This window comes from uncultured Roseobacter sp., assembly GCF_947495275.1.
Classification (GTDB): Bacteria; Pseudomonadota; Alphaproteobacteria; order Rhodobacterales; family Rhodobacteraceae; genus Roseobacter.
Genome location: NZ_CANLYL010000007.1, coordinates 54091 through 165957 on the forward strand (window position 1 = coordinate 54091; position 111867 = coordinate 165957).

A 111867-nucleotide genomic window follows, 5' to 3' on the forward strand; every position below is an offset into this window, starting at 1 on the left:
GCAGACCTGTGGACATCTTCTCTTGGTCAGCCTTGGTTTTTGGCTCAACCGCAATCTCGATCACCGGATCAGGGAAGGTCATGGTTTCCAGAACGACCGGATCATTGACAGCGCAGAGCGTGTCCCCGGTTGTAGTGTCCTTCAGACCTGCCAGCGCGATAATGTCGCCCGCGAAGGCTTCCGTGATCTCTTCGCGATCGTTGGAGTGCATCATCATCATCCGACCCACGCGCTCTTTACGCTCTTTGGTCGAGTTCAGCAGCGTGTCACCCTTGTTCAGCACACCGGAATAGACGCGTGTGAAGGTCAGCGTGCCGACGAAGGGGTCATTCATGATCTTGAACGCCAGCGCAGAGAACGCCATGTTGTCGTCCGCGCGGCGAGCGATGTCACGGGTTTCTGTCTCGTCACCGGGTTTGAAGCCCATGTAGTCAACCACATCCATCGGCGACGGCAGGTAATCGATCACAGCGTTGAGCAGCGGCTGAACGCCTTTGTTCTTGAACGCGGACCCGCAAAGCACGGGAATGAATTTGATGGCCAGCGTTCCGGCGCGGATCAGACTGCGCAGCGTCGGTACATCAGGCTCTTCGCCTTCGAGATACATCATCATCGCATCGTCGTCCATTTCGACGGCGGTTTCGATCATCTTGCCACGCCATTCTTCGGCTTGCGCCTTCAGGCTGTCGCGGATTGGCTTTTTCACCCAGGAAGCACCCAGATCTTCGCCTTCCCAGACCCACTCTTCCATGGTGACCAGATCGATCATGCCTTCGAGCTCGTTCTCGGCCCCAATCGGGATCTGGATCGGGCACGGCGTCGCACCGGTACGGTCCTGGATCATGTGAACGCAGTTAAAGAAGTCTGCGCCGATCTTGTCCATCTTGTTGACGAACACGATGCGCGGAACTTTGTAGCGATCCGCCTGGCGCCAGACCGTTTCTGTCTGTGGCTCGACACCGGCGTTGGCATCCAGAACGGCAACTGCGCCGTCGAGAACCGCCAGCGAACGCTCAACCTCAATGGTGAAGTCAACGTGGCCAGGCGTGTCAATGATGTTCATACGGTGCTTGGGCGTGTCCGCGGTCGCACCGTCCTCGGTGCGCTCCCAGAAGGTTGTTGTCGCCGCAGATGTGATGGTGATGCCGCGTTCCTGCTCCTGCTCCATCCAGTCCATGGTGGCCGCACCATCGTGCACCTCACCGATGTTGTGGGACTTGCCTGTGTAATACAGGATGCGTTCCGAACAGGTTGTTTTACCGGCATCAATATGCGCCATGATGCCAAAGTTGCGGTAGCGGTCGAGCGGATAGTCGCGTGCCATGGGGCTGCTTCCTTGAGGTATCTAAAACGGATCATCGCGCCCCAATAGGGCGCGACTGTAATTACCAGCGGTAGTGGCTGAACGCTTTGTTGGCGTCGGCCATCTTGTGGGTGTCTTCGCGCTTCTTCACGGCAGTGCCGCGGGATTGAACAGCGTCCAGAAGCTCACCGGCAAGGCGCTCTTCCATCGTGTTCTCGTTGCGCGAACGGGCGGCTTTGATCAACCAGCGGATCGCCAGCGCCTGACGACGCTCGGGGCGCACTTCGACAGGCACCTGATAGGTGGCACCACCAACACGGCGCGAACGCACTTCGACGGAGGGTTGAATGTTTTCCAACGCTTCGTGGAAAACCTCGATGGGTGCGCGTTTGATCTTGTCTTCAACGCGAGTCATCGCGCTGTAAACGATACGTTCTGCGACCGACTTCTTGCCGTCGATCATCAGGTTGTTCATGAATTTTGTCAGAACCAGATCACCATATTTGGCGTCGGGCAGGACTTCGCGTTTTTCGGCTGCGTGGCGACGGGACATGCTTTATTCCTCTTACTTCGGACGCTTCGCGCCGTATTTCGAACGACGTTGCTTACGGTCTTTGACGCCTTGGGTATCCAGAACACCACGCAGGATGTGGTAACGGACACCGGGAAGGTCTTTGACACGGCCGCCACGGATCAGAACCACGGAGTGTTCCTGAAGGTTGTGGGACTCACCCGGGATGTAGCTGATGACTTCAAAGCCATTGGTCAGGCGAACCTTGGCCACTTTCCGCATTGCCGAGTTCGGCTTCTTCGGAGTGGTCGTGTAGACACGCGTACAAACGCCACGCTTCTGCGGGCATTCCTGCAGGTGCATGGACTTTGAACGTTTAATTTTAGGCTGCCGCGGCTTGCGGATCAGCTGTTGGATCGTTGGCATTCCGGTTCTTTCCCCGTGTTGCTCACATATGTGTGCACGAGGACGACCCCCATGCGGTTAATACTGTCTCGCGGGCGCGTCCGCCTGCGATGTTCATGCGCCTATGGCGCAAACCGAAAAGACCGCCACGTTTCCGTACCGAGGAAACGACGCGGTGGGTTTACAGAGGATCGGGCCGATAGGAGGCCGGATCGTGACCACTTCAATTCAGATTTCGGCGTACAGGAGATTTTCCTGCCGTCGAGATAGCGGGCGTATAAAAGGAGTCGCACCCGGTGTCAACAGCCCCGCCTGTCTTGTCATACACTCATCACACTGCAATGCTGCAAGGGGATTTACCGCGCTAGAACCAAGGGGCACCATGTTATGCAAGTGATTGGCATTTGCCGATTTTCTTATCCCGCGATTGGTGGTTTTCAGGTTCGCAGTGCCTCGCTGGCCGAAAGACGGGCCTATCTCTATGACCCTGACAGAATGGCCACGAGGTTCGCCCTGTTTGAAGCCTTCACTCTACCCTCAATCCGGGCGCAAACTGACGCTGACTTTGTCTTTCTGATCGTGGTTGGCGACAGCCTGCCACGCCGGTATTCAGAACGTCTGCGCGATCTGGTCAAAGATATCCCCCAAATCGTTGTTCAACGCCACGCGCCCGGCCCGCACCGCGAGGTGATGAACGACGCCCTCAATGCTTTGCGAAGCAACAAGAAGGCGCCCTGCATCCAGTTTCGACTTGATGACGATGACGCGGTCGCACGGGGATTTGTGGCAGAACTGCGCAGACGTGCAGTACCTGCCCTCCAAATTCTCGAAGACAGTCAATCGGTCGCGATTGATTTCAACCAAGGCTACATCGCCCGCCCAAATGCGGAAGGCATTGAGGCGGCCGCCGTAAAAGAGAGCTATTGGGCCGCCGGAATGGCCATTGTGACGCGTCCCAAGTCCCAGCAAACGATCATGAGTTTCAGCCACAACAAGATCTGGCAACATATGCCGACACTCACCTTTACGGGTACCGATATGATGTTGCGCGGCATACACCCCTACAACGATTCACGTCAGAAGACCGAACCCAGGCCAGTCCAACTCCAACCGCTGGACGCCGCAGGTGAGGTCCATTTCAAAATGACCTACAATATAGATGCTGATAACGTGCGTCGCCTTTTCTCAGCTCCGCATTAGGTTGCGCTCGCGGTAGAGGGTGAACAGCCCCATTGCGACAATGATGAAGGCCCCCAACAAGGTTACGAAGGCGGGCCACTCGCCGAAAACCAACCATCCCAGGATCAGCGCCCAAATGAGCCCGGTGTAGCGAAAGGGAGCTATGAAGGAAATGTCCCCCGCGCGCATCACCTGTACACTGAAGAAGTAGCCTCCGACGATAAAGAGCGAAGAGGAGGCAATCAAAAGCCCCATGTCATTTGAAACAGGCGACCATGTGATCGTCAGTGACGCGCCGCCAGCTGCGATGAGAACAGCCAGTGAAGCGGAAAATGTCACGAGCAGCGACGGCACGCCCTTTGACAGCCGGCGCGTGGACAGATCACGTGCGGTGACGCACAACACCGCGATCAGTGCGTATAAAGACCATAGAGTAAATCCATCCGGACCCGGCCTGACAATCAGAAGCATGCCGCAAAATCCTATCAGGATGGCCGTCATTCGACGCCAACCGACAGCTTCGCGAAAGAAGAGCGCCGATCCCAGCGTTACCGTCAGCGGTAAAATCTGCAGGATTGCCGTGATGTTTGCCAGGGGCATGTTGAGCAGTGCGGTGACAAAGAAATAGGCGGCGCCCACCTCGGAAAGGGATCGCAATGCGATCAGCGCCCAGTCGCTTGGCGTGATATCGAACCTGAAAGCCCCGCGAGACCATGCCAAGGCAGCGATGAGCACTGTGGCCAGACACCCCCGCAAAAACAACAACTGAAACAGCGGCACAGCACCGCCCGTTGCCTTGAGCAGCGCGTCATTGAATGTGAAACAGGCCATCGAGGCCATCATCAACAACGCACCTGCCAGATTTGGCGATAACACACCCGAATGGCGTTGTTCTATGGTCACTTAGCTTTGGTTTCCTTGTCTGGCAGCGCGTGGGTAGACAATTCAATGGCCGGTGAAGACCAGAGTTTGCAGTGGCAGCAGCAGCGACCGAATGCGCAGCCCCGCCGCATGAACGACACCCACCGTATCTACGACGTGCAAAAACACCCGGCGACCAAAGCCCAAGGAGGGATCCTCAAGCAATTCATGGTTGTAGGTATACGCATTGGCAAGGCATCTGCTGCCAGGTGGAATGTCATCTGTCTGACCGGGAAATATGGGTTCCATGAACGCCAGAATTGTCCCGGGCGCGCCCTGCAATTGCACATCAAGCAGACGGTCCGAAGGGCGTAGCTGTCCCGAGGCAATCACATCCTGTACTTCAGTGATCACCATCGGGATCACCGTAAAGGGCTTGGAGGCACACATGATCTCGGCGACGCCGCCTTTCTTGATGACCTGAGCAGAGATTTGTGAGAACCCTGCCTGAAATCTGTTGCGGCCAGCATCCGCCGGAACCAGAATCCCGGCAGGTCTCAGGATCGGATTGACGATATCACCTTTGCGCAGGGTCAGTTGTTCGATCGTCCCATCCACACCGGCATAGACGGTGAGTTTTTCAATCTCGGTCTCGGCTTGTTCCAACGCCGCCTTTGCACTAGCCCGTTGCGCAGGCAACTGCACATCCAGTTGAACCTGCAAGGCGTCCAGCCCGGCTTTTGCTGCATCCACTTCGCCTTGTCGGACGGCAAGCTCGTTCTGCAATACCGTCACATCCCGTTCGCTTACGGCGGTCGAACCACGGTCACGTAAGGCCGTTTGCCGTTGAAAATCCTCCAGCGTTTGCTGATAGCCTGCCTGTGCCTGAGCCAGCACGGCATTTGCGGTTCCCCGCTGCGCTTCGGCAACTGCCAGAGCGGCATCAACCTCTTCGATCTTACGGCGCGCGGTTTCAGCGGAAGCCTCCTGGCTGCTGCCGTCAAGTTTGAAAATCGGATCGCCCGCTTTCACATCCTGATTGATCTCAACAAATACCTCTTCGACGCGCCCACCGCCCTCTGACAGGATGGTCAGCGTCCTAAAGAAAGACGCCACATTTGACGTCGACGGATGATAGTAGAAGACGATGGTGATCAGCATCGTGGTGAGCATCGCACACATGGTGATGCCCCAGCGCAATTCGTACCAGACGGTAAAAAAGTCGATCTCCACGCCCCATCGCTTGCCCTGAAAGCGGCGGCGCAAGAGGTAATCGGGAAGAACCGTCAACAAAGAACAGAAAATAAGCTCGAACATATCTTACTTTTCCTTGCTGACCATGGCTTGAAGGGACTGCGCGATGGACGACAAGGGGGTGACGATATCGGGTGGCCTGAATGCGGCAAGGACCAACGCGGCGACCCAGAATATGTTGTTGTGGGTGAAGAGCGCCAACATCGCCAGAATGCTTATCAATTGCAATTGGGTTGCATTGCCCTTGTGTGCCATCTGTTCGGGCAAGGCATGCAGCGTGAAGTAAGCCACCCCGACCAGCAAGATCACACCCAGCAAAAAGAAAACCATCACTGTGAAGAGGTAATCGCTGCCATCCGCCGTGGCAAAATAGTGCGGCAAATGGTGGGGGGCCAAGGGGTGCATTGTGTCAGACATGAAATGACTTCCAGGGTTTTACGAATGAAATCTGCAATTGTGTGGTGTCTCTGAGACGCTAGCCCTGAACGCGAATTTTGACCACATCTTTTTATCGGCAAAATCCGCCTCTCATTAATGGCCCCCAATTCGGGCTAATTTTGGGGACGGCAAAGAAAAACCCCCGCTGCTCAGGGCAACGGGGGTTTCAAAAAGCATCTGATGTGATCAGTCGCGGCTGTCTGGATCAGGCGTTATCACCTGATCGAAAACATCGCCGCCCACCATATCGTCATCCATGATCGGAGCGGCAAGCGCTGCGGCCGCTTCAGCTTCTTCACGGCGCGCTTCGATCACAACATTGTCGCGGTCCTGGGCCACGCGGCGCACCTTCATGGTAGCACCCCCTGTACCAGCCGGGATCAGACGACCCACGATCACGTTCTCCTTCAGACCAACCAGCTTGTCTTTCTTACCCTGCACGGAGGCTTCGGTAAGAACGCGCGTGGTCTCCTGGAAGGAGGCCGCAGAGATGAAGCTGCGTGTTTGCAGCGACGCCTTGGTGATCCCCAGAAGGATCGGTTCACCCTGTGCCGGACGACCACCCTTGGACACCGCCTTCTCATTGGCCGTATCGAACTCCTGCTTGTCTACATGTTCGCCTTTCAGCAGCGTGGTGTCGCCAGAATCCTGGATCTCCCACTTCTGCAACATCTGACGCACGATGACTTCGATGTGCTTGTCGTTGATCTTCACACCTTGCAGGCGATAGACGTCCTGAACCTCGTCGATCATGTAGTCCGCCAGCGCTTCGACACCCATGATGGCAAGGATATCGTGCGGAGCCGGGTTACCGTCCATGATGTAATCACCCTTCTGAACAAAATCACCTTCCGCAACCGGGATGTGCTTGCCCTTGGGCACCATGTACTCGACTTTGTGATCCGGATCCTCGGCAGACTCGATGGCGATACGGCGCTTGTTTTTGTAGTCCTTGCCGTAGCGCACATAGCCGTCGATTTCCGCGATGATGGCGTGATCCTTCGGGCGACGTGCCTCGAAGAGTTCGGCCACACGCGGCAGACCCCCGGTGATGTCCTTGGTCTTGGCACCTTCGCGTGGAATACGTGCCACCACATCACCGGCCTTGATCTCGGAGCCGTCCTCGATGGACAGAACCGCATCCACGGACATCGGATAGGTCACCGGGTTGCCCGCGTCATTGCGGACCGGTTCGCCATCGGCACCCACCAGGATGATTTCAGGCTTGAGCTCATTGCCCTTGGCCGCCGAACGCCAGTCGATCACGATCTTCTGGGTCATGCCGGTGGCATCGTCGGTTTCGTCCTTGACGGCGATCCCCGACACCAGGTCTACAAACTTCGCCGTCCCGGATTTCTCCGCGATGATCGGCAGGGTGTAGGGGTCCCATTCGAACAGTTTGTCGCCGCGAACCACATTCTGACCATCGGTGACAAAGAGTTTGGTACCGTATCCGACTTTGTGGCTGGCCCGTTCCTCGCCGTTCTCATCCTGAATAAGCAGCTTCATGTTCCGGCCCATCACCATGGTCTCGCCAGAGGCATTCTCAAGGGTCTGAGCGTTCTCGAAGACGACCTTGCCGGTGTGGCTGGCCTCCAGGAAGGATTGCTGACCACCCTGAGCAACGCCGCCAATGTGGAAGGTCCGCATTGTCAGCTGAGTACCAGGCTCCCCGATGGACTGAGCGGCGATGATGCCGACCGCTTCACCGGTGTTGACCATCGTGCCGCGTGCAAGGTCACGACCATAGCAGGTCGCACAAACACCCTCTTCGGCTTCACAGGTCAGGGGGCTGCGAATCCGCGCCGAAGCTACACCGGCCTCATCAACCGCATCTGCCATCCGTTCATCGACCAAGGTGCCATGCGCGATCATCACCTCATCGGTGCCGGGGCGCATGATGTCCTCCGCCACAACGCGACCCAGAATGCGCTCGGCCAGAGAAGATACAACCTCGCCATCGTTCACCGCCGCTACTGCCGTGATGGATGTCTCCGTGCCGCAATCGAGCATACGCACGATGCAGTCTTGCGCCACATCCACCAGACGGCGTGTCAGGTACCCGGAGTTCGCCGTTTTCAAAGCGGTGTCCGACAGACCTTTGCGCGCGCCGTGCGTGGAGTTGAAGTACTCAAGAACGGTCAGACCTTCCTTGAAGTTCGAGATGATCGGCGTTTCGATGATGTCGCCATTCGGCTTCGCCATCAGGCCGCGCATTCCGCCCAGCTGCTTCATCTGCGTGACCGAACCACGGGCACCGGAGTGCGCCATCATGTAGACCGAGTTCGGTTCTTTCTCGGCACCTGCGTCATCGCGTTGACTGGCCGAAATCGAGCCCATCATCGCGTCGGTCACCTTGTCGTTACACTTCGACCAGGCATCGACCACTTTGTTGTACTTTTCACCCTGAGTGATCAGACCGTCCATATACTGCTGTTCGAAATCCTTCACCAGCTCACGTGTTTCCTGCACGATGGGCCATTTGGTGTCGGGGATCAGCATGTCGTCCTTGCCGAAGGAAATCCCGGCCTTGAACGCTTCGCGGAAGCCCATGGTCATGATCTGGTCACAGAAGATGACGGACTCCTTCTGACCGCAGTAGCGATAGACGGTGTCGATGACCTGCTGCACTTCTTTCTTGCGCAGCAGACGGTTGACCAGTTCAAACGGCGCTTTGGCGTTCAGCGGCAGCAGCGCGCCCAGACGGACCCGGCCCGGCGTGGTCTCGAACCGCTGCATGACTTCCATGCCATTCTCATCAATCTGCGCAATCCGCGCTGTGATCTTGGAATGCAGGTGCACCATGCCAGCGTCCAGCGCGTGCTGGACCTCTTCCACTGAGCCGAAAACCATGCCTTCACCCGGCATGCCCTCACGCTCCAGCGTGGTATAGTAGAGACCCAGGATCATGTCCTGCGACGGCACGATGATCGGCGCGCCGTTTGCTGGCGACAGAACGTTGTTCGTCGACATCATCAGAACCCGGGCTTCCAGCTGGGCTTCAAGGCTCAGAGGCACGTGCACAGCCATCTGGTCACCGTCGAAGTCCGCGTTAAAGGCGGAACAAACCAGCGGATGCAGCTGAATGGCCTTGCCTTCGATCAGCACAGGTTCAAACGCCTGAATGCCCAAACGGTGCAGCGTCGGTGCACGGTTCAGCATCACAGGGTGTTCGCGGATCACCTCATCGAGGATATCCCAAACCTCAGGGCGCTCTTTTTCGACCAGTTTCTTCGCCTGTTTCACGGTGGAGGAGAGACCTTTGGCCTCAAGCCGCGAGTAGATGAACGGCTTGAAAAGTTCGAGCGCCATCTTCTTCGGCAGACCGCACTGGTGCAGCTTCAGTTCCGGCCCGGTCACAATCACCGAACGGCCCGAGAAGTCGACGCGTTTGCCCAAAAGGTTCTGGCGGAAACGACCCTGCTTGCCTTTCAGCATGTCGCTGAGCGATTTCAGCGGGCGCTTGTTGGCACCGGTGATCACACGACCGCGACGTCCATTGTCAAACAGCGCATCAACGGATTCCTGCAGCATCCGCTTTTCGTTACGGACGATGATATCGGGTGCGCGCAGCTCGATGAGACGCTTCAGACGGTTGTTCCGGTTGATCACACGACGGTAAAGGTCGTTGAGGTCGGACGTCGCAAAACGGCCACCATCGAGCGGCACCAGCGGGCGCAGTTCCGGCGGGATCACGGGGATCACGGTCAGGACCATCCATTCCGGACGGTTGCCGGATTCGAGGAAGCTTTCTACAACTTTCAGACGCTTGATGATCTTCTTGGGCTTCAGCTCGCCCGTCGCCTCTTTCAGATCAGCGCGCAGCTGCTCCGCTTCGGCTTCCAGATCGATCGCCGCCAGCATTTCGCGGATCGCTTCGGCGCCGATGTTGGCGGTGAATGCGTCCATGCCGTAGGCGTCCTGCGCGTCCATATACTCTTCTTCGGTCATCATTTGACCGTATTGAAGGTCTGTGAGGCCCGGTTCGATCACCACGTAGTTCTCAAAGTAGAGCACCCGCTCCAGATCGCGCAGCGTCATGTCCAGCATCAGACCGATGCGCGACGGCAGCGATTTCAGGAACCAGATATGCGCGACCGGCGACGCCAGCTCAATGTGGCCCATGCGCTCGCGGCGGACCTTTTGCAGCGTGACTTCTACACCGCATTTCTCGCAGACAACGCCGCGATATTTCATGCGCTTGTATTTACCGCAGAGACATTCGTAGTCCTTAATCGGGCCAAAAATACGCGCGCAGAAAAGGCCATCACGCTCAGGCTTGAACGTCCGGTAGTTGATGGTTTCGGGTTTCTTGATTTCGCCGAAAGACCAGCTCAGAATGCGTTCTGGCGAGGCCAGAGACACTTTGATCTCATCAAACACCTTTTGCGGTGCAAGCGGGTTAAACGGGTTGTTTGTCAGTTCCTGGTTCATTGGGAAACCTCTGCCAATTCGGGGCAAACATAAAAATTTGCGCGATTGTATTTTTGTTCGGACATCGGGCCTTGGATCGCGATTCCTTGCAGCACTTCAATAGGGGGAGCTGCAATAGGTGAACGATCTGCGCCGCAATCCGTAAAGAAGTCGGTGCCTTGAGAATTCCACACAACTAAAACCTTGGACTGGTCTCGCGTGTCCAGATAGTCGGCTCCGCCGACTATCTGGCAAGCTGCGAGCGGCGTCGCTGCCAATCCAAGGATTGCCATGTTTCTCACTCATCTTCCTCCGCATCGAGAAGTTCCATATTGAGGCCGAGGCCGCGGACTTCTTTCACCAGAACGTTGAAGCTTTCGGGCACGCCCGCTTCAAAGTTGTCCTCGCCCTTGACGATGGACTCATAGACTTTCGTCCGTCCGGCCACGTCATCCGACTTCACGGTCAGCATTTCTTGCAGGGTGTAGGCGGCACCATAAGCTTCCAGAGCCCAGACCTCCATTTCCCCAAACCGCTGGCCACCGAACTGCGCCTTACCGCCCAACGGCTGCTGGGTGACGAGGCTGTAAGGCCCGGTCGAACGCGCGTGGATTTTGTCATCCACAAGGTGGTGCAGTTTCAGCAGATATTTGACGCCGACGGTCACGGGGCGGGCAAATTGCTCACCGGTACGCCCATCGAACAGAACCGACTGGCCCGAGCTGTCAAAGCCCGCACGCATCAGCGCGTCGTTCACGTCAGCCTCCTTGGCACCGTCGAAGACTGGTGTCGCAATCGGCACACCGCGGGTGACGTTGCCAGCGGCCTCGATCAACGTGTCCTCATCCATGCCCGCGATGCCTTCGTCATAGACGTTCTCACCGTAGGCATGGCTCAGCGCGTCACGCACAGGGGTCAGATCGCCGGAGCGACGGTATTCCTGCAACGCCTCGTCCACATTGAGGCCCAGACCACGCGCGGCCCAGCCCATATGTGTCTCAAGGATTTGCCCGACGTTCATACGCGACGGCACGCCCAGTGGGTTCAGACAGAAATCGACAGGTGTGCCATCGGCAAGAAACGGCATGTCCTCCATGGGAACCACTTTGGAGATAACCCCTTTGTTCCCGTGACGACCGGCCATCTTGTCGCCCGGCTGCAGCTTGCGCTTCACCGCGACGAAAACCTTGACCATCTTCATCACGCCCGGGGGCAGGTCGTCACCTCGGCGGACCTTCTCGACCTTATCCTCAAAGCGCGCGTCGAGCGCCCGTTTCTGGATCTCGTACTGCTCGTTCAGCGCCTCAACTACCTGGGCGTCGGCTTCATCCTTGAGAGCAAGCTGCCACCACTGACCACGGGTCAGCATCTGCAACAAATCCTCGGTGATTTCAGCGTTGGCAGGCACGCCTTTTGGGCCCTTTACGGCGGTTTTGCCAAGGATCATGTCCTTGAGACGCGCATAGATGTTGCGATCCAGGATCGCCATCTCGTCGTCCCGGTCGCGGGCCAGACGTTCGACTTCCTCGCGCTCGATCTGCAATGCACGTTCGTCTTTTTCCACACCGTGGCGGTTAAAGACGCGCACCTCGACGACCGTACCAAAGTCACCCGGCTTGACGCGCAGCGAGGTGTCGCGCACGTCAGAGGCTTTCTCACCAAAGATGGCGCGCAGAAGTTTTTCCTCCGGCGTCATCGGGCTTTCGCCTTTCGGTGTGATCTTGCCTACCAGGATATCGCCCGGTTCCACGTCCGCCCCGATGTAGACGATGCCCGCCTCATCAAGGTTGCGCAGGGCTTCCTCGCCGACGTTGGGGATGTCCCGGGTGATCTCTTCCGGCCCAAGCTTGGTGTCACGCGCGGCAACCTCGAATTCCTCGATGTGGATCGAGGTGAAGACGTCGTCACGGGCAATCCGCTCGGAGATCAGGATGGAATCCTCGTAGTTGTAGCCATTCCAGGGCATGAAGGCGACGACGACGTTCTTGCCGAGCGCCAGTTCCCCCATGTCGGTCGACGGACCATCGGCCACAACCTGCCCCTTGCGCACCGTGTCACCCACCTTCACCAGCGGACGCTGGTTGATGCAGGTGTTCTGGTTGGAGCGCTGGAACTTGCGCATGCGGTAGATGTCTACGCCTGCGTCCCCAAGTTCGAGATCCTCGGTGGCGCGGATCACAATCCGCTGCGCATCAACCTGATCGATGATGCCGGCGCGTTTGGCCATGATCGCAGCCCCGGAATCCCGTGCCACGACCTCTTCGATACCGGTCCCGACAAGCGGCGCCTCGGCCTGCAAAAGCGGGACCGCCTGACGTTGCATGTTAGATCCCATCAGAGCGCGGTTGGCGTCGTCATTTTCTAGGAAGGGAATGAGCGAGGCCGCAACGGAGACCAACTGTTTGGGCGAGACGTCAATCAGATCAACGCTTTCCGATGGCGACAGCGTGTAATCACCGGATTTACGCGTGGACACCAGATCATTCACGAACTTCATATTGTCATCGAGGTTGGCGTTGGCCTGCGCCACGGTGTGACGCATTTCCTCGGTGGCGGACATATAATGCACTTCATCCGTCACCTTGCCGCCTTCAACCTTGCGGTATGGCGTTTCGATGAAACCGTATTTGTTCACGCGGGCAAAGGTCGCCAGCGAGTTGATCAGACCGATGTTCGGCCCTTCCGGCGTTTCAATCGGGCACATCCGACCATAGTGGGTCGGGTGCACGTCGCGGACCTCGAAGCCGGCACGCTCACGGGTCAGACCGCCCGGTCCAAGCGCCGACAGACGACGCTTGTGCGTCACTTCCGACAATGGGTTCGTCTGGTCCATGAACTGCGACAGCTGCGAGGAGCCAAAGAATTCACGTACCGCAGCAGCAGCCGGTTTTGCGTTGATCAGATCTTGCGGCATCACCGTGTCGATCTCGACCGACGACATACGCTCCTTGATCGCACGTTCCATGCGCAGCAGGCCCACACGGTACTGGTTTTCCATCAACTCGCCGACAGACCGCACGCGGCGGTTACCAAGGTGGTCGATATCGTCAATGTCACCACGTCCGTCACGCAGATCGACCAGCGCCTTGATACAGGCCACGATGTCCTCACGGCGGAGTGTACGCTGAGTGTCTTCGGCGTCCAGTGCCAGACGCATGTTCATCTTCACCCGACCAACGGCTGAGAGATCATAGCGTTCGGAATCGAAGAACAACGTGTCGAAAAGAGCCGAAGCGGCCTCAACGGTGGGCGGTTCACCCGGACGCATCACGCGGTAGATATCCATGAGCGCAGTATCGCGGTTCATGTTCTTGTCCTGCGCCATTGTGTTGCGCATGTAGGGACCAACGTTGACGTTATCGATGTCCAGAAGAGGAATCTCGGTGATCCCGGCATCAATGAGCTCTTTGGCCGTTCCGCCAATGAGTGTGCCATCCTTGTCGTATTCCAGCGTCATTTCATCACCAGCTTCGACGTAGATCGCGCCGTTTTCTTCGTTGATGATGTCTTTAGCCGCAAACTTGCCCGCGATGTGTTCATAAGGCAGCAGCAATTCTGTCACCTTGCCTTCGTCGATCAATTGCTTGACCGCGCGCGGGGTGACTTTCTTGCCTTGCTCAAACAGCACTTCGCCGGTCTTAGCATCCACCAGATCATAGGTGGGACGGGTGCCGCGCACGCGATCCGGGAAGAACGGGGCGACCCAGCCCTTGTTCTTCTTCAGCTTGTAGGTAACGGTGTTGTAATAGGCGTCCATGATCGCTTCCTGGTCGAGACCAAGGGCGTAAAGGAGCGTTGTGACAGGCAGTTTCCGACGACGGTCGATACGCGCAAAAACGATGTCTTTAGCGTCGAATTCAAAATCCAACCAAGAGCCGCGGTAGGGGATGATACGGCAGGCAAACAGCAGTTTGCCGGAAGAGTGGGTTTTGCCTTTGTCGTGATCAAAGAAAACACCAGGCGAGCGGTGCATCTGGGAGACGATCACACGCTCGGTGCCGTTGACCACAAAGGTACCATTCGGCGTCATCAGAGGCATATCGCCCATGAAGACATCCTGTTCCTTGATGTCCTTGACGGATTTCGCGCCGGTGTCCTCGTCCACATCGAACACGATCAGACGCAGCGTCACCTTAAGCGGCGCAGAGTAGGTCATGTCACGTTGCTGACATTCCTCCACATCGTACTTGGGTTTTTCCAACTCGTACTTCACGTACTCCAGCACGGAAGTTTCGTTGAAGTCCTTGATCGGGAAGACCGACTGGAAAACACCCGCGATACCTTCGCCGTCCAGGGGGACGTCGGCGTCGCCGGAATTCAGGAAGAGATCATACGAGGATTTCTGAACCTCAATGAGGTTTGGCATATCCAGAACTTCGCGGATTTTGCCATAATATTTACGTAGACGTTTCTGGCCAAGGAACGATTGAGCCATATCAGGTGTCACCTTTCAGAGTTCTCACCGGACAAGGACACCGTCGGGCCACGGCACCTCGCCCATACGAGACGATACGTTTCGGTCTATTCACAAGCGCCGTCCCACCGGCGCCTTCCCGACCATTGAACCGCATCTTGGAAAAGGCCTTTGGTCAAAAGACCCTTGCCAAGACAGGTTAAGCCGGACCCGAAAACCATCGGGTCCAGCTCAATTTTCATTCGGAAGCCAATTGGTACGACTTCCGGAGTTGGCGACTTATGCCAGCTCGACCTCTGCGCCTGCTGCTTCCAGCTTGGCTTTGACGTCTTCGGCTTCCGCTTTGTCGACGCCTTCTTTGATCTTGCCGCCCGCTTCCACGAGGTCCTTGGCTTCTTTCAGACCAAGACCTGTGAGACCGCGAACTTCTTTGATCACGTTGATTTTCGAGGCACCTGCGTTTTTCAGGACAACATCGAATTCTGTTTTTTCCTCTTCAGCAGCACCGCCGCCGTCAGCAGGACCAGCCATCATCACTGCGCCGCCTGCTGCGGGCTCGATGCCGTACTCGTCTTTGAGGATGGTTTTCAGTTCTTGTGCTTCAAGCAGGGTCAGACCAACGATCTCTTCTGCCAGTTTTTTCAGATCAGCCATGTTTTAGCTCTTTCCGTTTACGATATGTGTGTTCCAACGTCGCGATTTCAACCCGACGCCAGTTTGACGATGCCTTATGCTGCCGCCTTGTCCTCGATTGTGGACAAGATGGAGGCGATATTGCTTGCAGGTGCGCCAATGGCCCCGGCGATGTTCGATGCTGGTGCGCCCAACATGCCCGCGATTGTGGAGATAAGCTCCTCGCGCGATGGCATTTTGGACACGGCTTCGACACCGGCGACGTCCAACGCGTTCTCACCCATGGCGCCGCCGAGGATCTCAAATTTCGAGTTCTCTTTGGCATAATCCTGAGCAACCTTGGCCGCAGCCACGGGATCCTCAGAAAAGGTCAGAACGGTCATACCCGACAGAAGGTCAGCGATGCTTGCGCATGGCTTGCCCTCAAGGGCGATCTTGGCGAGCCTGTTTTTGGCAACACGCACAGACCCACCCGCTTCGCGTGCACGCGCGCGCAGGTCCTGCATTTCAGCAACTGTCAGACCGGCGTAATGGCTAACCACAACGACGCCAGAGCTTTCAAAGATCTGGCCGAGTTCCTCGACCAGCTGTTCTTTCTGGGCTCTATCCACAGTTTCACTCCAATAACGGGGGTCCAAAAGGACACCCCAGCTCAGTTTAGGAACGCGATCTTCTGCGTCCCGTTTCGGGTCCAATTCAGGGTCCCGAGCCAAAACCACCCGAAGGCAGGAATTCTCTCGTTTCCCATCTCAGGAAGGAATTATGTGAGTTGCCCCACACCCTCCGTCTCGGACAGAAGCAAGGCCAATTTCTCAGCCTCGCCCATCTGACGGGTTACCCCGCCAAATCTCTTATTCAGTGACCGCGTTATCCACGGCAACTGATACGCCAGGGCCCATTGTCGAGCTCAGCGCGATTTTCTTCATATACGTCCCTTTGGAACCTGTTGGTTTCGCTTTGGACACGGCCCCAACAAAGGCGCGGATGTTTTCCACCAGCTTGGCTTCGTCGAATGACAGTTTGCCAACACCGGCGTGCACAACACCGCCTTTTTCCGCCTTGAACTGAACTTCGCCGCCTTTTGCCGCTTTCACGGCGGCTTCGACGTCCATGGTCACGGTACCCACTTTCGGGTTCGGCATGAGGTTACGCGGGCCCAGCACTTTACCCAGACGACCGACAATCGGCATCATGTCTGGCGTTGCGATGCAGCGATCAAACTCGATCTTGCCGCTTTGAACGGTTTCCATCAGGTCTTCTGCGCCTACGATATCGGCACCTGCCGCCGTGGCTTCATCTGCCTTTGGACCACGTGCAAAAACCGCAACGCGTACCGTTTTACCTGTGCCGTTCGGCAGGCCCACAACACCGCGGACCATCTGATCAGCGTGACGCGGGTCAACACCAAGGTTCATGGCAATCTCAACGGTCTCGTCGAACTTCACCTTCGAGTTGGCTTTGATCAGAGAAACCGCTTCTTCAACGGTCACATCGTCCTTGCCAGCAAATGCTTCGCGCGCGGCGCGGGTTCTTTTTCCAAGCTTTGCCATCTTACTTCACCTCGATGCCCATGGAGCGGGCGGAGCCCAGGATGATCTGCATTGCCGCTTCAACGGAATTGGCATTGAGATCCTTCATCTTCGCTTCGGCAATCTCGCGCACCTGCTTGGAGGTCACGTGACCCACGACTTCGCGCGACGGCGTCTTCGCACCGGACTTCAACTTGGCAGCTTTCTTCAGATAGTAGGACGCAGGCGGCGTCTTGATATCCATGGTGAAAGACTTGTCCTGATAGTATGTGATCACGGTCGGGCAAGGTGCACCTGGCTCCATCTCTGCGGTCTTGGCGTTGAACGCCTTGCAGAATTCCATGATATTGATGCCGCGCTGACCCAGCGCCGGACCAACCGGCGGGGACGGGTTTGCTTGACCGGCGGGAACCTGAAGCTTCATGGTCCCGGCAAGTTTCTTGGCCATTAGCCTTCTCCTTTTCCAACCCCACCCCGGCGCGCCGGTTCGGGTTCATGTTGTCGTGGTCCGGTTTGGATGCCGCGGCACCTTCGCCTCCCACGCTTTGAGCGTCACGCACCGAAAGCTGCGCGACGGATACCTCAGGTCTGCTTGCTGACCTGCGTATATTCCAGTTCGACCGGCGTTTCCCGGCCAAAAATCGAGACCGTCACCTTCAGGCGCTGGTTCTCGTCATCCACTTCTTCGACCATGCCGTCGAAGTCCTCGAACGGGCCATCGGCCACTTTAACTTTCTCGCCGACTTCGAAGTGAATAAGCGTACGTGGTGCTTCTTCACCTTCCTGAACCCGATTCAGAATCGCATTCACTTCGGCATCGCGCATCGGCATCGGGCGACCCTGCGGACCCAGAAAGCCGGTGACACGGTTGATCGAGTTGATCAGATGATACCCGCCATCGGACATTTCCATGTGCACCAATACGTAGCCCGGCATGAAACGGCGCTCGGTAGTTACCTTCTTGCCGCGCCGCACTTCGATCACTTCTTCGGTCGGAACCAGGACCTCATCGATCTGGTCTTCCAGGCCTTGTTCGGCCACAGACGTACGGATCTGTTCAGCGATCTTCTTTTCGAAGTTCGACAGGACACTGACCGAATACCACCGTTTTGCCATCTGATCTTTGGTTCCTGTCTTACCAAGCGCCACTGCAAGCGCTAAAATTCCACTGCATTTCAGACGTTTAGCCTGTCGACCTTAAACAAAAAGCGGCGCGCAACACGAATCGCCGCACGCCCTGTTTCTAGTCAGGTGTGCGGGATACTCCGCACGGCCAAATGTTTCAAGGGCTTTAAGGCTTTTTTTAAGCGGGCAGCGGTCGCTTCAACCGAACATGTTCAGAACAGCCTGAAGGCCACCCCGAATAATGATGTCTACCGTCGCGAAGAACACAGCAGTAAGCGCCGCAAGGATAAACACCATGACAGTCGTTAGCATCACTTCGCGCCGCGTTGGCCAGACAACCTTGGCCACTTCGGCGCGGACTTGCTGAATAAACTGAAGCGGATTGGTGGTGGCCATGGAATGTCTTCCCGAGATTGAGTTGGTCGCGACATAACGAGCCGGGGATCAGAATTCAAGAGCGCTCCTGCTCGCAACTTGGAAAGCTCTCAGAATGCGCGCTCTTCCCGCAAACGGCGGAGACGGTCCTCCAAGACAATTGCGTGCCGTTGATCCGCTTTAGCAATTGCACGTAAATCTGGGAAACTCAAACTGTCCGACCACTTCGATGGAAGGTGAGACAGGAACTTGTGCCATCGGCGAACGCTTTGCAAACCCAGAACGCGGATATACCGGGCAGATGCCGGGAACCAGCGTTTGTAGGCGCGGAAAATCATGATTGCACGTAGCCAAAACGCATCCGGACCGGCAATCACGAGCGCTCCCAAGAAGATAACCGCAAAGAACAACAGCATTCCAAGAAGGAGAGCCGGTTTCAACAACAGCAACAGCGCGGCACAGGACCAGAGAACTACGCGGACATTAGGTCGCCAAGACGCAAGACGTCCGCCAGGTGCTTGCCTGAAGCCAAGCTTTGACTGATGACATGGCGCTCCGCCGTCTTTGGCCGCTTCGTCAACGTATTGGTGAGCCCGATTTTCGCATGTCTCGACGGCTTTCCCGCCATTTTCCACCACCAAGGCCCGTATTGCGGCAACGTCCGTATCCAAAATCTGTGAGCCATCCATGTTATCAATCCCCCGATTGCCATTCCACAACAAGGCATTTCTAAGGGATGAATTGGGCTGCTAAGAGGCAGAATGATGGCGGAGATGTGGCGATAAAGCTGGCAGGGGCTGAGGGACTCGAACCCACGACCCTCGGTTTTGGAGACCGATGCTCTACCAACTGAGCTAAACCCCTATGCCGGGCTTCGGCGTAGTCGGAAATGCAACCGGGTTCAAGAGCATATTGCGCTCGGCCTCAGTAATTGCGGATCATTTGATGAAAAACTTGGTTGCAGAACTGGAGGAGGTAAATGGAATTACCGCTTCGATTCAGATCGTCAGTCTCAATATCAGACCAGCATTCCACTGCTCGCCAGTTCAGGACCTTGTTGACGGCCTCAGTTTTGGACCGCCACATGATTTCGCAGACCCCTGCAGTGGCTGGTGATCAAAATTTCAAAAAAGTTCGGCGAATGTAATCTGGATCACGGACGGGCGTCTTTACCTATGAGAAAGTACAGGTGTTCCAAGGCGATATATGCCAAGGAGCAACATTTTAAGAAGCACTGCAAGAATTTACCGATGTTATGTTTGACCAGTTTCCCAACGTGCCCTCAGTTAGAGATAGACCCATGAACACCAAAAACATTTTATCGATTTTCGCCGCCTCCGTAATTTTAATGGGCTGCGCTGAGACCGGGCAATATCCGGTGACAGGTCACGCCGTAGGCGAAACGGATCAGGTGAAGTTCATGAGTGTGACGCACGTACCAGCTTTTTAGACCAGAATTTGTTCCACCTTTGGGCCTGCACCCAGGGACATTAGTAGAGTAACGAGTACCTCATATTATAAAAAAGGCCGCTGATCGACGATCGGCGGCCTTTCTGCATGGCGGTAAAATATCGCGACGCGATTTATTCCGTAATTTTGCTGACGACGCCGGCGCCGACGGTGCGGCCGCCTTCGCGGATGGCGAAGCGCAGGCCGTTTTCCATGGCAATGGGTGCGATCAGTTCAACGCCGAAAGACACGTTGTCGCCCGGCATCACCATCTCGGTGCCTTCGTTCAGCTGAACCGTGCCGGTCACATCCGTGGTGCGGAAGTAGAACTGCGGACGATAGTTCGCGAAGAACGGCGTGTGACGGCCACCCTCATCCTTGGTCAGGATGTAGGCTTCGGCTTCGAACTTGGTGTGCGGCGTCACAGAACCCGGCTTGCAGAGCACCTGGCCGCGTTCCACGCCTTCACGGTCGATACCGCGCAGCAGGGCGCCGATGTTGTCACCCGCTTCACCGCGATCCAGCAGTTTGCGGAACATTTCAACACCTGTGCAGGTGGTTTTCTTGGTGTCGCGGATGCCCACGATTTCGATCTCGTCGCCCACGTTGATCACGCCACGCTCAACACGCCCCGTCACAACGGTACCGCGACCGGAGATCGAGAACACGTCTTCCACAGGCATCAGGAACGGCTGGTCAACCGCGCGCGCCGGTGTCGGGATGTATTCGTCAACCGCTGCCATCAATTCGCGAATCTTCGCTTCGCCAATCTCCGGATTGTTGCCTTCCATCGCCGCCAGGGCCGAGCCCGCGATGATCGGAATATCGTCGCCGGGGTACTCGTAAGAGCTCAGCAGCTCGCGGATTTCCATTTCCACCAGTTCCAGCAGCTCTTCGTCGTCCACCTGGTCAACTTTGTTCATGAAGACAACCATGTAAGGAATGCCCACCTGGCGGCCGAGCAGGATGTGCTCGCGGGTCTGGGGCATCGGGCCGTCAGCCGCGTTCACAACCAGGATCGCGCCGTCCATCTGCGCCGCACCGGTGATCATGTTTTTCACATAGTCCGCGTGGCCAGGGCAGTCGACGTGGGCATAGTGACGCGCGTCGGTTTCATATTCCACGTGCGCGGTCGAAATGGTGATCCCGCGGGCTTTCTCTTCCGGCGCGCCATCAATCTGGTCATAGGCCTGAAAATCGCCAAAATACTTCGTGATCGCAGCCGTCAGCGTCGTCTTGCCGTGGTCAACGTGACCAATCGTGCCGATGTTTACGTGCGGTTTCGTACGTTCAAACTTTGCCTTTGCCATGGTGGAGGCGCCCTTTTGCTTGCATTGGGGTCAACGGTGACCCGGTCCTTCTCTGGCGCGCGATGTATTGCGATCAGCAAAGAAAATCAAGCGCGACGTTCAGCAGCGTGTCATTGAGTGGCCGATGCAGCATCCGGCTCATCGGGCAGGTCAACCGCTTCGGCAGAAAGCGTGGGATCGCCGTCGAACCAGCCCAGCTCTGCATTCTGCTTTACCAGGTAGTCTTCGATGGCCTGGGCGGCATTGCGCGACAGGTTTTCCAGCTGGGTTTCCTTGGTCTGGGTCCAGCCAGTTCCAACGATGCTGGCACCGTCCAGTTTCTCCAGAACGGTCAGTTGGACCGGCTCCTCATTCAATTTCTTACCCTGCGAATCGTCCCAGACCGTCAGCCGAATGATCATTCCGGATTTCGGAGCCAGAACCACCGGAACACCCGCCTTGGCCAGAACATAACCTTCGACGCTGACACCGAAATGATAGCTTTTCGCGCCCTCGTAACGATCAAACCGTTCGGCGATGGCGTTGGTGAGCGCTTCGGTGAGCTGTTCCTTGGAAACCTCGCGGCCGATGGTCGCCGTGGTTTCTGCCTTTGTGGCGACAACCACATTGTGTCCAAGACTGAAATTGCCCAGTGGCACAGGGGGCGTATCCAAATCTTTCGCCCCGGTACATGCCGTTACCGCCATGGCACCGATCAACAGCGCTGCTTGCCTCTTCATTTCCCACCTATCGGCTTTTTTATATTGGTTGCCTGCCTATCCGATGTACCGCTTGCACACAATCCATGGTGAATTGCGGCGCTTATCTGTCGCTCTTTCTGCCTGTCACGTAAATTTATTGTCCCGCGGGAAACCCCTTGGCGCCATACGCCCGGCGCTTGCGCGTTTGCCTGTCCACTCCGCCAATTCCGTTTCAGTACGCGTACGTCCCGCCGGGTCAAGCCAACTTAACCCCTCGCGCCCGCTGAAAGTTGTCGCATCAGAAAGACCACCGTCTTTGTATTTCTGAAGACGAACACCCTTGCCACGCCCCATCTCGGGCAGCTCATCAAGACTGAACACCAGAACTTTGCGGTTTTCACCAACCACGGCCACACTGTCGCCTTGCGTTGGTTTGCAGACGAGCGCACGGGTCTCGCCACGGACGTTCAACACCTGTTTGCCGCTGCGGGTTTGCGCCACAACGTCATCTTCCGGCACGATAAATCCGTCGCCCGCACTGGAGGCCACCAAGAGTTTGCGCCCCGCTTCATGGGTCAGGATCGTGACGATTTCCGCTTCATTGGGCAGGTCAACCATAAGTCTGAGGGGTTCACCCATGCCGCGCCCACCGGGCAGGTTGGTGGCAGAAACGGTGTAGAAACGCCCGTTCGAGCCGAACACCAAAAGCCTGTCGGTCGTCTCAGCGTGGAAGATGAAACGCGGGCCGTCGCCATCCTTGAATTTCAACTCGCGGTTCAGATCAATATGTCCGGTCATCGCCCGCACCCATCCCATTTGCGAGCACACAACGGTGATGGGTTCACGGTCGATCATAGCCTCGATCGGCACATCCTCTATGACCGCCCCTTCGGCAAAACTGGTTCGACGCGCGCCACCTTCATAGTCTTTGCCGAACTGCTTTTTCGTCTCGCGCAACTGGGTCGTGATGCTGTCCCACTGCAACTGCGGGTTTTCGAGCAAATCCTCAAGTTGGGCGCGCTCTTCCATCAAGTGAGATTGTTCGCGCAGAAGTTCCATCTCTTCGAGGCGGCGCAAAGACCGCAGGCGCATGTTGAGAATGGCTTCGGCCTGAACTTCACTCAACTCACCTTCGCCCGGGGCCGGGGAGACATAGTCTTTCTCATCCGATGCGCGCGCATGCGGCTTTCCCCAATCTTCGCGCATCAAGGCAGCTTTGGGGTCATCATCATAGCGGATGATGTCGATCACGCGATCAAGGTTGAGAAACGCTACGATGAAGCCTTCCAACACTTCCAGCCGATGGTCGATTTTCTCCATTCGGTGCGTGGACCGACGGATCAAGACTTCCTGCCGGTGATCTAGAAAGGCGCGCAGCACTTCCTTCATCGAACAGACTTTTGGTGTCAGCCCATCAATCAACACATTCATGTTGAGCGAAAAACGCACTTCCAGATCACAATTCCGGAACAACATCCCCATCAGCACCTCCGGATCGACGGTTCGGGATCGTGGTTCGATGATCATCCGCACGTCTTCGGCAGATTCGTCACGCACATCCCCCAGGATCGGAATTTTTTTGGTCTGAATCAGCTCAGCGATCTTTTCGATCAGCTTGGATTTCTGAACCTGATAGGGAATCTCGGTGACAACAATCTGCCATTGCCCCCGGCCAAGGTCCTCAACCTCCCAGCGGCAACGCAAACGGAAGGATCCACGCCCCGTCCGATAGGCCGTTGCAATATTTTCGGGGGGCTCGACGATCACGCCGCCTGTCGGAAAATCCGGCCCCGGCACGTAGTTCAGAAGCGTGTCATCCCGCGCGTCAGGCGTCTTGATCAGATGAATACAGGCATCACAAAGCTCAGCGATATTGTGCGGCGGGATATTGGTCGCCATGCCCACAGCGATCCCGCTGGACCCATTGGCCAAAAGGTTCGGGAACTGCGCGGGCAGAACCACCGGCTCGGTCAAGGTCCCGTCGTAGTTTTCGCGAAAATCGACAGCGTTTTCGTTAAGCCCCTCGAGCAGCGCCTCGGCCACGGCGGTCATGCGCGCCTCGGTGTAGCGGCTGGCGGCGGGATTATCACCGTCGATATTGCCGAAATTGCCCTGGCCATCGACCAGCGGGTAACGGACGTTGAAATCTTGCGCCAGCCGCGCCATAGCATCGTAAATGGCGGCATCACCGTGCGGGTGATAATTGCCCATCACATCGCCGGAAATCTTTGCGGATTTGCGAAACCCCCCGGTGGAATTGAGCCGCAACTCCCGCATGGCGTAAAGAATGCGCCGGTGGACGGGCTTCAATCCGTCACGTGCATCAGGCAGGGCGCGGTGCATGATCGTGCTGAGCGCATAGGTCAGGTAACGCTCCCCCAGCGCACGGCGCAGAGGTTCGGAAACGTCAGACGAGGGCATGTCGGGGGTATCGATATCGTCAACCATTGATGCTGTTTAACCGCGTGTTTCGCCTCGAACAAGCACGATAACGTCCAGCGGAGAGCCAGCGCTTGTGGCCGAGCCACATCATTGGGGGAATTGGAGCTTCGTTCGAAATTTTCCCCTCCCGGAAACCAAGAGAGGGAGTTATGCGTTCATCGCATATCAAACTGTGCTATGGTTTGTGCATGTAACGAGGGTTTTTTACGATGAAGCGATTCATTTTGTTATCTTTTGGCTTTCTGGGACTCGCATTTTACGAGCTGAGCGGAGGGTCGGACTTCGATGCGGGTGCCGCGAGGGATGCGGCAATACTGGCAAGATCTGGAACGATCGAAACTGCTGAATTACCTCGCATCACAACAGCCCAGGCAACCGTTCCATCTGACGAAGCAGGTGAACCTTCTGTAACGCGCGTGGCGTTGAATCTGACGTCACTGGAAGAGGTGCTCACCGACGAACCGGCGGGAGCTACCGAAGCTGAACCAGAGCCTACGCCGCAACCATTTGCACCCTCTGTGGAGCAATTCGACATCACCCCTGTGGGCTTTGGTGAGGACGCAGAAGTGGCCACCGTTTTGCCCAGTATTATTTTCTCCGGCTCTTCTTCCCAGGCCTCATCATCGGCGGTGATCACACCGCAAGATATCCGTCTGGTAAATGCGACCGCCGTGAATATGCGCGGCGGGCCCGGCACCAACTACGGGGTCGTTACCCGCCTGGATCGGGATACCCAGGTCGAGGTACTGCGGGACGACGGCACCGGATGGGTGAAACTGCGCCCTGTGGCAGGGGGTCCCGAAGGCTGGGTTGCCGACTTTCTGCTGAGCAAAGGATAAGGTTGCGCTTCGCCAAGTGTGACGCCAATGATCTGGCAACACTTGCGGAGAGGCAGATGCACAAAAAATCAATCCTCATTACTGGTTGCTCTTCGGGGATCGGTTATGCTGCGGCAATTGGCCTGAGAGCCAATGGCTGGCAGGTCTTTGCAGCCTGCAAAAAGCAACACGATTGCGATCGCCTGACCGGCGAGGGCTTTGACAGTCCACTCTTGGACTACACGGATCGGGCGAGCATTGAGGCCGCGCTCGACCAGGTTTTGAGTCAAACGGGTGGGACACTCGACGCGCTCTTCAATAATGGGGCGCATGGCACCCCGGGCGCAGTCGAGGATTTGCCAACTGAGGCGCTTCGCGAGATATTTGAGGCAAATTTCTTTGGATGGCACCATCTGACGCGCGCCGTGATCCCCATCATGCGCAAACAGGGACACGGCCGCATTGTCCAATGCTCATCCGTGCTCGGTTTTATCACATTGCCCTGGCGCGGCGCTTACAACGCGACCAAATACGCGCTGGAAGGCCTCACGGATACGCTACGGATCGAAATGCGTGATACGGGCATTCACATCATATTGATCGAGCCCGGCCCCGTGACCTCCAAGATTAGGAAAAACGCCATTCCCCATTTCGAACGCTGGATTGACTGGAAAAATTCCACGCGACGCTCGGACTATGAAACCGGACTCAACAAGCGCCTTTACGAGAACAGGGGGCCGGACAGGTTCGAACTGCCGCCAGAGGCCGTAGTGAAAAAGCTCATCCACGCACTTGAGGCAACCAAGCCCCGTCCGCGATATTTTGTCACGACCCCCACATATATCATGGCGGCTTTGCGTCGGATTTTACCAACCCGTGCGTTGGATTGGGTGCTCGCCAAAAGCTGATCTGCCTGTTGAGGGCAGAAAAGCGGTTCGCTTTTTGCCGCTGCCCCTCTACATGTGCGACGGAGAAACAAAAGGATGAATACCGTGGGTGATCCCCTATTTGTACTGATCGTGCTGGCCTGTATTGCGGTCGTCATCGTCTTGATGCTGGGTCTTGGCGGCTTTGCCGGTGGTGGTGCCTTCAACAAGAAGAACTCCAACAAATTGATGCGGTATCGCATTGCGGCCCAGTTTGTGGCCGTGTGCCTGATCGTACTTTACGTTTTTCTCCGTCAAAAAGGAGGCTGATGCTCAATGGTAGTCCTGAACAAGATTTACACAAAAACCGGCGACGCAGGCGAGACGGCCCTGGGAAATGGCACCCGCGTAGCAAAACACGCCTTGCGCGTCACAGCCTACGGCACATCGGACGAGCTGAATTCGTTTGTCGGCGTCGCCCGGCTCGAAACATCCGGTGAAATTGACGCCGCATTGAGCCGCATCCAGAATGATCTCTTCGATCTCGGCGCGGACCTGTGCCGACCGGACATGGAGCAGGATGCAGAAGCTGAGTATCCGCCACTGCGGATGATCGAAGCACAGGTTCTGCGCCTCGAAACCGAGATCGATGCGATGAACGCAGAACTTGATCCGCTGCGCAGCTTTATCCTGCCGGGTGGTTCCGCTCTTTCTGCACATCTGCACGTCTGTCGGACCGTTTCGCGAAGGGCTGAACGGTTGTGCGTTGAGTTGGCGACGATGGAGGCAATCAATGCGCAAGCGGTCAAATATCTGAACAGGCTCAGTGACTGGTTTTTCGTTGCCGCCCGCATGGCAAACAATGGTGGAAAGGATGACGTGCTCTGGGTGCCTGGTGCCAACAGATGAATGCAAGCCCGATGATCACGCGGTCCCGAAGGCCAATCTAATTCATGCATCCTATCGGAAATTTTCGCCTCAAACTGTGGAAATAGTTAAAAACGCGGCGTTCCTGCGACCGGGCGTGACGATTTTACACTGTTTCATGCCCACGAGCTTGGTTAAACCACACCTCAGAAAACAAGAGGCTTGCACGTGGTGTGAGTCGCCAATCCAAGGAGAGAGACGCAAATGAAGGTTCTGGTACCTGTCAAACGCGTGATCGACTACAACGTGAAAGTGCGTGTTAAAGCGGACGGATCGGGTGTTGATCTTGCCAATGTGAAAATGTCGATGAACCCGTTCGATGAGATTTCCGTCGAGCAGGCCATCCGCCTCAAAGAGGCAGGTCAGGCAGATGAAGTTGTGGTTGTATCCATTGGCGTCAAGCAAAGCCAGGAAACATTGCGCACAGCTCTCGCGATGGGTGCCGACCGCGCCATTCTGGTTGTCGCGGCAGACGACGTCCATCAAGACATCGAGCCGCTGAGCGTCGCGAAAATCCTCAAGGCTATCGTCGACGAAGAACAGCCCGGCCTCGTTCTCTGCGGCAAGCAGGCGATCGACAACGACATGAACGCGACCGGCCAGATGCTCAGCGCGCTTATGGGCTGGAGCCAGGCAACCTTTGCCTCCGAAGTGGCCATTGAAGGCGATCATGCGGTGGTCAGCCGCGAAGTAGATGGCGGCATGCAGACCATCAAAGTAACCATGCCAACGGTTGTTACAGTGGACCTGCGTCTGAACGAGCCCCGCTATGCATCCCTGCCCAACATCATGAAAGCCAAGAAAAAGCCGCTGGACGAGAAAACAGCCGCAGACTACGGCGTCGATGTAAGCCCGCGTCTGGAGATCGTAAATACCGTCGAACCCGAAGCCCGCGCGGCCGGCATCAAGGTCGGCTCCGTTGACGAGCTGGTATCGAAACTCAAAGAAGCGGGGGCTGTATAATGGCTGTTTTACTCCTTGCAGAAGTAACCGATGGCGAATTGGCGATGGATGCCACGGCGAAAGCTGTGACTGCCGCGAAGATGCTGGGCGATGTGACCGTTTTGGCCGCTGGCGGATCCGCCGCTGCCGCAGGTGATGCCGCTGCCAAGATCGACGGGGTCAGCAAAGTACTGGTCGCTGAGGATGCATCCCTTGGTCACCGTCTCGCGGAATCAACCGCGGCGCTGATCGTATCTTTGTCAGGCGACTACGAACATATCGTTGCGCCGGCCACGACAGATGCGAAGAACGTCATGCCTCGCGTGGCCGCCCTGCTCGATGTGATGGTAATCTCCGATGCCTCCGGCGTGGTTGATGGCGATACCTTCGAGCGTCCGATCTACGCAGGAAACGCTGTCCAAACCGTCAAATCAACTGACGCAAAAAAGGTTGTGACCTTCCGGACGTCCACGTTCGACGCGGCAGGTGAAGGCGGCTTGGCTGCGGTTGAGAGCATTTCCGCTGCCGATAACCCCGGCCTGAGCGAGTGGGTCGAAGACAAGGTTGCCGCCTCGGATCGCCCTGAACTGACATCGGCCGGTGTCGTTGTTTCAGGTGGTCGTGGTGTTGGGTCCGAAGATGACTTCGCATTGATCGAGAAGCTGGCCGACAAGCTCGGAGCCGCTGTCGGCGCGTCACGCGCGGCGGTCGATTCCGGCTATGCACCGAATGACTGGCAAGTGGGGCAAACCGGCAAAGTGGTCGCCCCTGACCTCTATGTCGCAGTGGGTATCTCAGGTGCGATCCAGCACCTTGCAGGCATGAAGGATTCCAAGATCATCGTTGCGATCAACAAAGACGAAGAAGCACCAATTTTCCAGGTCGCCGACTATGGTTTGGTTGCTGATCTCTTCTCTGCTGTGCCTGAGTTGATCGAAAAGCTCGACTGATACTATCTTGAAAACCAAAAGAAGCCGCGCCCCTGCAGCGCGGCTTTTTTTATACCAATTGATGCAATGATTTACTTAGCTTCATCGCAACCTCACCATGGGCCTTGGGGCCAAGCATCTCGGCGGCGGCCATTGCCTCCATCTGGCTGAAAACCATGCCGTCTGTGCCTGCGGCCATAGCTTCAGGCGTGGCAACAACTTCGATGACATCCGATGCCGTCAAGGCAAGCTCGTCCATCATCTGCCGCGTAACAAAAAGCGGTGACCGAGCTTTCGCCGGATTCAATCCAATAGGCTCACTATTCAGCGGCGCGTGATCTGCAAACCAGACAAGAACCACCTTACCTTGAATGCGTTTGATCAACAGTTTCATGCGTGCGATCCAGGCATTTTGAAGCTCGTCACGCACGGTGGCAAAGCGTTCCGTTGAAACCTCATAAAGACAGCTCAACATGTGTTTGTTGAAATGAAATTCCGCGAAATCAACTTCCGGATAAATCGATTTCAACAACCTCGATGCGGTGACAAATCGGTCATTGCGCCGAGGATGCACCGTATAAAAACGGTTTGACAGGTTTTGCGCGCCGACGATCTGCACGACCGTCGCTGCGGCCCCATTGCAAGTGTCGGTAATGAAACCGTCGTTCAACAAGACATCGACCCCGGCATTGCAAATTCCAAAGTTGACGCAATTTACGCCAAGATCGCTTTCCACAAGCGCCGGGTATGGCGTCTTGATGAACTTTCCATATGTCGATGTTCCTCCGAGGAAAGCAACATACGGCGCGTCCAAGCGCCGCTCCGGCCCACGGAACAATAATTTTGAATTGCCATATCTGCATGGCGCGTAATCGAGAGCCCCCGCTCCCAGTACGTCATAGGTCATAAAACCCACCTTTCCTGAATCACCCGCCAAACACCATGCACACCGCTTCCTTACATTCCCTTAAACGCCGAATTTGAACCATATTTTAACGGGCACTTGGCCTTGCGGCGCCCCCTTGTGACACCGTAGAGTGCAGCGAATTCGCAAAGGGGCAGCGCATGGAAATCAAGAAAATCGGGATTGTAGGCGCCGGGCAGATGGGCAATGGGATTGCCCATGTGATGTCTCTTGCGGGATACGATGTCCTGTTGAATGACATAAGCCAGGACGCGCTCAATACGGCAATGGACCAGATGAAAAGCAACATGGCGCGTCAGGTCAGCCGGGGCAAAATTACCGACGACGATCTGACCAATGCGCTCGAACGCGTGACGACAACGCAGGTTTTGACAGAATTGGGGCAAACGGATCTGATCATTGAAGCGGCGACCGAACGGGAGACCGTAAAACAGGCCATCTTCGAGGATCTCGTTCCCCATCTGCAACCACATACGATCCTGACATCCAACACCTCTTCGATCTCAATCACCCGCCTTGCCAGCCGTACCGATCGCCCCGAAAAATTCATGGGCTTCCACTTTATGAACCCCGTGCCGGTCATGCAGCTGGTTGAACTGATCCGTGGCATCGCTACGGACGAGGAAACCTATTCGGCCTGCAAGGTCGTTGTGGATCGCCTCGGCAAAACCGCCGCGTCCGCTGAAGATTTTCCCGCCTTTATCGTGAACCGCATCCTGATGCCCATGATCAATGAGGCCGTCTATACGCTCTACGAGGGCGTCGGCAGCGTGCAATCGATCGACAGCTCCATGAAGCTCGGTGCCAATCACCCGATGGGGCCGCTGGAACTCGCGGATTTCATTGGATTGGATACGTGTCTGGCCATCATGAACGTGCTGCACGACGGCCTAGCCGATACCAAGTACCGCCCCTGCCCTCTTTTGACAAAATACGTCGAAGCGGGATGGTTGGGGCGCAAAACACAACGGGGATTCTACGACTATCGCGGAGAGGTCCCCGTCCCAACCCGCTGATCGCGGCGCTAGTCCTTTAGCGACAGTGTATGATCCCGCAGCCAGGCCATGAAGCCACGCGGATCATCATCCCATTTGCGCAACTCCTCTTGGGTCAACGGATGCCCCACGATAGGTGCCTGCGGCTTGTTCAGTGAGTGAACGATCTCGTGGAGCAGCAATCCTTGTCGCAGCATCGGCGACAATTTGTTGGCAATCTGGTAGGCTCTGGAATTCTGGCCGGGGAACTTGATTGGCAGCACGGTGGCCCCGGATCGTCGGATCAGCTTTGCGGTAAAGACATTCCACTCGCCTTCAACCGCGGGCCCGAAGTATGTTTCAGACGCCGCAACGCCGCCCGATGGAAACAAGGCAACGACACCGCCGTTCTTGAGATGCTCCATGGCCTTGGCCCGCATCTCGACGCCTTTGCGCTGCGCATCTGGATCATGCGGGAACGGCACTGCAATCATGTATGATCCTGCAACCTCATCGATCACGGTCAACAGGGAGCGGGTCAATATTCGGTAATCAGGGCGCACCCGCCCGATAAGATCCGCAAAAATCATTCCGTCGACCATGCCATGAGGATGGTTCGACACGACGATCAACGGCCCTTCCTTTGGAATGCGGTCCAGCTGGTTCTGCGGGGTTTGCAGATCAATCCCCATGACATCCAAAGCAGCCCGCCAAAACGCCTGTCCCTGAGGGGCGCCGCGTTTTTCAAATTTGCGCACAAGGCGCAGGATGGTCAGCTTGCCGGTAAAGGCTTCAATGACGCGGATGATCGCCGCTTTTTTGGGATCGCCAAAGGTCGAAGCATAGGACAGGCTGCGCCGGTCGTATTTCTCGAAATCGACCGTCTCCATGACCGGTGTGGCCGCCTTGATGTCTTGCGTACTATCTGCCAAGACCTGCAATCCTGTTGGGCGCTTTTGAAAACGCGCGGTTGTTACTGACCTTCGCCAAACATATCCGCCACAAGAGTCGTCAGGGCTTCTGCCAATGCGTCGGCATCATTGCCGGAGGTCCGTATGTCAATATAACTTCCCTTGGACGCTGCCAACATTAAAAGTCCCATAATGCTGTCGCCAGATGCGGACTGGCCATCTTTGGACACCTCCGCCGTTGCATCAAATGCTTCGACAACCTCAACCAGCTTCGCCGAGGCGCGGGCGTGAAGCCCTTTTTCATTTACGATCTTGAGTGTGCATTCCGTCATGGTCTGGCTTGGCTTTCCTGCTCTCGACTCACATTCTGGCTGTCGATGTATTTTTTTCCCGCCTCAAGCGCCAGTCGTACAGCTTCTGGTACGGGTTTGTGCCGACATTTCGCCAGCTTAATAAGCATCGGCAAGTTTGCACCATATAGAATTCGTCTATTCCCGGGTTGGCATGCTAAAAGGCTGAGGTTGGATGGGGAACCACCATATAAATCGGTGACAAGCACGACGCCTTTGCCGTTGTCCACGTCATTCGCCGCTGTACAGATTTCCTGCTCCTTGGCAGCCCTATTGTGGTCGGCATCGATTGAAATAGCCCGGATACCGGTTTGCTTGCCGACGACATGCTCAACGGCGGCCAAATACTCCTTGGCCAACCCGCCATGTGCGACAATAACGATACCGATCACCGCTTAAGCCTCTTCTCTTTTGCGTAGGTCCAACTCGCGATGCCTAATTGACACCTGCCATCCGCTCTCCGCAAGGCGCAAAGCATGCCTTTGAGCCATTACCACCGACCGATGTTGACCACCCGTACACCCAAAGGCGATCGACAGGTGTGATTTTCCCTCATCGCGATAAGCAGGCAGCAGCAAAAGGCTCAAATCCAATACCTTTTCTTCGAACTGACTGAATTTGGGATCTGCCAGCACATGAGATTCGACTGCCTTGTTGGTTCCGTTCAATCCACGCAGTTCCGGAACCCAATAGGGGTTCGTTAGAAAGCGACAGTCAAATACCATATCCACGCTTCGAGGCAGACCACGTTTGTAAGAAAAAGACTGAACTGATACCGTCAAACGCCGGTAACCGCCCGGTGCAAACCATTGCTCCAATTCTGACCTAAGTTGATGAACATTCAGTTCACTTGTATCAATCAGCACGTCCGCGCGTGCACGCAGCGGGCCAAGCATCTCCAACTCACGCACAATCCCATCCGAGGGACGATCATCCGGCGCCAGGGGATGTCTACGGCGCGTCTCAGAGTACCGTCGCAACAATACTTCGGTGCTGCAGTCCAAAAACAAAAGCTCGGGGGCCAGACCCGATATGCCCGACACCTGACCTAACAGATCCAACACGCGCGTTGTCGCAAAATGACGGTTCCGTGGATCAATACCCAGCGCAAGCGGTCGGTCCTGTGCCTCGTCCTCAAGCAGGGCAGGCAAGAGACGCAACGGCAAGTTATCAACAGTTTCGAACCCCGCATCTTCAAGAACATTGAGCGCGCTGGAGCGTCCCGCTCCCGAGGGGCCGGTAACAAACACAATACGGCGTGCTGCAGGTTCGTGATCAATCATTGCGGGCCTCTTCTGCCTACCCTTAGGTATTGCAAAATTGCCGCCGGAAAATAGCGCGTATCAACTTTGTGAAAAACAGGTACTCTGACACCCGCAATTGTTTTCTCGTTTGGGTGCGGTAAACGCCTTTGTTCTTCGGCATCCATATCAACAGCCAAGACGACTTCGGCTGAACCGCAGCTTTTTGCAGTCAGGATACCGACGCCACGCGCCTCTATCAGCCCCTTTATCGATGCTGGCGCAGTGGCCCAAAGCGCACCGTCAAGCTCCAACAGTACCGTCTGATCATCTGAAACCAATTCTGCGCCATAGGCCATCAGCTCAAGTGCAAGACCGGATTTACCTGAACCAGATTCACCTTGGATCAGAACCGCGCGGCCCCGAAGAGCCACACAACTGGCGTGCAACAAAGTCTGTTCCAGGGGATCAAAGGGAGGCGTTGGGCCCTGGGTCACGGATCAAATTGGCAAGCCAACGACAAATCGTGCACCCAGAGGATCCGATGTTATGTCTGCCTCCGTAGGGCGGATATTCTCTGCCCAGATAACGCCACCATGTGCCTCTACGATTTGCTTGGAGATCGCCAATCCAAGCCCCGAGTTGTTGCCAAAATGCTCGTCAGGGCGTTGCGAATAGAAGCGCTTGAATATTTTGGCCAACGCCTGATCCGGGATACCTGGGCCCGTGTCCTCAACTACGATCAGCACCCTGTTCGCCTTGGTGCGTGCCCATATGCGGATAGCATCGCCATCCTCGCAAAAGGAGATCGCATTCGTGATCAAATTGACAAATACCTGAGCAAGCCGCGCTTCAAGCCCATGAACGACAATCGCAGATTCTGGTAAATCTGTAATGAACTCAATACCCTTAGATCTAGCGTCTTCGCCAAGATACTGACCGAGGTTCGATAGTGTCGTCAGCACATCAAATGGCTCTTCTTCTTCCTTGACCAATTCGCTGTCCAACCTGGATGCATTGGATATATCGCTCACGAGACGGTCCAGACGGCGCACATCGTGATCAATGACATCCAGAAGCTTTTCGCGCTGATCATCCCGTTTAACCATCCTCAACGTTCCAACGGCTGATCGAAGAGATGCCAAGGGATTTTTAATCTCATGAGCCACGTCTGCGGCAAACTGTTCATTTCCATCGATGCGGTTGTAGAGCGCCGAGATCATTCCGCGAAGCGCCCCGCTCAATCGCCCGATTTCGTCCGGCCGTGCTGTCAGATCGGGGATACGGATGCGCCCTGGATTCATTTTCCGTGCGTTTTTGTCGCGCCCGAGTTCCGCAGCCGCCGAAAGATCCGCCAAGGGGTTGGCGATCGTGGAAGCCAGAACCAGACTCAAACCAACGGACACCAAGGCACCAATGACAAAGATTTGCAGAACCCGTTCTCGTTGGGCTCGTACAAAGTTGTCGATTTCGCCAGCAGCAGTCGCCACAGCGACCGCACCAATCGCCTGACCGTTCTGCAAGATCGGCGTCACCACGGTCAAAAGCGCAGCACCGGCATCATCCAACTCAGAACGGATTTGCGTGCCTTCTGTCAGACTACTATTGACCAACGGTTTGATCTTCTCGCTCAGCGGTGTCTTGTCATTAGGTTTGGGATCGGCAAAAGGTGCCGAAATTGTTGCCCAGAGCCAGCTCAAGCCATCTGTCAGATAGGTTTTTCCGGCAAGCCCGCCGACCGTTTCATTCAGTGCCAACTGCCCTTCGACGTTGGCAACCAAAACTTCTGACCGATCGTAGACGAATACTTCAACGCCGTTTCGCAAATCCAAGCCGTCCAGAGCCGCATTGACATCAAGGCCGTCCCCTGTCGCCATATTGACCGGCGCTCCGGCAGGCAATTGCACCTCGATGACATCGGCAATGAGTTCCGCTTCTGCGAACAGCGACGCAGCGCGCTGAAGAGCTAAACTGTCGCGCGACGAATTCAATTGCAAGATGCCCGCGACGAGAACGCAAATCGCAATCAAGTTGAACGTGATGATCTTGCGCGTCAGCGGAGAGCGACGCAGCGCCATCAATCCGCGCCTCTCCCGGGAGGCGCGCATTTCGCTACCGGCGGTGCTTTCTGGCGCCACCCAGTCTTCGCCCAGGACAACATCGCCGTCCTGGGATGGAGGAGGGGTCATGTCCCGCACAAAGTTCCTCTCGGCCAAAGCCATCTCTTCGGTTATTCTTCGTTATATCTGTAACCGATACCGTAGAGGGTCTCAATCGCGGAGAACTCATCATCCGCAGTGCGCATCTTCTTGCGAAGGCGTTTTATGTGGCTGTCAATTGTCCGGTCATCCACATAAACCTGATCATCGTAGGCGACATCCATCAGCTGGTCTCTAGACTTCACAAAACCGGGTCGTTGGGCCAGTGCCTGCAGCAAAAGAAACTCGGTAACGGTTAGCGAGACATCTTTGCCCTTCCAACTCACTGCATGGCGCAATGGGTCCATACGCAGATCACCGCGTTCCATCACCTTGGTCTCTTCGCTATCGGCAACCACATCACCGGCGACGGCGTCCTGTCTGCGCAGCAATGCCCGGATACGCTCGACCAGCAGCCGCTGCGAAAACGGTTTCTTGACATAGTCGTCGGCCCCCATGCGAAGACCCAGAACTTCGTCAATCTCATCATCTTTGGAGGTTAGAAATATTACCGGCATCGCGGTTTTCTGGCGCAGACGCTGAAGTAAATCCATCCCATCCATGCGAGGCATCTTGATATCAAGAACTGCCATGTCAGGGAGCTTCTTGTTGAACGCGTCAAGCGCTGCCTGCCCGTCGTTGTAAGTTTCGACCTCAAAGCCCTCAGCCTCAAGCGTCATGGATACGGACGTCAGGATATTCCTGTCGTCGTCCACCAGTGCTATCTTAGACATTACCCGTTTCCTTGTACTGCTCGTTTCTTTGATTTTTTGGGCAATTGACCATTTTTTGACCCTCCGAATCAATCCTTAAGTGCGAATCAGCACGGCACTCCGCTACATTTGGGTCATAATTTGATTACCAATGGCTAAATTGCCGCACATTGATGCCGAAGCGAGAACAAGCCTGCTCAGGACTTCGGCACCTTCAAAGGCCTCTGGAAATAAAGTTTGCTATGGTGGCGCTAACTGCGGGGCTCCCTCCTGTTCAACAATAAAAACGTCATGTTAAGAGGCCCATGCGTCTGTTTCGGATGCGCACAACAGGAGACATGCGGATGACACATGGACGGGTGAACCCACATTTCAAACTCGAAGATCAGGGGATCAGGGGTTTGGGCACTGTCCATTATAATCTTATTGAGCCCGACCTCATTCAAATGGCCCTGAACCGAGGAGAAGGCAACTTGGGCAAGGGTGGCGCTTTCCTGGTCACAACCGGAAAATTTACCGGGCGTTCCCCAAAGGACAAGCATGTGGTCAAAACCGCCACTGTCGCAGACACTATCTGGTGGGAAAACAATGCCTCTATGAGTGCCAAGGGGTTCGATGCCCTTCATGCTGACATGTTGGAACACATGAAGGAACGCGACTACTTCGTGCAGGATTTGATCGGCGGTGCCGATGCCAAACATGCAATTAATGTGCGCATGGTCACAGAAATGGCATGGCATGGCCTATTCATCAGGCACATGCTACGCCGTCCGGATCGCGAAGATCTCGACGAATTCGTTGCCGACTTCACAGTCATCAACTGCCCCAGCTTCAAGGCTGATCCAAAGAAGCACGATTGCCGTTCCGATACGGTGATCGCGATGAATTTCGACAAGAAACTCATTCTGATTGGCGGTACAGAATATGCAGGCGAGAACAAGAAATCCGTATTCACGCTTCTGAACTATCTTTTGCCGGAAAAAGGCGTGATGCCAATGCACTGTTCGGCAAACCACGCGACTGGAAACCCCGTCGACACAGCGGTATTTTTCGGATTATCAGGCACCGGGAAAACCACGCTGTCTGCTGATCCCGCGCGCACATTGATTGGTGATGACGAACACGGCTGGTCAGACACCGGCACCTTCAACTTCGAAGGCGGGTGCTATGCAAAGACGATCAACCTGAGCGCCGATGCGGAGCCAGAAATCTATGCGACAACGGAGAAATTCGGCACTGTCATCGAAAATATGGTCTATGATGAAGAGACCAAGGCGCTTGATTTCAAAGACGACAGTCTGACCGCGAACATGCGCTGCGCCTACCCGTTGCACTACATTTCCAACGCATCCAACACGGCGATTGGCGGGCATCCCAAGAACATCATCATGCTGACATGTGATGCCTTTGGGGTTTTACCGCCGATCTCCCGGTTGACGCCCGCGCAGGCCATGTATCACTTCTTGTCAGGTTTCACGTCAAAGGTTGCGGGAACGGAACGGGGTGTGACCGAGCCTGAACCCACCTTTTCGACCTGTTTCGGCGCTCCCTTCATGCCGCGACGGCCGGAAGTGTATGGGAACCTATTGCGCGAAAAGATTGCAACCCACGGCGCGACCTGCTGGCTGGTGAATACCGGCTGGACCGGCGGCGCTTATGGAACCGGCAGTCGCATGCCCATCATGGCAACGCGCGGACTACTTACGGCCGCACTCGACGGTTCGCTGGCGGATGCTACTTTTCGCAAAGACCCCAATTTCGGATTTGATGTGCCTGTCGATGTGAAAGGTGTGCCCAGTATTCTTCTTGACCCGCGCCGGACCTGGGACAAACCAGATAGCTATGACCGTCAAGCTGCAAAGTTGGTCAAAATGTTCTCCGACAACTTTGAACAGTATCTGCCTTTCATCGATGAAGACGTACGCGCGGCGGCAATTAGCTAATCGCCGCCGTCAAGTGTTGGCAATCGACGTTTCAGGCAGCCTTCTGATGGGGTCGCGGTACATCTACGACGTCAACGACCGGCATTTCGAGAAGATAACGGGTATCTTCGTTGCTCAAATAGCTGACAAAGCCCTCTAAAGGCGTGTCCTGACCCTTTCGGTACCACCGCAAAGCGCCGGGCTCGTTGTGCATATATCCCATTCGCTCGGCGAAGCCCTTGTAAGCCACTGTGCGCGCCATGAAGCCAAAAATGTAATCGGGGTCCCATCTGCGCATCGCTTCATGAAGCCCATAACGCGCGAGCACCGTCGACAAACCACTGCCGCGGTATTGACCTGGCGATCCCCCCATCCAGACTTCTCCATGATAAACCACATGGCCGGTGATCCGATTTGCGCCAGGGCTGGCGCGGTATCTCGAACGTTTCAGATCAAGGTCAGGGATCGCCGGTGGGAACTCCCTGAATTTTTTGAGCATGTAGCCGCTGAGGGTTTTCTGCTTGAGGTCAATCAGCCGGGACGCTTGCGTGTGCATGAGCAGGCCATCGACATCGTGGGCGACCAACCAGAACGCATTTCCTGCGTTCATATCGTGTACTTCAGGATCGAATGGCGCTCCTAAAACCTGCTGTGGGCGCTCTTCTTCCAGGAGGTCTCGGTACTCAAAAAAGTTTGTTCCAATTGTGACCGTAATTTGATTTTGAAGCAGAATATCACGACTGGTGGCAACGAATTGTGCCCCCTCATTCATGCTTTGAAATGTCATGCCAAAACTCCTTTGCCGAGCATCCTCAGACAAAGGCTAGCCTAAATAAGTGCTTAACGCTCGAATTTTGCGTTAGCAGGATCGAAATTTAACATAATATCGGCAGAAGGTTGCACAATTTTGCCCTGATCCAGCCCGAATATCTCAATATCTTCGGATGGCTCAACCAGGGAATAAAGCGCCAGACTGCCGTCCGGGAATCGTCCTCCTAGCATCAAACGGTGGTAGTTCACGGGCTTCAGAGACCCGTCAGATTCGCTCGGAACAAGTGTAAATACATGATCCAAGCGCATACTTTGCGTTGTCTGGACTTCATGAAACGGCTGATCCAGCATGCGTTTGAAGTCATCACCACCCGGCATCCCACCGAGTGATCGCCCCACGCTGCTACGGGCTTTCGCCCAACCAAACCATTTTACGAAAAAAGACTGCTCGCCGAACTCCACGCATATCCATCCAGCGATCGTGTGACGATAAACAATCAGATACGGGCGTACATGTTCCATGTGAGGTGATTCGATATCACCGCCCGCCATGGCCCAACTTCGAAGCGTTTCACGCATCAGGCACGAGGGCGCATTCCAGATGCGGCTGAGGGAGTGCTGCTGCTGCCAAAAACACCAGCCGTTTGGCAGGGTTGTGCTGAAAAGCTGGAGCCCATGCACATGGCTGACATTCCTGTTCAGCCAGGCATTCCCCCTTGCGAGAATATCCAAAGCTTCGGGGAGAGCACGCTCCCCATCTTCCGTCAACCGGTACTGGCGGTCCTCTACCGAGAACAGCGCAACACCCTTCGCTTCTTCCAACTGGCTTATGTGGCGGCGCACGGTTTGGCGTGTGCTTCCGAGCTCCTTCACCGCGTGACTGAGGTTGAGGGTTCGGGCCAGCGTCGTGAACGAGCGTATCATCTCATGAAGCAAGCCATGAGAGTCGACGGGTTTCCCCACCGCTTCAGATGTAACTGACGGGTCCACGATCCGGTTCATAGAATCTGATGGTAAATAAATCACCCACTAATGCAACATTTTTCACCCATCATCTGAACATTTTTAATCAAAAAAAAGAAAAAGGTACTCAGTTGAACGATTCGGCGATTCCCGTGAAGAGTGAAGACAGTCACAACCAGAGGTGTTAAATAGTTATGTCCCATCCTGTCGATGTTCACGTTGGTCGCAAATTAAAACAGATCCGCACGATGCGTCGTTTGTCTCAGACAGACGTTGCCCGTGAATTGGATTTGTCGTTTCAACAGATTCAAAAATATGAAATTGGATCCAATCGAATTGCCGCCAGCCGTCTTTACGAGTTATCGCGAATCCTTGACGTTCCGACGTCTTATTTCTTCGAAGGCCTTGATACTTCAGCGGAAAAATCCGTCAGACGTGATCCGGGTCTCGAAATTGTCACGGCCTTGGCTGCCATCCGTGACGATACAATCAAGACACGCATTGTGACGTTCATTGAGGACGTCTCAGGCGTAACTGTCGCCCGTCAAGGCTGAGTCCCTGGCTGACTGCGCGTTGGGTGGCAGCTCCATTCGTCACCCAACGCAAACCAAATCTAGTATAAATTGTATGAGTAACTGTGACTGATCAGACGCCGCGAAAGCGGCGTTTTTTCGTTTCGTAAAGGTAAATTTCTAATCTATCCACCGTTGCCAACCTGCCATGAAACTTGAGAAGTCTGTATAGCAGAAGCTGGTCGCGAAATTTATTTCCAAATTGACGCACTCTTACGTATTTTTGTTGCGCTGCACCTGCGAAGTAACTACATCAGCTTCGACCGTAAAAGGAGGCGACTCATGGCCCACGATGGACAATCACCGATGCGCGCAGCTGTGATACTGGAGAACCTTGTCGAATTGACATCAGCGGCACTGCCTTCGGTGGACGCGATACTTGAGACGGCAAAAGATCGGGTAAGGACATTGGTTTCGCAAGAGGGACGTGTCTCCGGTGCGCTGGTTGAGCAACATCAAACTGCAGCTCACGGTCTGGCATGGCTTGCCACCTACGCCCAGGCGCTCAGGCAAATGCAGAAATGGGCTGTTTCGCTGCAAGAGCAGGGCCGATTTGGTGAGACGGAACAATTACTGCATCAAATTGCCTTCGGTGAGTACCTTTGGCAGATCTATGGTGGCATCCAGATGAACCAGGGTGAAATCCTGAGATTGCAAGATCTGGGCCTGGATCAATCGGATATGCGCGCTTTGATGGAACCCGCTATCATGACGCTGACGCAAGGGGCCAACACGCAGGCCGCGCGCACCCGTCTTGTCGAGCTCATGCAAGAGCACTCCGCTGACGTGACTGTTGGCGCCTCAGGTCTAGACGAAGAGCTGGAAATGATCCGCGCTCAGTTTCGCCGCTATGCGGTGGAAAAGGTTGAGCCCTTCGCACATGACTGGCACCTCAATGATGAGTTGATCCCAATGGAAGTCGTCGAAGAACTAGCCGAAATGGGTGTGTTCGGGCTCACGATTCCCGAGGAATACGGCGGCTTTGGGCTCTCCAAAGCGTCGATGTGTGTCGTTTCCGAAGAGCTTTCGCGCGGATATATCGGCGTCGGCAGCCTAGGCACCAGATCTGAAATTGCCGCGGAGTTGATTATCGCGGGCGGCACTGACGCTCAAAAAGAGAAGTGGTTGCCACGGCTGGCATCCGCTGAAACGCTTCCCACCGCGGTATTTACAGAGCCGAACACCGGGTCGGATCTTGGCAGCCTTCGGACACGCGCGGTCAAAGACGGGGAAGATTATCGCGTTACCGGCAACAAGACCTGGATCACCCATGCAGCGCGCACGCATGTCATGACCCTGCTGGCGAGAACCGATCCGAACACGACCGATTACAAAGGTCTTTCGATGTTTCTGGCCGAAAAAACGCCCGGTGACGACAAGATTCCTTTTCCAACCGAAGGCATGACAGGCGGCGAAATCGAAGTGCTCGGATATCGCGGTATGAAGGAGTATGAACTGGGCTTCGATAACTTCCACGTCAAGGGTGAGAACCTATTGGGTGGCGAGGAAGGCAAGGGCTTCAAACAGTTGATGGAGACTTTTGAGAGCGCCCGCATCCAAACCGCCGCACGCGCCATCGGGGTTGCGCAATCCGCACTCGATCTCTCCATGCAATACGCGCAGGACCGCAAACAGTTTGGCAAATCGCTGATCCAGTTCCCGCGCGTTTCCGGCAAACTGGCAATGATGGCGGTTGAGTTGATGATTGCCCGCCAGTTGACCTACTTTTCAGCCTTTGAAAAAGATCAGGGACGTCGCTGCGATGTCGAGGCTGGCATGGCAAAACTGCTGGGTGCCCGCGTCGCGTGGGCCGCCGCCGACAACGGGCTGCAAATACACGGCGGCAATGGTTTTGCGCTTGAGTACAAGATCAGCCGCGTTCTGTGCGACGCGCGCATCCTGAACATCTTCGAAGGTGCCGCAGAGATTCAGGCTCAGGTGATCGCTCGGCGCTTGCTGGGATAAGCACCTGCAGAGACAATAGGCCGCTGACACATCGGGCAATACCGCCTGAATAACCCGCTGCACCGGTGACTCTTTGCCCGTTTCACCCACGCAATCCTTTCGCACTTGCAGCATGCCGGGTCGCTGCGTATGGCTGGCGCATGAAACACCAGCGCCTCACCCGTCAATCCTGGATCGATGCCGGTTTAGAAGCCTTGGTCGCCAGTGGCCCCGTGGCACTTGCGGCGGAACCTTTGGCCCGCGCGCTGGGGGCGACCAAGGGGTCGTTCTACTGGCACTTCAAGGATGTCCCCGAGTTCCAGTACGCCCTTCTCAAGGACTGGCAATCCCGGGCGTTGATGCAGGTGGCCGATGCGCTGGCAAAGGATGGAAACGCGGAGGAACGCTTGCGCGATTTCGGGGCGCGCATTCTCGGCGATGTCCAGGATCCGGCCCTTCGGGCTTGGGCGCGGACATCCACAGAAGTCGCCGAAGCGGTCACGCAGGTGGATGCGGAGCGATTGAGATATATCACCAGCCTTTTGCAACATTTAGGCGTGAAAAACCCGGGTTTTGCACTGTGCTGCCTCGGAGCCTTGGCAGGTTTGCCGCAGGTCGGAGAGAGCTCCGATCCGGCGGCTGCATATGAAACCCTGGTCGATCTGGTGTTGGCATTGAAATGATCCACCCGAAAATGATCTTTCCCGCGCTAATCGGTCTGATCGCCCTGGCAGGTTGCCGACCCGACGAAACCGTTTCTGCCTACGGCGCGGCAGGAAAAACCTGGCAGTTGGTCGAGTTAAACGGACAAACAGTTGATCAGATCGCAACCCTGACCTTTCCGGAAGAAGGCCGGATCGCCGGTGAAGGCCCCTGCAACAGCTATTCAGCCGCGATGACGGTGCCTTACCCGTGGTTCGAAGCAGGACCCATAGCGTCAACCCGACGGGCCTGCCCCGATCTGGATTTTGAAGTGGATTATTTTACGGCATTATCGGAAATGACACTGTCGGAGGTCCTTGGCGATACACTCATTCTCTCGACACCGGAGGGCGCGCAGATGGTCTTCAAATCTGGCGCTTGAACGCAGCGACAAACCGGTCGCGGGCTTCGGGAAGAGGCTTGTTCCCCAACCCCTTGGCCAGATGCTCCTTGAGAAAGTAGCCCGTGGTTATCAGCCCGTTTGCAATCTCGGTATCATCGGCGTCCCCCAACCCACGCAACACATCCGGTAACGGCAACAGGCGCGTGGCCCATTCTCCTGCAGCATCCCGTGACACCGCACGTCCGGTCTTTGGCGATACATAGCTCAGATCTTCGGTACGGCCTGTGACGGCGCATCTGTCCAGAGCCAGCGCATACCCCATGTCTTCCAGAAGCGATACCTCCCAGCGCAGGTACGCCAACGGCCACAGAGACCTCTGCTCCAACAAATCAAGCAGTTGCTCCGACTGATGATACAAGCGGCGATGCGGTTCTCTTTCCGGCAGTGAAAAGGCCAGTAATGCCGTCACCGAGTTCAGACCCGCAAGGGTCAGCCTGTCGTTCATCGCAATCGCTGCGCGGCTGCGGACGGGCTCTACCTGAAAACTGCCTATGTGATCTTCCAGACGCGCCCTCCAGGTGAGGTCCAGTTGCGCGCCCGCTTGCAGGATTGGCGCAATTTTTCGACTGGTGCCACCGCGTACGACGCCCGCATGACGGCCATGCTCTGGCGTGAAAACCTCGATAATTGCAGAAGTTTCGCCGTGACGCCGGGAACTCAGCAAAATCCCCTGGTCACGCCATTCCATTACGCCAGGCCCGGTTGGTCCAGCAAATGCCGCCCTTGCCGGTCCTCCACTTCAATCACCCAGATATCGGGATCAAAGCCACGCTGGCGATTGACGCTCGCATCAACTTCAACATCATCACCCTGCTCCAGAATGGACCATTCCCGGCTGTCTTCCATCAGATTGTAGCTTCGATGATAGACGGTCGCTTGCCCGTCAAGCTTGTTGACCTTGACAAGGATACTTCCCGCTGTGTCATCACCGTGGGCAACAATGAACGCCGGAATGTCATGCACCCGCAACCGCGCGAGATAGGCATCAATCCAGAACCGGGCTGTCAGCCGCGCCATGTCGCAGCCTCGTGCCGCCATGGATCATAGATGGCTCTTTGCTGCCTCGGTACAGCAACGTCAGGCGTTCCCATCTTTGAACTCCAGTCCCATTTCCGAATAGCGCTCGGCTTCATCAAGCCAGTTTGGCCGGACCTTGACCTGCAAAAACAGATGAACCTTACGCCCCAGAAACTCCTGCAATTCCTCGCGCGCCGCTTTCGAGACCGCTTTGATCGTCTCGCCCTTGTGGCCCAGAACGATCCCCTTGTGGCCATCCCGCACGACATAGATCAGCTGATCAATCTTTGCCGAGCCGTCTTTGCGCTCTTCCCAGCCTTCAGTTTCGACCGTCAATTGATAGGGCAGTTCCTGATGGAGCCGGAGCGTCAGCTTTTCACGCGTCATTTCTGCGGCAATCATCCGCATCGGCAAATCAGCGATCTGATCTTCCGGATAAAGCCATGGGCTCTCCGGCAGCTCGGCGGCCAACCAATTGCGCAAAGCTTCAACACCGTGGCCGCGCTCGGCGGAGATCATGAACGTTTCAACAAAGGGATAGCGGTCATTGAGGTCTTTGCTCAGCCCTAGCAGGACCTCTGATTGCACCCGGTCGATCTTGTTGATCGCCAGCGCCACCTGCCGCCCCTGCCCGATGTCCTGCAAGCCTTCGAGTATGCGCTCCACGCCTTCGGTAACGCCGCGTTGCGCCTCCACCAGCAGCACCACGACATCGGCATCGGCAGCACCCCCCCAGGCGGCTGCAACCATGGCCCGGTCCAACCGGCGCCGCGGTTGAAAGAGGCCGGGTGTGTCCACAAAAACGATCTGGCTCTCGCCTTCCATCGCAACACCCCGAATGCGCGCCCGGGTAGTCTGAACCTTATGCGTCACGATTGAGACTTTAGCGCCGACCATACGGTTCAGCAGCGTGGATTTCCCTGCATTGGGTTCTCCGATCAGGGCGACGAAACCGGCGCGCGTGCTCATGAGGGTTTCTCCAGTTCCGCCAATAGGTTTCCGGCCGCAGCCTGCTCGGCTTGCCGTTTTGACCCAGCTGTCGCCTGTTGGCTTTCTCCGGTCTGCAGCTTTGCCGCGATCGTAAAGACAGGTGCGTGATCGGGGCCTGCACGCGCGACCTCAAGATAGGTTGGTGGTGCCAGTCCGCGCGCCTGCGCCCATTCCTGCAACGCCGTTTTGGGATCGCGCGCGTCCTTGTCGACTTCATGAACGCGCTTGCCCCAGAGCTTTAGGATCAAATCACGAGCAGCCTCAAACCCTGCGTCGAGATAGACCGCTGCGATGACCGCTTCGATGCCATCCCCTAAAAGCGCCTGTTTGCGCCGCCCCCCCGAGAGCATCTCCGACCGGCCCAGACGCAGTACCGCACCCAGATCAATCTGGCGCGCCACATCTGCACAGGTCTCCTTACGGACCAATGCGTTGAAGCGCGGCGCCAATTGTCCTTCGGTAGCGCTTTTGTCGAGTGTCAAAAGCGCCTCCGCCATAACAAGCCCCAAGACCCGGTCGCCCAAGAATTCCAGCCGCTGATTGTCATCCCGGTTGGCACTGGACATGGAAGCATGGGTCACCGCTTGTGAAAGCAGTTCCGGCCTTTTGAAAATATGGCCCAACCGGTCCTGAAAGGACCTGAGTTCCGCTGAAAGTTTCACTCAACGGCCCTGAAGAAACGATCACCACGCCAGGTCCAGAAGAACAACATGGACCTGCCCGCAGAGGAAAACATGATCCGGTCGGCACGGCCGATCAGGTTCTCAAAAGGCACAAACCCAACGCCTTGAACTTGCTGCGCCAGGCGGCTGTCGGCGGAATTGTCGCGGTTGTCGCCCATGAAAAAGTAATGACCTTCAGGCACTTGATAGACACCCGTCCGATCAGACGCCTGCAGCCCAATGTCCAGAACCAGATGCTTGCTGCCTCCGGGCAGGGTCTCTATGGCCCGGGCCTTTTCACAAGTACCGCCATCACCCACAGGACCATTCGAGCAACGCGGACGCCGACCTTCGGGCCCTTGCGGCTCCATCAACTCTTCAAAGACACCCGCAGGCTCCTGCGGGGCAGGTTCCCCGTTGATCAGAACGATGCTGTCCTGCATCTGGATGCTGTCGCCCGGCATGCCGATCAGCCGCTTGATGTAGTCGCGACCGGATACCGGATGGCGAAAGACAACCACGTCCCCACGTTCAGGCGACCTTGCAAAGAGGCGCGTGTTGTCCTTGTCAAATACGCCGCAGATATCCTTGGCATCAATATTCACACCGAAGCGCGGCATGATCAGGCTGGGGCAGGACGCATAGGAATAGCCGTAGGCCATCTTGTTGACGAAGAGAAAGTCACCCACCAACAGGGTCTCCTTCATCGAGCCCGACGGTATCCAGAACGGCTGGAAAAACAGCGTGCGGAACACCCCGGCAATAAGCAGCGCGTAGACGACGGTTTTGATCGTCTCAACGACGGCATTCTGCTGCTTCTTTTCTTTAGCGGCCATTGGGCGCTCCCATGATTTGGTTTGCGCCTAAATGCGCAGGCCAGCGGGGCGAGTCAAGGCAGGCTCGCGCAACGTTCGGTGACCGCGTTGCACTAACAACTCTCAACCGGGCTTAACAGCCTTGTTTTACGGCATCTGCGCTGATCACAACCCGTGCACAACCTGTGCACAGACCGTATGACACCGGTAAGCAGATGGGTGGGTTAACAGAGCGGGCGGCCCAAAAGATTTGCAAATCGTTACCCGGCGATTGGCCGCGCCTCGATCACCACGAAGGCCTGTGCCCAGGGATGGTCGTCCGTCAAGGTGACATGGATCACGGCCTCATGACCCGGCGGCGTCATTTCATCGAGCCGTTCGCGCGCCCAGCCGGTGACATGCATCACGGGTTGCCCGGTTCTGAGATTGCTCACCGACATGTCTTTCCATGCAATCCCCATGGCCAACCCGGTGCCCAGCGCTTTTGAGCAGGCTTCCTTGGCGGCCCAGCGTTTCGCATAGGTGCCGGCAACGTCCTTACGACGCTCCGCCTTGCGCTGTTCGGTTTCGGTAAACACACGATTGCGGAACCGATCCCCGAACCGGTTGAGCGTCCCCTCGATGCGCTCGATGTTTGCAAGGTCCGTGCCAATGCCCAGGATCATAGTCTGTCAGCCTCACTCATCAGGCGATTGTTTGACAGATGCCGGACAACATCAATGCAAATCAACCGCGAACACCAGCATGAGCCCCAAGCTGCGATAAATTGACCTGTCTGTCCGATCGCGCACCGAGGCATGTGGGCGAGAACATACCGTTGGCCCGCCCACCTTGGTGAAGGTCAACGCCATGGTGTGTAACGCGGCCGCACAAAAAAGGGGGCGCAACAGCACCCCCATTTCTTCTACTCAATAGCCACAGCTTCTGCGAGCTGTTGTCAGGCAATCTGGCTCATACCAGAACGCAAACCCATGCCGTAACCCAAACGCAGTATCACCCATGAAAACAACACGGCGAAAACCAGTATCAGCATTGTCATGGCCGGACTGATGGCGGCAAAAACACTCAATACACCCGATGAAACAAGGGCCAACAACCCCATAAGCAGAACCGACAACACCATGACGATTCCCGCCATTTTCAACGACGCACGCCAGATTGTTGCCTTGGCGGGCGGACCCTCACAATGACGACCGAAGTACTGACCCTCGATCATTGCTGCTGCCAGCAACGGGATAACCGACGTCCCAACTGAACTGAGATCAAACGCAACAAACGACTGAATAATCATGGTCAGTACGATTGTGGCAATGGTAATCATTATATAGTTGAGACAAAACCGAAGTGGACGAAAAATCATCTGCTCCCTCCTCATATTAATTTAATTCAATAATCCCAACTATATACCAAACATCACCAACCGCAACCTTAGGGTGATTCAAAAATGGCTATTTTTCAACTTTGGGATGAGCAAATTGTCAAACATCAACCTCTGGCGAGGTTTTCAGGCCCGTGCGGCATCCATCAGGCGCCGCATCTGTGCGATCGCGGGGGCCAGACCCAGAAAAATGCTCTCGCCGATCAGGAAATGCCCGATGTTCAATTCCATCACTTCCGGAAAGGCTGCAACCGGTGTGACAGTATCATATGTCAGCCCGTGACCGGCATGAACCTCCAGCCCCAATGAATGGGCGAAACCGGACATCTCGCGCAACGCTTGCAGTTCCTGATCCCGTTTGTCGGTGTCGCCTTCCGCATGCGCATCGCAATAAGCGCCCGTATGCAATTCGATGACCTGCGCGCCAATCCTATGGGCCGCTTCGATCTGTCGTTTGTCCGCGGCAATGAAAATGGAGACCCGGCAACCAGCATCCCGCAACGGGGCGATGAAATGCGCCAGCTTGTTTTCTTCGCGGGCCACTTCGAGCCCGCCTTCTGTGGTGCGTTCCTCGCGCTTTTCCGGCACAATGCAGACGGCATGCGGTTTGTGACGCAACGCAATCTGCTGCATTTCATCCGTCGCTGCCATCTCGAAGTTCAACGGCACGCTGAGAACGTCCATCAGCCCCTCGATGTCCGCGTCCGAGATGTGCCGGCGGTCTTCGCGCAAATGCGCAGTGATGCCGTCGGCCCCCGCCTCCTGCGCAATTTTTGCGGCCCGCAAAGGGTCCGGGTAGGCACCGCCACGCGCATTGCGCACGGTTGCCACATGGTCGATGTTTACGCCGAGGCGCAGTTTTCCGTGATTGGCCATCAGATAGCCCCCCAATTTTAGTCCCCGGTAGAATGTTCCGCTTTACGTTTGGCATCTGCTTTTGCTGCAGCTTTTGCTTTCAGAGCTTCAAATTTTGCCTTGATCATGCCCTTACGCCGTTTCTGATACACCCGGATCAACGGCACCGCCAGATAGTAACAGACGGTCGCCGAAATTATGCCCGGCAAGATACCCCCGACCATATAGGGAAAGAAAATCTCGTCATAAAAAACCGACAGACGGGACCAGTCGGCGGTTGTGTCGTTGAATATTGCCAGGAAATTGTCTTTGAGATCGGCACCCGCATCAACGAATTTGCCACCGAAAGAGCGCGGGATGCGCTCGTCCATATCATCGCCGAGCAACCAGTGCCCCGTGGACAGAGCCGCAACACCGATGGGCACATAGGTCAGGGGGTTCCCGAAAAACGTTGCCATCAGGGAGGCGATGACATTTCCCCGCATGACCGTGGCAAGCCCTGCCGCGATGAAAAAATGAATGCCGTAAAACGGTGTGAACGAAGCAAAGACCCCGGCCCAGATCCCCCGGGCGATCCGTTCGGGACTGTCCGGCAAGCGCCGCATCCGGTGCTTGACGTAATGAAACGCACGCGCCCAGCCCCCACGCGGCCAGAGAAACTCTGCCAGAGCGCGGGGCCAGCTTTTGGGATCGCGGCGTTTGAAAACCAAAGAACGGGGTTCCTTTTTTAACTCTTGTGAGGGGTCAGCCCATGCAGGACACCTCGAAATTATGACCTCTAAATGACCAGGTCGCGGCATCAGGCAGGTGTTTCGACGACCCCTTGTGACATATTGCGATAGCGGGAAATTTCCGCCACATCGCTTTCGGCTTCAAGTGTCAGCATCAGCGAATGCAGATGCGAGACATCTCTCAGTTCGACATAGATCAGAAGACGGTAAAAGTCTGGTTTCCGATCCACGAACTGTAGGTCAGAAATATTGGCCTTGGTCTCTCCTATCAAGGTGCAGATGCGCCCCAAGGTGCCTGAATCGTTGTTGAGCGTCACGTCAAGCGTGGCACCATAGACCGCGGGGTGGCTGCCTTCGTGCCATCTGAGGTCAAGCCATCGGTCCAGTTGGTCCTCATAGGCGCTGAGGCGGTCGCAGTCGATCGCGTGCACCACAACACCGCGGCCCTTGAAGGTGATCCCGACAATCCGCTCCCCCGGCAGCGGCTGACAGCAAAAGGCCCGGTCAAACGATTGCCCCTGCGACAGACCGATGACCGCACGCTGCGCGTCCACCTTTTCGCCGGCCTTTGGCGTCAGGTCGGGATAGACCGCCTGCACTACTTCGCGACCAGTGATCTCGGCACTGCCCAGACGGGAAAGGAGATCTTCGCGGTTTTCATACCGCAGATGGCGTGCAGCGGTGGACAGCGCCTTGTCGGTGGCCTTGCGACCGACGTGCTCAAAGGCCGAGCGTGCCAGTTCACGCCCGAGCTTGACGAAGCGCGCCCGATCCTCCTCGCGTAGCGCCCGCCGGATGGCGGCGCGCGCCTTGCCGGTTGTGGCAATGTCGAGCCAAGTCGCCTGCGGGCTCTGACCTTCGGCGGTGATGATTTCCACGTTCTGGCCGTTTTTCAGCCGGGTCCAGAGCGGCACACGCATGTGATCCACCTTGGCGCCGACACAGGCGATGCCGATGCGCGTATGGATCGCAAAGGCGAAATCAATCGGTGTGGCCCCACGCGGCAGCTTCACCACTTCCCCTTTTGGCGTGAAGCAAAAGACCTGATCCGAGTACATCTCCAGCTTGACGGCTTCGAGAAAGTCCTCGTGGTCCTCTTCCGCATCGAATTGCTCGGAGAGCTGCGTGATCCATTTGGCCGGATCGACGGCAAAAGGGTTCTGGCTGCGCACACCGTCACGGTAGGACCAATGCGCGGCCACGCCGGTTTCGGCCACATCATGCATCTGGCCGGTCCTGATCTGAACTTCGACGCGCTTGCCGTCCCGCCCCGACACGGTTGTATGAATGGAGCGATAGCCGTTTGACTTGGGCTGGCTGATGTAATCCTTGAACCGGCCCGGCACCGCGCGCCAGCGTTGGTGGATCGCCCCAAGCGCGCGGTAGCAATCCTCCTCTGTCGCGGTGAGAATGCGAAACCCGTAGATGTCGGACAGGCGCGAGAAAGTCTGCTCCTTCTCCTGCATCTTGCGCCAGATCGAATAGGGTTTCTTGGCGCGGCCAAAGACATCCGCCTCGACGCCTGCCTTGTCCAGTTCCAGCCGCATGTCACCGGTGATCCGCTGGATCACGTCGCCGGTTTCACGTTGCAGATTGATGTAGCGGCGGATGATCGACGCCCGGCCTTCGGGATTCAGCACGCGGAAAGCGAGATCTTCAAGCTCCTCGCGCATCCACTGCATCCCCATCCGGCCGGCAAGCGGCGCGAATATATCCATTGTCTCGCGCGCCTTTTGCGCCTGCTTGTCGATATGCATCGCCTTGATGGTCCGCATATTGTGCAAACGGTCCGACAGCTTGACCAGAATAACGCGCAAATCCTTCGACATCGCCATGAAGAGCTTGCGAAAATTCTCCGCCTGCTTGGTCTCCGTCGAATTCAGCTGGAGGTTTGTCAGCTTGGTGACCCCATCCACCAGCATGGCCACTTCGTTGCCAAAGCGGTCCGCCACTTCCGCGTAGGATGCCTTGGTGTCTTCAATGGTGTCATGCAGCAGCGCAGTGATGATGGTGGCATCGTCGAGCTGCTGCTCGGTGAGAATGGCCGCCACGGCAACAGGATGGTTGAAATAGGGCTCGCCCGAATGGCGCTTTTGCCCTTCGTGCATGTCGCGGCCATAATCGTAGGCCGCGCGGATCAACGCTTCATTCGTCTTAGGGTTGTATTTGGTAACGAGGCTAACCAGATCGTCGGCGGTAATGTCCATCTGGTCTGCTGTCGTCATGTGTCAGCCCCTCGGGCCGGGGTTAAGCTGCGGTCAGCTTTGCCCTTGTGCTGCCATCAATTGCCGCAAGAGCATTTCTTCGGACATGCTGTCCTCTTCGGGCTTGTCCTGCTCGGCCCCCATCAGAAGCGCCATGGCGTCCTCTTCCGGCTCGTCCACCTCGATCTGATTCTGGTTGCTCTCGATCAGGCGCTCGCGCAGATCGTCGGCACTTTGCGCCTCGTCGGCGATTTCCCGCAGGGACACGACCGGATTCTTGTCGTTGTCGCGATTTACCGTGATCGCCGCACCGGCAGAGATTTCGCGGGCACGATGTGCCGCAAGCATCACCAGTTCAAACCGGTTGGGAACTTTGTCGACGCAATCTTCAACGGTGACGCGGGCCATGGAACACTCCATAAATCGAGGGTTTGTCAGAAGTGCGGTACTTAGGCCCCTTTTGAGAGATTTACAAGCGCCTATTCCAGCGCAACAACCTCTTGTTTCGCAGCGTCGGGAAGCGCTGCAAGCATCTCTTTGACACTCCGTCCGGTGGCCGGATGTACCCACCCCGGCGCGACATCCGCCAGCGGCACCAGAACAAAGGCCCGCTCCTGAACCCGCGGATGCGGCAGGATCAGCAACTCGGGCGCACGCTCCATTTGTTGGTCGAGCGGCAAGTCACGCCAAATCCTGTGGGTGTCCGCATCCGGCAACACATGATTTCCCAGCGCAATGAGATCAAGGTCGAGCGTGCGGGGCGCCCATCTGGTTTTGCGGGACCGACCCATCTCTGCCTCGATCTCATGCAATCTGCTGATCACATCTTCGGGAGGCAGATCGGTTTCAAGACAGACCACCGCATTCACAAAGTCCGGACCGTTTCCAGCCGGGAAAGCCGGTGTGCGGTAATACTTGCTCACACGCCGAATCACCCCTAAACTTTCAACCAGTGCTAGAACGCCCTTTCTGACAGTTTCCGTTGGGTCACCTAGCGGAGAGGAGGTGTTTGACCCAAGGGCAATCAAGGCAATTGACCGGATTTGTGGCAGCTTTTCGCCAGTTTTGTAGGTCTCAGTCCCTTGCGACACTTGGAAATTTCCCTATTTTGCACCGGGTCAGCATGACGGTCATTTTATTCAAGTCACTCCTTGAACACCAGCAGCTGACGCATCGGAAGGACACTTTATGTTTTATAAAGACGAACGGCTGGCGCTGTTCATTGACGGCTCGAATCTATATGCCGCTGCCAAGTCGCTCGGATTTGATATCGACTATAAGCTGCTGCGCCAGGAGTTCATGCGTCGAGGAAAGCTCCTGCGAGCCTTCTACTACACAGCGCTTTTGGAGAACGATGAATACTCTCCCATTCGCCCTCTGGTTGATTGGCTGAATTACAACGGCTTCACCATGGTGACCAAGCCTGCCAAGGAATATACCGACAGCATGGGCCGCCGGAAGGTCAAGGGAAACATGGATATCGAACTGGCGGTGGATGCGATGGAACTCGCGCCGCGGGTGGATCATATTGTTCTGTTTTCCGGCGACGGTGATTTTCGCCCGCTGGTCGAAAGCCTGCAACGATCCGGGGTCCGGGTCTCTGTGGTGTCCACCATCCGCAGTCAGCCCCCCATGATATCGGACGAGCTGCGCCGTCAGGCTGATAACTTCATCGAGCTGGACGAGTTGAAGGACGTGATCGGGCGCCCACCGCGTGAATTCCCGGACGCGGCCAACGGTTAACACGGCGCGTCCAGAGGTCGCTCTGGACGCTGCTTGCGCAAAGCCTTACCTCTGGTGAGAGAACTCCGGAGCTAAGACCATGACCAAACCGCCCCTGACCCTGTTGCTGGCAGCGCCGCGCGGCTTTTGCGCGGGCGTGGATCGCGCGATCAAGATCGTTGAGATGGCGCTGGAAAAATGGGGGCCACCGATATACGTGCGCCACGAGATCGTTCACAACAAATTCGTGGTGGACGGGCTGCGCGCAAAAGGTGCGGTCTTTGTTGAGGAACTTTCCGATTGTCCCGATGATCGTCCGGTCATCTTTTCCGCCCATGGGGTACCCAAGGCCGTGCCCGCCGCCGCCGCCAAGCGCGAAATGGTCTATGTTGACGCCACCTGCCCGCTTGTCAGCAAGGTTCACATCGAAGCACAACGTCACGCCGACAATGGTCTGCAAATGATCATGATCGGCCACGCAGGTCACCCTGAAACCGTCGGCACCATGGGCCAGTTGCCCTCCGGAGAGGTTCTGCTGGTCGAAACCCCGCAGGATGTCCCCGGCCTTGAGGTGCGCGATCCAGAACGGCTGGCCTATGTCACGCAGACCACGCTCAGCGTGGACGATACCGCAGATGTGGTCGCGGCTCTGAAAGCCCGTTTTCCCGCTATCGTCGGGCCGCACAAGGAAGACATCTGCTATGCCACCACCAACCGTCAGGAGGCGGTCAAGGCGATGGCCCCCAGATGCGACGCGATGCTGGTCGTCGGCGCCCCCAATTCCAGCAATTCCAAACGGCTGGTCGAAGTGGGCGCGCGCGCGGGCTGCAATTACGCGCAGCTGGTGCAGCGGGCAACCGACATCGACTGGCGCGCGCTGGAAGGCATCCGCAGTATCGGGATCACCGCCGGGGCCTCAGCACCCGAAGTGCTGATCAACGAGGTCATCGACGCCTTCGTCCAGCGGTATGACGTGACCCGCGAACTCGTGGAGACCGCCGTGGAGAACGTTGAATTCAAGGTCCCCCGCGTTCTGAGAGAGCCCGCGTGATCTCCTTTCAGTTCCTGCTCACCGCCTTCGTCGTGGTTCTGGCCCCCGGCACCGGGGTCATCTACACAATTGCCTTGGGATTGGGTCAGGGTAGGCTTGCCGCTTTCTGGGCATCCCTGGGCTGCACCATCGGGATCCTACCGCATCTCGCCGCCGCGACCCTGGGCTTGGCCGCCGTGCTGCACACAAGTGCTGTGCTGTTCACAATCGTCAAATTCGCGGGTGTGGCTTATCTGCTCTATCTTGCCTGGCAATCTCTGCGCGCGCATGGCGCGCTGTCGATTGGCGCGCAAAAATCAACTGAACCGGGATGGATCATTGCCCGGCGCGCCACGCTGATCAATCTTCTGAACCCCAAACTCTCGATCTTCTTTCTGGCCTTGCTCCCTCCGTTCCTGTCCGGCCAAGCGGACACGGCGACTTTGGAAATGGTGGTGCTGGGCGCGGTCTTCATGATCATGACCTTCGGGGTTTTCCTGTTCTACGGCGTTTTCGCGGCAATGACGCGCCGATGGCTGCTGGGATCAGAGCGCGTGATGCGGTGGCTGAACCGAAGCTTTGCGGGCATCTTTGTAGCCCTTGCTGGCCGTCTGGCGCTGGAAAAAGCATGAGCCGCATCCCGGCGGCCCCGCTTGCCCTTGGCCTTGCGGGCGTCATCCCGTTCGTCTGGGGGGCCGTGACCCTGCTGTGGCCCGCGCTGGCCGATTGGGGGGCCAGCACCTTCGGCTCGCGTTTTGTGGGCCCCTACATCCAGCTTTTTTATGGCACGGTGATCCTGTCTTTTATGTCAGGCGTGCTTTGGGGATTTGCCACCCGGGCCAGCGGCACAAGGGCCGCGACCTGCTACACCCTGTCGGTGATCCCCGCTCTCTGGACTTTTTTCATGGTCGGCGGCGGACCGGTATCCTCCGCGACAAACCTGTTTTTCGGGTTTGCCGGCGTGCTCTTGCTCGACATCGCTTTCTGGCAATGGGGGCTCACGCCGCGCTGGTGGCTGTCCTTACGGGTCTTGCTGAGCGGCATCGTGTTGATCTGTCTGGGTGTCGGGATATTTCTATGAGCGATGACGAGACCCTTAAAGTCTATGGTGAAAAAGCCCGCGAATACGTGGAACTGACCGAAGGGTTCAATGAGACCGATCCGCGGCTGGAGGCCTTTATCAGCGATGTGCCAAAAGGCGGGCATGTGCTTGATCTGGGATGTGGGCCCGGCACCTCTTCGGCCGCGATGGCCGAACGCGGGTTGACGGTGACCGCTGTGGACCCGGTGCCCGAAATGATCGCCCTTGCGCAACGCCATCCGGGCGTGGAGGCTCGGCTTGCTGGGTTTGACGATATCTCCGGCACCGATGTCTACGATGGCATCTGGGCCAATTTCTCTTTGCTGCACGCCAGCCGTGAAGACATGCCGCGCCATCTTGCCGCGCTGGCGCGGGCCCTCAAACCCGGAGGGCGCTTTCACATCGGCATGAAGACCGGAACCGGCAGCAAACGCGACCCGATCGGGCGGTACTACACCTATTACACCGACGCCGAACTGACCGGTCTGCTGGAAGAGGCGGGCCTGACGGTCACGGCGCGCGAAACCGGCAGTGCGAAAGGGCTTGACGGGGTCGAGGCCGCCTATATATGCCTCGCCGCTCATGGCTGAATTATTCGCATATACAGATGGGGCCTGTTCCGGCAATCCCGGGCCGGGCGGCTGGGGTGCGTTGATGCGGGCGATGGACGGAGAGACCGTCATCAAGGAGCGCGAATTGAAAGGCGGTGAGCCGGAGACGACCAACAACCGCATGGAACTGCTCGCCGCGATCAACGCCCTTGAATCTCTGAGCCGCAGCAGCACGATCACCATCGTGACGGATAGCAATTACGTCAAAAACGGGATCACCAGCTGGATTTTTGGCTGGAAGAAAAACGGCTGGAAAAACGCAGCCAAGAAACCGGTGGCCAACGCCGAACTGTGGCAACGGCTGGACGCGGCTAATGCAAAACATGATGTGACCTGGAAATGGGTCAAAGGTCACGCGGGCCATCCGGAAAACGAACGCGCGGATGCGCTTGCCCGTGCCGGCATGGCGCCGTTCAAACCCAAATGACCCTGATTGCCTTTCTCGATTACGCCTCCGTTGTCATCTTTGCGCTGACCGGTGCTCTGGTGGCCAGCCGCCAGCAGCTTGATATCGTGGGCTTTGCTTTTGTGGCCTGCCTGACGGCGGTGGGCGGCGGCACCCTGCGCGATGTGCTGCTGGACCGGAACCCGATTTTCTGGATCGCGCAACCCGCCTACATCGGGCTTGCCTGCGCCGCTGCGCTGGTCGTCTTCTTCACCGCCCACCGGTTCGAGAGCCGGTTGAAAACGCTGATCTGGCTGGACAGTTTCGCGCTGGCAGTGGCGGTACCGGCAGGCACCGGCGTGGCCCTTTCGATGGGTCAGCCTGCGCTGGTTGTCGTCTTGATGGGCACCATCACCGGCTGCATGGGAGGATTGCTGCGCGACGTGGTTCTGGACGATCTGCCGGTTGTGCTGAAACAGGGCGAGCTTTATGTGACGGCGGCATTTGCCGGTGCAACGGTCGCAGCCCTGACCCGGCCCTATTTCGCCGACGCGCTGTTCCCGTTGGCCCTCTGCGCCTTCGTCACATGGGCGCTGCGTGCAGGCTCACTGGCCTTTGGCTGGCAACTGCCGGTCTACAAAAGCAGACCGCCGAGGATATGAAGGGACGCGAACCGAGCTTCGCTGCAGTTGCGCCAGTTTCGGCTTTTGAGATTTAACGAACGCCCTTTTGTTCAATCGAGTTGTGTGTAGGCTTACCGCCATGCAGTGGCCGCGTTGCAATGACTAAAGCGTTTCACCTTACCTTGATCGCTTTTCGCGTGTCACCGAAGCGAGAGGCCGCGAACAAGCGATCCAACGTTAAGTCGAAACGCTATAAATTCCGGAGGGAGCACACGCCATGATTGCTTATGTCACCGTTGGGGCAGATGACATCGCGCGCGCGGAGCGATTTTACTCTGCGTTCCTGACAGCCCTTGGTTACAGACTGGAGGAGTATCATGGGGACTTGAGCTACATACCGCCCGTACAACCGGGTCAATCTCAGGTTTCGCCAGATTTCTATGTCAAATCACCCTTCAATGGCGGCCCGGCGACGGCTGGCAACGGAGCTATGGTCGCATTTGAGGCGCGCAGCCAAAGCCAGGTACGTGATCTACACGCCGCAGCCCTCGCTGCCGGAGGTTCTGACGAAGGTCAGCCCGGCTTTCGCGCCTCCTATGGATCTCACTTCTACGTTGGCTACCTTCGCGACCCTCACGGCAACAAGATCGCGTTGTTCTGCAGCAATCCGGACGAACCTGGACGCGACGGATAAAGTGTAACATTGCAGCCATCCGCCCTAGCCGCAGCGTCGGTGCAACCGGGTTCTTTCCCGATCTCCGCTATTCCTGCTCGATCGAACTGGTCCAGCTGCGCAGGAATGTCTCTCTGCGCATGGTGTCGAGAAAGACCAACAGGCCGGGACCGAGCCGGATCGGACGGATGACACTTTCATCTTCTTTGGTACTTGGTGCGACGGGCGGCAACCCGGTTTCTTCTGCAAGCGCAGGGCGTGTGTTCATCCCGGCCAGAAAATCAATCATCAACCCGGCCTCTCCGGGCGCTTTTGCTGTCTTGGGGATGAGTGCCGAACGCAGCATGACGGAAACGAAATCATCCATTTCCACCACCAGCAGCCCCGGCGTGTCAGCGAGCCTTGAACGCGCGTAGCTGCCCAGAACATTGTAGGCCAGCACAAGTTCACCCCGTGCCACATCCGTGATCATGTCACCCGAACAGCAATAAAGCCGGGTGTTCAGACGTCCCATCACTTCGGTCAGGCGCCAGAAGCTTTCCGTGTTGCGGGAATCCTGTGTGGCGAAGAGATATCCCAGCCCTGACACACGCACATCATAGGTGCCGATACGCCCGTCGAAGACATCTGCATGATCGCGCAGCAGCGCAATCAGGTCTTCGCGATTTTTCGGCGGGGCCAGACCCGTGAAAGCCTGCGCGTTCAGGACCAGAACCGCCGGTTCCTGCGTGAAGGCGAATATCTGATCACGCCATTTGGCCCAGCCCGGCAGCAAGCCCGTGGCATCAGACACATAGGTCTGCGCAAGACCGTCATTGGCCAGCTTGGTCTGCAAATCCATGGCGGAAGAAATCGCCAGATCATATTGCGCGCCCTCCTCATAAAGCGCGGTCATCACCTGCGCGGAACTGGCCACGTCGTAGGTGATCGCAATGGCCGGGTTCTGATCCTGAAAGGCTTCGATGATCGGCTCGAACACATCCGCGTCCGCCGTGGAGAGAATGCGCAGCGTCACAGAGCCATTGGCCGGATACTGGCGGCTTTCCTCAATCTCGAAGGCCCCGGCCAGGGGTGCGCAAAAGCTCAGTAGGACGGCAAGACAAGCGAGACGCATGCGCCCTCTCCTTTCGGGTTTTGGGCAATTTCCAGCGTGCCGCCATGGGCGCGGGCCACATCCTGCACAATCGTCAACCCCAGACCGGAGCCCACCACATCCTCCACGTTGGACCCCCGCGAAAAACGGTCCGGCAGGCGCGCGATGTCCTGCGCCTCAAAACCGCGGCCCTGATCGCAGAAATGCAACCGGCAGGGCGACCCGGGCGTCAGACGCACGGTGATGTCCGTATCGGCGGGCGAATATTTGATCGCATTGTCGAGAATATTGCGCACCGCATTCTGCAACAGGATCGGATCGCCCTGCACCCGCAGGGGCGTGTCGGGCAGATGCAGGTTGATCGCGATGTCCTTCAGTTCCGCGGTGGGCGACAGGCGATGAATGGCATCGCGCAACAGTTCCGCAGGGTCGATCTCTTCGGTTTCCAACTGGTCGGAGCGCAGGGTGACCATCGCGTGGTCCAGAAGCTGCCCAGCAGAGCGCGAGCTTTCATCCACCGCCCGGATCATTTGCCGCAGGGCCGCACGGTTTTCCGGTTTCTCCATTTGCAGATGCACCACTTCGGCCTGGGTGCGTACGGTGGCCAGCGGGGTGCGCACGCGGTGCGCAGCCTCGACAATCAGATCTTCGGAGCGGGTCAGCGCCGAGCCGAGCCGCGCGATAAAGCCGTTGAGCCCGCCCACAAGGGGCGCAAGTTCAGTGGGGGTTTCGGCCGTGACCGGGCGCAGATCCTTGGGGCCACGCCGGGCCACGGCTTCGGCCAAACGGTTGAGCGGGGAGAGCGCGTTTTGCGCGGCAAAGGCGCTGAGTGCTGTGGCCACCAGAAAGAACGCCACGCCGATGGCCGTGGCAATGGTGGTGATACGCGAGGAAATCGCGGCCAGTCCCAGACGGGTCTGGGCGACCACAACCTGCACGCGGCGCGCCTGATTGGCAGCACTGAGCGCGCGGGTGACCACCACGGCGCGGAACGTATCATCGCGGTAACCATAGGTCGCAAAAGCAGGCCCACGCGCGCGCGCGCGCCCTTCGGGCACGGGCAGATCATCATAACCTGTGAGCGTGCGCCCATCGACAATCACCCGATAAAATACCCGGTCTTCGGAGACCGTGCCCAGCATCGACAGCGCCGAATAAGGGATTTCCACACGAATTTCGCCCGCGTCCGAATAGACCGCATCGGCAATAGAGGTGGCGGAGGCAGCCAGAATATTGTCTTGCGTGGCCTCCGTCGCGCGCTCCGCCACAACCCGGAGCGAAAAGAAAAACGCCACCGACAGGAGGGCTGCGACAAGCGCCAGCTGACCCACCAGCCGCCGCCTGATTGAGCCCGGAGAGCCCGCAGCGCTCATCCGCGTTTCACCATCCGGTAGCCCAGACCCCGCACCGTCTCGATGTGGGCTTCAGACGCGCCCAACTTGCGGCGCAACCGGCCCACATAAACCTCGATCGCGTTTTCCGAGACGTCCTCGGAAAAGGAAAACAGACGGTCCATGAGGTGAGATTTGGAAAAAATCTGCCCCGGGGCGGCAAAGAAAACTTCGAGCAGGCGCATTTCGCGATTACGCAACTGCTCGGTCCAGTTGTCTGCCGAAATCGTGCCGGTGGTCGAATCAAATACCAGTCCCGCGAACTCACGCGTGTTGCCCGCTGCCCCGCCAAGACGGCGCATCACAGCCCGCGTCCGGGCTTCCAGCTCGGCAAAATCGAAGGGTTTGGTGATGTAATCATCCGCCCCCAGATCAAGCAGACCAACCCGGTCGGAGACCTCCGAACGCGCTGTCAGAACGATCACGGGCGTTGGATCATCCTGCGCGCGGTGTCGGCGCAGAAATTCACGCCCGTCCCCGTCGGGCAGCATAATATCGAGCAAAATCAAATCGTAAGACACGGTCTTCATGGAAAGCTCCGCATCCGCCAGACAGGCGGCGTGATCCACCACATGCCCGTCCAGCGCAAAGCGCCCCGTTAGCGCGCGGGCCAGATCAGCGTTGTCTTCTACCAGCAGAAATCTCATGGGCGGTTTGGTCTTTGCATGCGTGACAGGTTGGTGTCAGGTTCCTAAGGTCATGTCACCACATGAAACGGGTGGAGACCCGTCAAGTCAAATGGGAGGAACCAATGACAAAACGCTTTTTCAAGGCGCTCGCAACGAGTGCCGTGCTCTCTGTGGGTATTGCAGGGGGTGCCACGGCGGCGGAATGCATCGCACCGGCCAACCCCGGCGGCGGCTGGGATTTCACCTGCCGTCAGATCGGCAAGATCCTTTTCGACATCGGCGCGGTCGATAAGCCGGTTCAGGTCACCAACATGCCGGGCGCGGGTGGCGGTCTGGCTTACGGCAATGTCGTCAACGAACGCGGCTCTGACGAAGACCTGATCGTGGCGGCCTCTTCCGCCACAACCACCCGTCTGGCGCAAAACGCCTATGCGGGCATGACAGCGGATCAGGTGCGTTTCGTTGGCGCGATCGGGGCTGATCCGGGCGTGATCGTGGTGGCCGCAGACAGCGACTATCAGACGCTGGGCGATCTGGTGGAAGCCATCAAGGCAGACCCCGGTTCCGTGGCCTTTGCAGGCGGGTCGGCTGTGGGCGGCTTTGACCACCTCAAACCGCTGATGATCCTGAAAGAAGGCGGGTTCACCGACATCACGAAAGTCAAATACATCGGTGTTGACGGGGGCGCGGATGCGATCACCCAGACGGTCGGTGGATTCACGCAAGCCATGACGGGCGACATGTCCGAAGTTGTGAGCTTCCTGTCCAACGGCGACATCCGCGTCATCGCGGTGCTGACCGACGAACGCGTGCCCGGCTTTGACGACATCCCCACGGCCAAGGAGCAGGGATATGACGTGGTCGCGGTGAACTGGCGTGGCCTTTACGTGCCCAAGGACATCTCGGACGCCAAGTTCGACGAATGGGCCGGCAAGCTGCAACAGGTCGCGGACAGCCCCGAATGGGCGCAGGCCATGAAAGACAACGGTTTGGCCCCCTTCACCAAGGTTGGCGGCGACTTCCAGGCTTACGTTGACGGGCTTGTCGCAGACATCGCCACCATGTCCAAAGAGCTGGGAGTGACCCAGTAATGCCATCAGACCGCATTTTTGGTCTGATCTGTTTGATCACGGCAGTCGCGTATATCGCGGCTGCCACCCAGATTCAGACGAACCTGTTTTCCGGCGAGTTTCTTCCGAAACTCTTCCCGCTGATGATCGGGGGGGTGGCCGCCATCTGTTCGCTGTCGATCATGTTCAAGCCTGATCCTGATCCCGCCTGGCCTGCGGGCGGCACCTGGGGGGCCATGGCCATCGCGGTCTTTGTGCTGGCGCTTTATGCGGTCTTTCTGACGCCGCTGGGCTTTTTGCTGCCCACCGCCATCGCCGCCGGTATCCTGAGCTATCAGATTTCGCCCAATCCGCGACCGGCCATTCTGTCCGGTCTGGGCCTGTCACTGGGTCTGTTCGTGCTGTTCAAATACGCCCTCGGCCTGGGCAATATCGTGGCCTACCGCATTCCAACGGGCGAAAAGCTCTGGGACGCATTCACCATTCTCATTCCATTTGTGGGGCACTGACATGGACATCCTCGCAAATCTGGCCATCGGCTTTGGCGTCGCCCTGTCGCCTTACACCCTTTTTCTGGCCATCTGCGGCTGCTTTCTGGGCACCATCATCGGCGCGCTGCCGGGTCTCGGCCCCTCGAACGGCGTGGCGATCCTGATCCCGATCACATTTACGCTCGGCCTGGATGCCACCTCAGCGCTGGTGCTGATGACCTCTGTCTATTACGGCGCGATGTATGGCGGGCGCATCTCGTCAATCCTGCTGAATATTCCGGGCGACGAGCCTGCGCTGATGACGACGCTCGATGGTTATCCGATGGCCAAACAGGGCCGCGCGGGAGATGCGCTGGTGCTCTCCGGTGTGGCGTCTTTCGTGGGCGCGCTGCTGGCCACCATCGGATTGATGCTGCTGGCCCCCACGCTGGCCCGCGTGGCCTTTTATTTCGGTCCGGCGGAGTATTTCGCGCTTTACCTGCTGGCCTTCTGTACGCTGGGGGGCATGGCCTCGAACAATCAGGCCAAGGCAGCGCTGGCGGCCTGTATCGGCCTTGGCATCGCGATGATCGGCGTGGACAGCTCCTCTGGCCTGCCGCGACTGACGGGCGGCAATCTGCACCTTTTCGACGGCATTGATTTCCTTGTTGCCATTGTCGGGCTTTTCGCCATCGCGGAGGTCTTCTTTTTCATCGAAAGCCACGGCAAAGGCTCCTCCATCGGAGTGAAACTGGAAAAGGTCACGATCCCGTGGAAGGACATCATGGCCACCAAATGGACCATGCTGCGCGCCTCTGGCGTGGGTTTTATCGCCGGTATTCTGCCCGGTGCGGGTGCTTCACTGGGATCGTTTTTGGCCTATATGACCGAAAAATCCGTGGCAGGCCCCAATGGCGGTTTTGGCACCGGCGCACCCAAGGGGATTGCCGCACCCGAGGCTGGCAACAACGCCGCCGCCGGTGGCGCGCTGGTGCCGATGCTGACGCTGGGCGTTCCGGGCTCGGGCACAACCGCCGTGTTGCTGGCGCTGCTGATGACGCTGAACATCACCCCGGGGCCTACGCTTTTCACCGAGCGTGCCGATGTGGTCTGGGGTCTCATCGCCTCACTGCTGATCGCCAATGTGGTGCTGCTGCTGATGAACGTACCGATGGTCAAGATTTTCGTGAAGATCCTGATGGTGCCCGCATGGGTGCTGTTGCCGGGCGTCACGATGATATCTTTCGTGGGCATCTATTCCCTCTCGGGCAGCTATTTCGATCTGCTGCTGATGATCGGCTTCGGCATTCTGGGCTATTTCCTGCGCAAGCTGGATGTGCCAACCGTGCCTGTCATTCTGGGTATTCTGCTGGGGGGCAACATGGAGGACGCGCTGCGCCGTGCCATGACCCTGTCGGACGGCGATCCGATGTATCTTTTCTCTTCACCCATCGCTATTGGTTTCTGGGTCGCGGCCATTGCGGGTTTTGTCGCCCCGATGTTCCTGCGCGGCATTCTGAAAAAACCGGAGGCGCATGAGGACTGATGGTACGGGTACTTGTCCCTTCCGGCGCGCTGGGGCTGAATTACGACAAGCAGGCTTTGCAGCGCGGGATCGCGGCGAAGCCTGACATCATCGCCATCGACGGCGGCTCAACCGACAGCGGGCCGTCTTATCTGGGGCGGGGCGTGTCAAAATACGCGCGCGCCTCAACCAAGCTGGAATGGGCGGGTTTGATGGCAGCGCGGGCAGAGGCCAATGTGCCGCTGGTCATCGGCACCGCTGGCACCTGCGGGGCCGACAGCGCAGTCGACTGGATGCTCGACATCACCCGCGAAATTACCGCCGAACAGGCGCGGCCTCTCAAAATTGCCGTGCTGCGCAGTTCCCAGAACCCGGACGACATTGCGCAGGCGTTCGAGGCAGGCCAGATCATGCCGCTGGCCAATGCACCGGAGGTGACATCAGAAGACATCCGCGCCTGTTCAAACATCGTGGCGCTGGCAGGGGCCGAGCAGATCGCCGCAGCCCTGGAGACCGGCGCGGACATCATCATAGCAGGCCGCACCACCGACACGGCCATCATCGCCGCCCTGCCCCTGATGCGGGAGTGCCACGCGGGCGGGGCCTGGCATGGTGCCAAGATTGGCGAATGCGGTGCGCTTTGCGCGACCAACCCGCAATCGGGCGTGATCATGATCGACTTTGACGCCACCGGCTTTACCGTCACACCGCTGGCGGATGGGGCGCATGCCAGCCCCCACACGGTGTCCGCACATATGCTTTATGAGAATTCCGACCCTTTCATCCTCTATGAACCGGGCGGGCATCTGGATGTGACGGCGGCAAAATACAGCGCGGTCGATGGGACGTCGGTGCGCGTTGAAGGCTCCGAATGGGTGGCTTCGGACCGCTACACGGTCAAGCTGGAAGGCGCGCGCCCCGCCGGGTTCCGAACGGTGGTCATGGCGCTGCTGCGCGATCCGCATTACGTGGCCAATGCCGCCCTTTGGGCAAAGGACATCGAAGGCAAATGCCGCGCAAAGGTGATCGAGCGCATGGCGCTTGATGCCGAAGACTTCACGCTGGAGTTGCGCCTGATCGGGCATTCCGCCAGTTTCGGCGCGCTGGAGACGCAAACGGCCACGCCCTTTGAAATCGGTGTGATCGGGATCATCACCGCACCGTCGGAGGCGCAGGCCGCTGAGATCGGCAAATTGCTGAACCCCTACCTGCTGCACCACCCGCTGACACAGGAAGAAGAACAGCCCACCTTTGCCTTTCTGTTCTCTCCGCCCGAAATGCATCAGGGGCAGGTGTACGAATTTGCCCTGAACCACGTGTTGCACCTGAATGATCCCATGGAGGCCTTCGGGCTTGAGGTGATTGACATTGACTGACCTGCGCAGCCTTGTGAGCAAAATCCGCAGCAAGAACGCTGGCCCTTTCTGGCTGACCATCGACATTTTCTGCGGCACGGCCGAAGCTTTTGATCAGGTCTCTGGCGGCCTGAGCACCAGCCGCGTGGCAGCGGTTTTCGGCGCGGAAGAACAGTCCCTCAAACGTTTTGACATCCCCGATTTGAACGTCGTCAAATTCTCCCTGCCCCGCCCCACGGTGCAGGGCGCCATCGACGACAGGGATATGCACGGAGCCTCCTGGGCCGCGCTGATTGGCGAGATTGCATTGTAGAAATTGCGAGTGGGCCTCGCTTGAACTCAAAACAATCCGGCCGCGAATGGACAGGCGGTCTTGGTGGCGGGCCCTGAAGGATTCGAACCCTCGACCTGCCGATTAGAAGTCGGCTGCTCTATCCAGCTGAGCTAAGGGCCCTCCATTGCGCGACGTCTAAACGATCAACAGCAGGTGGGCAAGACGCAGCAATCAAGCCGTCTCGATCTCGCGGGTACGCTTGCCCATGGCGAGAGATTAGAACACGCCCAGCGACAAGTTTGATTGGAAAAGACGCAGGAAAGTGGCCAAAGAGTTTACCGAGGCATTGTGCGCTTAGGGCAACGAAAGCCTGTTTCCAGTGAATACCGTTGGGCCATGGGACGATCGGCGGGGCACCCGCATGCTACCGCGCGCAAATCTCAGATCGTGCGCTGCATGAAAACGCTCAGCGGGTCCTCTGTGTAGTCCCCGAATGGCGGGCATTCGGCAAAACCCGCGCTGAGGTATAGTGCCCGGGCCGCGGCGTGCTCAGGGCCCGACCCGGTTTCAAGCTTCAGCTGATGCAGGCCCAAGCCCGTTGCTGCGTCGATCAAAGCGGCGAGCATGGTCCGCCCGGCACCGCGACCGCGCGCCTCTGAGGCGGTATGCATGGACTTCAACTCACCCCAATCTCCCATGGTGCGAATTGCGCCAATGGCAAGTGCCTGGCCGTTCTCCCGCAGGACAAAAAGGTGGATATCATCTGCCGACAGGGCCTCCGAGGGGAGCACGTGACAGCTCTCGGGAGGCGATTGTGATCGCATCAGCTCGAAATGTCGATCCAACAGATGGGCAACATCCGCTTGCGTGGCCAAAGTGGGCCCGACGTCAAAGGCCATCAGTGCGTCCAGGCACCTCGCCTGCCGGTCGCGAAGTTTTCGCCATACCCGCCGGGACGGATATTGGGTTTGCGCTTTTTGGGTTCCAGCACGTCGGCGTCGATGCCATTTTCGCTGGCATATTCCAAAGCGGCTTCTTTCGTGGCGAAGCGCAGTTTGACCTGGGATTGCGTGTCTGTTGATGACGTCCACCCCATCAACGGGTCCACTTCACGCGAAGACGCAGGCGCAAAATCCAGGACCCAACTATGGGTCTTTGCAGTCCCAGACTGCATCGCCGTCCTGGCTGGCTGGTAGATGCGTGCGCGCATAGCTCTTCTCCCGATGATCCGGCTTTTAGTATATCCGGGATTTTCACGACTGGAGCAAGATATGAAATCCCGCGTGCTTAATCGTGGGGTCTTTGCAACCGGATGGAGAAATTTTCACACCAACCGCAGATAATCGTCATTGTCAGGGTCGTTGTTAAACATTCGCTAACCTAGATTTTCCAACATTCGACTCACTGGCTTCAAACGAGGTTGATGCGTGTGATCATGAGAAATGGATTTTCGGAGGCTGCCCTTCGCGGTCTGGAAGAACTGGAACGTCGGATTCCAAGCGGTGTCGTGACCAAACCGCTTGAAGCCGGGGAATTTGCAAGTGCCGGCGGCGCTCCGACACCCCATTACATTGGGCACAGGCAACGGCTGCGCACGCGCTTTCTGGCCGGCGGACATGCCCCGATGCCAGAGTACGAATTGCTGGAGCTGCTTTTGTTCAATGCCATCGAGCGCATTGACGTCAAACCCCTGGCCAAAAGGCTGCTCTCAACTTTCGGGGATCTGAACGGCGTGGTCGCCGCGTCAAAGCACCGTTTGTTGCAGGTTCGGGGCACCACCGAGAAAGTCTATCTGCAATTGAAACTGGCGGAATCTTTCGCGCAACGCATGGCACAGGCCAAGGTTCTGCAACGCTGCGCCCTGTCCTGCTGGGACGACCTCATTGAATATTGCCGGACGGCAATGGCGCACCGGGATACAGAACAGTTCCGTATTCTTTACCTCGACACCAAGAACGTCGTGATAGCGGATGAGGAGCAGGCCCGCGGCACTGTGAATCACGTGCCGGTCTATCCGCGCGAAGTGGTCAAACGTGCGCTGGAACTCAATGCATCCGCGCTCATCCTGGTGCATAACCACCCGTCCGGCGATCCTTCGCCCAGCCAGGCGGATGTTTCCATGACCGATGCCATCGTGCGTGCCTGCGAAGCCATTGACGCCCGGGTCCATGATCATGTGATCATCGGGAAAAACAGTGAAAGTTCATTCCGGAGTCTGGGCCTGCTCACCTAGAGGCGATCCCGGGCCTTACTGACAGTATTTGTCAGCAGCCGCGAGACTGCCCTTGATCCTGCGTCAAAACATGGCACCTATGGGGGAACCCCCAAGGATTGCACATGCCCTACGCCCAGACTGATTCCTCTGACGTCCCACAAGTGATGGCCAACCCCGCCCCGAATGTCCGCGACCGCCTCAAACTGGAGGGCGGCAAGAAATTTGTCCTCAGCACGGAATTCGATCCCGCAGGCGATCAGCCGACCGCCATCAAGGAACTGACCGAAGGTGTCAATTCAGGCGAACGCGATCAAGTGCTTTTGGGCGCGACCGGCACCGGCAAAACCTTCACTATGGCCAAGGTCATCGAAGAAACCCAGCGCCCGGCGATCATCCTTGCGCCCAACAAAACGCTCGCGGCACAGCTTTACGGCGAGTTCAAAGGCTTCTTCCCGGAGAACGCCGTAGAGTATTTCGTCAGCTACTACGACTACTACCAGCCCGAGGCCTATGTGGCGCGGTCGGATACCTACATCGAGAAAGAAAGCCAGATCAACGAACAGATCGACAGGATGCGCCACTCCGCCACCCGTGCGCTGCTCGAACGCGACGACGTGATCATCGTGGCCTCGGTTTCCTGCATCTATGGGATCGGCTCGGTTGAAACCTACGGGGCGATGACGCAGGACCTGAAGGTCGGGAAAATGTATGACCAGCGGCACGTCATGGCCGATCTCGTAGCCCAGCAATACCGTCGCAACGATCAGGCGTTCCAGCGCGGATCTTTCCGGGTACGCGGCGATTCCTTGGAAATCTTTCCCGCCCACCTTGAAGACCGTGCCTGGAGGTTGTCTTTTTTCGGCGAAGAACTGGAATCCATCACCGAGTTTGACCCGCTGACCGGTGAAAAAACCGACAATTTTGATCAAATCCGCGTTTATGCCAACAGCCACTACGTGACGCCGAAGCCGACGATGCAACAGGCGATCATCGGCATCAAGAAAGAGCTGAAGATCAGGCTCGACCAGCTCGTCAACGACGGTAAATTGCTCGAGGCCCAGCGGCTGGAGCAGCGCACAAACTTCGATCTGGAGATGCTGGAGGCCACGGGCGTCTGCAACGGTATCGAGAACTATTCACGCTATCTCACAGGTCGTGCCCCGGGCGAACCGCCCCCTACGCTTTTTGAATTCATTCCCGACCACGCGATTGTCTTTGCCGATGAATCCCACGTTTCCGTCCCGCAGATCGGCGGCATGTACAAGGGCGACTACCGCCGCAAGTTCACCCTGGCCGAACACGGCTTCCGCCTGCCGTCGTGCATGGATAACAGGCCGCTCAAGTTCGAGGAATGGGACGCGATGCGCCCGCAATCGGTCTTTGTTTCAGCCACGCCCGCAAATTGGGAGATCGAGCAGACGGGCGGGGTTTTCACCGAACAGGTGATCCGCCCGACCGGCCTTCTGGACCCTGAGGTGGAAATCCGCCCGGTCGAGATGCAGGTGGATGATCTGCTCGACGAGGTGCGCAAGGTGGCTGCCGATGGTTACCGCACGCTCTGCACCACGCTCACCAAACGCATGGCGGAGGATTTGACCGAATACATGCACGAGCAGGGCATCCGCGTGCGTTACATGCACTCCGACATCGACACCATCGAGCGTATCGAGATTCTGCGAGATTTGCGGCTGGGCGCCTTTGACGTGCTGATCGGCATCAACCTGTTGCGCGAAGGTCTCGACATCCCCGAATGCGGGCTGGTGGCGATCCTCGACGCGGATAAGGAGGGTTTTTTGCGCTCCGAAACCTCGCTGATCCAGACCATTGGGCGCGCCGCGCGCAACGCCGATGGCCGCGTGATCATGTATGCAGATCGCATCACCGGCTCGATGGAACGCGCGCTGGCCGAGACCAACCGCCGCCGCGCCAAGCAGGTCGCCTATAACGAAGCCAATGGTATTACGCCTGCGACGGTGAAAAAGAACGTCGAAGACATTCTTGCCGGGCTCTACAAAGGTGACACCGACCAGTCCCGCGTGACCGCCAAGATCGACAACCCGCTTGCCGGCGGCAACCTGCAAGCGGTGCTGGACGGGCTGCGAACCGACATGCGCAAAGCCGCAGAGAACCTCGAATTCGAAGAAGCCGCGCGCCTGCGCGATGAGGTCAAACGGTTGGAGGCTGTCGATCTGGCCATCGCCGACGACCCGATGGCCCGGCAATACGCGGTGGAGAAAGCGGTGGACGACGCCCAGAAAGCCTCGGGCCGCAGCACCATGGGCCGCGGCGGGATGCGTGGTGGTGTGAAGCAGAAGCGGAAGGGGCGGTGATGACCTTTCGGGCCGTTAGAGCATTCTGAGAGTTAAAGAACCGCTCTCGGCTTCGGAGCCGTTAATATCTCCAACTCTTTGCGGAAAACCTCTGACTGACAAATTCGCAGAGATTTTTTTACGTATCCCACGTCCGTATAGGCGCGATTTGCCAACGATATTGGATCGGCGTCCGGATCCAGAAGTGCAACTCCGCACTGGAAAAAAGTCGCACCAAAATTTGCTTCCAACTCCTCATCAGTTGGAGGAATGTTCGCTTGACCTTGTTCAGTGGAAAACAACTGAAAGTTCTTTACGATTTTTTGATCTTCGTGGTGGCCCAGTTCGACATGCGCAAATTCGTGAGCAAGCGTAAAATTCGCTAGTTTGCAGCCTTTTCTTGCTTTCTCCAGCAATTGGTTCGAGACTATAAAAATCACCTTGCCAAACAATGCCAAGCTGCCCGCTTTGACCTCCTGAGCATGTGTTTTCGCGTCGAAGGTTTTAATTCGGGTATCCGCATTGTCGTCTGTAAGAATATCGAGATATTCTGTGAGCTTGGCGTATCTTTCATCTTCCAGAAACATCCTGCGAAGAGTAAGGAGTTCGTAAAAGGCTTCCGCTGCTCTTTTAGGCGTAATCGTAGGGTATTGTTTTCGCTTCGGCACTTTGTGCTCCGACTGCTGCTCAATTTTCATGAACATAACACAATGCGGCATTCGGCCATACCCGAATAAATATGGGGACACACAAAAGGTTGCTGAAATTACCATACCTATCCACAATTTGTGGTATTGTTCTGTGGATACTGCGTGATTTGGCCCTATCGTTGCGAATTTGATCCGTTTTTGCGGACACAGAGACGTCAAATCGAATCAGCGCCCCAAGCCCTTTGTGACCTGCTTCACAGCCACCGGGCACGGTCCGTGCCATACTCAGCCGCACGGGTACTTTCCCCGCTGCATGAAAAGGGCACCCCCATGACCCATATGGCTTTCGGATATTTCTTCGCTTTCTTCACCGCCTTCATGGTGATCATCGGGGACTTCGCGATCAAATGGGCGGCGGATGGCGGCCATGGGGTTGCCTCGCACTACGTGCTCTTGGGCGTCGTCATCTACGGGGCCTCGGCGATCTTTTGGTTCTACGCGATGCAGCACGTCACGCTGGCGCAGGCGGGTGTGGCTTATTCGATGCTGACGCTGATCGCTCTTGCGATCATCGGCGCTGTCTATTTTGGTGAAACGCTGAAGTTCCGCGAATACGCCGGATTGGGATGTGCCGTGCTCTCCATGATATTGATGAGCCGCATCGCCTAGAAATCGAAAATATCCTCAAGAAAGCTGCCGCGCTTTTTCTTCTTGTAACCTCCGCGGTCATCGTAGCCACGTTGCGGCTGGGGCGCAGGGGGAGGCGTCGTCACGCTGCGGTCAATGATCTTGTCCAACTCTCCCCGGTCAAGCCAAACACCCCTGCATTGTGGACAATAGTCGATCTCGACACCGCTCCGATCGGTGATGACCAATGTCGTTCCATCTACGGGGCATTTCATAAAGCTTTCTCCTCACAGGTTGAATTCACCCTGTGATATAGGAAGGCGCAGGCCGGATTTCATCCTCTGAGCCGGCAAAATCCAAAGCTGTACGCCGCAAAACCATGTCTTTCTGGCAACGGCGTATTGACGCACTAGATGGAGAGCATGCGCGCTTTTCTGACCTTTCTTTGCTTTGCAACACCGACATCGGCCTGGGAATTCACGCCGGGTCTGCCCTGCCTTTTGACCCACACCGAACCCGGGGTTTTTCTTGAGCTGACGTTTGATCCGAGCAAACCTCTGTATACGATCACGATCAAAACGCCTGATCCCTGGCCAGACGCAGATGTCTTTGGCTTAAGGTTTTCCGGCCCTGCCGAATTGGCAATTGCAACCGATCAACACGAGCTGGGTCATGACAATAGATCCGTCACCGTCGCCGACACAGGTTTCGGAAACGTTCTAAATGGGTTACAATTCAATAGAATAGCGACCGCAACCCTCGGGGATCGGGCCGTTTCGGTATCTTTGCAGGGAGCTGCGGAACCGGTCGCAGCCTTCCGCCAATGTGAAATATCCGCCGGCGCCTGACAGGAAACCTTGGACACGGGCCACCCCGGCGTAACCAATTGTTAACTTTCGTTAACCATGATGTGGCACAGGAGAGCTGCTATGACGCGGATGATTGCGCTGGCCACGTTATTAATTCTGGCCAGTGTGCAGATCGCTCTGGCTGGCCCGTGGTTGCGCGAGAAAGGCAAAGGGTTCGCGTCAGGGTCATTCAACATCACACAAGAAAAGGACACTGCCGGAAGCGCCTATCTGGAATATGGTCTGCGCGATAATGTCACGCTTGGTGCGGATCTGTTTTACGGCATTGACCGAACGTTGCAGCAATCCGGCTCGGGCATCGTTTTCCTGCGCTTTCCCCTCAGCGCCCCGGACGCAACCCATAAATGGGCATGGCATTTCGGGCTGGGCGCGCGGTCCCAAAATCAGGTCATCGAGCCGGCAATTGAGGCCGGTTTGTCCTGGGGACGCGGGATCAAGATTGGCGAACGATACGGCTGGGCCGTGGTGGACAGCAGCATCAACGTACCCGGCTCGACGCTTGAAACCCGGGTCAAACTGGATGGGACGGTTGGACTAGGCCTGAGCGATCACTGGAAGGTCATGATGCAGGTGTTCAATACCTATCAGGACAGCGATCTATTCACGAAAGTCGCGCCATCCATCCTCATCGTTCCCGGCACCGGCAACTATACCCTGCAAATTGGGACAGAGGTTCCGGCGATCGGCGGTGGCGATACCGAATTCAAGATCGGTGTCTGGCTGGAGTTCTAGGCGGGCACCACGATGTTTTGGGGACATGCGCGGACCAACGGCCGGCGGGTCTTCAAATCGGCGTATCGGGCTCTTCAGGTTGCCGGAAAACCCATGCCGATCCATTTTCTGAGGTCTTCAGTGTCTGGTTCCCCATCAGGATGTTATGTGCCCCACCCAGCACCCCGAAATGTCGAACCCCGCTGGCGTAGGACGTGAAAACCCGCACGCCACCAGCATTGGCATTCAAACCCACAACTTGCGCATCGCTGTCTGCGGTGATCTCGCATCGGTCCACCAGCAACTGCGAACAACCCTCTCCTGTAGAGGTCACACCTCGGTCACCAGGACGCGAGAAAGCGCAGTCCTTGAGTTGAAAGGCCTGCCCGGAGGCCGACAGCATGATGCCACTGGCCACGTTGTTGCAGATCAGTTCGATGTCCTGAAGAGCGAGGCCACTGAGTTTCTCAATACCGCTGAAATCCAGCAGATATTTGAACCGGGTAAATGAAAATTCCCGGGGTGTGTCCGACGCTTCCAAAGGTGCGCTGAGCGCTATCCTATGCCGCGCTGGATCGACTGCACGGACATAGATTTCCGGGCCAACACCCTGCGCCTGAACCAACGCACCGACCGGCACGTCAATAATCTCGCCTGCGGCCTCCAGGATATGTTGATCTTTCTTGGAAACGGTTGCCGTGCAGCTGACACTCTTACTGGCCCACGCCTGTGAGCCCAGGGCTTCGATACGGCCGTTTCGCAAGACGCGCCGCCGCACCGGGCGATTGCAATCCGACTGTGCAGCCCGCAATACCATTGGCTCAGCAAGGCTGACCAAATGACCACACAGGTCGAAGCTTTTTTGATCATCTGAATTCAGAAGCGCCTGAAACCCTTTGCGAAACGCAATATCGGCACGGCCAAACGCATCAATATAGCTAGGCAGGTCAAAGTTCCTGCGCAGCGTCAAGACAGCCTCCTCAGGCATCGACACCACGCCTTCAAAGCGGACGTCGGACGCCAGCGTCAGATTTTTGGAAAGGAGATATGTGCCTTGGCTGACAAGCAGCTGTCGACCTCGTGCCGCGGCATCAGCCGCCCTGAAAGCTGCGGTGTCATCGGTGACGCCATCTCCACGGGCGCCGTAGTCGCGAACGTCAACCATGGCAATGAGATCACGCAAAAAGAAACTCGTTACATCTTCGATGATCAGATCATCAACACGAACACGCCCGCCAACCGGACCGGTAAGGTCTATGCCGAAATGACCATATAAAGCGTCGGCACCCCAAACCATGTCCACGCCGGGCCGCGCCCCTGCGCCAACGATGGCGGAAACTTCCACCACGGTGCCCGGTTTCATGACGGTCACTGCGGGTCCTGTTGTGACAACACCGGCAATCGGTGCGCCCCCGGCGCCACCGGCGAAGCCGGCGATACGTACCGATGGCAGCGGCCCGTCCATAACCTTGATGCGCGCGGTGATGCGCAAGTAGCAGCCCGGCAACAAGGGGATTTCCCCCATATACCTGATCTTCTGTGTTTTTTCGACTTTGCGAAGCTCAAGACATACGCCAAATTCTGCATCACTGACCAGTTGTGCGATGTCCGCTGCGTCAGCGTATGTGGCCGTCCCGGGCGTGCCATCTTCGCTGGAATAGACATCCAGCGCCCGCGCGAAGGCGATCGGCATCAGATGCACGCCGTCAGTAATCACCTTGTTCATGGTTCAAATGCCCCTTCGCATTGGTCCTCACGCCAAGGATTATCTGCGAAGGGTTAAAGCCGGATCACACCACCGTTCCCGGCGTTTGCATCACGCGCTGAAATCAGAACTGTCGAGGATCTGAACCCCGTTGATGCGCCAGCCGTTTTCGGTTTCGAGCATCCGGTAATCCAGTACATGCACGCGGCCCTCCCGGTCGGTGATCATCACCCGCTGCCAAAGCGTGGCACCTTGCTCGCGCAACTCAAGATAGCGGACGTTGCCGGGACGCCAGACCATAGGATAGCCTTGGGTCACCATGTTGCGGAAATTCTCCGGGGTGCCGAACAACCGCTGCAGGGTCGGGCTCGCAAAGCCAAAGGCCGTTTCAAAATCATCGGCCAGAAAGGCTTCGATCTGGCTGTCGATGGTTGCCTGTATGTCGGCCTCTTGCGCGGGCAGCGTGGTCGCACACCCCAGCCAGATAAACAGACCAAAAATCATGTTGCGCATAGCGCGCCTCCCTATTGCCTGATCATAGGGTAAGGCGCTTGCGCCCCGCGACAAGAGCGTCAGGTCTCGGAGGCCAGTTCGCCAGCCAGCGCCTGATCAATGAGTGCGACAGTCTCAGCGACTCCATATAACGCAATGAAACCACCGAAACGGGGGCCCTGACTGGCACCAAGCAGCACCTCATAAAGGGCCGTGAACCATGCACGCAGCGGATCGAACCTCTCACGCCCACAGGCGTAGACGATAGACTGCAACGCTTCATCATCGACCGCGCCGTCATAGGCCTCAAGCTGATCCCTGAGATCAAGCAGCGCCTCACGTTCGAGATCATTCGCCAGCCGGTAGGTTTTCTTGGGCTTCACGAAATCATTGTAGTACCGCACAGCAAAGCCAGCCGCCTTGTCCATGTCAGGGTTATTTTCTGCTGATGTTTCAGGCGCATAGCGCTGAATGAATCCCCAAAGCTGTGATTTGTCTTCTGCCGCGGAAACACTGGCGAGATTGAGCAACATGGAGAAGGGCACAAGCATGTTCGACTTCGGAACATCCCCTGAATGAATGTGCCAAACCGGATTATTCAATCGTTGAACTACATCCTGCGTCTCGTAGGCACGCAGTTGTTGATGATACTCGTCCACCGCCTTTGGAATGACATCGAAATACATCCGCTTGGCCGTTTTTGGCTTGAGGTACATGAAATAGGACAGGCTTTCAGTGCTGGCATAGGTCAGCCATTGATCAATAGAAATCCCGTTGCCGGACGACTTGGAAATTTTCTGACCGTGCTCGTCCAGGAACAGCTCATAGCTGAAATGCTCCGGTTTTTTGCCGCCAAGTATCTCACAGATCCGGTCATAGATGGCCGTATTGGTCGCATGTTCTTTGCCGTACATCTCGAAATCCACGTCGAGCGCAGCCCAGCGTGCCCCAAAATCCGGTTTCCACTGCAGTTTGACGTTGCCACCCGTCACGGGCAGCGTCCATTCACGGCCTGTCTCATCATCGAAGGTGACCGTATGGTGCTGAGCATCCACATTTTTCATCGGTACATACAGAACCCGCCCCGTTTCCGGGTGGATGGGTAGAAAGATGGAATAGGTCTGCTGGCGCTCTTCACGCAGGGATTTCAGCATCACTTTCATGACATCGTCATAACGCTCAACCGCCCGACGCAGAATGTCGTCAAACTGCCCGGTCTGGTAAAACTCGCGGGCGGAGTAGAATTCATAATCGAACCCGAAGGTGTCGAGGAACCGGCGCAGAATGGCATTATTGTGATGGCCAAAACTCTCATGCGTGCCGAAGGGATCGGGCACCGAGGTCAACGGTTTGTGCATATGTTCTGCCAGCATGTCCCGCTGCGGCACATTGCCCGGCACTTTGCGCATACCGTCCAGATCGTCAGAGAAACAGATCAGCCGCGTGGGAATATCCGAGATTTGCTCAAAGGCACGGCGCACCATTGTGGTGCGCAGAACCTCGCCAAATGTCCCGATGTGTGGCAGTCCCGAAGGCCCATAGCCTGTCTCGAACAGCACATACCCCTTTTCAGGGGGCGCTTTTTGGTAGCGTTTGAGGATACGGCGCGCTTCTTCAAAGGGCCAAGCCTTGCTGGTCATTGCAGCGTCGCGTATCTGAGACATATCTCACCCGAGTGTTGTGCCCGGCGCCCCATACGCCGGGTTTCGCTCGTCCCTATTGCGTTGCAGCATTGGCGTCAATAATCTGACCCAATTGACCCTCATGAAAGTACATGCCCGTGCCTGATGATCCCGCCCACGCTTTTTCCGCACAAGACAGCCTCGTTGCTTTGATGATCGCCGTCTCTGCCTCCGACGAGGACATCCGGACCGCCGAACTCGTCAAGATTCAGGCAGCTGTCCAGATGTTGCCGATCTTTTCGAGGTATGATGAGGATCGTCTGGGCACCATCAGTCAAACCGTTTTTGATCTCTTTGAACAGGAAGACGGGCTCGACGCTTTGTTCGGGCTGATCCGGGAGAGCCTGCCTGAAAGGCTTTTTGAAACAGCCTATGCGTTGGCCTGTGATGTCGCTGCGGCAGATGGCACGCTGGATGAGGCGGAGCTTCGCCTTCTGGAAGAGATACGGTATGAGTTGAACCTCGACCGCCTGCATGCCGCTGCAATCGAACGCGGCGCGCGCGCGCGGCATCTGAGCTGAGAGCATCGCGAAGGCAGCGCCCAAAAGCTGATCTCAACTGATGTCGGACTCTTGGCAAGACATCTGTGGGGAAAAAATCCGGCGGTCTCTGTGGACCTTCGCGGCCCGGTTGATTAGTGCTTGATCAAACTTCTGAAAGGCCAATGCATCATGACGCAACGCGACAATCCCGATATCGTCTACACCAAAGTTGATGAAGCGCCGGAATTGGCTTCGGCCTCTTTCCTGCCGATCATCCAGCGTTTTGCCTCTGCGGCGGGCGTGTCGGTTGGGACTCGTGATATTTCCTTGGCCGGCCGCATAATCGCCGCCTTTCCCGAGGCTCTGTCAGAAACGCAGCGCCAGTCGGACGATCTGGCAGCTCTTGGCGCCCTGGTGAAAACGCCCGATGCGAATGTCATCAAACTGCCGAACATCTCCGCTTCCGTGCCGCAACTTGTCGCGGCGGTAACAGAGTTGCAGTCGCAAGGGTACGATCTGCCCGACTACCCCGAGGCCCCCGGCACAGATACAGAACGCGCCATCCGGGCGCGGTACGACGCGATTAAAGGGTCCGCTGTGAACCCGGTTCTGCGCGAGGGTAACTCCGATCGCCGTGCCGCGGCAGCGGTCAAGAATTACGCCCAGGCCAACCCGCACCGGATGGGGCATTGGGCGGCGGATAGCAAAACCAGCGTGGCAACGATGTCTTCGGGTGATTTCCGGTCGAATGAAAAATCCGCCACATTGTCGGAAGCTGCGACAGCTCGGATCGAGCTGGTTGATGCCGATGGGTCCGTGAAAGTTCTCAAAGATGCGATCGACTATCCCGCCGGAACCGTCGTGGACGCGACCTTCATGTCCGCAAAGGCGCTGGATGCCTTTTTGAGCGATCAGGTGGCCGCAACGAAAGATGCAGGTGTCCTGTTCTCCATCCACCTCAAAGCCACGATGATGAAAGTATCCGACCCGATCCTGTTCGGCCATGCGGTCAAAGCCTTTCTGAAGCCGGTATTTGAAACCTATAGCGATGACCTGAAAGCGGTCGGAGCCAACCCAAACTCCGGGTTGGGCTCTTTGCTGGAAAGCGTCGCGACATCGCCCAAAGCTGCGGAGATACGCGCGGCCATCGATGTCGCGATGGCCGAAAACCCGCCGCTCTACATGGTGAATTCCGACAAGGGCATCACCAACCTGCATGTGCCCTCAGATGTGATCATTGATGCCTCCATCCCGGCATTGATCCGCGCTGGCGGCAAGGGCTGGGGGCCGGACGGCAAAGAGGCGGACACCAATTGCGTGATCCCCGACAGTTCATATGCAGCCGTCTATGACGAGGCGATCAACGACTGCAAAAAGAACGGTGCGCTCGACCCATCCACGGCAGGCACGGTGCAGAACGTGGGCCTGATGGCGCAGAAAGCCGAAGAATATGGCTCCCACCCCACAACCTTCGAAATCCCAAGCGATGGCACGGTGCGCATGGTGCTGGACAACGGCGAGGTGCTGCATGAGCATCAGGTAGAAGCTGGTGATATCTGGCGCTCAGCCTCGACGCGCCAAGCGCCGATCGAAGATTGGGTGCAACTGGCGATCGACCGTCAGGCCCTGGAAAACTGCCAGGCCATATTCTGGCTCGACGAGACCCGTGCCCATGATGCGGAACTGTTGAAATACGTGCGGCCCCTGCTGGCCAAGGCGGGCGTTGAAGACAAGTTCCAGATCCTCGCGCCGCGCGATGCCACACGCGCCTCTTTTGACACCATACGCAAAGGTGGCACCTCTATTGCAGTGACCGGCAACGTGCTGCGGGACTACCTGACCGACCTTTTCCCGATCCTTGAACTGGGCACCTCAGCCAAAATGCTGTCGATCGTCAAACTGATGAATGGCGGCGGCCTCTTTGAAACCGGCGCAGGCGGTTCCGCCCCGAAACACGTGCAGCAACTGGTCGAAGAGAACCATCTGCGGTGGGATTCCTTGGGTGAATTCTGTGCGTTGGGGGAGAGCCTCAAATACCTGGCCCAAGTCAAGGGCAATGCAAAGGCCAAGGTGCTGGGCGATGCGGTCGATCTGGCGACACAGGGCATTCTGGATCACAACAAATCCCCCAGCCGGAAGGTTGGCGAGCCCGACAACCGCGACAGCCACTATTATTTCGCACTCTACTGGGCCCAGGCGTTGGCGGCTCAGACAGCGGACGTTGATTTGGCGTCACATTTCGCGCCGGTCGCCAAAGCCCTTTCGGAGAATGAAGCAACCATCGTCGCCGAGCTTGCCGCCGCACAGGGAAGCCCCGCAGACATCGGCGGCTACTACCATGCGGACGATGCGAAAACGGCAGGTATCATGCGGCCCTCGGCAACATTGAACGCAATCATCGGCTGAGGCGTTTTCCAATAGGGTCGTCGCCCGCTCTTGTGGGCGACGGCTCTACGCATTTTCAACTGCTGTAGATCGTTCCCCAGCGTTCCAGAAGCTGTCGTTGCAGGCGCCGGGCGCGATTGGCCCAAGGCCGCGCGCCGTGCGGACGCTCTCGGTGGGCACGGGGAATTGTGGCCCGGATACTTTCATCTGCGCAGAAAATCGCAAAGACCATCTCCCGACCATCCGGTGCGGTGATGTAACCGGCTAGGCCGGAAACAAAATTCAGCGTCCCTGTTTTGGCCGCCACCTTGACGGGATGTTTCTTGTCAGGCCGACCACTCTTGTCTCTCAGCGTGACCGGCTTCAGGATCGGACGCAGCAACGCGCGGTCGTGTGCGGCGGCAAGGGCGCGCACCATATCCACGGCACTGACACGGCTGGCACCGCCGAGCCCGGAATGATCTGCAAAGGCCGGCTTTTGCATCCCCAATGCCTCTTTGGCCCAGAGGTTCATCTGTCGGGCGGAAGCGGCAAGAGTATGGGCGCGCCCTGAACGCATACGTGTCGCGGCAAGACCCACCATCTCAGCCGTGAGATTGTTGGAATACTTCAACATGCCTTGCAAAATCTCACGCAGCTCGGGGCTTTTGACGGTGGATAAAACGGTCCCCGCGGGCAATTCCTCGACCAGTTCCGGAGCTTTCAAAACGATGCCGTTCGACCGCGCCAACGTGGCAAAGACATCGCCTGCGTAAAGCCCGGGCCGCCGCACGGGCAGCCAACGCGCACCTTCCTTGCCAAGCGCTTTTTTGGCCACGGTCCACTGATCATGGTCTCCCGCGTCGCGGTAGCTGAATATGGGCGCGGACCGGTCAACGATCTGCATACGTGCCATCTGAACATCGGGCCGGTAGGGCGCAGCGCGCGCATCCATGGTCACTGTGTAGTCGCCCGAGCCACGCTTCCATTGAAAATGCACCCGGTTGTAGTTCAATGCGATGCCTGAAACAGCGGGACTGTAACCCAGATGATCCGGTTGTTCCGGATCAATGGTCCGAAGCGGGCGCAGCGCATTTTCAAAGACGAGGAACCGTCCGCGCACCTCGCGTAGCCCGGCCTCTTTCAACCCCAGTGCGAGTTTGGCAAGAGCTTTTGTATCAAGGGTCGGATCGCAGCCGCCGACAAGAACCAAATCTCCGTCCAGTACGCCATTCGTGATTTCGCCCGCGGCAACAACCTGCGTGACAAACCGATGCGACGGACCCAGAATATCCTGTGCATACAGCGCCGTGATCGATTTGGCGACACTCGCCGGGGCGATGCCCGATGTTTCGTTTCGCGCTTCAAGGATGTTACCGGTTTCGGCGTCGGCCACCGCAAAAACGATGTCACCCGTCACCCGGGACCCGCGCAGCAAGGAAGCAAGTTCCGATACCTGCGCCCGCGCGTCATCGCGCATGCGGGGTCGCAGGGAAACCTTGGGGGCCTCTGCAAGCGCCGGAACGCCGGTGCTGGCCATCAAGCCCGCTAAAAAGGCGCGCCGCGAGAAGAAGGAATTTGATTTACCCGTCATAGGGCGGAGTTAACCTCAGCATGCAGGCGGTGACAACAACAAGGCGCAGGTGCAGCAGATGAAAAAACTGTGACCTGTCAGGAGGGCGCCTGCCACCCTCCTGCAGCCCGGATCGCGGTTGACGATTGAGATACCATCGGAACGTTAACAAAACACCATGCCGGTGCCTCGGCCCGTCCCAACAGGGCAGAAGCGCGCCAGGAAATGCGGGCGGGCCCAAAAATACGGGCGGCGGGGCTCATGCGCGCGGAAATGCGATCACCTGGACGTGCCAGAACACCGATAGGAACCGTTTGCATGATCTGCCGCCAATCCTGCCACAGATGCAATTGCGCCAGATTATCGGCACCCATCAGCCAGACAAAGCGCACGCCCGGATAGATATGCCGCAACGCCTCCAGGGATTTCGCTGTATAACGCGTTCCCAAATGCGCCTCGATGTCTGTCACCTCGACCTTCGGGTGCTGCATCATGACCCGCGCACGGGCCATGCGTTTTTCCAGCGGAGCCGGTCCGCGTGCCTTGATCGGATTGCCGGGGCTGACCAGCCACCAGACGCGGGAAAGGCCAAACCGTTTGAGCGCCTCACGCGTCACATGGACGTGCCCGGCATGTGCCGGGTCAAACGACCCGCCCAACAAGCCGATGACCTCGCCGGGTCTCGCAATGGGGAACCCCCGCCTCACACTGGTCTCCGCTTTACACAATTCACCCGCGCTTTGAACGGTGATTGCCCTGTGGTGTCAATGGATTGCCTCACAGTGGCGTCACCAACATGTCGAGCGCCATGCCGCCCGGCGTCACCACGCGCGCGCACCAGCCACCATGTCCACGCACGGCTGAATAACCGCCAAAACCCAGAATTTCCTCCATCCGGCTACAGGGCGCACAAATGCCGGTCACTTCAAGAACTGCGTTGCCGATTTGCAGTTGCCGCCCCTTCAATGCGGCAAGGTTCAGCCCTTCTATCACGAGATTTCGACGCAGATCCTGCGCCAGGACCGGGCCCCGTCCCAGCATCGCGCCGATAGTTGTCAGGTGTTCCTGTTGGATCAGCGTTACGCCGCGTTTGACAGATCCCCCGTGATCGCCTCTCAGACCCCGTTCAGTCACCTCGACCTCGTCAACCGATAGCACTTCCGCCCGACGCGCCGGGCGCAACCCTATCCACCGCAGGCGGCCATCCTGCGCGTGACGGGATATCAAATCCTTCAAGTTCTGCATCAGATGCCCTCAGCGATCACTGCCCTCGACAACCAGATCGGGCAATCGTTCCAGCGGATAGTTTGGATGCAATTGCCAAAAACCGTCCTCCCCGTCCTCAAGGGGCCGCAGCGTACCGCCGGGAAAAGCGCGGGTTCTCAACGCGAGAACGATGTCAGAGAGAACCGCCGGATTACTGCGAAAATAGGAATGTCCGCGCCCCTTGACGTTTTCAACGCGTATGAAATGAACCAGACCTTCCTTGCGCAGTTTCTGCAATTCTTCCAGCTTCAGGCTTTCGGAGGTTGCCGAGCCCAATCGCGGCGCATTGGTCAGCAATGACGCAGCCCTCAGCGCCCCGTCATTCGGGTTGATGTAGATATTGATCTGCTCGAAAGCCTCCGAGAAGCGCTCCGCCTCCAGCCGCTGACGGACCACACCGGTATCAAGATCAGCCGCAGCGAGGATCAGGGTTCCGGTTTTCATCGCGATCTTTGGCGGTACCCCGCGTCCCCGGTGATAGATCACCAGTTCGCGCAGAGCTTTGGTCATGACATCGGTGCCGCGGGAATGGGCAACAATATCGATGTCTTCGACTTCCGGAATCTCGGCCAGCAGCCGCAGCAGCTCTTTCGCATGAAAAACACTGAAATCGCCTGCCTCCCGGTCCCGGAAGTACCCCAGAGGTCCGGAATTTCCTGCGGGCCAGGTAAAAGCGACAGGAATGCTGTTGCGCCCCGCATAGTGCCACAGGTTGGCCAAGGTACTGAGAGCACGATCAAAATCATTGCGAACGCCGTGGGTGAAAATCAAAATGCGACCGTTCCCGGTGCGGGCAATCTCCGCGCGGATCGCCTCCTGAAAGGCCTGAGCGCCAGCATTATAGGAAGTGAGCGCGTCGGGTTCAAAGATCAGAGCCCCTTTTTCGCGGCGGTTTGGCAGTGGCACATCCGCAAATCGGACAAGCTCCGTGGCACTTTGCACGTCAAGGCGCGAAATCCGGCGACCACCATCGGTGGAGGTCCGCGCCACAAGGTCATCCCAGTCTTCCGCGCCAAAGCGTACCTGTGCGCTGCCAAGTGCCATAGAGTTCGAGCGGCTGGAGTTATAGGAGATTTCGCCATCCGGGCTCAGCTCGATCGCCCGGTCGGTGACGTAGAACATGCGCGGAGAGACATTGCGCAAAACCGGCGGCACGGCAGCGCTGGGATAGTTTCGCCCTTCCAGGTAAAGATTGGGGGGTGGCGCGAGGGCGACGTTCTGCGGAGCACAAGCCATAAGGATGAGGCAACTGCACGCCAGAAATATACGTCTCATAGTGGCTCCGCCCTGGGTTTCACCCTCTCACGGCTAACATGGAGCCAACATATGTCAAATCACACCCGCCCTCAGGGGAGGAAAAGCGACAGACCATAGCAAAAGGGCTACGCATTTGCGCAGCCCTTCGCCTGTCTTGTTAGTGTTGATCAGGAAGAAGCGCGTCTTTTGCGGCGCGCCACAAATCCCAGACCGCCAAGACCGACAAGCAACAGCGGCATCGTCGCAGGGATCGGCACCGGTGCCACAGCCGTCACGACGCGAATCCAGTCCCCCGGTTCAGTGACCTCCATTGAAACCCGGATGCTGTTGGGCGCGAAGACCAGATAGCCATCATTCGGCGATGCGCCTGTTCCGTTGTTGGATTCCAACCCACGCGCGCCAAGAGGCGCCGTTTGGTAAGTGGTTCCCGCAGCGCCAAGAATTGATGTTGATGCAAATTCCAGCGAACCGCTGCTGTTGGACATGACACCCAGAATGGCGCCGTCGAAGGTCCACTCGACACCAAAATGCTCGCCCCTTGCCCCACCATCGGTGTTGAGGAAGATCATGTGGCTGTTGACCAGCTGTCCCGCGGCAATTGCATCAATGCCTGCGTCCGCGTCCAATGCTGCGTTGAGGAATACGCCCTGCGCTTCATCGAAGCCTTGCATATGCGTATTGGTTACATTGTCATCCAAGGCAAACTCTGGAGCCGCGATGATTTCAGCGGCCCCGCTGCCGCCCGCACCGAAAGCGTCGCCCGCTGTTTGGACCACATCTATGATGGCGGCCTGGGAGGTTGTTGCCAGAAGCATTGTGGCTGCAGATGTTAATAGTAAGCTCTTCATTACTTTCCCTCTCGAATAGTTAACTTTATGGATTCATTTAATAAAAATAAATTTAACATAATCTCGCAAGCATTGCCAGAATTTAACTGGCTCCCCTGCTCTGGCCAGATTTGACCGATCCATTCGCAACACGACCCGCATTCGATCAAAACGCGTTTGCTCTTGTCGGCTTTGCTGCCTAGAAAAGCGAAATCATTTCCGACAGGAGCATTCTCATGGCCGCCTACCAATACGTCTACCATATGTCCGGTGTCTCCAAGACCTATCCGGGTGGCAAGAAATGCTTTGAGAACATTCATCTCAATTTCCTGCCCGGCGTGAAAATTGGCGTCGTCGGCGTCAATGGTGCAGGTAAGTCCACCCTGATGAAGATCATGGCCGGGCTGGACACGGAATTTCAGGGTGAGGCCTGGCATGCCGAAGGGGCCACCGTCGGCTACCTGCCGCAGGAACCCAAGCTCGACGAAAATCTCACGGTGCGCGAGAACGTCATGCTCGCCGTGGCCGGTAAAAAAGCCATTCTCGACCGCTATAACGAACTCGCCATGAATTATTCAGACGAGACCGCTGACGAGATGGCGCAGTTGCAAGACCAGATTGATGCCGAAAACCTCTGGGATCTGGACAGCCAGATTGACGTGTCGATGGAGGCCCTGCGTTGCCCCCCCGATGACGCTGACATCAAGACCCTGTCGGGCGGGGAGGCCCGGCGCGTTGCCTTGTGCAAACTGCTGCTCGAAGCGCCCGATATGTTGCTGCTCGATGAGCCAACCAACCACCTTGACGCGGAAACCATCGCTTGGCTGCAACAGCACCTGATCGACTACAAGGGCACCATTCTGATCGTCACCCACGACCGCTATTTCCTCGATGACATCACCGGCTGGATTCTGGAACTCGACCGCGGCAAAGGTATCCCTTACGAGGGCAACTACTCCGCCTGGCTCGAACAGAAGGCCAAACGCCTCGCTCAGGAAGCCCGCGAGGATAAATCGCGCCAGAAGACCCTCGAACGGGAGTTGGAGTGGATGCGGCAGGGTGCAAAGGCGCGGCAAGCGAAATCCAAGGCTCGTATCAACGCCTATAACGAGATGGCCGAGACCTCGGAGCGGGAAAAACTCTCCCGCGCCCAGATCGTCATCCCCAACGGCCCACGTCTCGGCTCCAAGGTGATCGAGGTCACGGGGCTGGCAAAACACATGGGCGACAAGCAGTTGGTTGAGGGCTTGGACTTCTCCCTGCCCCCCGGCGGCATCGTCGGCGTGATCGGCCCCAATGGGGCGGGTAAATCGACACTCTTCAAAATGCTCACCGGTCAATTGGAACCAGACGCGGGCAGCATCGAATACGGTGACACGGTCGATCTGTCCTATGTTGACCAGAGCCGCGATGATCTGGCCGCGAATGACAACGTCTGGGAGGCGATTTCCGGTGGGGCCGAACTGATCCAACTGGGTGACGCCGAGGTCAACTCCCGCGCCTATTGCTCATCGTTCAACTTCAAGGGCGGCGACCAGCAGAAGAAGGTTGGCCTGCTCTCAGGCGGTGAACGCAACCGCGTGCACATGGCGCGCCTGCTGAAATCAGGCGGCAACGTGCTGCTGCTCGATGAGCCGACCAACGATCTGGACGTCGAAACCCTGCGCGCTCTGGAAGACGCGCTGGTCGATTTCGCTGGCTGCGCTGTGGTCATCAGCCACGACCGCTTCTTTCTGGATAGAATCTGCACCCACATCCTCGCCTTCGAGGGCGAAGCCCATGTGGAATGGTTCGAAGGCAACTTCGAGGACTACGAAGAGGACAAGAAGCGGCGGCTGGGGGCCGACGCTCTCGAACCCAAACGGCTGAAACATAAGAAATTCGTTCGATAAGCCGTCTGATTCGCCCTGATTGAAAATTGCTAGCTGTCGCGCGTGGGGTCTCCGCCTCAGGCGGTTTGTGATATGGTTTGTTTCACGACCCGTGTTCAAAACCCATATTTTGCAGCTATTTCATTTTCGAATAGGAAACGCCAATGGAACCCATTTCCGCGTTGTTACCTCTTATCAACATGCTTCGGCCAACCAAGTCGCCGCATCTTCTGATCTTTTTGTCAGGTATTGTTTGCATCGAGTTATTTGCGGTTGTGGGAGCTGGTGAGTTGGCCAATCAGCTCTTTCACTTTCCGATCTATGCAATCCTGACCATCGCTTTGATACTATCGTTCTACTACCGGCCCCCGGAAATTTCTGGCCTCCACCGTAACCCGGCGCGCGATAGCGGTGCTGAGGCCGAAGAGCAGCCGCAAGATTTATCCGTTGAAGTTGAACATCAGTTCAAATTTGCGCGCGCATTCTGCCTGGTTGCGGGAATTGTGTCGCTCTATTTCTTTGCAGGGCAATTGAACGAGGATCTTTTCGTATATACAGCAATAAGTTACGCAATCATCATCGCACATCTGATGGTGTTTGTATTCTACATGATTTTCAGAACCCTCAAAGAAGAGGGCATGCACCGGTATTCGATTTATCAGATCGGGTTCATCACCGGAATCGTCCTGATTGCACTCAGCCTGTCCTACACAAAAATGAGCACCTCAGCGACTGAGGTCTTTTTTGTTGAAACCGACGTCAATGGAAATGAGATTGTATCAGAATCCGATCAGAGTGCAGATGTGAAAGTCGATGTATGGGCCAGAAACAATTGGGCGTTCTATTGCACCGTCTGGCTGGTCTATTTTTCATTTTGGGTGGGAAGATTACGGCATTTTGTCAGAATAAACATCGTTGATCCGGCGCGGTAAGAGCCAATGGCGCAGCCGATCCCTACCCTTTCGCAGCAGTTGTTTCGGTCTGGCCGAAGGGTGCGGATTTGATTCCTCGGCAGAGCTTCGGCTAACATCTCCCATGCCCATCATCGATATCCTCGTAAACTGCCCCTCTATCCAGATCGCCGACACGATCAGTGCTGCGCTCATTGAGCAACGCCTTGTCGCCTGTTCCAACCGCTATGCGCCTGTGCAAAGCGCCTATTTCTGGAAGGGCAAGGTAGAGCAGGAGGAAGAACATCCGCTCCTTCTGAAAACAAGGCTTGAACTCGCGCAACCGGTCGAAGACGCCATCCGAGCGCTGCATCCCTACGAGGTGCCGCCGATCATTCGCATAAATGTCGATGGGGCCAATCAGGACTACGTCGATTGGGTCCACGCCGTCACCCGCAGCCCGTGAGCAGTTCTGCGGTCACTTGGTCGAGCTGTCACAATGTGCGGGGAAGCGGCTAGACTTCCGCAACCACGCTCCCTCTCATCTCGCCGGTCATGCGGGCGAAATCTTCGCTATGGACCTTGTCGCGAACCTCTTCGATGGCGCGTTCGGCGGCATCACGGGTCGCGCTGTCCGGCCATTCGGTAATCGCGGCACTGGTCCGATCACTCGTACGCACGACCGTGACGCGACTGGCCCCCAATGCTCTTAGCGCCGGCAGACGCTTTTCCGAGATCGCCCGCAAAGAGACATCGTAATCCGTGCCGTCCGCGATCTCCCATGTAGTGATGGTGACATAGCGCATGGTTCCCCTCCACTCTGATGTCAACGGATGCAAGCATAGCATTTTTCGCAGAGAAATGACAGCGGCGGCGCATTTCCTATCTGGCAAATATGATCAGAACCATGCGGTCAACGGGCAGCTAGAGCAGCGCACCCAGCCATAGACCAAAGCCAAAGACCGTATGTGCGGCAAGGCCCAGCCCACGTGCTTTCCAGGGTTTTGGCGTTTTTGAAGCAGCCCACCCCAACCCCATTCCCGGGTGCAGGAGGAACCAGCCAAAGCCCACGGTCAGGACCGCGAATATCCAGGCGGGCAGGAACGTCGGTGCGGAAAGCCAATCGGCGCCCATGATCAAAGCCAAAGCCACCCCGTAAGCGGCACCAACCGCGTAGTGAAACACCCAGCCGATGGCCAATTCGCCCGCGACTGGCGTCGCCTCGCCGATATCGTCGTGAAACAGCCGACCTCTGGGCATATGCCCAACCCAGCGCCCCACCATAGCCCAATTGGGTGTCGGTTGACCCGCCACCCGGCGCAGAAAGAGCGCCCAAACGTCCATCGCGACAGTGGCGATGAGCCCCATGAAAACCCCGGTCATTACAATGGTATCTGCCAAGTGACATTCCCGCCTTTGTGCAATTCAGGGGTGTTCTGACATGTCCGCTGCGGGTTGACCAGCCCGCCCAAAGACGATGCAAGCCTTAGCGTTCGGACAAAAAACGGGCCGGTACAAGACCGGCCCGAGAGGGGAAGAAGACAACGCAGGGGGAGAAACTGCGTGGCCTGAATTAAATGGCAGCCCAGTCAGTGAAACGCCATTTTGAAGGGCATTTCGGACCGGGACGACGGTGAACCGGGCTGCCACCCGTTGCACGCCAGGAAGAGGTGCGCGGAACCGGGGAGATATCCGGGGTAATATCCCCGGGGGCGTCATGAAAATCAGTCACTCGTGTCATAATCGTTACTCCACTTCCGAGGAGGAATATATCACCCCGGCTCACAACCTCATTCAACATCAAGTTGACGCTGCGGTATGTGAAGCGGATCACACAACGGCAAAAAATTTGAAATTTTTTAACTTTTTTGTGCTGTCAATCGAACGAACCGCGCCAGCAAGGATCATTCTAACACTTGATTGGGATTGCATTGCCTTTCAGACTCGCCCCATGTTGACCCGCCGCGACGCCCTCTGCCTTTTTGCGCTTGCCCCACTGAGCGCCTGCGTGATGTCCGGCATTCCGGGCAGCGCCCGCACAACGATCATATTGTTGAGGCACGCTGATCGCACTGGCGACAATCTCAACAGTTTTGGCGTGGCGCGCTCAGAGAACCTGCCCAATGCACTCGCCGGATACCAGCTCTCCGCAATCTTCAGCCCGGACATTCCGCGTAATCTGGAAACAGCCAAACCACTGTCACAGGCAACCGGTTTGCCGATCACGGTGATCCCCAAGGAATTCGCAGGCAGCACAATGAGCCGGGCCTACCCCAACGGAACGGTGGTCTGGATCGGAAACAAGGGCAACCTGCGCACGATCTGGGAAGAATTGGGCGTACCGGGCACCGCTCCCCAGGAATACGGGGAGATTGGGATCGTGACGCTGCTCCCTGATGGGGGCAGGCAGGTAGAGCGTTTGGTGGTCAACGCCTGAGGCAAAGCTAATTTACTGCAATCTGAGATTCTGAATTTTCCGCCAATTTTATGGAAAATCGCCTCGAACCCGCACAGAATCCACACCAAGATGCCCCATTTTCGCCCCAGCTTAACCTTTGGTTAGGGGTTAGATGGTTGTCTGTTCTGAGGAGGATTTGAAATGGCTATCATTTCGGCCCTGATCGGTGGCTTAGGCGGCTTTTTTTCATTCGCAGGCGCCTTGCTTGTCTTCAAGACATCTTTCCTGACCGCCATATCTCTTTACGTCATTGTCGGTTTGGGGATTTCTGCAAGCCTCATTGCCATTGGTTTAGCCTGGCGTGGCTTGTCAGGTCTTTCAGCCCAACCTGCAGAGATCGTTGCGCAATCCGCGCACGTCCCTGCCACCTCCAAATCTCTTCTACACTGACGACAAGTATCTGAAAAATCAGAAAGCTGATGGCGGGCCCTGGAATGGCCCGGCCCCGTATTTTTCTTGCCAGACGGGAAGTCATCTGTCATACGCCGCATCGCAAACGTTATTCTTTTTCGACCTGCTGTCTCCTGAAGGCGGTCAGTCTTCGATCCAGACCGACCACGCCAGGCTATCGCAAGACCGCGGATAGCACGATCATAGGAGACCACGGATATGGCCACAGGCACCGTGAAATGGTTCAACACTACAAAAGGCTTCGGCTTTATCGCACCTGACGGTGGCAGCAAAGACGTGTTTGTGCACATCTCTGCCGTTGAGCGCGCAGGCCTTACAGGTCTGGCCGACAACCAGAAAGTGACATTCGACATCGAAGCAGGCCGTGACGGCCGCGAAAGCGCGACAAACATCGCCCTCGCCTAAGTGTCGATACCGACCTGAACAAGAAAACCGGCCTTTCTATTGGCCGGTTTTTTTATGCCTGTCATGCGCAACTGCCCCTGAAACGGAATTTTTCCGCCGACAGTAGCGGCTACTTCAGCAAGACCTGCCAAATCAACAGACTGGGCGCAAGCATTGCGAAACCGATGCAAAACAGCTTGGCGATATGCGACACTTTTCCAAAAGAACCATTGCCCAATGCACCTTCGCCGTAGCCCAGAACGCTGGCCATGACGGCATAGCCGCGGGCCTCTTTCTGGCGTTTCTCGGCTTCGATCCCCGCTAGAGCCCGTCCGTTAACGCGCATTTGGCGCTCTTTTTCGGACAGCTGGCTTTCAAGACTTTCCATATTGCTCATGTCACTCGTTGCTCCCGTTGCTTGCCAAGAGAGATGGGGTGCAATTGGCCCTTGTCCAGTCAGCAACACATAAAAAAGGCCAGCTCAACGCTGGCCTTTCTCGAAATGCGCAACCCAATCAGTTAAGCGCCTTATCCGTGATGGCATGAGTCCAGGCCCCTTCGGGCGCTTTGGAGATCACCGGATCCGATCCGCCCGACAACAGCGAGGCAACCGTGCGTTCATAATCCGCCGGATCAAGCGCACCGTTGCTGCCTGCAGTCAGCTTGGCAATCTCGCCCATCATACGTTTCTGGTGTTTCTCGGTCTGAGCGCCGCTGGCATCGTTGTCGAGCACGATCTCAGCCGCTTCATCCGGGTTCGCCTCGGCGTATTTCCAGCCCTTCATGGAGGCGCGCACAAAGCGCACCATTTTGTCTTCAAACGCCGGGTCCGCGAGCTTGTCTTCCAGCACGTAAAGCCCGTCTTCCAGCGTCGCAACGCCCTGGTCCTCATACTTGAAAACGGTCAGATCATCCGGCGTGAGGCCCGCGTCAATAACCTGCCAGTATTCATTGTAGGTCATGGTCGACACGCAGGCCGCCTGGCTTTGCAGCAATGGGTCCACGTTGAAGCCCTGCTTGAGCACAGTCACACCATTGTCGGACCCGTCGGTCGGAATATCCAGTTTACTCATCCAGCTCAGGAAGGGGAATTCATTGCCGAAAAACCAGACCCCCAGGGTCTTGCCCGCGAAATCATCCGTACTGGTCACGCCTGCGTCCTTGCGGCAGGTCAGCATCATGCCCGAGGATTTGAAGGGTTGCGCGATATTGACCATGCCCAGGCCCTTTTCGCGGGCGGCCAGAGCGGCGGGCATCCATTCCACGGTGACATCTGCACCACCCCCGGCAAGCACTTGCGTGGGCGCAATATCCGGCCCACCGGGTTTGATGGTCACGTTCAGGTCTTCTTCCTCGTAAAACCCTTTGTCGAGCGCCACATAGTAGCCTGCGAATTGCGCCTGCGTGACCCATTTCAACTGCAGGGTCACATCATCTGCGGCCTGGGCAGCAGCGCCCCAGAGCCCCAGAGCGGCCCCGGCGGCCAGCGTTGTCAGTTTTTTCATCATACTCTCCTTTGTTGGTCGTCTTCTTTTTAATGACGTTGCGACGGGTGCCAGAATGTCACTGCGCGCTCAATCAAGGCAACCCCTCCGTAAAATGCGGACCCTACGATCGCGGCCACCACGATTTCCGCCCAGACCAAATCAAGCGCCAACTGGCCGACGGATGTGGAAATGCGAAACCCCATGCCACGGATGGGCGAGCCAAAGAACTCCGCGACAATGGCCCCGATCAGCGCCAGCGTGCTCGCAATTTTCAGCCCGTTGAAGATGAACGGCATCGCCGCAGGCAGGCGCAGTTTGCGCAAGGTCGTCCAGTATCCGGCCCCGTAGGTGCGCATCAGGTCGCGCTGCATGGCCGAACTGTCCGAAAGCCCCTGCACGGTGTTCGCCAGCATCGGGAAAAACACCATAACCACCACCACAGCCGCCTTGGATTGCCAATCAAAACCGAACCACATGACCAGAATGGGGGCCATGCCGATCACAGGCAACGCCGCGACGAAATTGCCCACCGGCAGCAGCCCGCGCCGCAGGAAATCGAACCGGTCCACCAGAATGGCCACCAGAAACGCCGACCCGCAACCCAGCACATAGCCGCTCAGCGCGCCCTTGATCACGGTCTGGACGAAATCTTCCCATAAGATGTCGGTGGAGGCAGCAAACCGCGTGGCAATCATCGATGGTGCCGGTAGCAGCACTGGGCTGATTTCGAACCCGCGCACGACGCCTTCCCAGATGACAATCAGGGTCAGGCCAAAAACGATTGGTACCGCCAGACCGGTAAACCGGGTTCTGGGGCGCGCGGACAGCCGGGCATTGATCCACCAGCCCAGGGCCCAGACGGTAATGGCAAAAGCGATCCAAATCATGCCATGCCCATGCGTCTGAGGGTCAGGCGTTGCACGACCCCAATGATCCCGACAAGCGTCGCGGCAAGGGCCGCAGCCATGATCAGAGCCGACCAGATCTGAATCGTCTGCCCGTAATAGCTGCCCGCCAGCAGGCGCGCGCCCAGCCCCGCCACGGCACCGGTTGGCAGCTCACCCACAATCGCCCCCACCAGCGATGCCGCCATCCCGATTTTCAGCGAGGTAAACAGATAGGGCATCGAGGAGGGCAGGCGCAGCCGCCAGAAGGTCTGATGCGGGCTCGCGTTCCATGTGCGCATCTGATCAAGCTGCATCGTGTCCGGGCTGCGCAGCCCCTTGACCATGCCCACAACCACCGGAAAGAACGACAGATACATGGAGATCATCGCCTTGGGCAGCAACCCCGAAACGCCCACCGCATTCAGTACCACGATGATCATCGGCGCGATGGCCAGAATGGGGATGGTCTGGCTGGCGATGACCCAGGGCATCACTGACATGTCCATCGTCCGGTTGTAGACGATCCCCACCGCCAGCGCGATGCCGAGCCCGGTGCCCAGAGCAAAGCCCAGCAAAGTGGCGCTCAGCGTGATCCAGCTGTGATAGATCAGCGAACGTTTGGAGGTGATCTTTTTCTGGGCGGTCGTCTTCCAGATCTCAGCCCCAACCTGATGCGGCGCGGGCAGTTTCGGTTTCTCCTGGCTCCAGGTATCCGCGATCAGCGTCTGCGTTGTCAGTTCCGCACCCGACCGCGTGGCCTTGTCATACGCCCAGGGCGCATTGAGCCAGATCGCAGCCACATACCAGATCAGAAAGATCGTACTCACGACCGTCAGAACCGGAAGAAAGCTTTGCCTCATCCAATGTCTCCCAGCAGGTCGATGCACTTGAACGAATGGAACAGGGGCGAGTTGCGATCAGTCATCCACATGCCCCGCCCGCAGCCCTTCACGCACCCGGTGCGCCACCTCCAGAAACGCCGGCGTGTCGCGGATATCCAGCGGGCGGTCTTTCGGCAGCGGGCTCTCGATCACATCGGTGATCCGGCCCGGGCGCGGCGACATCACAACGATCTTGGTGCTCAGATAGACCGCTTCGGGGATCGAATGGGTGACAAAGGCGATGGTCTTCTCCGTGCGCGCCCAGAGCTTCAGAAGCTGTTCATTCAAATGGTCCCGCACAATCTCATCCAGCGCGCCAAAGGGTTCATCCATCAGCAGGATATCCGCATCAAAAGCCAGCGCCCGCGCAATCGAGGCGCGCTGCTGCATGCCGCCCGACAATTGCCAGGGAAATTTGCGTTCAAACCCCGCCAGTTCGACCAGTTCCAGCACCCGCGCCACGCGCGCGTCCATGTCCGCCTTGTCATACCCCATGATCTCCAGCGGCAGCCGGATATTGCCGCCAATGGTCCGCCATGGATAGAGCCCCGCCGCCTGAAACACGTAGCCATAAGCCCGCGCCTTACGGGCCTCCGCAGCACTCACCCCGTTGACGGTGATCTGCCCACCCGTGGGGTGCTCCAGATCGGCCATGCAGCGTAGGAATGTCGTTTTACCACAGCCCGACGGCCCGATGAAACTGACAAACTCGCCCGCGTTGATGTCCAGCGAAACGTCCTTAAGCGCGTGTACGGGGCCGTCGTTGGTTTGAAAGGTGAGGTCCAAGTTTTGAGCGGAGATAACACTCTGGTTCATGGTTCGCTCCCCACACCACAAAAGAATAAAGATACAAGCGCTGCAACGATCGCAGCAAAGCCAGCCAAAGTGGTTGAGAAATCTGTCGAAATAGGTGTGTTAACCACAGAAACAAATGGATGATTAAAGCTGAAGTCGAGGTGACATGAAATAAAAACGCTGACAAAAGCGGCCAGCGCGCAACCAACGATGAACGCCAACCAGGCAGACACCAATCGTTTTAAGAATCGCTGCGAAAGGTACATCGTGGCAGCCGCAATTAAAGTCACCGGAACGAAAATGCTCGCTAGAAGCGGCAGTCCGAAAAACAATGTAAGGCCGAACAGGCCTGCAGCCTCTGGACCTCCGATCAGCAGCGGGAAACAAACGAACGTCACAATCATTGATACGAGAAAGACGAGGCCAAATCTTTCGCCTAGCTCTCTTTCCTTTATTTGTTCCTCAGTTGGACGTCGAAACATCAAATCCCCGCCGGGATATTCAATGGGTCGCGCTGGATCATCTTCGGCGCGGTCAGCGCTTTCCACTTGCTCAGCGCTTCAGAGGCCGAGGAGAACGCCGGGCGCGGGATGAACCGACCGCGTCCCGGGTTAGGCTGTGAATTCTGCCCCCAGGCCCAGATGACCTCGCCCCGGTTCAGCGTGTACCGGCTCTGCGCCTTGACCTCGAAACCCTCGAAAACGTTGTAATCCAACACGGAATGATGGTTCGACGGCGAGATTGTCTTGGTGATTTTTGGGTCCCACACAACGATATCCGCATCTGCCCCCTCAACGATGGCTCCCTTGCGCGGGTAGATGTTGAGAATTTTCGCCACATTGGTCGAGGTCGCCGCGACGAACTCATTGGGGGTCAATCGCCCCGTCTCCACGCCTTCAGTCCAAAGCACGGCCAGACGTTCCTCCAGCCCGTTCGATCCGTTGGGAATGATCCGGAAATCGTCTCTCCCTGCGCGTTTTTGCTCCGTATTGAAGGCCGCATGATCGGTCGCCACAACCTGCAACGACCCGGCCTGCAAGCCCGCCCAGAGGCTGTCCTGATGATCTTTTGAACGGAAGGGCGGTGACATCACCCGACGCGCGGCGTGATCCCAGTCCTTGTTGAAATACTCAGATTCGTCCAGCGTCAGGAACTGGATGAGCGGCTCGCCGTAAACCCGCATGCCCTTTTGTCGCGCGCGCCGGATCGCCTCATGCGCCTGCTCGCAGGACACATGCACAATGTACAGTGGCACGCCCGCCGCATCGGCAATGGTGATCGCCCGGTTGGCCGCCTCGCCCTCGAACTCCGGCGGGCGCGAATAGGCATGACCTTCGGGCCCGGTGATCCCCTGATCGAAATATTTCTGCTGCATCTCGGCCACCAGATCGCCGTTCTCCGCATGCACCATGGGCAGCGCGCCAAGCTCCGCACAGCGCTTGAAGGAGGCGAACATCTCGTCGTCCTCGATCATCAGCGCGCCCTTGTAGGCCATGAAGTGTTTGAACGAATTCACGCCCATTTCGACGGCGTCTTTCATTTCGTTAAAGACGTTTTCATCCCAGCCGGTGATCGCCATGTGATAGCCCACATCGGAACAGATCTGCGGCGCGGATTTACGGTGCCACTCATTGATCGCGTTCTTGATCGACCCGTCGGCCCCCGGCAGACAGAAATCGACCACCATCGTGGTGCCGCCCGCCGCTGCGGCCCAGGTGCCGCTCTCGAAGGTTTCGGCCGCCGTCGTCCCCATGAAGGGCATCTCCAGATGCGTATGCGGGTCAATCCCACCCGGGATCACATAGGCCCCTTCCGCGTCGATATAATCATCGCCCTTGAGGTCCTCGCCGATCTGCTTGATCACTTCGCCTTCGATCAGAACATCGGCTTTCCACGTCCGGTCCGCCGTGCAGACCATGCCGCCTTTGATCACTTTGGTCATTTCATTTCTCCTCTTTTTCAGGGCAATCAAATGCCACTTTGACCTGACTCGGGCCGACATCCGGCACCGCCGCCTCATAGATCAGCGAGCATCCAGGGTAGCGGCCGTCCTCCGCTAAAAACGGCGTCCCAGGGTAGTCCGTTGTGCGGTTTTGGCCAATCGTGAATGTAGCGTAGTCAGGGTAGGTACTTTGAAAAAATCCAGCGAAAAGAGCGCGCATTCCGGTTTCGCAGTTCATGACCGACGCCCCTTTTTCCAGGAGAACCGAGTTGCCGCTAGGCACACACTGCATCTCTTCGAATAGGGTCGCGCCCTGCGACAACAAATCAGCGGCCTTTTTGGCATCGCCAGCTTCCAACTGTGAAATTACTTCACTTTTCGTGCCTTCGGGCAATGTCTGTCGTAACGCCGATCCCAATTCCTTGGCGATCAATTGATTGCCCCTGTCTGCAATAATGAAACCCAAGCCGTAACCTGCCGCAGCAATCCCGAGTGCCGCGGCGACGCCACCAAAGATCATTCCGAAGGACTTTCCTTGCGGCATATCTCTACCCCACAATCTCCGCCGTCTCGACCACCGCGTGCAGTAACACATCTGCACCCGCTGCGGCCCAGTCCTTGGAAATCTCTTCCGCTTCATTGTGGCTCAACCCGTCCACACAGGGGCACATCACCATGGCCGTGGGGGCGACGCGGTTGATCCAGCAGGCGTCATGACCTGCACCCGAGATGAGATCCCTGTGGGAATATCCCAACCGTTCCGCCGCCGCGCGCACCGCGCCGACGCAGCCCTCATCGAAGGCCACCGGATCGAACCCGCCGACCTTCTCAAAGGCAATCTCCAGCCCCATGTCGTCGGCAATCTTCTGACCTTCGACCCGCAGACGCGCCTCCATATCCTCGATCACGCTCAGATCGGGCGAGCGGAAATCGACTGTGAAGACCACCTTGCCCGGGATCACGTTGCGTGAATTGGGATAGACGTCGATATGCCCCGCAGCGCCCACCGCATGGGGCGCATGGCTCCAGGCGATCTCGTCCACTTTCTCCAGCACGCGCGCCATGCCCAGCCCGGCATTCTTGCGCATCGGCATCGGGGTCGAGCCGGTGTGGCTTTCCTTGCCGGTGATCGTCACCTGCGTCCACGAAAGCCCCTGCCCATGGGTCACCACGCCGATATCCTTGCCCTCAGCTTCCAGAATGGGTCCCTGTTCAATGTGCAACTCAAAAAAGGCATGCATCTTGCGCGCGCCAACTTCCTCCTCGCCGCGCCAGCCGATGCGTTTGAGCTCATCGCCGAATTTCTTGCCCTCCGCGTCCACCCGGTCATAGGCCCAATCCTGCGTATGAATGCCGGCGAAAACGCCCGACGACAGCATCGCAGGCGCGTAACGCGTGCCTTCCTCATTGGTGAAATTGGTCACGACAATGGGGTGTTTTGTCTTCACCCCCAGATCGTTCAGCGTGCGGATGATCTCCAGCCCGCCCAGAACACCCAGAACACCGTCATATTTGCCACCCGTCGGCTGCGTGTCGAGGTGGCTGCCCACATAGACCGGCAGAGCATCGGGGTCCGTCCCTGCGCGATGCGCAAACATATTGCCCATCTGGTCGAGCCCCATGTCGCAGCCCGCCGCCTCGCACCAGCTTTGAAACAGCGCCCGGCCTTCGCCATCTTCATCCGTAACTGTCTGCCGGTTATTGCCGCCTGCCACGCCGGGTCCGATCTTGGCCATTTCCATCAACTTGTCCCAAAGACGGTCTGGGTTGATTTTCAGGTTCTGTCCGGGCGCGGGCATGGCTGGGGTCCTTCCTGGCGGTAGTTTTCATTGACCAGCGGCAAATTTTACCATTTGGTAAAGACACGATTGCGATTAGGCCGGATCAAGTCAAGACTTCCTTTCAACGATATGTGATTGGAATCCGGCAACAGCATTTCGGGCGCCCAATTATGTGGCGGTCATCAATGGGGTGGAAACGCGTTTGCCAGACGGGACCGACAAGAAACCAAGCCGCATCCAACAGCGAAACCGCGGCCGTATTCTGGATGCAGCATTGGAGGTTTTTTCCCAACATGGCTATCGTGGCGCGACGCTTGATCAAATCGCCGAAACAGCAGGTTTAAGCAAACCGAACATCCTCTACTACTTTGATGGCAAAGCAGAAATTCACGTCACTTTGCTCAACCAGCTTATGGAAACATGGCTGGACCCGTTGGTGACACTGGATCCGAAGGGGGACCCGCTGGAGGAGATTCTCAGCTACGTCCAGCGAAAACTGGACATGGCCCGCGATCTGCCGCGCGAAAGCAGATTGTTCGCTGGAGAGATCCTTCAGGGCGCGCCGCGTATGGGGCCACATCTGCAATCCGATCTGCGACCCCTATTCGAAGAAAAATGCGCGGTTATTCAAAACTGGATGGATCAGGGGCATTTGACCCAACTTGACCCGCGCCACCTGATTTTTTCCATTTGGGCCACGACCCAGCATTACGCCGATTTTGCAACTCAAGTGCAGGTTTTATTGCAGGATGATCCCGCCGGTCACGAGGGCGCAGCCACCTATCTGACCACGCTGTTCACCCGCCTTCTCACGCCGTAAGAAATTGTTAACCCTGGTGAAAAATAGACTTTCGGCTTAACGGGCTGTTAACATTTACCTTGCCTTAATGGTTACGGGTGGCGGCTTCAGATTGATGTCAAGATCGGAGCTTACCATGAGTGCAATATCCTTTATCGCCCCATACGCGCCGCAGCCGGTCGCACCCTCGCAGGGTGACCCGCAAGTTGCCGGCGTGCAACCTGGCCAGCCTATGGCCAACACGTCCACGAACAACAATGCCAACACCGCCTCGGATCATTCCGGACAAGGCGCTGGTGACGGCACGGGTACGGGCGGGGCCCAGCTTGCAACGCTTCTCAAAAGGGGACGCGTCGCAATGCTGCCTGTCGATGCAACTTCAAAGTCAGTGGTGGAGGCGCAGACCGGCCCGACCACCGACTATCTGGCCCAACAGGCGCAATTGCGCGCGGAATCCGCAGCACTTCAGGAGGCTCAGGACGCAGAGCGGGCGAAGGCGCGCGCGGAGGCAACGGCGCAAGCCGCCGCCGAGGCGGCAGAGCCGGAGTTTGAGCTGCCCAATCCTTTGCCAACGGCGCCCATTCTGGCCAGCGATGCAAAAAACTGAGGCTACTCCGCCGCTTTTGCGCCGGGATTGTTCGGATGCGTGGTCCAGTTGGCGTAGTCCCGCTCCACCACCTTGCCGGTGCGAGGATCAACCATTCCCGGGGTCATCGCCTCCATGGTGATGCACGCCTCCACCGGGCACACGTTGACGCAGAGGTTGCAGGCCACGCATTCCTCGTCGATGACCGTAAAGGTGCGGTCATCCGACATGGCGATGGCCTGATGCGATGTATCTTCGCAGGCTGCAAAACAGCGTCCGCATGAGATGCACAGGTCCTGATTGATCTTGGCCTTGGCCACGTAATTCAGGTTGAGGTGCTGCCAGTCGGTCACATTCGGTACGGCGCGTCGGACGATCTGGTCGACCGAGGTCAGCCCCTTGCTGTCCATGTAGTCGCTCAGGCCCGAAATCATTTCCTGCACGATCTTGAACCCGTAGGTCATGGCCGCCGTGCAGACCTGCACATTGCCCGCCCCCAGCGCCATGAATTCCGCCGCATCGCGCCAGGTGGTGATGCCACCAATGCCCGAGATCGGGATTTGCGACAGCTCCGGGTCACGCGCAATTTCCGCAACCATGTTCAGCGCAATGGGTTTCACTGCCGGACCGCAATAACCGCCATGCGCGCCCTTGCCATCAATGGTGGGTTCCGGCGCGAAAAGATCCAGATCGACGGAGGTGATCGAATTGATCGTGTTGATCAGGCTGACCGCATCCGCGCCGCCCTTCATGGCCGCCTCAGCCGGTTTGCGGATGTCGGTGATGTTCGGCGTCAGCTTCACGATCACCGGCATGCGGGTGTTGGCCTTGACCCAGCGGGTCACCATTTCGATGTATTCCGGCACCTGCCCCACGGCAGAACCCATGCCGCGTTCCGACATGCCATGCGGGCAGCCGAAGTTCAGCTCGACCCCATCCGCACCAGTGTCCTCGACCTGCGGCAGGATGAATTTCCACGGCTCCTCCTCGCAAGGTACCATCAGCGACACAATCATCGCCCGGTCCGGGTAGTCGCGCTTGACCACCTTGATCTCATCAAGATTGGTCTGCAACGGACGGTCAGTGATCAGCTCGATATTGTTGAGCCCCAGCAGCCGCCGGTCTGCGCCGTAGATCGCGCCATAGCGCGGCCCATTGACATTGACCACATGCGGGTCGAGCCCCAGCGTTTTCCACACGACCCCGCCCCAACCCGCATCAAAGGCGCGGCGCACGTTGTATTCCTTGTCCGTCGGCGGCGCCGAGGCCAGCCAGAACGGGTTCGGGCTCTTGATGCCCACAAATTCGCTTGTCAGATTTGCCATTTCAGTTCCTCCGTGGGGGTGGGTCAGACCGCCGCCCCTGTCAAAGCCGCATGAATATCCATCGCCGCATCGCGCCCTTCGGCCACAGCCGTCACCGTCAGATCATCGCCACCACTGGCGCAATCGCCGCCCGCCCAAACGCCTTTGACTGACGTCCGGCCCGTATCCGAGACCTTGATCTTGCGACCTTCCAGCTCCGGCAGCCCGTCGCCTTCTAGGGTCTGGCCAATGGCCTTGAACACCTGATCTGCACTCAGCCGCAGCTTATCACCGGTTTCCGCCATGTCATCGTCCACATAGCTGAATTCGATCTCGCGCACGGCACCATTGCCGATCACTGATTTCGGCACCGCGTGGGTGACAATCCGCACGCCTTTGGAAGCCGCCAAATCCTGTTCGAACACGCTGGCGTTCATTCGGTCACGACCGCGCCGATAGACCAATGTGACATTCAGAGCGCCCAGCAGTTTCGCCTGAACCGCCGCATCAATGGCCGTCATCCCGCCGCCGATCACGACGACGTCGCGCCCAACCGGCACCTGCGCCAGATCGCTGGCCTGCCGCAGATCAGCGATGAAATCTATCGCGTCCAGAACGCCGTCCTTGTCGGCCCCCTCGGCCTGCAGAGCGTTCACGCCACCCAGCCCCAGCCCTAGGAAAACCGCGTCATGATCAGCGCGGAGTTGCTCCAGTCTCACTGCTTCCCCCAAAGCCATGCCGGTTTTGATCTCGATGCCACCAATTTGCAGCAGCCAATCCACCTCCGCCTGGGCAAACCCGTCAACGGTTTTGTAGGTGGCAATGCCAAATTCGTTCAGCCCGCCGGGCTTGGGGCGCGCATCATAGACGGTCACATCATGGCCCAGCATTGCCAGACGGTGCGCACAGGCCAGCCCCGCAGGCCCCGCCCCCACCACGGCCACAGTTTTACCCGTGGCCGCAGCTCGGGAGAAAGGATGTATCCCCTGTTCCTGCAAATGATCCGTTGCATAGCGCTGCAACTGGCCAATCAGCACCGGTTTGCCTTCGGCCGCCTCGCGCACGCAGGCCTCTTCGCAAAGCTGCTCTGTCGGGCACACGCGCGCGCACATACCGCCCATGATATTCTGGCTGAGAATCGTTTTTGCCGCCGCATCCGGGGTACCCGTGGCGATCTGCCGGATAAAAAGCGGGATATCGATATCCGTCGGACAAGCCGTGATGCAGGGGGCGTCGTGGCAAAAGTAACAGCGGTCCGCCGCCACCAGCGCTTCGTGCGGATCAAGGCGCGGATGCAGATCAGAGAACTGCTCGGCGTAGTCTTCGCCGCCCAATCGTGCAGGAACAATACCCGGTGTAAATGCATTGCTGGACATGGTTTTCCCCATTCTGGCGTGATCATTCGGAAAAAAGTTCTCATGAATTGATTTTTTTATCAACTGGTAAAATTTTTTTCTGCACAGCTAAACCACGCGGTGTTCAAAAACCATGCGACACACGGCTGGCGGGAATTTGCCGATGCAATCGTGTTCATTGCTGTCATCAGAATTTGGCTTGCTTTTGCAGGAAGCTGCTCCAATATCGGAGGCGCGACGCGACAAACTATCGACCACTGCTCCTTACGGCCCAGTCATTCGATCTGCTTTCGACCGAGCCAAGCTGCCGCATTCCGCGGGCAGGACATTCTAAGGAGAACACGGAGATGGCCTCAGGCACCGTGAAATGGTTTAACACGACAAAAGGCTACGGCTTTATCGCTCCCGATGGTGGCGGAAAAGATATTTTTGTACATATTTCTGCAGTAGAACGTGCAGGTCTCACCGGTCTGGCGGACAACCAGAAAGTCACATTTGACGTTGAAGCGGGCCGCGATGGCCGCGAAAGCGCCGGCAACCTCGCGCTGGCCTGACGAAGATATCTCGCACTGATGAAACGGGCGCTATGGTGCCCGTTTTTTGTTGTTCAAGCCTGTTTCAAAGCGTTCGCGAATGTGTCTGGCGGGAAGCATATCAAGGCCCGTCCCAATCGACGTTCGTTGCCGGGCTGACCTGCAAGCGCCCGTCCGGCCAGGGTTTCAGTAGCGGCAAGACTTCTTCTTCGGAGCCGTTGAACCACTTTGAAACATCGCCCGGCTCCAAAATCACACCCATACGGTGATGGACATCCGCCACATCCGCAGAAGGCGCGCAGGTCAGAGTCGCCACTTGATCCACCTGCACGCCGCCCGGCCCCGACCAACGGTCCGTGATCGCGGCGAAGAGCAGAAATCCACCTGATTTCGGGGTGATCGACCAGGCGGTTTTGCGGCGTTTTTCACCGGTCCATTCGTACCAGCCGTTCATCGGGACCACAGCGCGCCCGGTGCCAAGATAGGCAGATTTGTCGAACACGGTTTCGCTACGCGCATTGACCAGCGTCTCCATCACCGGACGGCCACGGGCATTGACCCGCCCGACCGGGATGATCCCCCAGCGCATGCGGCTCAGCCCCTTTTCGGTCAGAACCACAATTTCCTGCCCGGGTGCCACGTTCTGGCGTGGCGCTTCATCCGCAACCACACAGGGATCACATCCCAGCGCCGCCCCCAATTCGGCCATCGGCGTGGTCAGGAAAAACCGGCCCGGCACCGCGTTACTCCTGCGCCCGGTCGATCAGTTCCAGCACGTAAGGTCCCAGAGCCGCGACGATCTGTACGACACCTTCCGCATTGGGGTGGATGCCATCGGGCTGCATGAAGGCGCGCACCGATGCGGGATCACCCCCCGCCACGTCCAGCCCTTCGAAAAAACTCGGCGCGTGCAAGGCGCTGAATTCCTCGGCCAGCGCGGGATACATCCCGTCGAACGCCGCCTTGTATTCCGGGCCGTAGTTGCCCGGCGCCTGCATGCCAACCAGCAAAACCTCTACATCTGCCGCCGCAGCCGCCTGCATGATCCCTTCGAGGTTGGCGCGGCTGACGTCCGGTGCGATGCCACGCAAAAGATCGTTGCCCCCCAGCGTCACGATCATCGCATCCACTTCCGGTGTCAGCGTCCAGGCCGCGCGGCTCAACCCGCCCGCCGTGGTATCCCCCGACACACCCGCATTGATCAGCCGCACCTGCGCGCCCTTTGCGCCCAGCCAATCCTGCAACTGCGGCACGAATCCCTGCTCCGCCACCAGCCCGTAGCCCTGCGTCAGACTGTCCCCGAGGGCGGCAATCACAACCTCATCGGCTGCCGCCGCCCAGGGCCAAATGCCTGCAATGCAAACCAAAACCTTGTGCATCTTGATCCAGCCTCCATATGCCACAGGTATAGCAAAAAAGGTGCTAACACTTATGACCAACCTCGTGTTCTCTCTCAAAGATGCGGTTTTGTCGCTGGATGGCAATGCCGGACGTGTGGATATCCTGCACGGCATCACGCTGGAGGTTCACAAGGGCGAGAGCCTTGGGCTCATCGGTCCGTCCGGGTCCGGCAAGTCCTCGCTGCTGATGTTGATGGGCGGGCTGGAGCGCGCCACCGGCGGTCAGGTCGCGGCCCTTGGGCAGGATCTGACGCATATGTCCGAAGATGCACTGGCCCGGTTTCGCCGCAATCATATGGGCGTGGTTTTCCAATCTTTTCACCTGATCCCCACGATGACCGCGCTGGAAAACGTGGCCACCCCGCTGGAACTGGCCGGGGACCGGGACGCCTTTGACAAGGCAGCGGCGGAACTGGCCGAGGTGGGCCTTGCGCATCGTGCCGATCACTATCCCTCGCAGATGTCTGGCGGCGAACAGCAGCGCGTGGCCCTCGCCCGCGCGTCCGCGCCGCGCCCCGATATTCTGCTGGCGGATGAGCCCACCGGCAATCTCGACGGGGCCAATGGCGCGGCCATCATTGACCTGCTCTTTGGCTTGCGCGACCGGCATGGCGCGACGTTGGTGCTGGTCACCCATTCGCGCTCGCTTGCGGCGCGCTGCGACCGGGTGGTGCGTCTGGGCGACGGGCGGATCGTGCCCGAGGCGCGCGCCGCCGAATGAGCCTGCGCCTCGCCTCCAGATTTGCCCGGCGCGAATTGCGCGGCGGTCTGCGCGGCTTTCGCATTTTCCTCGCCTGTCTGGCCCTTGGCGTCGCGGCCATCGCCGCTGTGGGGTCTGTACGTTCCGGCATCGAAGCAGGCCTCGCCCGCGAAGGGGCGGCCCTGCTCGGTGGCGACGCGGAAATGGACTTCACCTACCGTTTCGCGACACCGGAGGAGCGCGCGTGGATGGACAGCGTTGCCGTCAATGTCTCCGAGATTGTGGATTTTCGGTCCATGGCCGTTGTGGGCACCGGCGAAGAAACGCAGCGCGGTCTTACCCAGATCAAGGCGATTGATACGGCTTACCCGCTGGTCGGACATGTGGAACTGGCCCCAAACATGCCCCTCGCGGATGCCTTGGGCGATCACGGCGGCCTGCCCGGTGCGGTCATGGAACGGGTTCTGGCGGATAGGCTCGGCCTTGACGTTGGCGGCCGCTTCCGGCTCGGCACCCAGGAGTTTCACCTTGCCGCCATTCTGGCCCGTGAACCGGACAGCGCTGCGGGCGGTTTCGCGCTCGGGCCGCGCACGATTGTGCGCACCCCCGACCTTGAAAACTCCTCCCTGCTCGCCCCCGGCACGCTGTTTTCAACCAAATACCGCCTCGATCTACGGCCCGGCACTGATCTGGCAGTCCTTGAGACTGACGCGCGCACCCAATTCGAAACCTCGGGCCTGCGCTGGACCGATGCCCGCAACGGTGCGCCCGGCGTTTCGGAATTTGTGGATCGGCTGGGCGCTTTCCTGATCCTTGTCGGGCTGTCGGGTCTCGCGGTCGGTGGGGTTGGCGTTGCTTCAGCGGTCCGCGCCTATCTGGCGGGAAAGACCAATGTGATCGCCACCCTGCGCACGCTTGGCGCGGATCGGGCCACGATTTTCCAGACCTATTTTCTGCAGATCGGCGTTCTGGCGATTGTCGGGGTCGGGATCGGCGTGACCTTGGGGGGTCTCGCCCCCATGATCCTCGCCCCGGTCATCGAATCGCGCCTGCCGATACCGGCGATCTTTGCCCTCTACCCGGCACCGCTCCTGGAGGCCGCCATCTACGGTTTGCTGACGGCATTTCTCTTCACGCTCTGGCCCTTGGCGCGGGCCGAAGAGATTCGCGCCGCAACCCTTTTTCGCGATGCGCTGACCACCGGCAGGGCGCTGCCTGCGCCGCGTTACGTCGTGGGTGCCATCCTCACCCTTGCCCTGCTGCTGACGCTGGCAGGTTGGTTTTCGGGGACATGGCGGCTGACGCTCTGGACCGCGGGGGGGATTGCCGCAGCTTTGGCCCTTCTGACTGTCACGGCCATTTTGATCCGCGCCCTGTCACGTCGCTGCACCGGTATTGTGCGTGGACGGCCCCGGCTCAGATGGGCGCTCTCAGCAATCTCCGGCCCGCGTGAAGGTGCTGTATCTGTGGTGCTGTCACTTGGCCTGGGGCTTTCCGTGCTCGCTGCCGTCGGCCAGATTGATGGTAATCTGCGCAATGCCATCACCGGCAACCTGCCGGATGTGGCACCCTCCTACTTCTTTGTGGACATCCAGAAAGACCAGATCGACGGCTACACCGAACGGCTGAAAACCGACCCGGCGGTCAAACGCATCCAGTCAGCTCCTATGCTGCGGGGCATCATCACGCGCATCAACGACAAACCCGCACGCGAGGTGGCAGGCGATCATTGGGTGCTGCAAGGGGATCGCGGCGTCACCTATACAAATACCATGCCCGAAAACACACGATTGACTGCAGGCGATTGGTGGACAGAAGGCTACACCGGTCCCCCCCTGATCAGTTTTGCCGCCGAAGAGGCCGAGGAAATGGGCCTCAAGATCGGCGACACCCTGACCGTCAACATCCTTGGCCGCGACATCACAGGCACCATCGTCAATTTCCGCGAGGTTGATTTCTCCACCGCCGGTATCGGCTTTATTCTCTCGATGAACCCTGCTGCGCTGGCCGGGGCACCCCATAGCTTCATCTCCACCGTTTACGCCGAAGAAGCCGCCGAAGCGCAGATCCTGCGTGACCTTGCCAGCCGTTACCCCAATATCACCGCGATCCGGGTGCGCGATGCCATCGACCGCGTCGCAGATGTTCTGAGCGGATTGGCAACGGCCACCTCCTATGGCGCTGCCGCAACCCTGATCACCGGCTTTCTGGTGCTGATCGGAGCTGCCGCCGCCGGTACCGAGGCGCGGGTCTATGAGGCCGCGATCCTGAAAACCCTCGGCGCCTCCCGTCGCAACATTCTGCTCAGCTTCGCCCTCAGATCGGTGCTTCTGGGGCTCTGTGCCGGGATCGTCGCCTTCTTTGCGGGAATCCTCGGCGGATGGGCAGTCAGCACCTACATCATGGATACCGACTTCACCGTCATCTGGTCGTCTGCACTGATGATCATCGCAGGCGGTACGGCGGCCACCTTGCTGGCGGGCCTGGCCTTTGCCTGGGGCCCGATCAACGCCCAGCCCGCACGTATTCTGCGCTCTGCCGAATAGCGCGCCGGCGCCTCAGGCGATGAACTTCTGGTATCCCGCCTCATCCATGAAGTCATCCATCTGACCGGGATCACTGACGGTCATCTTGAAGAACCACGCCTCGCCCTGCGGGTCCTCGTTGATGCGACCGGGGATCTCGGCCAGGGCAGTGTTGACCTCGACAATCTCACCATCAACCGGCGCCAGAATATCGCTCGCCGCCTTGACAGATTCGATCACAACCACCTCGTCATCCTTGCTGACCGTTGTGCCTTCCTCGGGCAGTTCCACAAACACCACGTCGCCCAGCTGTTCGGCAGCATGGGCCGTGATACCCACCAGCATCACGCCATCTTCTTCCTCGCGCAGCCATTCATGCTCTTCTGTGAACTTCATCCTGTCTTCTCCTGTTCTTCCTGTCTCGATATCAACTGATAAGCCGGCATGGGCGGCACCATCAACGCCCCCGGCAACAAGGTGACGCTAGTGCGTGCTCGGCAGATCGGTCAAGGCACCTTGCCCCCCCGCCCCCGGAATGATTGACTGCGTCCAATTCTGCATGAGGCGACCATGAACGATCCCTATTTCTTTGGCTATGGCAGCCTTGTGAACACCAAAAGCCATGACTACCCGGACCCACGGCCCGCAACCCTGCACGGCTGGCGCAGGGCCTGGGTTGCCACGCCGCGCTTTGGTGTGGTCCTGCTGACCGGCGTGCGCGCGCCCGGCCACAGCATTCAGGGGCTGATCGCTGCTGTTCCCGGTGCCGACTGGGCGGCCCTTGATGCACGCGAAGGCGGGTACAATCGCCTGCTCGCCAACGGATCGGTCACCCATGACCACCCCGCCACGCCAGAGATCGCCGTCTATGCGGTCGCGCCGGAAAACCGGCTGGAACGGGCCGAACATATGATCCTGCTCAGCTATCTCGACGTGGTAGTACAGGGATTTCACGAGGTCTTTGGCGAGACCGGTGTGCAGGGGTTTTTCGACACCACCGACGGCTGGGACACGCCGATCCTGAACGATCGCGCCGATCCGGTCTACCCGCGCCACCAAAAGCTGACGAAGGATCAGACGGCCCTTGTGGACCATCATCTTGCGCGGCTATCGGCGCAGGTGAAGCAGCGACATGAGGCGCCCCTGCCGCCCGAATTCTGAAACCGGCGCACCCGCCGCCCCGGCGGGGGCAACCATCACCCGCCGCGCCAGCGCCCAGGCCAGCAGACCAAAGATCACGCCTGTCAGCGCCTGCCCGATCAGCACGCCCTGCGCCCCGAATATCCCCGCCCCCAGCAGCACCAGCGGCAGCATACCAATCGTATTGCGCCCCCAGTTCAGGAAGGTGGAATAAAACGGGTGGCCAAGGTTGTTGAACGCCGCATTGGCCACAAAGAGCACCCCGTTGAAGAAAAAGAGCAGCGCCAGCGGACCGCAGAAAAGATAGACCAGATCGCGCGTGACACCCGTGGCGGTGAAGAGATCCGCAATCGGCGCGCGCAGCAGATACAGCAGGCAGGAAACGCTCAGGATCACGATACCGTTGAACAGGATCGCCGCGCGAAACCCGGCGCGCACCCGGTCATGATCGCCCGCCCCGTGGTTCTGGCCAAGGATCGGCCCCACCGCGCCCGAAAGCGCGAAAATAACGCCAAAGGCCACCATACCCAGCCGCCCGACAATCGCCATCCCGGCGATGGCTTCTTCTCCGAAACCGGCCATGGCGCGGGTGACGATGGCCTGCCCCACGGGCGTGGCAAGCTGGGTCAGAATGGCCGGAAAGGCGATGGTTGCAATGGGGATCAGATCGCGCAGCATGCCGCCCGGGCGCGGGCGTCCGACGCCGCCGTAAAACCGGATCAGTGGCAGCAGGGCGGCATAGGCGATCACCAGCCGTGCCGCGACTGAGGCCAGCGCCGCTCCGGTCAGTTCCAGGTTCAGCCCGAAGATCAGGATAGGGTCCAGAACCGCATTGACCGCACCGCCGTAGATCGTAGCCATCATCGCCCGGCGCGCATCGCCGTGGGCGCGCAGGATCGCCCCGCCCATCATCCCAATCATCAGAAACGGCAGGCTGGGCACGATGATTTGCAGATAGGACACCGCCAGCGCCGCGATCTCTCCCGTGGCCCCCAGCAGCGCGACCAGCAGCGGCAGATTGGCCCAGACCACGGCCGCAAAAACGACGCCAAAGCCGAACCCGTAGAGCAGTGAATGGGTTTTGCGTTCTTCCGCCAGTTGCACGTCCCCGGCCCCCAATGCCCGGGCGACAAGTGCCCCGGCGGCAATCGACATGCCGATGCCGAAGGAGGTGGTGAAAAACAGGATCGTCGCGGCATAGCCCACGGCGGCGGCCAGTTCCGCCTTGCCCAACATGGCGATGAAGATCATGTCGACGAAATCGACCAGAAACAGCGCCATCAGCCCGACTGAGGCGGTCAGCGACATCACCGACACATGCCGAAAGAGGTTGCCCGTCAGGAATTTGGCCTGCGCGTCAGCCATGGCCCGCCGCCTTTTGTGCGGGCCGCCCGGTCATCCGCGCGCCTTGACCACCTGCAAAAGCGGCATCAGCGCGGACATATCCGGCCCATGCGCCTGCCCCGTGAGCGCCTTTCGCAGCGGCATGAAAAGCCCGCGCCCCTTGCGCCCCGTGGCCTCCTTGACCGCCGCGGTCCAGGTGCCCCAGGTCTCCGCGTCAAAGGGGGCTTCCGGCAGCAGCGCCATGGCCTCAGCCACAAATGCCGCGTCTTCCGCGTCGATCTGCGGCTCCGCGCCGTCGCGCATCATCTCCCACCAGGGGGCAAGATCGCTGAGCGTGGTGATGTTTTCGCGGGTGACCTCCCAGAATTGCGCGGCCTTGTCATTGGGCACGCCCGCCGCCGTGATGCTGTCCTGCACCGCCGCCAGCGGCTGGCCTGCCAGATGGCGCGCGGTCAGCGGAAGGAGGTCATCCACATCGAATTTGGTCGGCGCGGAGCCAAAGCGGCCAATATCAAAACCCTCGATCAGTTCGGCCATATCGGCGCGCAGTTCCACAGGGTCAGACGAGCCCAGCCGCGCCATCAGGCTCAAAAGCGCCATGGGCTGGATGCCTTGCGCGCGCAGATCCCGCAGGCTGAGGGTGCCGAGGCGTTTGGACAGCGCCTCCCCCTGCGGCCCGGTCAGCAGCGAGTGGTGTGCGAAAGCGGGCACCGAGCCGCCCAGCGCTTCGATGATCTGGATTTGCGTGGCAGTATTGGTCACATGGTCCGAGCCGCGCACCACATGGGTCACGCCCATTTCCGTGTCATCGACCACCGAGGCCAGCGTATAGAGCACCTGCCCATCGCCACGAATAAGCACCGGGTCGGAGACGCTGGCCGCATCAATGGAGATATCGCCCAGAATGCCGTCTTGCCATTCGATGCGTTGCTGATCGAGCTTGAAGCGCCACACCCCATTGCCCCGCTCGGCGCGCAGGGCGTCTTTTTCGGCTTCCGATAGTGCCAGCGCCGCGCGGTCATAAACCGGCGGTTTGCCCATGTTGAGCTGCTTTTTGCGTTTCAGATCGAGTTCCGTCGGCGTCTCGAAAGCCTCGTAAAACCGCGCCTTGTCGCGCAGGGCATCTGCCGCCGCGTGATAGCGATCCAGCCGCGCCGATTGCCGCTCCACCCGGTCCCAATGCAGGCCCAGCCACTCCAGATCACGCTTGATCCCATCGACATATTCTTCCTTGGAGCGCTCCGGATCGGTGTCATCGATGCGCAGGATAAACGTTCCGCCCGCTTTGCGCGCGATCAGGTAGTTCATCAGGGCAGTGCGCAGGTTGCCAATGTGGATATAACCGGTGGGCGATGGGGCAAAACGGGTGGTGGTCATGACTGTCTCCTG

The 111867-nt window shown here is 57.8% G+C and carries 118 protein-coding genes and 2 tRNA genes (1 of these 120 only partly in view); 45 read left to right on the forward strand and 75 right to left on the reverse strand.

The features are described from left to right. From fusA to rpsL, 3 genes are all read right to left on the reverse strand, one after another. On the reverse strand, positions 1 to 1324 hold the 5' portion of the coding sequence (fusA, locus tag Q0802_RS13890; protein ID WP_298919288.1) for an elongation factor G. The gene continues 794 nt to the left of window position 1, outside the view; only the first 1324 of its 2118 coding nucleotides appear in the window; its start codon is at positions 1322 to 1324; its stop codon lies beyond the left edge, outside the window. Positions 1325 to 1385: 61 nt separating this feature from the next. Continuing rightward, positions 1386 to 1856: a 30S ribosomal protein S7 gene (rpsG, locus tag Q0802_RS13895; RefSeq protein WP_298919290.1), complete on the reverse strand. Its 471-nt coding sequence runs from the start codon at positions 1854 to 1856 to the stop codon at positions 1386 to 1388. A gap of 12 nt (positions 1857 to 1868) precedes the next feature. Further along, on the reverse strand, positions 1869 to 2240 hold the full coding sequence (rpsL, locus tag Q0802_RS13900; RefSeq protein WP_011570072.1) for a 30S ribosomal protein S12: 372 nt from the start codon (positions 2238 to 2240) through the stop codon (positions 1869 to 1871). A gap of 366 nt (positions 2241 to 2606) precedes the next feature. Here rpsL and Q0802_RS13905 point away from each other — a divergent pair, with 366 nt between their 5' ends. Then, positions 2607 to 3419, forward strand: coding sequence for a putative rhamnosyl transferase (locus tag Q0802_RS13905; RefSeq protein WP_298919291.1), 813 nt, complete (start codon positions 2607 to 2609; stop codon positions 3417 to 3419). On the opposite strand, the gene Q0802_RS13910 is transcribed toward Q0802_RS13905, so the two are convergent. The 16 genes from Q0802_RS13910 to Q0802_RS13985 all read right to left on the reverse strand — a co-directional run bounded on the left by Q0802_RS13910 (position 3405) and on the right by Q0802_RS13985 (position 24327). Beyond that, a complete protein-coding gene (locus Q0802_RS13910) occupies positions 3405 to 4301 on the reverse strand; it encodes a DMT family transporter (RefSeq protein ID WP_298919293.1) in 897 nt (298 codons plus the stop codon). The genes Q0802_RS13905 and Q0802_RS13910 overlap by 15 nt on opposite strands. Positions 4302 to 4343: 42 nt before the next feature. After that, positions 4344 to 5576, reverse strand: coding sequence for a biotin/lipoyl-binding protein (locus Q0802_RS13915; RefSeq protein ID WP_298919294.1), 1233 nt, complete (start codon positions 5574 to 5576; stop codon positions 4344 to 4346). 3 nt (positions 5577 to 5579) lie between these two features. Next, on the reverse strand, positions 5580 to 5930 hold the full coding sequence (locus tag Q0802_RS13920) for a hypothetical protein (RefSeq protein ID WP_298919298.1): 351 nt from the start codon (positions 5928 to 5930) through the stop codon (positions 5580 to 5582). Positions 5931 to 6137: 207 nt separating this feature from the next. Further along, positions 6138 to 10385, reverse strand: coding sequence for a DNA-directed RNA polymerase subunit beta' (gene rpoC, locus Q0802_RS13925; RefSeq protein ID WP_298919300.1), 4248 nt, complete (start codon positions 10383 to 10385; stop codon positions 6138 to 6140). Next, positions 10382 to 10657 carry a hypothetical protein gene (locus Q0802_RS13930; RefSeq protein ID WP_298919302.1) on the reverse strand — a complete coding sequence of 92 codons (276 nt, stop codon included), beginning with the start codon at positions 10655 to 10657 and terminating at the stop codon, positions 10382 to 10384. Before Q0802_RS13930 ends, rpoC begins: the two co-directional genes overlap by 4 nt. Positions 10658 to 10662: 5 nt before the next feature. Then, positions 10663 to 14799: a DNA-directed RNA polymerase subunit beta gene (gene rpoB / locus Q0802_RS13935; protein WP_298919303.1), complete on the reverse strand. Its 4137-nt coding sequence runs from the start codon at positions 14797 to 14799 to the stop codon at positions 10663 to 10665. Positions 14800 to 15057: 258 nt separating this feature from the next. Continuing rightward, positions 15058 to 15432 (reverse strand): 50S ribosomal protein L7/L12, encoded by a 375-nt coding sequence (gene rplL, locus Q0802_RS13940; protein ID WP_298919304.1) that lies wholly within the window; start codon positions 15430 to 15432, stop codon positions 15058 to 15060. A gap of 74 nt (positions 15433 to 15506) precedes the next feature. Further along, positions 15507 to 16022, reverse strand: a complete 516-nt coding sequence (gene rplJ / locus Q0802_RS13945) for a 50S ribosomal protein L10 (protein ID WP_298919306.1) — start codon at positions 16020 to 16022, stop codon at positions 15507 to 15509. A gap of 240 nt (positions 16023 to 16262) precedes the next feature. After that, complete coding sequence (gene rplA / locus Q0802_RS13950; RefSeq protein ID WP_298919308.1) at positions 16263 to 16961, reverse strand: 50S ribosomal protein L1; 699 nt, start codon at positions 16959 to 16961, stop codon at positions 16263 to 16265. 1 nt (position 16962) lies between these two features. Further along, positions 16963 to 17388, reverse strand: a complete 426-nt coding sequence (gene rplK / locus Q0802_RS13955; protein ID WP_298919310.1) for a 50S ribosomal protein L11 — start codon at positions 17386 to 17388, stop codon at positions 16963 to 16965. 134 nt (positions 17389 to 17522) lie between these two features. Then, entirely contained in the window at positions 17523 to 18056 is a 534-nt protein-coding gene (gene nusG / locus Q0802_RS13960; RefSeq protein ID WP_298919312.1) for a transcription termination/antitermination protein NusG, read from the reverse strand. Between the two features lie 207 nt (positions 18057 to 18263). After that, on the reverse strand, positions 18264 to 18461 hold the full coding sequence (gene secE / locus Q0802_RS13965) for a preprotein translocase subunit SecE (protein ID WP_298919314.1): 198 nt from the start codon (positions 18459 to 18461) through the stop codon (positions 18264 to 18266). Between the two features lie 767 nt (positions 18462 to 19228). After that, positions 19229 to 19304, reverse strand: a tRNA-Trp gene (locus Q0802_RS13970). A 719-nt stretch (positions 19305 to 20023) separates the two neighbouring features. Next, a complete protein-coding gene (gene tuf, locus Q0802_RS13975) occupies positions 20024 to 21199 on the reverse strand; it encodes an elongation factor Tu (protein WP_298919286.1) in 1176 nt (391 codons plus the stop codon). A 110-nt stretch (positions 21200 to 21309) separates the two neighbouring features. Next, the gene (locus Q0802_RS13980) at positions 21310 to 21918 is read right to left on the reverse strand and encodes a hypothetical protein (RefSeq protein ID WP_298919316.1); all 609 of its coding nucleotides are present in this window, start codon (positions 21916 to 21918) and stop codon (positions 21310 to 21312) included. Between the two features lie 105 nt (positions 21919 to 22023). Then, a complete protein-coding gene (locus Q0802_RS13985) occupies positions 22024 to 24327 on the reverse strand; it encodes a DNA topoisomerase IV subunit A (protein WP_298919318.1) in 2304 nt (767 codons plus the stop codon). A gap of 203 nt (positions 24328 to 24530) precedes the next feature. Here Q0802_RS13985 and Q0802_RS13990 point away from each other — a divergent pair, with 203 nt between their 5' ends. The 6 genes from Q0802_RS13990 to Q0802_RS14015 all read left to right on the forward strand — a co-directional run bounded on the left by Q0802_RS13990 (position 24531) and on the right by Q0802_RS14015 (position 28824). After that, positions 24531 to 25160, forward strand: a complete 630-nt coding sequence (locus tag Q0802_RS13990; RefSeq protein WP_298919320.1) for an SH3 domain-containing protein — start codon at positions 24531 to 24533, stop codon at positions 25158 to 25160. Between the two features lie 56 nt (positions 25161 to 25216). Further along, a complete protein-coding gene (locus Q0802_RS13995; protein WP_298919322.1) occupies positions 25217 to 26047 on the forward strand; it encodes an SDR family oxidoreductase in 831 nt (276 codons plus the stop codon). A gap of 75 nt (positions 26048 to 26122) precedes the next feature. Continuing rightward, a complete protein-coding gene (locus Q0802_RS14000) occupies positions 26123 to 26335 on the forward strand; it encodes a twin transmembrane helix small protein (protein ID WP_298919323.1) in 213 nt (70 codons plus the stop codon). 6 nt (positions 26336 to 26341) lie between these two features. Then, positions 26342 to 26914: a cob(I)yrinic acid a,c-diamide adenosyltransferase gene (locus Q0802_RS14005; protein ID WP_298919325.1), complete on the forward strand. Its 573-nt coding sequence runs from the start codon at positions 26342 to 26344 to the stop codon at positions 26912 to 26914. Between the two features lie 222 nt (positions 26915 to 27136). Continuing rightward, positions 27137 to 27895 (forward strand): electron transfer flavoprotein subunit beta/FixA family protein, encoded by a 759-nt coding sequence (locus Q0802_RS14010; protein ID WP_298919327.1) that lies wholly within the window; start codon positions 27137 to 27139, stop codon positions 27893 to 27895. After that, positions 27895 to 28824: an FAD-binding protein gene (locus Q0802_RS14015; protein WP_298919329.1), complete on the forward strand. Its 930-nt coding sequence runs from the start codon at positions 27895 to 27897 to the stop codon at positions 28822 to 28824. Before Q0802_RS14010 ends, Q0802_RS14015 begins: the two co-directional genes overlap by 1 nt. Before the next feature lie 49 nt (positions 28825 to 28873). Here Q0802_RS14015 and Q0802_RS14020 read toward each other — a convergent pair whose 3' ends face one another. Further along, the gene (locus tag Q0802_RS14020) at positions 28874 to 29710 is read right to left on the reverse strand and encodes a DUF6473 family protein (RefSeq protein ID WP_298919331.1); all 837 of its coding nucleotides are present in this window, start codon (positions 29708 to 29710) and stop codon (positions 28874 to 28876) included. 158 nt (positions 29711 to 29868) lie between these two features. Here Q0802_RS14020 and Q0802_RS14025 point away from each other — a divergent pair, with 158 nt between their 5' ends. Then, on the forward strand, positions 29869 to 30744 hold the full coding sequence (locus Q0802_RS14025) for a 3-hydroxybutyryl-CoA dehydrogenase (protein WP_298919333.1): 876 nt from the start codon (positions 29869 to 29871) through the stop codon (positions 30742 to 30744). Positions 30745 to 30752: 8 nt separating this feature from the next. Here Q0802_RS14025 and Q0802_RS14030 read toward each other — a convergent pair whose 3' ends face one another. The 7 genes from Q0802_RS14030 to Q0802_RS14060 all read right to left on the reverse strand — a co-directional run bounded on the left by Q0802_RS14030 (position 30753) and on the right by Q0802_RS14060 (position 36136). Continuing rightward, positions 30753 to 31592 carry a lysophospholipid acyltransferase family protein gene (locus tag Q0802_RS14030; RefSeq protein ID WP_298919644.1) on the reverse strand — a complete coding sequence of 280 codons (840 nt, stop codon included), beginning with the start codon at positions 31590 to 31592 and terminating at the stop codon, positions 30753 to 30755. A gap of 83 nt (positions 31593 to 31675) precedes the next feature. Continuing rightward, positions 31676 to 31945 (reverse strand): HPr family phosphocarrier protein, encoded by a 270-nt coding sequence (locus Q0802_RS14035; RefSeq protein ID WP_298919335.1) that lies wholly within the window; start codon positions 31943 to 31945, stop codon positions 31676 to 31678. Then, a complete protein-coding gene (locus tag Q0802_RS14040; RefSeq protein WP_298919336.1) occupies positions 31942 to 32355 on the reverse strand; it encodes a PTS fructose transporter subunit IIA in 414 nt (137 codons plus the stop codon). The genes Q0802_RS14035 and Q0802_RS14040 overlap by 4 nt, the downstream gene beginning before the upstream one ends. A 3-nt stretch (positions 32356 to 32358) precedes the next feature. Beyond that, entirely contained in the window at positions 32359 to 33246 is an 888-nt protein-coding gene (gene rapZ, locus Q0802_RS14045; RefSeq protein ID WP_298919337.1) for an RNase adapter RapZ, read from the reverse strand. Continuing rightward, entirely contained in the window at positions 33243 to 33701 is a 459-nt protein-coding gene (locus Q0802_RS14050) for an HPr kinase/phosphatase C-terminal domain-containing protein (RefSeq protein WP_366523327.1), read from the reverse strand. The genes rapZ and Q0802_RS14050 overlap by 4 nt, the downstream gene beginning before the upstream one ends. Before the next feature lie 3 nt (positions 33702 to 33704). Continuing rightward, positions 33705 to 35393 carry a sensor histidine kinase gene (locus Q0802_RS14055; RefSeq protein WP_298919339.1) on the reverse strand — a complete coding sequence of 563 codons (1689 nt, stop codon included), beginning with the start codon at positions 35391 to 35393 and terminating at the stop codon, positions 33705 to 33707. Between the two features lie 41 nt (positions 35394 to 35434). Next, entirely contained in the window at positions 35435 to 36136 is a 702-nt protein-coding gene (locus tag Q0802_RS14060; RefSeq protein ID WP_195819692.1) for a response regulator transcription factor, read from the reverse strand. 323 nt (positions 36137 to 36459) lie between these two features. Between Q0802_RS14060 and Q0802_RS14065 the strand changes: the two genes are divergently transcribed. After that, positions 36460 to 38058, forward strand: a complete 1599-nt coding sequence (locus Q0802_RS14065; RefSeq protein ID WP_298919341.1) for a phosphoenolpyruvate carboxykinase — start codon at positions 36460 to 36462, stop codon at positions 38056 to 38058. A gap of 31 nt (positions 38059 to 38089) precedes the next feature. Here Q0802_RS14065 and Q0802_RS14070 read toward each other — a convergent pair whose 3' ends face one another. Then, on the reverse strand, positions 38090 to 38824 hold the full coding sequence (locus tag Q0802_RS14070) for a hypothetical protein (RefSeq protein WP_298919343.1): 735 nt from the start codon (positions 38822 to 38824) through the stop codon (positions 38090 to 38092). Positions 38825 to 38877: 53 nt separating this feature from the next. Continuing rightward, positions 38878 to 39810 carry a LysR family transcriptional regulator gene (locus Q0802_RS14075; RefSeq protein ID WP_298919345.1) on the reverse strand — a complete coding sequence of 311 codons (933 nt, stop codon included), beginning with the start codon at positions 39808 to 39810 and terminating at the stop codon, positions 38878 to 38880. Positions 39811 to 39965: 155 nt separating this feature from the next. Here Q0802_RS14075 and Q0802_RS14080 point away from each other — a divergent pair, with 155 nt between their 5' ends. From Q0802_RS14080 to Q0802_RS14095, 4 genes are all read left to right on the forward strand, one after another. Next, positions 39966 to 40325, forward strand: a complete 360-nt coding sequence (locus Q0802_RS14080) for a helix-turn-helix transcriptional regulator (protein ID WP_298919346.1) — start codon at positions 39966 to 39968, stop codon at positions 40323 to 40325. Between the two features lie 300 nt (positions 40326 to 40625). Next, entirely contained in the window at positions 40626 to 42308 is a 1683-nt protein-coding gene (locus tag Q0802_RS14085; RefSeq protein WP_298919348.1) for an acyl-CoA dehydrogenase family protein, read from the forward strand. A 140-nt stretch (positions 42309 to 42448) separates the two neighbouring features. After that, entirely contained in the window at positions 42449 to 42970 is a 522-nt protein-coding gene (locus Q0802_RS14090; protein WP_298919350.1) for a TetR/AcrR family transcriptional regulator, read from the forward strand. Further along, positions 42967 to 43371: an META domain-containing protein gene (locus tag Q0802_RS14095; protein WP_298919352.1), complete on the forward strand. Its 405-nt coding sequence runs from the start codon at positions 42967 to 42969 to the stop codon at positions 43369 to 43371. The genes Q0802_RS14090 and Q0802_RS14095 overlap by 4 nt, the downstream gene beginning before the upstream one ends. Here the strand turns inward: Q0802_RS14095 and recO are convergent. The 12 genes from recO to folK form a co-directional block, all read right to left on the reverse strand. After that, positions 43355 to 44080, reverse strand: a complete 726-nt coding sequence (gene recO, locus Q0802_RS14100) for a DNA repair protein RecO (protein WP_298919354.1) — start codon at positions 44078 to 44080, stop codon at positions 43355 to 43357. The genes Q0802_RS14095 and recO overlap by 17 nt on opposite strands. Beyond that, a complete protein-coding gene (locus Q0802_RS14105) occupies positions 44080 to 44409 on the reverse strand; it encodes a DUF1491 family protein (RefSeq protein ID WP_298919356.1) in 330 nt (109 codons plus the stop codon). Before Q0802_RS14105 ends, recO begins: the two co-directional genes overlap by 1 nt. 60 nt (positions 44410 to 44469) lie before the next feature. Next, positions 44470 to 45378 carry a GTPase Era gene (era, locus tag Q0802_RS14110; RefSeq protein WP_298919358.1) on the reverse strand — a complete coding sequence of 303 codons (909 nt, stop codon included), beginning with the start codon at positions 45376 to 45378 and terminating at the stop codon, positions 44470 to 44472. Then, positions 45375 to 46061, reverse strand: coding sequence for a ribonuclease III (rnc, locus tag Q0802_RS14115; protein ID WP_298919360.1), 687 nt, complete (start codon positions 46059 to 46061; stop codon positions 45375 to 45377). The genes era and rnc overlap by 4 nt, the downstream gene beginning before the upstream one ends. Next, a complete protein-coding gene (gene lepB, locus Q0802_RS14120; protein WP_298919361.1) occupies positions 46058 to 46897 on the reverse strand; it encodes a signal peptidase I in 840 nt (279 codons plus the stop codon). Before lepB ends, rnc begins: the two co-directional genes overlap by 4 nt. A 239-nt stretch (positions 46898 to 47136) precedes the next feature. Then, positions 47137 to 47541, reverse strand: coding sequence for a holo-ACP synthase (gene acpS / locus Q0802_RS14125; RefSeq protein WP_298919363.1), 405 nt, complete (start codon positions 47539 to 47541; stop codon positions 47137 to 47139). Between the two features lie 272 nt (positions 47542 to 47813). Continuing rightward, positions 47814 to 48236, reverse strand: coding sequence for an ABZJ_00895 family protein (locus tag Q0802_RS14130; RefSeq protein ID WP_298919364.1), 423 nt, complete (start codon positions 48234 to 48236; stop codon positions 47814 to 47816). A 144-nt stretch (positions 48237 to 48380) separates the two neighbouring features. After that, on the reverse strand, positions 48381 to 49130 hold the full coding sequence (locus Q0802_RS14135; RefSeq protein ID WP_298919365.1) for a pyridoxine 5'-phosphate synthase: 750 nt from the start codon (positions 49128 to 49130) through the stop codon (positions 48381 to 48383). Between the two features lie 17 nt (positions 49131 to 49147). Next, positions 49148 to 49819, reverse strand: a complete 672-nt coding sequence (locus Q0802_RS14140) for a DUF2062 domain-containing protein (RefSeq protein WP_298919367.1) — start codon at positions 49817 to 49819, stop codon at positions 49148 to 49150. Between the two features lie 89 nt (positions 49820 to 49908). Next, on the reverse strand, positions 49909 to 52065 hold the full coding sequence (locus Q0802_RS14145) for a bifunctional (p)ppGpp synthetase/guanosine-3',5'-bis(diphosphate) 3'-pyrophosphohydrolase (RefSeq protein ID WP_298919368.1): 2157 nt from the start codon (positions 52063 to 52065) through the stop codon (positions 49909 to 49911). A gap of 33 nt (positions 52066 to 52098) precedes the next feature. Further along, on the reverse strand, positions 52099 to 52452 hold the full coding sequence (gene rpoZ / locus Q0802_RS14150) for a DNA-directed RNA polymerase subunit omega (RefSeq protein ID WP_298919369.1): 354 nt from the start codon (positions 52450 to 52452) through the stop codon (positions 52099 to 52101). Between the two features lie 71 nt (positions 52453 to 52523). Continuing rightward, positions 52524 to 53135 (reverse strand): 2-amino-4-hydroxy-6-hydroxymethyldihydropteridine diphosphokinase, encoded by a 612-nt coding sequence (gene folK / locus Q0802_RS14155; protein WP_366523328.1) that lies wholly within the window; start codon positions 53133 to 53135, stop codon positions 52524 to 52526. A gap of 97 nt (positions 53136 to 53232) precedes the next feature. Between folK and Q0802_RS14160 the strand changes: the two genes are divergently transcribed. From Q0802_RS14160 to Q0802_RS14195, 8 genes are all read left to right on the forward strand, one after another. Then, on the forward strand, positions 53233 to 53787 hold the full coding sequence (locus Q0802_RS14160) for an NYN domain-containing protein (RefSeq protein WP_298919371.1): 555 nt from the start codon (positions 53233 to 53235) through the stop codon (positions 53785 to 53787). 79 nt (positions 53788 to 53866) lie between these two features. Next, positions 53867 to 54817, forward strand: coding sequence for a 4-hydroxy-3-methylbut-2-enyl diphosphate reductase (gene ispH / locus Q0802_RS14165; protein WP_298919373.1), 951 nt, complete (start codon positions 53867 to 53869; stop codon positions 54815 to 54817). Then, the gene (locus tag Q0802_RS14170; RefSeq protein WP_298919375.1) at positions 54814 to 55428 is read left to right on the forward strand and encodes a LysE family translocator; all 615 of its coding nucleotides are present in this window, start codon (positions 54814 to 54816) and stop codon (positions 55426 to 55428) included. Before ispH ends, Q0802_RS14170 begins: the two co-directional genes overlap by 4 nt. After that, a complete protein-coding gene (locus Q0802_RS14175) occupies positions 55425 to 55877 on the forward strand; it encodes a DUF3429 domain-containing protein (RefSeq protein ID WP_298919377.1) in 453 nt (150 codons plus the stop codon). Before Q0802_RS14170 ends, Q0802_RS14175 begins: the two co-directional genes overlap by 4 nt. Then, complete coding sequence (locus Q0802_RS14180) at positions 55874 to 56467, forward strand: class I SAM-dependent methyltransferase (protein ID WP_298919378.1); 594 nt, start codon at positions 55874 to 55876, stop codon at positions 56465 to 56467. The genes Q0802_RS14175 and Q0802_RS14180 overlap by 4 nt, the downstream gene beginning before the upstream one ends. After that, on the forward strand, positions 56460 to 56915 hold the full coding sequence (rnhA, locus tag Q0802_RS14185; protein WP_298919380.1) for a ribonuclease HI: 456 nt from the start codon (positions 56460 to 56462) through the stop codon (positions 56913 to 56915). Before Q0802_RS14180 ends, rnhA begins: the two co-directional genes overlap by 8 nt. Next, complete coding sequence (locus tag Q0802_RS14190) at positions 56912 to 57535, forward strand: trimeric intracellular cation channel family protein (protein ID WP_298919382.1); 624 nt, start codon at positions 56912 to 56914, stop codon at positions 57533 to 57535. The genes rnhA and Q0802_RS14190 overlap by 4 nt, the downstream gene beginning before the upstream one ends. Positions 57536 to 57773: 238 nt before the next feature. Beyond that, the gene (locus Q0802_RS14195) at positions 57774 to 58190 is read left to right on the forward strand and encodes a VOC family protein (protein ID WP_298919384.1); all 417 of its coding nucleotides are present in this window, start codon (positions 57774 to 57776) and stop codon (positions 58188 to 58190) included. Positions 58191 to 58257: 67 nt separating this feature from the next. On the opposite strand, the gene Q0802_RS14200 is transcribed toward Q0802_RS14195, so the two are convergent. The 3 genes from Q0802_RS14200 to Q0802_RS14210 are packed head-to-tail and all read right to left on the reverse strand — an operon-like array spanning position 58258 to position 61300. Continuing rightward, on the reverse strand, positions 58258 to 59283 hold the full coding sequence (locus Q0802_RS14200) for an ABC transporter substrate-binding protein (RefSeq protein ID WP_298919386.1): 1026 nt from the start codon (positions 59281 to 59283) through the stop codon (positions 58258 to 58260). Continuing rightward, complete coding sequence (locus Q0802_RS14205) at positions 59253 to 60635, reverse strand: sensor histidine kinase (RefSeq protein WP_298919387.1); 1383 nt, start codon at positions 60633 to 60635, stop codon at positions 59253 to 59255. The genes Q0802_RS14200 and Q0802_RS14205 overlap by 31 nt, the downstream gene beginning before the upstream one ends. After that, complete coding sequence (locus tag Q0802_RS14210; RefSeq protein ID WP_298919391.1) at positions 60632 to 61300, reverse strand: response regulator transcription factor; 669 nt, start codon at positions 61298 to 61300, stop codon at positions 60632 to 60634. Before Q0802_RS14210 ends, Q0802_RS14205 begins: the two co-directional genes overlap by 4 nt. Before the next feature lie 104 nt (positions 61301 to 61404). On the opposite strand from Q0802_RS14210, the gene Q0802_RS14215 reads away from it, so the two are divergent. Genes Q0802_RS14215 through Q0802_RS14235 form a run of 5 tightly spaced genes read left to right on the forward strand, consistent with a single transcriptional unit; the run spans position 61405 to position 66015 of the window. After that, positions 61405 to 62373 carry a tripartite tricarboxylate transporter substrate-binding protein gene (locus tag Q0802_RS14215; RefSeq protein WP_298919393.1) on the forward strand — a complete coding sequence of 323 codons (969 nt, stop codon included), beginning with the start codon at positions 61405 to 61407 and terminating at the stop codon, positions 62371 to 62373. After that, positions 62373 to 62861, forward strand: coding sequence for a tripartite tricarboxylate transporter TctB family protein (locus Q0802_RS14220; protein ID WP_298919395.1), 489 nt, complete (start codon positions 62373 to 62375; stop codon positions 62859 to 62861). The genes Q0802_RS14215 and Q0802_RS14220 overlap by 1 nt, the downstream gene beginning before the upstream one ends. A gap of 1 nt (position 62862) precedes the next feature. Further along, on the forward strand, positions 62863 to 64368 hold the full coding sequence (locus Q0802_RS14225; protein ID WP_298919397.1) for a tripartite tricarboxylate transporter permease: 1506 nt from the start codon (positions 62863 to 62865) through the stop codon (positions 64366 to 64368). Beyond that, positions 64368 to 65723 (forward strand): acyclic terpene utilization AtuA family protein, encoded by a 1356-nt coding sequence (locus Q0802_RS14230; RefSeq protein WP_298919399.1) that lies wholly within the window; start codon positions 64368 to 64370, stop codon positions 65721 to 65723. Before Q0802_RS14225 ends, Q0802_RS14230 begins: the two co-directional genes overlap by 1 nt. Further along, complete coding sequence (locus Q0802_RS14235) at positions 65716 to 66015, forward strand: DUF4387 family protein (protein ID WP_298919401.1); 300 nt, start codon at positions 65716 to 65718, stop codon at positions 66013 to 66015. The genes Q0802_RS14230 and Q0802_RS14235 overlap by 8 nt, the downstream gene beginning before the upstream one ends. Positions 66016 to 66079: 64 nt before the next feature. Here the strand turns inward: Q0802_RS14235 and Q0802_RS14240 are convergent. The 3 genes from Q0802_RS14240 to Q0802_RS14250 form a co-directional block, all read right to left on the reverse strand. Beyond that, positions 66080 to 66156 (reverse strand) — tRNA-Arg (locus tag Q0802_RS14240). A 260-nt stretch (positions 66157 to 66416) separates the two neighbouring features. Next, entirely contained in the window at positions 66417 to 66875 is a 459-nt protein-coding gene (locus Q0802_RS14245; protein WP_298919403.1) for a GNAT family N-acetyltransferase, read from the reverse strand. Then, positions 66875 to 67186 carry an ETC complex I subunit gene (locus tag Q0802_RS14250; protein WP_298919405.1) on the reverse strand — a complete coding sequence of 104 codons (312 nt, stop codon included), beginning with the start codon at positions 67184 to 67186 and terminating at the stop codon, positions 66875 to 66877. Before Q0802_RS14250 ends, Q0802_RS14245 begins: the two co-directional genes overlap by 1 nt. Positions 67187 to 67411: 225 nt before the next feature. Here Q0802_RS14250 and radC point away from each other — a divergent pair, with 225 nt between their 5' ends. Both radC and uvrB read left to right on the forward strand, forming a co-directional pair. After that, the gene (gene radC, locus Q0802_RS14255) at positions 67412 to 68209 is read left to right on the forward strand and encodes a DNA repair protein RadC (protein ID WP_298919407.1); all 798 of its coding nucleotides are present in this window, start codon (positions 67412 to 67414) and stop codon (positions 68207 to 68209) included. A gap of 104 nt (positions 68210 to 68313) precedes the next feature. Next, positions 68314 to 70521: an excinuclease ABC subunit UvrB gene (uvrB, locus tag Q0802_RS14260; RefSeq protein ID WP_298919409.1), complete on the forward strand. Its 2208-nt coding sequence runs from the start codon at positions 68314 to 68316 to the stop codon at positions 70519 to 70521. A gap of 32 nt (positions 70522 to 70553) precedes the next feature. Here the strand turns inward: uvrB and Q0802_RS14265 are convergent, their stop codons facing one another. After that, the gene (locus Q0802_RS14265) at positions 70554 to 71198 is read right to left on the reverse strand and encodes a hypothetical protein (RefSeq protein WP_298919410.1); all 645 of its coding nucleotides are present in this window, start codon (positions 71196 to 71198) and stop codon (positions 70554 to 70556) included. A gap of 282 nt (positions 71199 to 71480) precedes the next feature. Between Q0802_RS14265 and Q0802_RS14270 the strand changes: the two genes are divergently transcribed. Continuing rightward, on the forward strand, positions 71481 to 71819 hold the full coding sequence (locus Q0802_RS14270) for an EamA family transporter (protein ID WP_298919411.1): 339 nt from the start codon (positions 71481 to 71483) through the stop codon (positions 71817 to 71819). Here Q0802_RS14270 and Q0802_RS14275 read toward each other — a convergent pair. Next, a complete protein-coding gene (locus Q0802_RS14275; protein WP_298919412.1) occupies positions 71816 to 72052 on the reverse strand; it encodes a zf-TFIIB domain-containing protein in 237 nt (78 codons plus the stop codon). The genes Q0802_RS14270 and Q0802_RS14275 overlap by 4 nt on opposite strands. 147 nt (positions 72053 to 72199) lie before the next feature. Between Q0802_RS14275 and Q0802_RS14280 the strand changes: the two genes are divergently transcribed. Continuing rightward, positions 72200 to 72625, forward strand: a complete 426-nt coding sequence (locus Q0802_RS14280) for a hypothetical protein (RefSeq protein WP_298919414.1) — start codon at positions 72200 to 72202, stop codon at positions 72623 to 72625. A gap of 81 nt (positions 72626 to 72706) precedes the next feature. Further along, complete coding sequence (locus tag Q0802_RS14285; RefSeq protein WP_298919416.1) at positions 72707 to 73378, forward strand: hypothetical protein; 672 nt, start codon at positions 72707 to 72709, stop codon at positions 73376 to 73378. Between the two features lie 52 nt (positions 73379 to 73430). Here Q0802_RS14285 and Q0802_RS14290 read toward each other — a convergent pair whose 3' ends face one another. From Q0802_RS14290 to Q0802_RS14300, 3 genes are all read right to left on the reverse strand, one after another. After that, complete coding sequence (locus Q0802_RS14290) at positions 73431 to 75083, reverse strand: glycosyl hydrolase family 28-related protein (protein ID WP_298919418.1); 1653 nt, start codon at positions 75081 to 75083, stop codon at positions 73431 to 73433. 90 nt (positions 75084 to 75173) lie between these two features. Further along, a complete protein-coding gene (locus tag Q0802_RS14295) occupies positions 75174 to 75566 on the reverse strand; it encodes a DUF4864 domain-containing protein (protein ID WP_298919649.1) in 393 nt (130 codons plus the stop codon). Between the two features lie 68 nt (positions 75567 to 75634). Beyond that, positions 75635 to 77218 (reverse strand): lysine--tRNA ligase, encoded by a 1584-nt coding sequence (locus Q0802_RS14300; RefSeq protein WP_298919421.1) that lies wholly within the window; start codon positions 77216 to 77218, stop codon positions 75635 to 75637. A 110-nt stretch (positions 77219 to 77328) separates the two neighbouring features. On the opposite strand from Q0802_RS14300, the gene Q0802_RS14305 reads away from it, so the two are divergent. Further along, positions 77329 to 77757, forward strand: a complete 429-nt coding sequence (locus Q0802_RS14305; protein ID WP_298919423.1) for a tellurite resistance TerB family protein — start codon at positions 77329 to 77331, stop codon at positions 77755 to 77757. Positions 77758 to 77907: 150 nt separating this feature from the next. After that, positions 77908 to 80124 (forward strand): NADP-dependent isocitrate dehydrogenase, encoded by a 2217-nt coding sequence (locus Q0802_RS14310; protein ID WP_298919425.1) that lies wholly within the window; start codon positions 77908 to 77910, stop codon positions 80122 to 80124. 55 nt (positions 80125 to 80179) lie between these two features. On the opposite strand, the gene dacB is transcribed toward Q0802_RS14310, so the two are convergent. The 5 genes from dacB to Q0802_RS14335 all read right to left on the reverse strand — a co-directional run bounded on the left by dacB (position 80180) and on the right by Q0802_RS14335 (position 85026). Next, complete coding sequence (gene dacB / locus Q0802_RS14315; RefSeq protein ID WP_298919427.1) at positions 80180 to 81676, reverse strand: D-alanyl-D-alanine carboxypeptidase/D-alanyl-D-alanine-endopeptidase; 1497 nt, start codon at positions 81674 to 81676, stop codon at positions 80180 to 80182. Positions 81677 to 81753: 77 nt separating this feature from the next. Continuing rightward, a complete protein-coding gene (locus tag Q0802_RS14320; protein WP_298919429.1) occupies positions 81754 to 82362 on the reverse strand; it encodes a nicotinate-nucleotide adenylyltransferase in 609 nt (202 codons plus the stop codon). A gap of 70 nt (positions 82363 to 82432) precedes the next feature. Further along, entirely contained in the window at positions 82433 to 82900 is a 468-nt protein-coding gene (locus Q0802_RS14325) for an MOSC domain-containing protein (RefSeq protein WP_298919431.1), read from the reverse strand. 9 nt (positions 82901 to 82909) lie between these two features. Continuing rightward, positions 82910 to 84196: an alpha/beta hydrolase gene (locus Q0802_RS14330; protein WP_298919433.1), complete on the reverse strand. Its 1287-nt coding sequence runs from the start codon at positions 84194 to 84196 to the stop codon at positions 82910 to 82912. A gap of 149 nt (positions 84197 to 84345) precedes the next feature. After that, entirely contained in the window at positions 84346 to 85026 is a 681-nt protein-coding gene (locus Q0802_RS14335; protein WP_298919435.1) for a VPLPA-CTERM sorting domain-containing protein, read from the reverse strand. A gap of 215 nt (positions 85027 to 85241) precedes the next feature. Between Q0802_RS14335 and ettA the strand changes: the two genes are divergently transcribed. From ettA to cutA, 3 genes are all read left to right on the forward strand, one after another. Further along, positions 85242 to 86897, forward strand: a complete 1656-nt coding sequence (ettA, locus tag Q0802_RS14340; protein WP_298919437.1) for an energy-dependent translational throttle protein EttA — start codon at positions 85242 to 85244, stop codon at positions 86895 to 86897. Between the two features lie 143 nt (positions 86898 to 87040). Next, on the forward strand, positions 87041 to 87808 hold the full coding sequence (locus Q0802_RS14345; RefSeq protein WP_298919438.1) for a hypothetical protein: 768 nt from the start codon (positions 87041 to 87043) through the stop codon (positions 87806 to 87808). A 103-nt stretch (positions 87809 to 87911) separates the two neighbouring features. After that, entirely contained in the window at positions 87912 to 88232 is a 321-nt protein-coding gene (gene cutA, locus Q0802_RS14350; RefSeq protein WP_298919439.1) for a divalent-cation tolerance protein CutA, read from the forward strand. Positions 88233 to 88281: 49 nt separating this feature from the next. On the opposite strand, the gene Q0802_RS14355 is transcribed toward cutA, so the two are convergent. Then, the gene (locus tag Q0802_RS14355) at positions 88282 to 88572 is read right to left on the reverse strand and encodes a hypothetical protein (protein ID WP_298919441.1); all 291 of its coding nucleotides are present in this window, start codon (positions 88570 to 88572) and stop codon (positions 88282 to 88284) included. Between the two features lie 118 nt (positions 88573 to 88690). After that, positions 88691 to 89167: a DUF2938 domain-containing protein gene (locus tag Q0802_RS14360; RefSeq protein WP_298919443.1), complete on the reverse strand. Its 477-nt coding sequence runs from the start codon at positions 89165 to 89167 to the stop codon at positions 88691 to 88693. Between the two features lie 550 nt (positions 89168 to 89717). On the opposite strand from Q0802_RS14360, the gene Q0802_RS14365 reads away from it, so the two are divergent. From Q0802_RS14365 to Q0802_RS14375, 3 genes are all read left to right on the forward strand, one after another. Next, entirely contained in the window at positions 89718 to 90203 is a 486-nt protein-coding gene (locus Q0802_RS14365; RefSeq protein ID WP_298919445.1) for a histidine phosphatase family protein, read from the forward strand. A 162-nt stretch (positions 90204 to 90365) separates the two neighbouring features. Further along, entirely contained in the window at positions 90366 to 90614 is a 249-nt protein-coding gene (locus tag Q0802_RS14370) for a hypothetical protein (protein WP_298919447.1), read from the forward strand. A 219-nt stretch (positions 90615 to 90833) separates the two neighbouring features. Further along, the gene (locus Q0802_RS14375) at positions 90834 to 91040 is read left to right on the forward strand and encodes a cold-shock protein (RefSeq protein WP_007117950.1); all 207 of its coding nucleotides are present in this window, start codon (positions 90834 to 90836) and stop codon (positions 91038 to 91040) included. Positions 91041 to 91149: 109 nt separating this feature from the next. Here Q0802_RS14375 and Q0802_RS14380 read toward each other — a convergent pair whose 3' ends face one another. The 9 genes from Q0802_RS14380 to Q0802_RS14420 form a co-directional block, all read right to left on the reverse strand. Next, on the reverse strand, positions 91150 to 91416 hold the full coding sequence (locus Q0802_RS14380; RefSeq protein ID WP_298919451.1) for a hypothetical protein: 267 nt from the start codon (positions 91414 to 91416) through the stop codon (positions 91150 to 91152). Between the two features lie 118 nt (positions 91417 to 91534). Beyond that, complete coding sequence (locus Q0802_RS14385) at positions 91535 to 92524, reverse strand: ABC transporter substrate-binding protein (RefSeq protein WP_298919453.1); 990 nt, start codon at positions 92522 to 92524, stop codon at positions 91535 to 91537. Between the two features lie 29 nt (positions 92525 to 92553). Continuing rightward, positions 92554 to 93393 carry an ABC transporter permease gene (locus tag Q0802_RS14390; protein ID WP_298919455.1) on the reverse strand — a complete coding sequence of 280 codons (840 nt, stop codon included), beginning with the start codon at positions 93391 to 93393 and terminating at the stop codon, positions 92554 to 92556. Beyond that, positions 93390 to 94253, reverse strand: a complete 864-nt coding sequence (locus Q0802_RS14395; protein ID WP_298919457.1) for an ABC transporter permease — start codon at positions 94251 to 94253, stop codon at positions 93390 to 93392. Before Q0802_RS14395 ends, Q0802_RS14390 begins: the two co-directional genes overlap by 4 nt. A 57-nt stretch (positions 94254 to 94310) precedes the next feature. Beyond that, on the reverse strand, positions 94311 to 95090 hold the full coding sequence (locus Q0802_RS14400; protein ID WP_298919459.1) for an ABC transporter ATP-binding protein: 780 nt from the start codon (positions 95088 to 95090) through the stop codon (positions 94311 to 94313). Continuing rightward, a complete protein-coding gene (locus Q0802_RS14405; RefSeq protein ID WP_298919461.1) occupies positions 95087 to 95551 on the reverse strand; it encodes a hypothetical protein in 465 nt (154 codons plus the stop codon). The genes Q0802_RS14400 and Q0802_RS14405 overlap by 4 nt, the downstream gene beginning before the upstream one ends. Continuing rightward, complete coding sequence (hydA, locus tag Q0802_RS14410) at positions 95551 to 97011, reverse strand: dihydropyrimidinase (RefSeq protein ID WP_298919463.1); 1461 nt, start codon at positions 97009 to 97011, stop codon at positions 95551 to 95553. The genes Q0802_RS14405 and hydA overlap by 1 nt, the downstream gene beginning before the upstream one ends. Position 97012: 1 nt before the next feature. Further along, positions 97013 to 97531 (reverse strand): hypothetical protein, encoded by a 519-nt coding sequence (locus tag Q0802_RS14415; RefSeq protein WP_298919465.1) that lies wholly within the window; start codon positions 97529 to 97531, stop codon positions 97013 to 97015. 28 nt (positions 97532 to 97559) lie between these two features. Then, positions 97560 to 98810 carry a Zn-dependent hydrolase gene (locus tag Q0802_RS14420; RefSeq protein WP_298919467.1) on the reverse strand — a complete coding sequence of 417 codons (1251 nt, stop codon included), beginning with the start codon at positions 98808 to 98810 and terminating at the stop codon, positions 97560 to 97562. A gap of 184 nt (positions 98811 to 98994) precedes the next feature. On the opposite strand from Q0802_RS14420, the gene Q0802_RS14425 reads away from it, so the two are divergent. Both Q0802_RS14425 and Q0802_RS14430 read left to right on the forward strand, forming a co-directional pair. After that, on the forward strand, positions 98995 to 99612 hold the full coding sequence (locus Q0802_RS14425) for a TetR family transcriptional regulator C-terminal domain-containing protein (protein WP_298919651.1): 618 nt from the start codon (positions 98995 to 98997) through the stop codon (positions 99610 to 99612). A 115-nt stretch (positions 99613 to 99727) separates the two neighbouring features. Continuing rightward, positions 99728 to 100198, forward strand: a complete 471-nt coding sequence (locus tag Q0802_RS14430; protein WP_298919469.1) for a hypothetical protein — start codon at positions 99728 to 99730, stop codon at positions 100196 to 100198. A 2-nt stretch (positions 100199 to 100200) separates the two neighbouring features. On the opposite strand, the gene preA is transcribed toward Q0802_RS14430, so the two are convergent. Continuing rightward, positions 100201 to 101502 (reverse strand): NAD-dependent dihydropyrimidine dehydrogenase subunit PreA, encoded by a 1302-nt coding sequence (gene preA / locus Q0802_RS14435; RefSeq protein ID WP_298919471.1) that lies wholly within the window; start codon positions 101500 to 101502, stop codon positions 100201 to 100203. A 23-nt stretch (positions 101503 to 101525) separates the two neighbouring features. Continuing rightward, the gene (locus tag Q0802_RS14440) at positions 101526 to 102857 is read right to left on the reverse strand and encodes an NAD(P)-dependent oxidoreductase (RefSeq protein WP_298919473.1); all 1332 of its coding nucleotides are present in this window, start codon (positions 102855 to 102857) and stop codon (positions 101526 to 101528) included. A 326-nt stretch (positions 102858 to 103183) separates the two neighbouring features. On the opposite strand from Q0802_RS14440, the gene Q0802_RS14445 reads away from it, so the two are divergent. Beyond that, positions 103184 to 103390 (forward strand): cold-shock protein, encoded by a 207-nt coding sequence (locus tag Q0802_RS14445; RefSeq protein WP_298919475.1) that lies wholly within the window; start codon positions 103184 to 103186, stop codon positions 103388 to 103390. 100 nt (positions 103391 to 103490) lie between these two features. On the opposite strand, the gene Q0802_RS14450 is transcribed toward Q0802_RS14445, so the two are convergent. Both Q0802_RS14450 and Q0802_RS14455 read right to left on the reverse strand, forming a co-directional pair. Further along, positions 103491 to 104108: an SOS response-associated peptidase gene (locus tag Q0802_RS14450; protein WP_298919477.1), complete on the reverse strand. Its 618-nt coding sequence runs from the start codon at positions 104106 to 104108 to the stop codon at positions 103491 to 103493. Positions 104109 to 104112: 4 nt separating this feature from the next. Next, on the reverse strand, positions 104113 to 104748 hold the full coding sequence (locus tag Q0802_RS14455) for an arylesterase (RefSeq protein WP_298919479.1): 636 nt from the start codon (positions 104746 to 104748) through the stop codon (positions 104113 to 104115). Positions 104749 to 104800: 52 nt separating this feature from the next. On the opposite strand from Q0802_RS14455, the gene Q0802_RS14460 reads away from it, so the two are divergent. Both Q0802_RS14460 and Q0802_RS14465 read left to right on the forward strand, forming a co-directional pair. Continuing rightward, complete coding sequence (locus Q0802_RS14460) at positions 104801 to 105490, forward strand: ATP-binding cassette domain-containing protein (protein WP_298919481.1); 690 nt, start codon at positions 104801 to 104803, stop codon at positions 105488 to 105490. After that, complete coding sequence (locus Q0802_RS14465; RefSeq protein ID WP_298919482.1) at positions 105487 to 108015, forward strand: FtsX-like permease family protein; 2529 nt, start codon at positions 105487 to 105489, stop codon at positions 108013 to 108015. The genes Q0802_RS14460 and Q0802_RS14465 overlap by 4 nt, the downstream gene beginning before the upstream one ends. Positions 108016 to 108027: 12 nt before the next feature. Here the strand turns inward: Q0802_RS14465 and gcvH are convergent, their stop codons facing one another. Further along, positions 108028 to 108390, reverse strand: coding sequence for a glycine cleavage system protein GcvH (gene gcvH, locus Q0802_RS14470; RefSeq protein ID WP_298919483.1), 363 nt, complete (start codon positions 108388 to 108390; stop codon positions 108028 to 108030). Positions 108391 to 108564: 174 nt separating this feature from the next. Between gcvH and Q0802_RS14475 the strand changes: the two genes are divergently transcribed. Further along, a complete protein-coding gene (locus tag Q0802_RS14475; RefSeq protein ID WP_298919484.1) occupies positions 108565 to 109155 on the forward strand; it encodes a gamma-glutamylcyclotransferase family protein in 591 nt (196 codons plus the stop codon). Here Q0802_RS14475 and Q0802_RS14480 read toward each other — a convergent pair. After that, on the reverse strand, positions 109102 to 110499 hold the full coding sequence (locus Q0802_RS14480; RefSeq protein ID WP_298919486.1) for an MATE family efflux transporter: 1398 nt from the start codon (positions 110497 to 110499) through the stop codon (positions 109102 to 109104). The two genes, Q0802_RS14475 and Q0802_RS14480, sit on opposite strands and share 54 nt — an antisense overlap. Positions 110500 to 110529: 30 nt before the next feature. Next, positions 110530 to 111855 (reverse strand): glutamate--tRNA ligase, encoded by a 1326-nt coding sequence (gltX, locus tag Q0802_RS14485; RefSeq protein ID WP_298919488.1) that lies wholly within the window; start codon positions 111853 to 111855, stop codon positions 110530 to 110532. Between the last annotated feature and the right edge of the window lie 12 nt (positions 111856 to 111867).

Excerpts from the sequence above, each read along its gene's own strand:
- Q0802_RS14465 (WP_298919482.1), top strand. The coding sequence starts at position 105,487 with ATGAGCCTGCGCCTCGCCTCCAGATTTGCCCGGCGCGAATTGCGCGGC.
- Q0802_RS14085 (WP_298919348.1), top strand. The coding sequence starts at position 40,626 with ATGGCCCACGATGGACAATCACCGATGCGCGCAGCTGTGATACTGGAG.
- Q0802_RS14190 (WP_298919382.1), top strand. The coding sequence starts at position 56,912 with ATGACCCTGATTGCCTTTCTCGATTACGCCTCCGTTGTCATCTTTGCG.
- Q0802_RS14215 (WP_298919393.1), top strand. The coding sequence starts at position 61,405 with ATGACAAAACGCTTTTTCAAGGCGCTCGCAACGAGTGCCGTGCTCTCT.
- Q0802_RS14025 (WP_298919333.1), top strand. The coding sequence starts at position 29,869 with ATGGAAATCAAGAAAATCGGGATTGTAGGCGCCGGGCAGATGGGCAAT.
- Q0802_RS14030 (WP_298919644.1), bottom strand. The coding sequence starts at position 31,592 with ATGGAGACGGTCGATTTCGAGAAATACGACCGGCGCAGCCTGTCCTAT.
- Q0802_RS14400 (WP_298919459.1), bottom strand. The coding sequence starts at position 95,090 with ATGAACCAGAGTGTTATCTCCGCTCAAAACTTGGACCTCACCTTTCAA.
- rpoB (WP_298919303.1), bottom strand. The coding sequence starts at position 14,799 with ATGGCTCAATCGTTCCTTGGCCAGAAACGTCTACGTAAATATTATGGC.
- Q0802_RS13915 (WP_298919294.1), bottom strand. The coding sequence starts at position 5,576 with ATGTTCGAGCTTATTTTCTGTTCTTTGTTGACGGTTCTTCCCGATTAC.
- Q0802_RS14225 (WP_298919397.1), top strand. The coding sequence starts at position 62,863 with ATGGACATCCTCGCAAATCTGGCCATCGGCTTTGGCGTCGCCCTGTCG.
- Q0802_RS14445 (WP_298919475.1), top strand. The coding sequence starts at position 103,184 with ATGGCCTCAGGCACCGTGAAATGGTTTAACACGACAAAAGGCTACGGC.
- Q0802_RS14385 (WP_298919453.1), bottom strand. The coding sequence starts at position 92,524 with ATGAAAAAACTGACAACGCTGGCCGCCGGGGCCGCTCTGGGGCTCTGG.
- Q0802_RS14010 (WP_298919327.1), top strand. The coding sequence starts at position 27,137 with ATGAAGGTTCTGGTACCTGTCAAACGCGTGATCGACTACAACGTGAAA.
- radC (WP_298919407.1), top strand. The coding sequence starts at position 67,412 with ATGAGAAATGGATTTTCGGAGGCTGCCCTTCGCGGTCTGGAAGAACTG.
- ispH (WP_298919373.1), top strand. The coding sequence starts at position 53,867 with ATGACCAAACCGCCCCTGACCCTGTTGCTGGCAGCGCCGCGCGGCTTT.
- Q0802_RS14330 (WP_298919433.1), bottom strand. The coding sequence starts at position 84,196 with ATGAGACGTATATTTCTGGCGTGCAGTTGCCTCATCCTTATGGCTTGT.
- lepB (WP_298919361.1), bottom strand. The coding sequence starts at position 46,897 with ATGGCCGCTAAAGAAAAGAAGCAGCAGAATGCCGTCGTTGAGACGATC.
- Q0802_RS14095 (WP_298919352.1), top strand. The coding sequence starts at position 42,967 with ATGATCCACCCGAAAATGATCTTTCCCGCGCTAATCGGTCTGATCGCC.
- Q0802_RS13995 (WP_298919322.1), top strand. The coding sequence starts at position 25,217 with ATGCACAAAAAATCAATCCTCATTACTGGTTGCTCTTCGGGGATCGGT.
- Q0802_RS14195 (WP_298919384.1), top strand. The coding sequence starts at position 57,774 with ATGATTGCTTATGTCACCGTTGGGGCAGATGACATCGCGCGCGCGGAG.
- secE (WP_298919314.1), bottom strand. The coding sequence starts at position 18,461 with ATGGCCACCACCAATCCGCTTCAGTTTATTCAGCAAGTCCGCGCCGAA.
- Q0802_RS14065 (WP_298919341.1), top strand. The coding sequence starts at position 36,460 with ATGACACATGGACGGGTGAACCCACATTTCAAACTCGAAGATCAGGGG.
- Q0802_RS13905 (WP_298919291.1), top strand. The coding sequence starts at position 2,607 with ATGCAAGTGATTGGCATTTGCCGATTTTCTTATCCCGCGATTGGTGGT.
- Q0802_RS14265 (WP_298919410.1), bottom strand. The coding sequence starts at position 71,198 with ATGAAAATTGAGCAGCAGTCGGAGCACAAAGTGCCGAAGCGAAAACAA.
- Q0802_RS14220 (WP_298919395.1), top strand. The coding sequence starts at position 62,373 with ATGCCATCAGACCGCATTTTTGGTCTGATCTGTTTGATCACGGCAGTC.
- Q0802_RS14390 (WP_298919455.1), bottom strand. The coding sequence starts at position 93,393 with ATGATTTGGATCGCTTTTGCCATTACCGTCTGGGCCCTGGGCTGGTGG.
- Q0802_RS14005 (WP_298919325.1), top strand. The coding sequence starts at position 26,342 with ATGGTAGTCCTGAACAAGATTTACACAAAAACCGGCGACGCAGGCGAG.
- Q0802_RS13985 (WP_298919318.1), bottom strand. The coding sequence starts at position 24,327 with ATGGTTGACGATATCGATACCCCCGACATGCCCTCGTCTGACGTTTCC.
- Q0802_RS14200 (WP_298919386.1), bottom strand. The coding sequence starts at position 59,283 with ATGCGTCTCGCTTGTCTTGCCGTCCTACTGAGCTTTTGCGCACCCCTG.
- Q0802_RS14015 (WP_298919329.1), top strand. The coding sequence starts at position 27,895 with ATGGCTGTTTTACTCCTTGCAGAAGTAACCGATGGCGAATTGGCGATG.
- Q0802_RS14080 (WP_298919346.1), top strand. The coding sequence starts at position 39,966 with ATGTCCCATCCTGTCGATGTTCACGTTGGTCGCAAATTAAAACAGATC.
- Q0802_RS14250 (WP_298919405.1), bottom strand. The coding sequence starts at position 67,186 with ATGCGCGCACGCATCTACCAGCCAGCCAGGACGGCGATGCAGTCTGGG.
- rplK (WP_298919310.1), bottom strand. The coding sequence starts at position 17,388 with ATGGCCAAGAAACTTGCCGGGACCATGAAGCTTCAGGTTCCCGCCGGT.
- Q0802_RS14245 (WP_298919403.1), bottom strand. The coding sequence starts at position 66,875 with ATGGCCTTTGACGTCGGGCCCACTTTGGCCACGCAAGCGGATGTTGCC.
- Q0802_RS14130 (WP_298919364.1), bottom strand. The coding sequence starts at position 48,236 with ATGATTTTTCGTCCACTTCGGTTTTGTCTCAACTATATAATGATTACC.
- Q0802_RS14395 (WP_298919457.1), bottom strand. The coding sequence starts at position 94,253 with ATGAGGCAAAGCTTTCTTCCGGTTCTGACGGTCGTGAGTACGATCTTT.
- acpS (WP_298919363.1), bottom strand. The coding sequence starts at position 47,541 with ATGATCCTGGGCATTGGCACGGACCTTGCAAACATCGAGCGCATCGAG.
- cutA (WP_298919439.1), top strand. The coding sequence starts at position 87,912 with ATGCCCATCATCGATATCCTCGTAAACTGCCCCTCTATCCAGATCGCC.
- Q0802_RS13920 (WP_298919298.1), bottom strand. The coding sequence starts at position 5,930 with ATGTCTGACACAATGCACCCCTTGGCCCCCCACCATTTGCCGCACTAT.
- Q0802_RS14145 (WP_298919368.1), bottom strand. The coding sequence starts at position 52,065 with ATGACGACAGCAGACCAGATGGACATTACCGCCGACGATCTGGTTAGC.
- Q0802_RS14090 (WP_298919350.1), top strand. The coding sequence starts at position 42,449 with ATGAAACACCAGCGCCTCACCCGTCAATCCTGGATCGATGCCGGTTTA.
- ettA (WP_298919437.1), top strand. The coding sequence starts at position 85,242 with ATGGCCGCCTACCAATACGTCTACCATATGTCCGGTGTCTCCAAGACC.
- Q0802_RS14210 (WP_298919391.1), bottom strand. The coding sequence starts at position 61,300 with ATGAGATTTCTGCTGGTAGAAGACAACGCTGATCTGGCCCGCGCGCTA.
- Q0802_RS14300 (WP_298919421.1), bottom strand. The coding sequence starts at position 77,218 with ATGTCTCAGATACGCGACGCTGCAATGACCAGCAAGGCTTGGCCCTTT.
- rpoZ (WP_298919369.1), bottom strand. The coding sequence starts at position 52,452 with ATGGCCCGCGTCACCGTTGAAGATTGCGTCGACAAAGTTCCCAACCGG.
- rpsG (WP_298919290.1), bottom strand. The coding sequence starts at position 1,856 with ATGTCCCGTCGCCACGCAGCCGAAAAACGCGAAGTCCTGCCCGACGCC.
- Q0802_RS14430 (WP_298919469.1), top strand. The coding sequence starts at position 99,728 with ATGAGTGCAATATCCTTTATCGCCCCATACGCGCCGCAGCCGGTCGCA.
- Q0802_RS14455 (WP_298919479.1), bottom strand. The coding sequence starts at position 104,748 with ATGCACAAGGTTTTGGTTTGCATTGCAGGCATTTGGCCCTGGGCGGCG.
- Q0802_RS14370 (WP_298919447.1), top strand. The coding sequence starts at position 90,366 with ATGGCTATCATTTCGGCCCTGATCGGTGGCTTAGGCGGCTTTTTTTCA.
- tuf (WP_298919286.1), bottom strand. The coding sequence starts at position 21,199 with ATGGCAAAGGCAAAGTTTGAACGTACGAAACCGCACGTAAACATCGGC.
- rplL (WP_298919304.1), bottom strand. The coding sequence starts at position 15,432 with ATGGCTGATCTGAAAAAACTGGCAGAAGAGATCGTTGGTCTGACCCTG.
- rpsL (WP_011570072.1), bottom strand. The coding sequence starts at position 2,240 with ATGCCAACGATCCAACAGCTGATCCGCAAGCCGCGGCAGCCTAAAATT.
- Q0802_RS14180 (WP_298919378.1), top strand. The coding sequence starts at position 55,874 with ATGAGCGATGACGAGACCCTTAAAGTCTATGGTGAAAAAGCCCGCGAA.
- recO (WP_298919354.1), bottom strand. The coding sequence starts at position 44,080 with ATGGAATGGCGTGACCAGGGGATTTTGCTGAGTTCCCGGCGTCACGGC.
- Q0802_RS14305 (WP_298919423.1), top strand. The coding sequence starts at position 77,329 with ATGCCCGTGCCTGATGATCCCGCCCACGCTTTTTCCGCACAAGACAGC.
- Q0802_RS14205 (WP_298919387.1), bottom strand. The coding sequence starts at position 60,635 with ATGAGCGCTGCGGGCTCTCCGGGCTCAATCAGGCGGCGGCTGGTGGGT.
- Q0802_RS14280 (WP_298919414.1), top strand. The coding sequence starts at position 72,200 with ATGCGCGCTTTTCTGACCTTTCTTTGCTTTGCAACACCGACATCGGCC.
- Q0802_RS14405 (WP_298919461.1), bottom strand. The coding sequence starts at position 95,551 with ATGTTTCGACGTCCAACTGAGGAACAAATAAAGGAAAGAGAGCTAGGC.
- Q0802_RS14415 (WP_298919465.1), bottom strand. The coding sequence starts at position 97,531 with ATGATCTTTGGTGGCGTCGCCGCGGCACTCGGGATTGCTGCGGCAGGT.
- Q0802_RS14380 (WP_298919451.1), bottom strand. The coding sequence starts at position 91,416 with ATGAGCAATATGGAAAGTCTTGAAAGCCAGCTGTCCGAAAAAGAGCGC.
- gcvH (WP_298919483.1), bottom strand. The coding sequence starts at position 108,390 with ATGAAGTTCACAGAAGAGCATGAATGGCTGCGCGAGGAAGAAGATGGC.
- Q0802_RS14160 (WP_298919371.1), top strand. The coding sequence starts at position 53,233 with ATGTTTTATAAAGACGAACGGCTGGCGCTGTTCATTGACGGCTCGAAT.
- rnhA (WP_298919380.1), top strand. The coding sequence starts at position 56,460 with ATGGCTGAATTATTCGCATATACAGATGGGGCCTGTTCCGGCAATCCC.
- nusG (WP_298919312.1), bottom strand. The coding sequence starts at position 18,056 with ATGGCAAAACGGTGGTATTCGGTCAGTGTCCTGTCGAACTTCGAAAAG.
- rapZ (WP_298919337.1), bottom strand. The coding sequence starts at position 33,246 with ATGATTGATCACGAACCTGCAGCACGCCGTATTGTGTTTGTTACCGGC.
- Q0802_RS14420 (WP_298919467.1), bottom strand. The coding sequence starts at position 98,810 with ATGCCCGCGCCCGGACAGAACCTGAAAATCAACCCAGACCGTCTTTGG.
- gltX (WP_298919488.1), bottom strand. The coding sequence starts at position 111,855 with ATGACCACCACCCGTTTTGCCCCATCGCCCACCGGTTATATCCACATT.
- preA (WP_298919471.1), bottom strand. The coding sequence starts at position 101,502 with ATGGCAAATCTGACAAGCGAATTTGTGGGCATCAAGAGCCCGAACCCG.
- Q0802_RS14440 (WP_298919473.1), bottom strand. The coding sequence starts at position 102,857 with ATGTCCAGCAATGCATTTACACCGGGTATTGTTCCTGCACGATTGGGC.
- hydA (WP_298919463.1), bottom strand. The coding sequence starts at position 97,011 with ATGACCAAAGTGATCAAAGGCGGCATGGTCTGCACGGCGGACCGGACG.
- Q0802_RS14295 (WP_298919649.1), bottom strand. The coding sequence starts at position 75,566 with ATGATTTTTGGTCTGTTTATCTGGCTGGGGTGTGCGACCACGCTGCCC.
- Q0802_RS14075 (WP_298919345.1), bottom strand. The coding sequence starts at position 39,810 with ATGAACCGGATCGTGGACCCGTCAGTTACATCTGAAGCGGTGGGGAAA.
- Q0802_RS13930 (WP_298919302.1), bottom strand. The coding sequence starts at position 10,657 with ATGGCAATCCTTGGATTGGCAGCGACGCCGCTCGCAGCTTGCCAGATA.
- Q0802_RS14135 (WP_298919365.1), bottom strand. The coding sequence starts at position 49,130 with ATGGCCAATCACGGAAAACTGCGCCTCGGCGTAAACATCGACCATGTG.
- Q0802_RS14285 (WP_298919416.1), top strand. The coding sequence starts at position 72,707 with ATGACGCGGATGATTGCGCTGGCCACGTTATTAATTCTGGCCAGTGTG.
- Q0802_RS14310 (WP_298919425.1), top strand. The coding sequence starts at position 77,908 with ATGACGCAACGCGACAATCCCGATATCGTCTACACCAAAGTTGATGAA.
- Q0802_RS14375 (WP_007117950.1), top strand. The coding sequence starts at position 90,834 with ATGGCCACAGGCACCGTGAAATGGTTCAACACTACAAAAGGCTTCGGC.
- Q0802_RS14290 (WP_298919418.1), bottom strand. The coding sequence starts at position 75,083 with ATGAACAAGGTGATTACTGACGGCGTGCATCTGATGCCGATCGCCTTC.
- Q0802_RS14175 (WP_298919377.1), top strand. The coding sequence starts at position 55,425 with ATGAGCCGCATCCCGGCGGCCCCGCTTGCCCTTGGCCTTGCGGGCGTC.
- Q0802_RS14270 (WP_298919411.1), top strand. The coding sequence starts at position 71,481 with ATGACCCATATGGCTTTCGGATATTTCTTCGCTTTCTTCACCGCCTTC.
- Q0802_RS14475 (WP_298919484.1), top strand. The coding sequence starts at position 108,565 with ATGAACGATCCCTATTTCTTTGGCTATGGCAGCCTTGTGAACACCAAA.
- rpoC (WP_298919300.1), bottom strand. The coding sequence starts at position 10,385 with ATGAACCAGGAACTGACAAACAACCCGTTTAACCCGCTTGCACCGCAA.
- Q0802_RS14335 (WP_298919435.1), bottom strand. The coding sequence starts at position 85,026 with ATGAAGAGCTTACTATTAACATCTGCAGCCACAATGCTTCTGGCAACA.
- era (WP_298919358.1), bottom strand. The coding sequence starts at position 45,378 with ATGAGCACGCGCGCCGGTTTCGTCGCCCTGATCGGAGAACCCAATGCA.
- Q0802_RS14480 (WP_298919486.1), bottom strand. The coding sequence starts at position 110,499 with ATGGCTGACGCGCAGGCCAAATTCCTGACGGGCAACCTCTTTCGGCAT.
- rplA (WP_298919308.1), bottom strand. The coding sequence starts at position 16,961 with ATGGCAAAGCTTGGAAAAAGAACCCGCGCCGCGCGCGAAGCATTTGCT.
- Q0802_RS14325 (WP_298919431.1), bottom strand. The coding sequence starts at position 82,900 with ATGCAGAACTTGAAGGATTTGATATCCCGTCACGCGCAGGATGGCCGC.
- Q0802_RS13990 (WP_298919320.1), top strand. The coding sequence starts at position 24,531 with ATGAAGCGATTCATTTTGTTATCTTTTGGCTTTCTGGGACTCGCATTT.
- Q0802_RS14345 (WP_298919438.1), top strand. The coding sequence starts at position 87,041 with ATGGAACCCATTTCCGCGTTGTTACCTCTTATCAACATGCTTCGGCCA.
- Q0802_RS14035 (WP_298919335.1), bottom strand. The coding sequence starts at position 31,945 with ATGACGGAATGCACACTCAAGATCGTAAATGAAAAAGGGCTTCACGCC.
- Q0802_RS14355 (WP_298919441.1), bottom strand. The coding sequence starts at position 88,572 with ATGCGCTATGTCACCATCACTACATGGGAGATCGCGGACGGCACGGAT.
- Q0802_RS14105 (WP_298919356.1), bottom strand. The coding sequence starts at position 44,409 with ATGGCGCGGCTGACAGCCCGGTTCTGGATTGATGCCTATCTCGCGCGG.
- dacB (WP_298919427.1), bottom strand. The coding sequence starts at position 81,676 with ATGACGGGTAAATCAAATTCCTTCTTCTCGCGGCGCGCCTTTTTAGCG.
- Q0802_RS14365 (WP_298919445.1), top strand. The coding sequence starts at position 89,718 with ATGTTGACCCGCCGCGACGCCCTCTGCCTTTTTGCGCTTGCCCCACTG.
- Q0802_RS14460 (WP_298919481.1), top strand. The coding sequence starts at position 104,801 with ATGACCAACCTCGTGTTCTCTCTCAAAGATGCGGTTTTGTCGCTGGAT.
- Q0802_RS14070 (WP_298919343.1), bottom strand. The coding sequence starts at position 38,824 with ATGACATTTCAAAGCATGAATGAGGGGGCACAATTCGTTGCCACCAGT.
- Q0802_RS14060 (WP_195819692.1), bottom strand. The coding sequence starts at position 36,136 with ATGTCTAAGATAGCACTGGTGGACGACGACAGGAATATCCTGACGTCC.
- Q0802_RS14230 (WP_298919399.1), top strand. The coding sequence starts at position 64,368 with ATGGTACGGGTACTTGTCCCTTCCGGCGCGCTGGGGCTGAATTACGAC.
- Q0802_RS13980 (WP_298919316.1), bottom strand. The coding sequence starts at position 21,918 with ATGAAGAGGCAAGCAGCGCTGTTGATCGGTGCCATGGCGGTAACGGCA.
- Q0802_RS14055 (WP_298919339.1), bottom strand. The coding sequence starts at position 35,393 with ATGACCCCTCCTCCATCCCAGGACGGCGATGTTGTCCTGGGCGAAGAC.
- Q0802_RS14275 (WP_298919412.1), bottom strand. The coding sequence starts at position 72,052 with ATGAAATGCCCCGTAGATGGAACGACATTGGTCATCACCGATCGGAGC.
- Q0802_RS14020 (WP_298919331.1), bottom strand. The coding sequence starts at position 29,710 with ATGACCTATGACGTACTGGGAGCGGGGGCTCTCGATTACGCGCCATGC.
- uvrB (WP_298919409.1), top strand. The coding sequence starts at position 68,314 with ATGCCCTACGCCCAGACTGATTCCTCTGACGTCCCACAAGTGATGGCC.
- Q0802_RS14000 (WP_298919323.1), top strand. The coding sequence starts at position 26,123 with ATGAATACCGTGGGTGATCCCCTATTTGTACTGATCGTGCTGGCCTGT.